Consider the following 109,432-nt stretch of genomic DNA (forward strand, 5'->3'; position numbering starts at 1 on the left):
GCGAGCATGCTCCGCGCCGCCCTCTCCGACGCCAGCAGCGTCCTCGGCCTCACTCTCCCGCTGGAGAAGGCCACCCACTCCCTGCGCTGGGCCCGCCGCGTGCTCGACCTCGCCGAAGAGGGCATCATCCGGGACGGGTCGCTGATCCCCTGCCAGGACCACCTGATGACCATGTGGCTGCTGTCCGACCCGGCCCTCATCGAGGAGCTCACCCGGCGGCACCTCGACCCCCTGCGCGACATGTCCGACGGCCACCGCCGGCGGCTGATCGAGACCCTCGCCGAGACCGTCACCACGCGGTCCACCGCCGTCGAGATCGGCGAACGCCTCAAGGTGCACCCGCAGACCGTCCGCTACCGCCTCCGCCAACTGGAGGGCTACCTCGGCGACGGGCTCGACGACCCCGACACCCGGTTCTCGCTGGACGTCACGCTGCGGGCCGCCGGCCTGCGACGACGCCGCCACCTGGGCCGCCGGGGCACCCCCGGCGGCTGACCCGCGGGCGCCCCGCAAAGCCGAACAATCACACCACGGCACGGCACGGGCCGTTATCCTGACCTCCGGATTATCGATTCCTGACCGGAAAGTCGAAGGGGTCCATGCCAACGTCCACGTGGTTCCGGCTCAATGTCGCCAAGCGCGAGCGGGTGCTCCAGGTGGCGATGCGCGAGTTCGGAGAACACGGGTATTCGACCGGCAGCCTGAACACCATCGCCCGCGAGGCCGGCATCGCCAAGGGCTCGCTGTTCCAGTACTTCAGCGACAAGCTGGAGTTCTTCGCCTTCGTCTGCGACGAGGCGTCCCGCCGCATCCGCGAGGAGATGGAACGCCGCATCGCCCGGATCGCCGTCGACCAGCCCTTCGACGGCTGGCTCTTCGACGTGCTGTGCGACTGGAGCGAGTACATGGACGCGCACCCGCTCGAGCGCGCCGTCACCGCCGCCACCAACTTCGAGCTCGACAACAGCGTCCGCTCGGTCGTGCGCGACACCGCCAACCAGCACTACCTCCAGGTCCTGCACCCGTCGCTGAAACTGTGGCAGGAACGCGGCGACATCCGCGCGGACGCCGATCTCGACATCCTCGCCACACTGATGCTGATGACGCTGCCGTTCCTCGCGCTCGCGCCCTACTACGACGGCCTCGACCCGGTCCTGGACCTGCGCGGCCGGGCACCCGCCGCGCAGCGCCCGGTCATCCGGCAGATCATCGACGGCATCCGCCCGATGTTCGCGCCGTATCCCTAACCTGTGTTCGCCCGGCCCGGCATCCTCGCCGTGCCCCTCGGTACCTCTTCGATGTCGGCGACCAGCACGTCCATATGGCGGACGATCCGGCGCGCGAGGCCGGGCAGCCCGGCACCGGACGCATCGGTGCCCTCCGTCACCACGCGGGGTTCCGTGAGCCTGCCGGCCCGTCCGAGCCGCTCCACCCCGCCGCGCTCCTCGGCCAGCAGATTCCGCACCCAGTCGGTGTCGGACCCGTACGGCAGCGCCACGTAGAGCCGCCGCCCGTCCCGGAACGCCAGAACCGGCGTCCGGTACTCGCGCCCCGTCCTGCGCCCCCTATGGACGATCACCGCCAAGGGCGGCGCGAAGGGCGCCCAGACCCCTTGGATCCGGTTCGTGACGACCCGGTTGAAACGGGCGAGCGACTTCGGCAGCGGCGTTCGGCTCATCCCCCTCCCTAACACGCGGACCGCCCTTCCCGCGCCCGAACACGGGCGGACGTGGCTCCGCGGGCCGAAAGGGGAACGTAGGTGATCCGTAAGCGGGCTTCCGCATGCTGGGGACAGATGAGCGGCAGATCCGCCGCACCATGACCCGGCGAGGAGAAATCATGCGCAAGTTCAAGCTTCAGGTCCAGGTCAGCGTCGACGGCTACATGGCGGGCCCGAACGGCGAGATGGACTGGCTGACGTTCCCGTGGACCGACGACATCAGCGCCTACATCGACGCGTTCACCGCGCCGGTCGACTGCATCGTGCTGGGCCGCCGGCTCGCCGAGGGCTTCATCCCGACCTGGGCGGCCGGGCCCGAGGGCGAGTCGCAGGCGGGCATCGACAAGATGAACAACACCCCTAAGGTGGTCATCTCCGACTCCCTCACCGAGTCGCCCTGGGACAACGCCGTCGTCGCCGGCGGCGACCTGACCGAGACCATCAACGAGCTCAAGGCCCGGCCGGGCGGGGACATCATCACCTACGGCGGCGGCACGCTGGTGTCCGACCTGATCGCCAGGGGCCTGCTCGACGAGCTCCACCTGTTCGTCAACCCCACCGCGATCGGCGCCGGGATGCCCGTGTTCGGCCACCCCGACGTCCACCAGCGGTTCCAGCTCGTCACCGCCCACCCCTTCGCCTGCGGCATCACCGCGCTGCACCTGGAGCCCAAGCGCTCCTGACTGTGTTAATACAAGCCCGGCCCGGCGTCCTCGCCTGGCGGCTGTGTTTCCAAACGCCCGGCCCGGTGTCCTCGCCTGGCGGCTCGGACGCCGACCGTGCTTGGGCGAGCGCGGCATCGCTTCGCGATCCGGCCGGTTCGGCTCGCCTCCGGCTTCGCCTCACCGGCCAGGTAGCGCGCTCGCGCGACGGCTGAGGCAGTTTGAAACAGACCCTAGGCGCGGTCGCGATCCGCCCCTCGGGCGGCGGGGCGGGAGCGCCGCGCTCCGCGGGCGAACAGGAGCGCGGCGGCGGCGCAGACGAGCGCGGACAGGAGCAGGGCGCCGGACGTTCCGTTCGCGGTCTGTGCGGTGACGAAGGCGCCCATGGCGGTGACGCCGAGGGTGGCGCCGGTCTGGCGGACCGCGTTCAGGAGTCCGCCGACCGCGCCCGCCGTCCCCTCGGGGGCCGCGCTGATGATCGCGCCGACCAGCGCCGGCAGCGCGAAGGAGACGCCGAACCCGCAGAGCAGCAGGCCGGGTTCGAGCCAGAGGCGGCCGGTCCCCGGCAGCGCGGCGCGGCTGAGGATCGCCCCGCCCGCGGTGAGCAGGACGAGCCCGGCCAGGATGGGCGGGCGGGGCCCGACCCGGGCGACGATGCGTCCGGTGATGAGCGGGTTGAGGGCGAACGGGACCGTGAGCGGCAGGAACGCCAGCCCCGTGGCGACCGGGCTGAGGTGGTGCTCGCGCTGAAGGAGTAGCGGCAGGACGAACAGCCCGCCGCTGAGGGCGAAGTTGACCGCGGCCCCGGCGACGAGGCCCGCCCGCACCTGCGCGGTCCTGAGCAGGCCGCGGTTCAGCACCGGGGCGTCGCTGCGGCGTTCCAGCGCCACGAACACGGCGACGATGGCCAGCATGGCGGCGGTGGACGAGGCGGCGTGCGCCGGAGCGCGGGAACCGGCGGCGATGAGCGCATCGGTCAGCAGGGCCAGGACGGCGCAGGCGGCGAGCTGGGCCGTCCAGTCGATCCTGCGGTCGCTGAGCGGGCACCGCACCGCGCGTCCGGCGGTCAGGGCCAGCGCGACCACGGCGATGGGGACGTTGACGAGGAAGATCGACCGCCAGCCTGCCGCGTCCACCAGGAGGCCGCCGGCGATCGGGCCGACGGCCATCGCGGCGCCGCTGACGGCGGCCCAAGCGGACACGGCCCGCGCGCGCGGCGCCGGTTCGGGGTACAGCCGGGCGATGATCGCCATCGAGGCGGGCACGCAGGCCGCCGCCGCGACGCCGAGCAGCGCGCGCAGGAGCACCAGGGCCCACAGCGTCGGGGCGGCGGCGCTGAGCAGCGAGCCGGCGCCGAACACGGCGACGCCGATCCGGAAGATCCGGTGGGCGCCGTACCGGTCGGCGACCGCGCCGGCCGACAGCAGCAGCGCGCCGAAGGTCACGGTGTACCCGGTGGTGGCCCATTGCAGGCCGGCGACGGAGGTCTTCAGCGAGGCGGCGAGGTCGGGCTCGGCCACCGAGAGGACGGTCATGTCCAGCAGCACCATGAAGTAGCCGAGGGAGATCCCCAGCAGCGGGGCCGTCCGTCCTCCGGCGGCGCGGCGCCCGAGGACGGGGATGGGGGGTGCGGTCATGCGTTCTCCCGAGCAGGCGGTGAATGGGTGGTCACACCCTCTGCTCCCGGGCGTCCCGGCTCCACCGGCCCGGCCGCACGCTCCGTTCGGAATTTCCGAACGCACCCGGCGGTTCTCCGTTCGGCGAGAGGAGTGCGGCGTGGAGCTGCGGCAGTTGCGGACCTTCGAGGCGGTGGTGCGGCACGGGACGGTCACCGACGCCGCGCACGCCCTGGGGATGGCGCCGTCCTCGGTGTCGGAGCAGATCCGGACCCTGGAGAAGTCCCTGACCGTGGCGCTGTTCGAGCGCGGTCCGCGGGGCATGCGGCTCACCGGGGCGGGCGAGCGCATGCTGGCCTGGGCGCACCGGCTGCTGGACCAGGCCGAGCAGGCCCGCCGCGAGGTGACCGGGCAGCGGCGGACGCTGCGCCTGGGCGCGCTGGAGACGATCGCCGCGACCTACGTGCCCACGGTGCTGGCCAGGCTGTCCGAGCGCCGTCCCGACGTGGCCGTCCAGGTCCGGGCCGAGCGCAACCGCGACGGCCTGCTCGGCGACGTGGCCGCCGGACGGCTGGAGGCCGCGCTACTGCTGGACACCGGCGACGTCCTCGGCGAGCTGGGCTTCGCCCCTCCCCCGCCGCTGGCCTTCCTCGACATCGCCCCCGTGCCGCTGGCCCTCGTCGCGGCCCCCGGCCACCCGCTCGGCGGCAGGCCCGGCCTGCGGGTGGACGACCTCGAGGGCGAGCGGCTGCTGGTCAACGTGCCCGCGTGCTCGTTCTGGATGGCGGCCGACCAGATCCTCGGGCCCGGCCTGGAGCGGGTCCGCGCCGGCGGGGTCGACGTCATGCGCGCCTGGGCCCGGCAGGGGCTCGGCATCTCCCTGCTCCCCGAGTTCGCCGTCACCGCCGAGCTGGCCTCCGGCGAGCTGGTCCGGCTCGGGCTCCCCATCCCCGACCTCAGCCTGCGGCTGGTCTGGCGCGCAGACAGAGAAGCCCTACCCGGCCTGCGCGACGTCCTCTACGCGGCCAGCGCCTGACGGCCCCCGGCCCGGAGGCAGTCAGACCAGATCGGTGGCAGGGTCGATGGTCCAGTGATTGCTGTGCAGGACCTGGCCGGCGAAGGGGACGTCCCGTTCCCCGACAAGACTGAACCCGAGCGAGCGGCAGATGCCGTTGGACGGGGCGTTCGTCGTTGCCGGGAACGCGTGGACCAGGCCCCAGCGGCCGTCTTCGGCGGCCTCGCGGAGCAGTGTCCGGACGGCCTGTTTGCCCACCCCCTGTCCCTGGAACTCCGGCAGCACCATCCAGCCGATCTCGGACAGCGGTTCACCGTCCATCTCGTGCGCCCACAGGAGCACGGTTCCGGCCACGACACCGGGCCCGGCGCCGTCGGGGACGATCATTTTGATCCAGGAGACGTCCGACGCCGCGTCCCGGACGTCGCGGCGGACCTTCTCCTCGACACTCTCTCGGGAGTGCGGGCCGCCGAGCTCGGCCATCATGACCGGGTCGCAGCGCATCCTGACGTAGGCGTCGGCATCTCCTGGTCCGACATCGCGCAGGTGCATCGGTCTCCTTCCATGGTGTCCCACGGCCCACCGGGCCCCGCCACGCGGGCGCGGGTGTCCAGAAGGATCTCGTCGGTCAAAGAAGAACGCTACCCGGCTGCCTGACCGGCGGTCGGCCGACCACGTCCGCCCGGCCGTCCCGGCGGATCAGGGGGTGAGGATGAACTCCTCTTCCCTGGCCTTGCGGGAGCCGGCCCAGAACTCGAAGGTGTGCCCCGGCCACAGCGTGCGGTTGACGCCGCCGGCGTCGAGATACCAGCTCTGGCAGCCGCCCTCGTTCCAGACGGCGCGGCGCAGGCGGCGCTGCAAGCGGTCGTTGAAGCGGCGGGACGCCTCGGGCCTCGGCTCGATGGCGTCGGCGCCGCGCTCCTGGAGCAGGCGCAGGCAGCTCAGCACGTGCTGGATCTGCACCTCGACCATGAAGACGACCGAGTTGTGGCCGAGGCCGGTGTTCGGGCCCAGCAGGAAGAACAGGTTGGGGAAGCCGGGGACGGTAGTGCCGCGGTGCGCCTCGATACCGTCCGCCCAGGCGTCCTGGATCTTCACTCCGCCGCGGCCGACGACGCGCATCTCGGCGAGGGCGTCGGTCACCTTGAAGCCGGTGCCGTAGATGATGCAGTCGACCTCGTGCTCGCGGCCGTCGGCGGTGACGACGGAGTGCTCGCGGACCTCGGCGATCGCGGCGGTCTCGACGTGCACGTCCGGCCGGGTCAGCGCCGGGTAGTAGTCGTTGGACAGCAGGACGCGCTTGCAGCCGATGGTGTAGTCGGGCGTCACCTTGGCGCGCAGCCCGGGGTCGGGGATCTGCCGCTGGAGGTGCCAGCGCGCGAGCCGCTCCATCGGGCCCGACAGCCGCGGGTCGATGGTGAAGCCGACCGCGCGGGCCTCCAGCGTCCAGTAGATGCCGTGCCGGAACGCGCGGGCGGCGCCGGGGACCCTGCCCAGCGCGGCGCGGACGGGAGCCGGGATCGGCCGGTCCGGCTTGGGCTGGATCCACGGCGGGGTGCGCTGGAACAGCACCAGGTCCGCGGTCCGCTCGGCGATCTGCGGGACGAACTGGATCGCGGACGCGCCGGTGCCGATGACCGCGACGCGCTTGCCGGCCAGGTCGTAGGAGTGGTCCCACTCGGCGGAGTGGAACGCGGTGCCCCGGAACCGCTCGATGCCGGGCAGGTTCGGGTACGCGGGGACGTGCAGCGCGCCGACCCCGGAGACGATCGCCTTGGGCGTCAGCACGGTGCCGTCCGCGAGCGTGACGTTCCAGCGCCGGGCGTCGTCGTCGTACTCCATCGCGTCGACGGCGCAGCCGAAGCGGATGTGGTCGCGGACGCCGTACTTGTCGGCGGTGCGCTCCAGGTAGGAGCGAATCTCCGGCTGCGGGGCGAACATCCGGGTCCAGCCGGTGTTGAGCTCGAAGGAGAAGGAGTACATGTGCGACGGGACGTCGCAGGCGCATCCGGGGTAGGTGTTGTCGTGCCACGTGCCGCCGAGCGCCCGGCTCTTCTCGAGGATCACGAAGTCGCGAAAGCCGGATCTGCGCAGCCGGATGGCCATCCCCAGCCCGGCGAAGCCGGAGCCGATGATGACGATCGCCGGAGCGCGCCCGCTGCTGTCCCACTCGACCATGACCTGTTCCTCTCAGGTAACCTACTCTCGGTAAGTTACTAGGAGTAGCTTACTGACGATAGGTCCAACAGTTAGGGTTCTCCTGTGAGTAGCGCCACACCGGGTCCTCCGGGCGCCCCGCCCGCGCCGCGCCGCCGCCGGATGTCCCGCGCCGAGCGCGAGCGCCAGATGTTGGACGTGGCCGAGGAGGTCTTCGGCGAGCACGGCTACCGGGGCACCTCGATGGACGAGATCGCCGACCGCTGCGGCGTGTCCAAGCCGATGCTCTACGACCACTTCGGCTCCAAGGACGGGCTGCTGCTGGCCTGCATGACCCGGTCCAAAGCCGAGCTGTACGAGGCCACCCAGAAGGCGATGGCCGGCGCGACCGCGCCCGAGGACGTCCTGTGGCGCGGGATGGTCGCCTACTTCGCCTTCATCGACGCGCACGGACGGTCGTTCGTCATGCTCCGCGACGAGCTGATGGCGACGCCCCCCGAGACCGCCGACGCGATGGAGGCGACCCGGCGGCAGCAGAGCACGCTGATCGCCGGGGTGCTGGCCGCGTTCGCGCCGGCCGCGCCCGCGGACGCCGTCGACGCCTTCACCGAGATCATCGTCGGCGGCTGCGAGCGCCTGTCGCTGTGGCGGACCCGCCGGCCCGAGGTCTCGGTCGAGGACGCCGCCCGCTACATGACCGACTTCTGCCTGCGCGGCCTCAGCCCCTACCTCGACGCCCGCACCGCGGGGTAGGGCCGCTCACCGCTCACCGGGACCGCGGCAGGCTCTCCAGGGCGTTGACGAGCAGGTCAAGGCCGAACTCGAAGTCGGTCTCGGGGTCGTGCCGGGCGAGCTGCGGGGCGAGCGCGATCACGTGCGGGAACTCGTCCGGGTCGAGCCGGGCGAACTCCTCGGCGCCGTCGCCCGGCAGGCGGTCGAACTTGCGCACGGCACCGATCTCGCGTAGCTGCGCGCCGAGCGCGTACGCCAGCAGCGCGCGCATGATGCGCACCGAGGTCTCGCCGTCGAACCCGGCCGACTCGGCCAGCGCGAGCGCGCGCTCGGCGGGGCGCAGCCCGGCCGAAGTGCCGATCCGGTGGGTGAAGACGACGTTCATGCAGCGCGGGTGGTCGTGCGCGACCTTGCGGAACGCGCGGACGAGCGCGCGGGCGCGTCCGGTCCACGGCTCGTCCGGGCTGCAGTCGAGGTCCATCCCGGCCACGATGTGCTCGGCCACGCCCTGGAGGAGCGCGTCCTTGTTGGGCACGTGGTTGTAGAGCGACATCACCGCGACGCCGAGCTCGCCCGCGACCCGGCGCATCGAGAGCGCGTCGGCGCCCTCCCGCTCGATCAGCCCGATCGCGGCGTGCACGATGCGCGCGCGGGTCAGCGCGGGACGCCGCCCGGCCCGCCCGGAGTCCGCGGTCCTCGTCATCGCCCGTCCTTCCCCCGTCGGCGCCGGCCACCCGGCACCGGCCACCGTTGACATCGGCAGGTGGCGGTGACACCGTACGTACATCGTACGCATGACGTACATCGTACGTACGTCAGTGCCCTCCGAGAGGAGCGCCCATGTCGACCCATGACCTCTACACCGCCCCCGTCGACACGTCCACCTGGAACGTCCCGCTGGCCGGCGACGCCCGCTTCACCTGGGAGTACGGCGACGGGCGCGACCGGCTGCTGGCCCTCTACCAGAAGGGCAAGGACAAGCAGTGGGACTCGGTCAAGCGGATCGACTGGGACCTGGAGGTCGACCCGCACGACGTGCTCGGCGTCCCGGACCAGTCGCTGGCCATCTACGGCACCCGGTACTGGGACGCGATGAGCGACCGGGAGCGCGGCGAGCTGCGGCTGCACTCCTCGTCCTGGCAGTTCTCCCAGTTCATGCACGGCGAGCAGGGCGCGCTGATCACCGCGGCCCGGATCGTGGAATCGGTGCCGGACCTGGACGCCAAGCTCTACTCGGCCACCCAGGCCATGGACGAGGCCCGGCACGTCGAGATCTTCAGCCGGTTCCTCCAGGACAAGGTCGGGCTGGTCTACCCGATCAACACCAAGCTCCAGGACCTGCTCGCCGAGACGCTGGACGACTCCCGCTGGGACATGCCCTACCTCGGCATGCAGGTGCTGATCGAGGGCCTCGCGCTGGCCGCCTTCGGCGTCATCCGCGACATCGCCGCCCGGCCGCTGCCGAAGCAGATCCTCGCCTACGTGATGCAGGACGAGGCGCGGCACGTCGCGTTCGGCCGGATGGCGCTGCGCGACCACTACCGGGAGCTGACCGCGCCGGAGCTGAAGGAGCGCGAGGAGTTCGTCATCGACGGCTGCCACCTGATGCGCGACCGCATCCGCGGCCGGGAGGTCTGGACGAACTTCGGGATCCCGCCGGCCGAGGTCGACGCGCTGGTGGCGGACTCCCCGTACACGCGGATGTTCCAGAGCCTGCTGTTCAGCCGGATCGTCCCGTGCGTCCGCGACATCGGGCTGTGGAGCCCGCGCATCCGGGCCACGTTCGAGGAGATGGGCGTGCTGGAGGCCTCCAAGGCCGACCTCGACGCGCTGATGGGCGCGGACGAGGAGATCGCCGAACGGCTCGACTCCGAGCGGTTCGCCGCCGAGGAAGCGGCCCGCAGGGCCGAGGTGGACGCGGTCATCGCCGCCGCGGAGGCCGGTTCCTGAGTACGGTTGGATCTCCCCACCCCCTCGGAGGTGTCCATGCCACTCGCGCACTTCGACGGCGCGCTCGCCGTCGTCACCGGAGCCGGCGCCGGTATCGGCCGGGCCACCGCGCTGGCGCTGGCCGAACGCGGCGCCACCGTGATCGCCGCGGACGTCGACCTGGCCGCCGCGGAACGCACCGTCACGCTGGCCAAGACGCTCGGCACGGGCGGCGCCGCCCACCGGGTGGACGTCTCCGACGCCGCCGCGATGGAGGCGTTCGCGGCGGAGGTGCGGGAGGCCCACCGGGTCCCCGACATCGTCGTCAACAACGCGGGCATCGCCGTCACCGGCTCGTTCCTCGACACCGGCACCGCCGAGTGGGACCGCATCCTCGGCGTCAACCTGTGGGGCGTCGTGCACGGGTCGCGGCTGTTCGGCAAGCAGATGGCCGAGCGGGTGAACGCGCTGCCCAACAAGCCGGAGAAGCCCAACTACGGCGGCCACATCGTCAACATCGCCTCCGCCGCCGCGTACGCGCCGTCCCGGGCGCTGCCCGCGTACTGCACGACCAAGGCCGCGGTGCTGATGCTGAGCGAGTGCATGCGCGCGGAACTGGCCGGCTCGCGGATCGGCGTCACCGCGGTGTGCCCCGGGTTCACCAGCACCGGCATCGCCCGCAACGCGACCTTCGCGGGCCTCGACTCCGCCGGCGCCGGCGCCCTGCGCAAGCGCGGCGAGAAGGCGCTGCGGATGCGCGGCTACCCGCCGGAGAAGGTGGCCGAGCGGATCGTCCAGGCCATCATCAAGAACAAGCCGCTCGTCCCGGTCAACTTCGAGGGGCACGTGCTGCGCGCGCTGTCGCGCGTCTCGCCCGCCTCGCTCCGGCTGCTGGCCCGCGTCCCCGCCCCGCAGGGCTGAGCCCGGCGGGCGGCCCCGGCCCCGGCCCCGTCGCGGCGCCGCCGGTCAGCCGTGTTCGGGGCGGGGCAGCCGGACGCCGTGCTTCCTGGCGAGCCCGCGGTACATCGGCACCACGTACTCGCGGGCGTAGCGGCGCGCGTCCTCCAGCGTCTCCAGCGGGACGACGCTCTGCCGGGTCAGCACGAACGACAGCGTGACGCGGGCGCCCAGCTCGGCGATCATCGCGATGTCCCGGGCGGCCTCCGGGGTGATCTCCGCGTCGCCGAACATGGCGCGCCGGATCAGCGCGGCACCGTGGTCGCGGGCGGCCTCCACCACCGGGCCGCCCTGGACGGTGAGGTAGGGGACGATCGCCTCGGGCTCGGTCTGGAGCAGCCGGTTGAGCAGCACGTGGCCGCGCAGCCAGCTCAGCGAGAACGACACCGATTCGACGATCTGGTCTTCGACGTCCGCCCGCGCGGCGATGGCCGCGTCCTGCTCGGCCTGGAACCGGCGCAGCTCGCGCAGCAGCACCGCGGCGACCAGGTGCTCCTTCTTCGGGAAGCGCCGGTAGATAGTGATCCGGGACAGCCCGCCGCGGCGGGCCACGTCCTCGACCGTCGAGCGCCGCAGCCCGAAGTCCTGGAACTGGGCGAGCGCCGCGTCCAGGATGCGCCGCGCGGTCTCGTCATGCCCGCCGGGCCCGTCACCGGTCGGCGGCTCGCCTTCGAGCGCCTTGCGCAGCAGGTCCAGGACCACGCCCGCACCCCTCTCCCGAATGTGATGTGGGTCTCCCCCGGAATGCCCCGGCCACACCTAGATACAAACTTACAGAGAATGTATCTTCTGTTTCAGATCGGCCCGGAGCTCGCAGCATATCCGTGCGCCCCGCCGGCGAGAGGAGTCGGACCATGACCGCCCCCGCCCCGTCCAGCGACCACCGCAGGCCCGCGACCCGCACCGCCGAGATCAGGTGCCGGGACGGGAACCACACACTGGAGCTGACCGACCGCGAGGTGGTCGCCGAGCGGCTGCTCCGCAGCTCGCGCCGGCACTCCTTCGACCCCGACACCGACGTCGGCTGGGACGCCGCGCAGGACCCCGACCGCTTCTACCTCCCGCCGCGACTGGTGTCGATCTACGAGACCCCACTGTGGGACGGGCTCTCCCACCGGCGGCGGGTCGAGCTCAGCAAGCGCGAGATGTGCAGCATCGCCTCGTTCGGCATCTGGTCGGAGATGCTGCTCATGAAGGCCCTGCTCACGCACGTCTACCGGCACCGCTACGACAGCGACCACGTCGGGTACGCGCTGACCGAGATCGCCGACGAGTGCCGGCACTCCCGGATGTTCGGGCGGATGGTGCGGACGTGCGGGCTGCGCACGCACCGGCCGCGCGCCCTGGAGTACCAGGCCGCCAAGCTGACCGGCATGGTGTACGACCCGATGCCGATGTTCGGCGGGACGCTGGCGGTGGAGGAGTTCACCGACGCCTTCCAGCGGCTGACCTTCCCGGACGAGACGATCCAGCCGATGATCCGCCAGGTCACCCGGATCCACGTGATCGAGGAGGCCCGGCACATCCGGTACGCGCGCGAGGAGCTCAAGCGGCTGGTCGCGGAGGCGCCGCCGATGCGGCGGCGGATGGCCGGGTACGCGCTGGCGCGGATGACCCGGATGACGGTCGCGCAGGTCGTCCACCCGTCCTGCTACACCGCCGTCGGGCTCGATCCGGGGCTGGCCCGCCGGGTGGCCGCGCGCAGCCCGCACCGCCGGGCCACGATGGCGTGGGCGTTCCGCAAGTGCACCGGGTTCTTCGACGAGATCGGGTTCCTGGACGGCCGGGCCAGGGACGTGTGGGCGCGCGCCGGGCTACTCGAATGAAACTGCAACCGGTTCCATTCATTGTCGGCCGAACGTCACATTAATCGATGGCACGATCGGTCATTTACCGCCGCGTCGCGCAATCGCCGTTCGGTCGGGGCCGCTTTTACCACCGCAAGGGCCGCGGAGCGATGTTCGCTCCGCGGCCCGTCGACGCCAACCTCATTGCTCACCTGGATCCGCTAGACCCAGGACACGCCAACCGGTGGTGCGCTCACTTCGTCGACCTCCTCCTCCCCAGGCTTACCTGGCGCCGATCCCCCGCCTTCGCACGGGTACCCGACCGGCGCCTCCCTCCCCTTTACAGAAACACCTTAGGAGCTATTGACAACGCATATGCCATGATCGGCCGATTCAGGTCAGAAATGTGTTAAGCAAGCGCGGCCAGCACTTCTCTGGCGGCACCGGTCGCGTTGCCCAGGCAGGTCCGTTCGCGGTCTTCGGCCTTCGCCTTGCCGGTCACCTGCTCGCTGTAACTTACCGTTATCACCACATTGCCGACACGCGCGGTGATCTGCCCGACGGCCGTCGGCTGCCCGCGGTCGACCTTGAACCACGCGTACGCCTCGTCGCCGATCCCGGACCGGCGCTCCAGCCGCACCGTGCGCTCCAGGGTGGCGTCGTGCGCGGCCTTCCAATGGGCGGCGACATCGTCCCCCGCGGCCCGCTCCGGCGCGCCCGCGCCGCCCGCCTTGTACAGGCGCCCCTCCACCCGCAGCCACTGGGATCGGAATCCGTCGCTGGAGGAGGCGGAGGTGTAGGTGCACGTGCCGTAGGTCGAGTCGCCGCTCGCCTGCTGCTGCGCCTTCGGCACGAGCCGCTCGACGGTGCCCTTCCGCACCATGCCGCACGGCTTCGGAAGCACCTTGTAGAGCGGCGCCGCCTGTTCTGGAGGGGCCGCCGTCCGGGACGGCGACGCCGAGGAGGACGACGGCGCGGGCGACGGGGCCGGCCCGCCGCCGGACGGGCCCGGCCCGGACCCGCCCGCGGACGGCTCCGGCGGACGCGCCACCTGCCGCTCCCCACCGCCCGGGGCCAGCACGAACACCGCCACCGCGGCGGCCACGAACGACACCAGCGCGATCAGCAGCGCCAGCAGCTTCGGCCGCCGGGCCCGCTTCGGCGGCTCCGGGGCCGAGTAGGGTCGCTGGAACGACTCCTCCTGCCGCGAAAGGCCCACTCCCCGGCTCCTCACTCCGCGCGCTGGCTGGACCGGTCCCCACCCTCGAAAGGTAATCAGCCCGGCGCCGGCTGACCAGGCCCCCGGCCGAGCCGGATGTCGGACCCCCTGGCCACAATGGGAAGGTGCTGCTCGCCGAGATCGCCCGGACCTCACAGGCCACGGCCGGCACCTCCGGCCGCAAGGCCAAGGTGCAGGCGCTGGCCGCGTGCCTGCGCGCCGCCGATCCCGCGGAGGCCGCCATCGTGGTCGCCTACCTGTCCGGCGAGCTGCCGCAGCGCCAGATCGGCGTCGGGTACGCGGCGCTGCGCGACGCACCACCGCCCGCTGCCGAGCCGTCCCTGACGGTACCGGAGGTCGACGCCGCGTTCACCGCAATCGGCGCCGTCGCCGGCAAGGGCGCGGTCGCGCGGCGGCGCGAGCTGGTGTCCGCCCTGTTCGGCCGGGCGACCCGCGCCGAGCAGGGGTTCCTGGTCCGCCTGCTCTCCGGCGAACTGCGCCAGGGCGCGCTCGACGGCGTGATGGCCGAGGCGATCGCGTCGGCCGCCGCGGTTCCCGCCGCGCGGGTGCGCCGTGCGGCGATGCTGCGCGGCGCCCTCGGCCCGGTCGCCACCGCCGCGCTCGCCGGCGGCGCCGCGGCCCTCGACGCGTTCACCCTCGAGGTGGGCCGCCCGGTCAAGCCGATGCTCGCCGCCTCCGCGCCATCGGTCGGCGAGGCGTTCGCCAAGCTCGGCGACGGAGACGGGGGCGAGGACGGGGGCGAGGTCGCGGTCGAGTGGAAGCTCGACGGCGTCCGCGCGCAGATCCATGTCCGGCGGGGTGAGGGCGGTCCCGGTGAGGGCACGGTCCAGATCTTCACCCGCACGCTCGACGACATCACCGGCCGGCTGCCCGAGGTGGTCGAGGTGCTGCGCGGGCTGCCGGTCCGCGACGCGGTCTTCGACGGCGAGCTGATCGCGCTCCGTCCGGACGGCCGCCCGCAGCCGTTCCAGGTGACCTCGGCCCGCACCGCGACCCGCACCGGCACGCGCGCCGAAGAGGGCGCGGCGGGCAAGGGGAGCGCGGCGGGCGGCGCCGGGGGCGCGCGGGCGGTGCCGCTGGCGGTGTTCCTGTTCGACGTCCTGCACCTCGACGGCACCGACCTGCTCGACGCGCCCGGCGCCGAACGGCATGCGGCGCTGGCCCGGGCCGTCCCCGAGCGGCTGCGGATGCCGCGGATCGTCACCGCGGGCGCCGAGCGGGCCGCCGGATTCTTCGCCGACGCGATCGAGCGGGGCCACGAGGGCGTGCTGGTCAAGTCGCTCCGCTCCCCCTACACCGCCGGACGGCGCGGCGCCGGCTGGATCAAGGTCAAGCCCCGGCACACCCTCGATCTGGTGGTGCTCGCCGCCGAGTGGGGGCACGGCCGCCGCGAGGGGCTGCTGTCCAACCTGCACCTGGGCGCCCGCGACCCCGCGACCGGCGGGTTCGTGATGCTCGGCAAGACGTTCAAGGGGCTCACCGACGCGCTGCTGGCCTGGCAGACCGAGCGGCTGCGCGAGCTCGCCGTCCGCGAGGACGACTGGACCGTCCACGTGCGGCCCGAGCTCGTCGTCGAGATCGCGTTCGACGGCGTCCAGCACAGCACCCGCTACCCCGGCGGCATCGCGCTGCGCTTCGCCCGCGTGCTGCGCTACCGCCCCGACAAGACGGCCGCCGAGGCCGACACCATCGACACCGTCCGCGCGGTCGCGCCCGTGATGGACTGACGCGGGACGGATCGGCGCAGAACGAGCCGGCGCGGGACGCAGGGCGCATGACGACGCAGCACGGCCGGGTGGCCGGGATGGGACGGGAATGAACGATGGGGACGCGGGCATGAGCCGGATGGTGGACCGCTGCGACCCGGGATGCCGGGCGTGGATCTCCGAGGCCATCCGCAAGGTCGAGGCCGACGCCAACCGCAGCGCCGACACGCATCTGCACGTGTTCCCGCTGCCGCCCGAGTGGGGCATCGACCTCTACCTCAAGGACGAGTCGGTGCACCCGACCGGGTCGCTCAAGCACCGGCTGGCGCGGTCGCTGTTCCTGTACGGGCTGGCCAACGGCTGGATCCGCGAGGGCACCACGATCATCGAGGCGTCCAGCGGGTCGACCGCGGTGTCGGAGGCGTACTTCGCGCGGCTGCTCGGGCTGCCGTTCGTGGCGGTGATGCCGGCCTCGACCAGCCCGGAGAAGATCGGGCTGATCGAGTTCCACGGCGGCCGGTCGTACCTGGTCGACGACCCGTCCACGATCTACGACGAGTCGCGCCGGCTGGCTCGCGAGTGCGGCGGGCACTTCATGGACCAGTTCACCTACGCTGAGCGGGCCACCGACTGGCGCGGCAACAACAACATCGCCGAGTCGATCTTCGAGCAGCTCCGGCTGGAGCGCTTCCCCGAGCCGGCCTGGGTGGTCGTCGGCGCCGGCACCGGCGGCACCTCGGCGACGATCGGCCGCTACGTGCGGTACCGCCGGTTCCAGACCCGGCTCGCGGTGGTCGACCCGGAGGGGTCGGCGTTCTTCGGGTCGTTCGCCGACGGCGATCCGGACCGCACCGCCGCCGGGTCGCGCATCGAGGGCATCGGACGGCCCCGGGTCGAGCCGTCGTTCCTGCCCACCGTGATCGACCGGATGGTCCGGGTGCCCGACGCGGCGTCGGTCGCGGCGATGCGGTGGACGAGCGAGGTCAGCGGGCGCAGCGTCGGCGGCTCGACCGGCACCAACATGTGGGGCGCGGCCGAGCTGATCTCCGAGATGCGGGTGCGCGGCGAGCGCGGCAGCGTGGTCACGCTGATCTGCGACGGCGGCGAGCGGTACGCGGGCACCTACGGGTCGGACGCCTGGCTCGCCGAGCAGGGCCTCGACGTCGCCCCCTACCTGGAGACGCTGCGCGGGTTCCTCAAAACCGGCGAGATGCCCACCGCCCGCTGAACGGTCCCGCCCCCGCCTCCGGTGTGGCGGGGGCGGGGTGAGGCTCGGGCGGGCCGGGCTTTTAGAACACGAGCTAGCTGGGGCCTGTCCCAAAGTGCCTCAGCTGTCGCGCGAGCGTGTTACCTGGCCGGTGAGGCGAAGCCGCAGGCGAGCCTCACCGGCCAGATCGCGAAGCGATGTCGCGCTCGCCCAAGCCAGGTCGGCGTCCGAGCCGCCAGGCGAGGACGCCGGGCCGGGATTGCATAGAACTAGCCGTTGAAGCGGATGGGGTTGACCAGGTCGGCGTAGATGAGCAGGCCGCCCATGACGACCAGCACGGCGGCCATCACGTAGGTGACCGGCAGCGCCTTGGCCACGTCGACGTAGCCCGGGTCGGGGCGGCCGAAGAGGCGGGCGAAGAACTTCTTGAGGCCCTCCAGCAGGGCGCCGGCCATGTGCCCGCCGTCGAGCGGCAGCAGCGGGACGAGGTTGAACAGCGCGACCGCCAGGTTGAGCGAGCCGAGCAGCATCACGAAGTAGGAGATCTTCTCGGTGGAGGAGAGCTTGTCGGAGGCGGCCACGTCGCCGCCGATGCGGCTGACGCCGACCACGCCGACCGGGCCGTTGGGGTCGCGCTCGGCGTCGCCGAACGCCGCGTTCCAGATCCCGACCATCTTCTGCGGCATCCGGACCAGCGCGCCCGCGGTGTGCTTGGTCAGGTCGCCCATGGTGGACGCGACGGCGCCCGGCCCCTGCCGTTCGAGCCGCTGGATCGGCGTGATGCCGAGGAAGCCGACGTTGACCACCTTGTCGGTCTTCTTCAGGTCGTACATCTGGTTGCGGGTGATCGGCACGCTGAGCGCGAGCGTCTTGCCGCCGCGCTCGATCGTCAGCGGCACGGTGCGCCCGCCGGAGTCGCGGATCATGCCCTGGAGCTCGGAGTAGGAGTCGATGCGCTTGCCGTCGAAGCGGGTGATCTCGTCGCCGGGCAGCAGCTTGACCTGCGCGGCCGGGGTCGGCGGGGCGCCCGCCGGGCACGTGTCGGCCGCGGTGGCCTGGTCGGCGCGGACCATGCAGGCCGACACCTCTTTGATCACCGGCTGGGGTTGCTGGGTGCCGATGCCCATCAGCAGGACCGCGAAGAAGAGCACCGCGAGCAGCAGGTTCATCGCCGGGCCGCCGAACATGATCAGCAGCTTCTGCCACCACGTCTTGGCGTAGAAGACGCGGTTCTCGTCGCCGGGCCGGACCTCCTCCAGCGCCGCGCCGCGGGCCGACTCGATCAGCCCCTGCCACGGGCCGGTGCTGATCTGCCGCACCTGGCCGGGGGCGTCGCCCTTGCGCGGCGGCAGCATCCCGATCATCCGGATGTAGCCGCCGAGCGGGATCCACTTCACGCCGTACTCGGTCTCGCCCTTGTGCCTCGACCACAGGGTCGGCCCGAAGCCGACCATGAACTGCGTGGTCCGCACGCCGAAGAGCTTGGCGAACGAGAAGTGTCCGAGCTCGTGCAGCGCGATGGACGCCAGCAGGCCGAAGAACAGGATCAGGACCCCAGCGAGCCAGCCCATGCGTTCAGCCCCTCCGGTCATGCACCCCGCATGCCGGGGGGTGATCTCCAACAACCAACTCAGCGTACGTCATACGCCCTGTGCGCGACCGCGTGCGAACCGGCCCCGGCGCCCACCGGGAGGCTAGTCGCATCCCTCGAACTGCGGCACCTCGATGATCGAAGTGTCCAGCCCGGTGCCGCCGAACCACTTGCTCGCCAGCTTGGACGCGGTCTTGTCCTGGTACATCTGCGTGATCGCCCTGTTGAGCGCCTCGCAGCCGTCCAGGTCGCCCTGCCGGATCCCGATCCCGGTGTTCTGCTCGCTGATCTTGACGTTGACCAGCCGGGGCTTGCGCCCGGACTCGCGCTTGATCAGGCCCGCCAGGATCACGTCGTTGGTGCTGATCGCGGCGACGTCCCCGGCGCGGAACTTCTCCATGCACTGGTCGTAGTTCTCGGCCCGGACCAGTTGGACGGTCATCCCCTTGAGGGCGAGCAGCCGCGCCGTCGGGTCGACCCCCTGGAGGGAGCAGAACTTGCGGCCCTTCAGGTCGCGCACCTTGGTGACGCCGGTGTCGCCCGGCTGGACCATGATGTCCTGGTAGGAGTTGTAGTACGGGCCCGCGAACGCGATCTTGTCCTTGCGTTCCGGGGTGACCGACAGGGTCCCCAGGACCAGGTCGGCCTTCTTCTCCGTCTTCCCCGTCTCCTTCGTCAGGACCGAGATCCGCTCGTCCGCCGTCACGGGCAGGAACCGGATGCGGCGTTCGAGCTTGGCCGCGATGTAGTGCGCGACGTCGATGTCGAACCCCTCGAGTTTCCCGTCCGGGCGCTTGTAGCCGAGCGAGGGCAGGTCGGTCCGGACCCCCACGACGAGGGTGTCCTTGTCGAGGATCGAGTCGCCGCCCGCTGATCCGCAGCCCGCGGTCAGCAGTCCGGCCACCAGGACGATCGCCGCGAAGAGCCGCATCCCCACCCCCAGGGCACTCAGGTCGGTCCGACACCTGGTTCCATGCGGATCCGGGCAGTGGCCCGAAATTATGCTGAACCCCCGCACGCCACCACAAGTGCCGGTGCCCCGGTCCGCGCCCTGTGCCCGCCGATGCCAAAAAATCGCCGGACAGTACTCATCCTCGGCAGTATCGGGGCGGGTCCCGCGCCCGGATCATGACGCTTCGGCCCGTGTATCCGCGCGGGCCCGGCCGACCCGCCCGGTCGGCCGACGCCCGGTGACCCCGCCCCGAGAGGACAGCACCCTGTGAAGTTCCCCCTGAGCAGAAGGCACCTGGCACTGCTGGCACTGGTCCCGGCCCTGGCCCTGACCGGCTGCGGCGGCGGCGACGGGGACGGCGACGGGGGGAAGGCCGCGCCGCAGCCCTCCACCTCCGCGGCGCTCTCCCTCGTGTCGCCGCCTCCGGCCACCACCCCGTCCGGTGGCGGCGCCGGTGCCGGGACCGGCGCCGCGGCGCCGCCGCAGCCCTCGGCCTCCGGCGACCCGCGCCAGGCCCCGGCCGTCCAGTTCAACGACTGCGTCCGCAGGCAGGGCGCCGGCCTGCCCACTCCCGGGCAGACCCGGCGGCCGACGCCGGAGGAGATCAAGAAGGTGCAGGAGGCCCTGCGGACGTGCGTGCGGACGATGTCCAGCCCGCCCTCCGCGCCCGGGAACTGACCCGGCCCGGCCGCCGCCGCCGCACGTTCCCGCTGGCAGCGGCGGCTGGTACCCGGTCGTGGGCGCTGCTAGCCTGGCTGGCAGCCGACGATCCCGTGCGGGAGAGTCCCCGGCCGCCAGCGCGGGGACGCCGAAGGAGCAAATCCTCCCCGGAACCTCTCAGGCCCACGGACCGCACGGAGCAGGCGACCTCTGGAAAGCGGGGACCCGGTCCCCCGCCGAAGGTGCAAACCCCGCGGGGTGAAGCTCTCAGGCGCCGATGACAGAGGGGGAGGCCCGACAACGCCCGGTGCGCGGGTGGGACGATAGTGATCACGCGCGCCCGCGACGAAGGAGCCGACCCCGCATGTCCGCCGAACCATCCCCGAAGAAGACGCCGCTGTACGACGTCCACCAGGAGCTCGGCGCGCACCTCGTCGACTTCGCCGGCCACCTGATGCCGCTGCGGTACGCGAGCGAGACCGCCGAGCACCGCGCCGTCCGCACCGGGGCCGGGCTGTTCGACCTCTCCCACATGGGCGAGATCCTGCTCACAGGGCCGCAGTCGTCGGCCGCGCTCGACCACGCGCTGGTCGGGAACCTGACCCCGATGGCGGTGGGCAAGGCCCGCTACACCATGATCGTCGCGCATGACGGCGGGGTGCTGGACGACCTGATCGTGTACCGGCTCGCCGACCAGACCTTCATGGTGGTGGCGAACGCGTCCAACATCGCGGTGGTCCGCGCCGCGCTGGCCGAGCGGTCGGCCGGGTTCGAGACGCGGGTCGACGACCGGTCCGACGAGTACGCGCTGATCGCCCTCCAGGGCCCAGCCGCGGAGGGCATCCTGGCGGCCCGCACGGACGCGCCGCTCGCCGACCTCAAGTACTACGCGATCCTGGCCGGCACGGTCGCGGGCGTCGACGCGCTGATCGCCCGCACCGGCTACACCGGCGAGGACGGCTTCGAGCTGTTCGTGTCGTCCGGCGACGCCGTCGCGCTGTGGCGCGAGCTCGCCGCCGCCGACGGGGTCGTCCCCGCCGGGCTGTCGGCGCGCGACACGCTCCGGCTGGAGGCCGGCATGCCGCTGTACGGCAACGAGCTGAACGCCGAGACCAACCCCTTCGAGGCGGGCCTCGGCCGGGTCGTCAAGCTCGACAAGCCGGCCGACTTCGTGGGGCGGACGGCGCTGGCGGCGCAGGCGGCGACCCCGGCAGGCCGTAGGCTCGTGGGGCTGGTCGCCCGCGGACGCCGGGCGCCCCGCCAGGGGTACCGGGTCGTCACGTCCGACGGCACGCCGTGCGGGATCGTGACCAGCGGCGCTCCGTCGCCCACACTGGGCACGCCGATCGCCATGGCCTACCTCGACAGCGGTGCCCCGGAGACCGGCCTCGCCGTGGACGTCCGCGGCCGGCGGGAACCCGTCGACCTGGTCGCCCTGCCGTTCTACAAGCGTTCCTGAGACCTGGAGAGAGAAACGATCGTGAGCGTTCCCGAGCAGCTGCGTTACAGCGAAGAGCACGAGTGGGTGGCCGGTCTCGGCGGCGATGACGGCATCGTCACGGTCGGCATCACCGCGCACGCCGCCGACGCCCTGGGCGAGATCGTCTTCCTCGAGCTTCAGCCCGGCGAGGGCGACGCCGTCGAGGCCGGCGAGCCGTGTGGCGAGGTGGAGTCGACCAAGTCGGTCAGCGACGTGTACTCCCCGGTCAGCGGCGAGATCACCGCGATCAACGCCGCGGTGGTGGACGAGCCCAAGGTGATCAACGACGACCCGTACGGCGAGGGCTGGCTGTTCAAGGTGCGGATCACCGAGGAGCCGGGCGACCTGCTCGACAGCACCGCCTACGACAAGCTGATCGAGGGGGCCTGACCATGAGCCTGTACGACTCCCTGGCCACCGCCGACCCCGAGGTCGCCGCCGCCGTCGCCGCCGAGCTGAACCGGCAGCAGAGCACCCTGGAGATGATCGCCTCCGAGAACTTCGCGCCGGTCTCGGTGCTGGAGGCGCAGGGCTCGGTGCTGACCAACAAGTACGCCGAGGGCTACCCCGGCCGGCGCTACTACGGCGGCTGCGAGTTCGTCGACGTCACCGAGCAGCTCGCGATCGACCGGGCCAAGGACCTGTTCGGCGCCGAGCACGCCAACGTCCAGCCGCACTCGGGCGCGCAGGCCAACACCGCGGTCTACTTCGCGCTGCTCCAGCACGGCGACACGATCCTCGGGCTCGACCTCGCGCACGGCGGGCACCTGACGCACGGCATGCGGCTCAACTACTCGGGCAAGACGCTGAACGTGGTGCCCTACCACGTGCGCGCCGAGGACGGCCTGGTCGACATGGACGAGGTGGCCGCGCTGGCCGCCGAGCACCGGCCGAAGATGATCGTGGCGGGCTGGTCGGCCTACCCGCGGCAGCTCGACTTCGCCGCGTTCCGCGAGATCGCCGACTCGGTCGGCGCGCTGCTCATGGTCGACATGGCGCACTTCGCCGGGCTGGTCGCGGCGGGCCTGCACCCCTCGCCCGTCCCGCACGCCGACATCGTCACCACCACCACGCACAAGACCCTCGGCGGTCCGCGCGGCGGGCTGATCCTGGCCCGCGAGGAGTACGGCAAGAAGATCAACTCGGCGGTCTTCCCCGGCCTCCAGGGCGGCCCGCTGGAGCACGTGATCGCGGCCAAGGCGGTGGCGCTCAAGATCGCCGCCTCGGACGAGTTCAAGGCCCGCCAGCAGGTCACCGTCGAGGGCGCCCGGATCCTCGCCGACCGGCTGCTGGCCGAGGACGCGGCCAAGGCCGGCGTGAAGGTCCTCACCGGCGGCACCGACGTCCACCTGGTCCTGGTCGACCTGGTCGACTCGGAGCTGACCGGCCGCGACGCCGAGGACCGGCTGCACGACCTCGGCATCACCGTCAACCGCAACGCGGTGCCGAACGACCCGCGTCCTCCGATGGTCACCTCCGGCCTGCGGATCGGCACGCCCGCGCTCGCCACCCGCGGCTTCACCGCCGCCGACTTCACCGAGGTCGCCGACGTGATCGCGCTGGCCCTCCAGCCGTCCTTCGACCGGGACGCGCTGGCCGCGCGGGTCGCCGCCCTGGCGGACGCGCACCCCCTGTACCCCACCCTGTAGTTCTCACCCGCCTCCTCCGTGCGCACCGCGCGCGGAGGAGGCATCGAGGTAGCCCATGGCGATCAGCGTTTTCGACCTTTTCAAGATCGGTATCGGCCCCTCCTCCTCGCACACCGGCGGGCCGATGGCCGCCGCGCACCGTTTCGCGCGCGGCCTGCACCGTGACGGCCTGCTGGAGAAGACGGCCTCCGTCCAGGCGGTGCTGTACGGCTCGCTCGGGCTGACCGGCAAGGGCCACGGCAGCGACAAGGCCGTCATCCTCGGGCTGGAGGGCGACAAGCCCGAGACCGTCGACGTCGACACCGTCGCCGGGCGGATGGCCGCGATCCGCGAACGGGGGGCCATCTCCCTCTTCGGCGATCACGACATCCCCTTCGTCGTCGGCGAGCACCTGGTCTTCGAGCGCAAGGTGTCGCTGCCCGGCCACCCGAACGGGATGCGCTTCACCGCCGCCGGCGCGGACGGCGAGGAGCTGCGCAGCAAGGTCTACTACTCGGTCGGCGGCGGCTTCATCCTGGACGAGAACGCCACCGGGGCCGACCGGATCAAGCCCGACGACACCGTCCTGCCGCACCGTTTCGACACCGCCGCCGAGCTGCTGGAGCGCTGCCACGAGACCGGCCTGTCGATCTCCGCGCTGATGCTGGAGAACGAGCGCGCCTTCGGCCGTACCGAGCAGGAGATCCGCGCCGGCCTGGTCGAGCTCTGGGGGGTCATGCGGGCCTGCGTCAGCCGCGGCTGCTCGAGCGAGGGGCTGCTCCCCGGCGGCCTCAAGGTGCGCCGCCGTGCGCCCCAACTGCACCGCCAGCTCAACTCCGAGGAGCCGACCGACCCGCTGGCCGCGATGGACTGGGTGACCCTGTTCGCCCTCGCCGTCAACGAGGAGAACGCGGCGGGGGGCCGGATCGTCACCGCCCCGACCAACGGCGCCGCCGGGATCATCCCCGCCGTCCTGCACTACTACGACCGGTTCGTTCCCGGCTGCGACGACGAGGGCGTCGTCCGCTTCCTGCTCACCGCCGCCGCGATCGGCGTGCTGTTCAAGCAGAACGCGAGCATCTCCGGCGCCGAGGTCGGCTGCCAGGGCGAGGTCGGTTCGGCCTGCTCGATGGCCGCCGCCGGCCTCACCGAGGTGCTCGGCGGCACCCCCGAGCAGGTGGAGAACGCCGCCGAGATCGGCATCGAGCACAACCTCGGCCTCACCTGCGACCCCGTCGGCGGCCTCGTCCAGGTCCCCTGCATCGAGCGGAACGCCGTCGGCGCCATCAAGGCGATCAGCGCGGCCCGGATCTCGCTGCGCGGCGACGGCCGGCACTTCGTCTCGCTCGACAAGGCGATCAAGACGATGCGCGACACCGGCCGCGACATGCTCGACAAGTACAAGGAGACCAGCCGCGGCGGCCTCGCCGTCAACGTCATCGAGTGCTGACGACCTCAAGCGGCGCCTCCCGAACCGGTCTTGAGGTGGACGTCCGAGGACGTCCACCTCAAGACCGGCGGTCATCGACCGTCAGGGCAGGTCGAGCACCCCACGCTTGATCCGCCCCACCAACCCGGCGAACCCAGCACCCGACACCGCGAGCCGCCCACCATCCGGGTCCTTGGAATCCCGAACCCCAACACCACCGACCAGTCCAGCCAACTCAACACACGCCTCGTCGTTGGCGCCCCCGCTGTAGGAGCTCTTGCGCCACTTCTCAGTCATGTGTACCTCTCCTGGTACCGCTCGATCAGGGTGCGCGACTCGTCCTCAGATGCGGCATTCGCGCCTATAAGTTCAAACAAAGGCGCCTCCCGGACCGGTCTTGAGGCGGACGCCCAAGGACGCCCACCCCAAGACCAGCGATCATCGACCGTCAGGGCAGGTCGAGCACCCCACGCTTGATCCGCCCCACCAACCCGGCGAACCCAGCACCCGACACCGCGAGCCGCCCACCATCCGGGTCCTTGGAATCCCGAACCCCAACACCTTCGACCAGTCCAGCCAACTCAACACACGCCTCGTCGGTCGTACTGCCGCTGTGGGAGCTCTTGCGCCATGCAGTGATCATGTGTACTCCTCCATCAGCTTCGCGATCAGAGCCCGAGAGGCGACCTCGTCCAACGCCTTCGCTCCGATCCGTTCGAAGTCCATGCTCAACTCCTGGACTTCGGAAGTCACCTCTACCAGGCGTCCACCGTGGAACGCACCAATGTAGGCAATATCCCTTCGTTCCAGGCTCATGACCTGGAACGGCCCGTTCAGGCCGATGTGGACTCCTGCGTCTCTGGGGATCACGCGAAGGATGACGTTCGGTTCGTTCTCCAGATCAAGCAGCCTCTGAAACTGATTCTTCATGACCACCGGGCCGCCGATCATGCGATGGAGCGCGTCCTCATCCAGAAGAATGATCAGGAGGGGCCCCCTGCTCCTGCTCAGCAAGCCCTTCTGACGTGTCATACGAGCTGCGACAGCCGCTTCGATGTCTTCGGCATCACCGAGCGAGATGAAGGAGCGCGCGTACTCCTCGATCTGCAACGGCACCGGAATCACTTGCCCTTGATAGATTCTGATGACGCGCGCATTTGCCTCATATTGCGTGTATTGCCGAAACCAGTCGGGATCATGACCGGTTTGGGCAAACCAGATCAGAAGCTCAAACAGTCGGGGAGTGTTGTACTTCGCATCCAGAAGCCTGGCCTGATCTTCATGCAGCTTGAGCCGCCCTGCCTCCATGTTCGAAACAGTCGAGCGAGCGGCATTGATGATCTGTCCACACTGAGCCAGTGATTGATCATGATGCTCGCGCTCAAAACGTAGAGCGTAGGCCAGAAAGTGCCAGATCGAGATCTTGGGATCGAGCGGGTCTCGTTTGCGGATCATGACACCTCCCGTGTTTCCTGTTCTCACATATACGCGCAAGATTAGCCACTGAGCTGGATTCTTGGGCGAGGAATCGAGAAACACCCCAAGGAGGGCACGGCGATGACGACAATGCCTGACTGCCTGCTCATATCCATGCTGGCGTCGAGGGCGGCACCGGGTCTGGCACGCACCCTGGCGAAAGCCCATCTCTACAATTGGGGCTACATGCACATTTCGGACGATGCGTCTCTGGTCATCTCGGAATTGATCACGAACGCGGCGGCCGTGGCACCGCACAGAGAGATCCGCTTCCAGATCAGCCGGGACGTCGCCGGCGTCCTCATCGCCGTATGGGACCCCAGCCCGCACAAGCCCGAGCCCCTACCGGTCGTCGAACTGACGCTCGACACCCTGGACCTGACCGAAGAGAACTGGGACGACAACGGCGGACGGGGCCTGCCGATCATCGCCGCCATCGCCACCGAATGCGGACACAGCCCCGACCCGGACGGCGGAAAATGGATATGGGCCCGCCTCAAACCCTGACTCCCCCGCATAAACTTTGCGGTGTGAGAGCACCTGATCGAGAGGCCATGCCGGAAATGGCGCCTCGGCACCTGTTCCTCCCTGATCTGATCTGGCCGCTGGACCCGGACACCGGCCGCTACCCGGTCGTCGACAGGGTCGACGATCCCGTGCGGTGGAGGGCCTGGGCGGACGCGGACACCCCGATCGTGACCCAGTGGGACGACGGGCGGCACGCCGGTCCCGCTCCGGGGCGGACGGCGACCTCCTCGTCGTCCGAACCGTCACTGGTGGCGGGGATGCTCACCGATCTCGACGTGCGTCCCGGTCAGCGTGTGCTCGATGTCGGCGCCGGCACCGGGTGGACGACCGCGTTGCTCACGGCGTGCGCCGGGGGGCGCGGCGTGGTCGGCGTCGAACTCGATCCGGAGGTCGCCGGGGCGGCGCGGGCGCGGCTCCGGGCCGCCGGCGTGGACGCGCCGGTCGTCACCGGCGACGGTGCCGACGGGTGGGCGGACGCGGCCCCCTATGACCGGGTCCAATGCACCTACGGGGTGCTGCGCGTCCCGCCCGCCTGGATCGTCCAGACGCGGCCCGGCGGGGTGATCGTCGCGCCGTGGCGGACCCGGTTCGCCCATCGCGGCGCCGTGGTCCGTCTGACGGTGGGGGCGGACGGCACCGCGTCCGGGCGCTTCACCCGCGTGGCCGAGTTCATGCAGTCGCGCCCGGAACGTCAGGAGTGGTTGGAGCACACCGACTACGTTCCCCCGGGAGGAGCCTGGCCGGTGGGGACCGTCAAGTCGACCAGCACGCTCGGCCCCGAGGAGCTGGGCGGGTTTGCGGTGGGAATCCTGGTTCCCGGCGTGGTGCACACCGTGAACGAGGCCGCCAACGGGACGATCACCGCGTGGTTGTACGCGCTGCGCGACCGGTCTTGGGCGGCGGTGTTCTTCGACGGCGATCCCGAGGCGGAGGTGTACCAGGGCGGCGAACGCCGGTTGTGGGACGAGGTCGAGGCAGCTCACCGGTGGTGGATCGGCCACGGGCGGCCCGGTCAGGAACGCTTCGGCCTCACCACGGGCCCGGAGGGCGAGACGGCGTGGCTGGACCGGCCGGATCGGCCACTGCGGTGAGCTACTGAGGATGAAAGAACACCGTCAGCCAGTCGTGGTCATCGATGAATTCACGCACGGCCGGGCCGATGTGGGCGTTCAAGTTGTCCCAGCAGAGCACGATCTTGCCGCCGGGCAGCTGCTGGTGAGCGACGGCCAGCAGTGCCTGCAGCTCGGCGACGCCGAAGCCCTTCTTCTCCTTGCGCCCGCCGTGGAAGGTGATCGTCCGGTAGATGAGCCTGGTTCGCTGGCCAGGCTTGACGCATACCAGCCCGGCGACCGACACCCGGCCGCTTCCCTTGCCGGTCACCTTCACGATCGGGGTCTGCCCGACCGGCGCCCAGGTCCGGCCCTTGTGCGGCCTCAGGCTCTGGCCGGACTCGTCCTGGAAGCAGATCCACGCGCCCTGCTCGGCCGCCGCGCTTTTACACGCGGCCAGGTCTCCTCGCGCCAGGCGGCGATCTTCTCCTCGTCGCGTTCGGCCGCGCGGTGGATGGGAACCTGCGGCGACCACCCGACCCGGTGCATCAGGTACGACACCCCGCGCAGGGTGTAGCCAACTGCGAACAGTTCGTTGATCAGCGTGGCGATCCGGGCCAGCGTCCACCGCTGGTCTTCGTCCCACCTGTGCGCTGCCGGGCTCCGCTTCAGCTCGGTCTTCAGCAACTCGATGATCAGCCGAACGTGAACATTCTGGTGGGCTGGTGGCGCCGGCTGGGAGGGTGGGTCTCATGGAGGATTTGCGAAACGCCGAGCGTCGACTCCAAGCCGCACAGCTGGCCGGAGACGTCGAAGCGCTCGATCGACTGCTGGACGATCGGCTGATCTTCACCTTCGGTGCCAATGTTCAGACCAAGGCCAACGATCTGGAACTGCACCGCACCCGGACACAGGTGGTGAGAAGGTTGGTCGAGGAGGACCTGACGGTTCTCACCGACGGACGCACTGGTGTCACCTGGTTTCTCGGCACGGTGGAAGGGAGTGTCTCCGGCACGCCGTTCACGGCCAGGATGCGTTACACCCGTACGTGGCTCCACGACGACGAGCATGGTTGGCGGATCATCGCCGCACACGCAGGCATGGTTGAGTGACACACTCCGGCAGCCTCTGAACGCCGCGACGTCGCCGCGGGGCACACCCTGGACATCGGGCGTTCTGGGCCCTCAAAGGCGGAGAGGACGGCGCTACTGTAGCGGGAGGTCCCAGGTCAAGGACCTGGTCGTGCGTGGTCCTGCGCCGGGACCGGCGCGGTCATCGCGTCGCGAGGGTCCGGTCTGGCCCCCTCACCGGCCACAACGACCCCGTCGAGTCGGTGACGTTTAGCCCCAACGGCAAAATCCTGGCCACCGGCAGCAATGACGACACCGTGCGGTTGTGGCGACGGTGAAGCGGCCCTGCCCGGGTAGCTGTCACCAGGGGCAAGGCAGCTCTGCGTGATCGGGAGGTAGACGTCATGTCTGGACCCGACCACCGTCCCGGCGCCCGCCCGGCCGCACGAAATGGTTCCTGACCAGCGACTGTGCCGTTCTTCCTCACGGTGCCGCCGCGATTATCAGAGCGCGCCGGCGCGTGCCGCACCCGCCTTATCCCGCTGTGCCCGGACCGGAACCCATTCGTCGGGCGAACGCCGTGTACCGCCCGTGACCTGCGACGATCAATCCACTTTTCCTCCGGTCGCACCGAGTCCCGGCCTGTGACGGCGGTCTCCGGCTACGCGGTCGCGGCGACCAGGTCGAGGTCTTCTACGCGGTGGATGAGTGGTGAGGAGGGGGGCGCCATCCATTATGCGTATGGGGACGGAATGGAAAACCGGAGCCGACAAGGACGGCGAGGTACTTCAGTCGGCTGTGTGTCAGCCCGCTTCAGTCAGCGGCCTTGATCGATGACGTCGTGGAGGTACTGCATGGCGAGCTTCTCGGCGTGGTGGCACCGTTCAACGATCGCTCCATCGGCATCGGACCATCGGCGGTAGAGATCGACGGTGGCGAGGAGCGCCCGTCCGGCTTCGTGGCGGTCGTAGCCGCACAGCGTTGTCTGAAGGTTGCGCGCCTCTTCGGGCGCGATGGTCTCCAGGTGGCGTACACCGCGGGGGATCGCGCCCACCCGGCGGGCGGCCAGGGGGCCGAGCACGGTCTCGCGCAGGTAGGAGAGGAAGCTGATGGTCTCGAACAGTTCCCCGCGGCCGAGCTTCGTCGCGCCGTAGTGCACCCAGATCCAAAACCGGTCCTCGATCCACTGGAGGTCGAACGCCGGAGTGACCGGCGGCTGCTGGGCGAGGGCGCCGGACAGGAGGCCGTCCCGGTCCCACAGGATCTCCGGGTCCTCGGTCCGCTCGGCGAACTCGGAGGCCCGGACGAACTTGAAGTCGACGTGCAGGAGGGGCGGCCCGACGAGTGTGATGATCAGACGCGGCTCGCCGACATGCTCCCCGGTGAATCCGGCGACCAGGGAGGCCCAGGAGCCGATCAGCACGAGCCGCTCCCGCATGACCGCGTCGTACGCCGCGTCATCGATGACGAGGATCAGGTCCACGTCCGAGTAGACATCGGGGCGGCCTCCCACCATCGACCCGGTGATCGCCACGCCGACCACGCGCGCATCCTGCCGGATCCGAGGAAGTGCGTCGCTAAGGAACCGGCTGTGCAAGGAGGGGACGTCCATCTGCTTTCCTTCCGACCGGAGCAAAGCAGATCAGTTTAACACTTTGCCGGGCGAGAATCGCAACCCGATTTTCTCACAAACGACCCTTTCCCGGAGCTAGTGTCTCGTGATTCCGCTGACGGAATCACGAGACACTAGCGGAGCCGTTCGCCCAGACGTTCCCTCAGGGGTGCGTAGTCATACTCAGGAAACAGTTCTGAGAACACGGTAAGCATGTCTTCGAGATTTCCGCCAATGTGCCCGAATTCACGGTCACCGAGTGAAACATCACAGAAAAGGTAGTGCCAGCCGGAGGTTCCCTTGGTGATGGCCAGCGCGGCCAGGTAATCGCAGTAATCGATATCCATTTTGAACGCCCCAATGCGGAAGTCGTGAAACCAGACCTCCGGTAGTGGCATATCGGGTTTTATGCGTAGCGCTGCAAATGTTCCCGTCCCGCTCCCGGGGCGGTGATCGATGACGCGGGGCTCGGAATAGAGTTGCCGCTCAAGCGGGGTTTCCCCCCAATCGATGTCCGGCGCGTTGACGTTCATGGATGTGAGGAGATGGCGAATGGTGAACTCGCCTGTCAACCGGATCCCTGGGCGCTCGATCCGCCAATGACTGGAGAACCAATTAAATCGGACGAAGCATCGCTGGAGAGAACGATCCAGGGAGATTCCATGCCATATGGAGATCTTTTCAAAGACCTCCCGGGCGTCGCCATATTCTTCGATAATCTGACCCGGCTTGGCAGAGAAAATCTGCACGTGCGGATTTTCCATCAGCTGTCCATGCATCGCCAGCAGGTGGGTCTCGCACTCGGTGAGAACGGCCATCGACGCACCTCGCTTTCCTGAATTTGATCGAGCTAAACCAATGTGGTCGCGGTCCAGGTGAACGGTTTCGCGTTCTCGTTCCAGGGGTTGATGTAGTCGCTGATCTGCTTGATCAGGACGTTGACACTGGAGGACGTGCCGCGGCGGATCGACTGCCGGGTGAGGATTCCGAACCAGATCTCGATCTGGTTCAGCCCCGACGAGCCGATGGGAGTGAAGTGGAAGTGGACGTGCGCGTTCTTGACCAGCCACTCCTTGACCTCCGGAGTGGTGTGTGTCGAGAGGTTGTCCAGGACGACATGGGTCTCCTTCCCAACGTGCGGTTTCACTGCCTTCTTGAGGAAGGCCAGGAAGTCCTTGCCGTTCCGGGTCGACTTGCACTCGCCAAGCACTTCGCCGGTGGCCATGTTCAGGACGGCGAACAGGTTTGGGGTGCCGTGCCGGACGTAGTCGGCGGTGCGTTTCTCGCTCGCCGCGAAGGCGACCGGCAGCACCGGCTGGGTGCGGTCCAGTGCCTGGATCTGCGTCTTCTCGTCGATGGAGAGGACCACCGCGCCGCCCGGCGGGGCCAGATACAGGCCGATCACATCGGCCACCTTCGCCGCGATCGCGGGGTCTTTGGAAATCTTGAAGGTGCCGGACCGGTGCGGCTTCAGGCTCTCCTCCCGCCAAATGCGCGCGATGTAGTGCCAGGACACCGAGATGTTCTCGGTCCGCTTCAGATACTTCGCCGACTCCCGCGGCTCGGCGGCCTGTTCCACAGAGAGCTCCATGCCGATAGATCGAACCACACGAGATCAAGTAAGGCTGACGGAATCACGAGACGCTAGATCAAAAGAGGGGCGCCGGAACCCTGTTGCTCTGGATCGGTTCTCAGAACTCGTTCTCACGCAAAAGTGGGCCGGACCTCCTTCTGAGACTTGCATTGTGCGAGGATGCGGGGCCGTGACGGACACTCAGGCCCCCTCGCCGAACGGCGAGAGCCGGACGACGTCCTCCTCGGCCTGGGGGTAGCCGTCGGCGCGCAGGTGATGGGGGGCGGTATGGCTCGTGTCACCAGGTACCAACGAGGGGTGTTGCCACAGGTGGGGGCATGTGGCCGGACCGTCCAAGGGCCTGACGACACCTCCGGCTGACGGCGCCGTACGTTCACCCTGATGTCACGAAAGCCGTCACGGTGGTCATGGCCCGCCTGGTGGAGAAGCTTCGCGCGCAGGCCAAGAAGTTGCCCGCCGGGAGCGCGCCCGTCGGCTTTCAGGCCCGGGGCCGCGCCATCCCACGGTGTCGTCCCAGCTGCCGGTGGCCAGGATTTGGACGGGGGTGCGGAGGCCCGGGGTGAGGGCGAGGGTGACGGCCAGCGAGACCACGGCCATCGCGGTGATGGTGGCCGCCACCGGAAGGTGGTCGGCCAGGGCGCCGGCGACGGTGGCACCGATGGCCTGCATGGTCAGCATGCCGGCGCTGTTGAGGCCGAGCGCCTGGCCGTGCATCTCCGGCGGGGTGGCGGCGATGAGGCGTTCCTGGAGCAGCAGCCCGGCGCCGAAGCCGAACGAGGCGAGGGCCACCGCGAGCACCGCGACGGGGAGCGGGGGCAGGAGCGCGAAGGCGAGGTAGGGGGCGGCGAGCAGCATCCGCAACGGGGTGATGAGCCGTCCGCGCGACCCCGGCGGGACGAACCGGCCCATCGTCATGTCGCCGAGCAGCATGCCGAGCGCGCCCGCCGTGAACAGGACGCTCGCCGAGCCCGGCGCGTACGGGACGAACAGGGCCTCGCAGCCGACGACCAGCCCGTTCGGCACCCAGAGCGCGAAGAAGGCGTTGCGCCGTACCGGGTCCGACCACAGCCGCGCGTTGACCCGCCACGTCTCGCCGATCGAGGCGCGGCCGGACGCGCGGGCGGGACGCGGGGTGAGGCCGAACCGGGCGGCGAGCGCGGCGGCCAGGTAGAGGGCGGCGGAGACCAGCAGGACCCGGCCGGGGGACGCGACGGCGAGCAGCACCCCGCCGAGCGCGTACCCGCCGATCTGCATGAGGCCGACGGCCATGTTGAACACCGAGCGCCCGAGGACGTAGCCGTCCGCGGGGAGGATCTCGTTCAGCAGGCCCCAGCGGACGCCGCCGCCCACCGAGCCGGCCAGGCCCAGCACCGCGATGACCGCCATGATCACGGCCACCGGCAGGCCGGGCAGCGCGAGCAGCAGGGTGCCGCCGGCGAAGATCAGCGCGAGCCCGGTCATCGCGGCGCGGGGCGGCACCCGGTCGGCCACCGAGAGCAGCGTCAGCGCGCCGACCACCTGGGCGAACGAGGAGCCGAACATGCTCAGCGCGGCCAGCAGCGACGATCCGGTGGCGCCGAAGACCAGGGTGGCGAGCGCGATCTGGCCGATGGTCAGGGCGGCGAGCTGGACCGTCGCCGCAGCGAAGAGCGGGGTGAACTCGGGCACCCCGAAGATGTCGCGGTAGGTACGCACGGCGGAGACTGTGCGGCCTCGCCGGGGCCCGGCGCTACTGTTTCGGACGGAGGCGAAAGATGGGGCTGTGGCAGGTCGGCCCGGACGTGCTCGCGCGGAGCCGCTTCGCGGTGTCGCCGCTGGCCGAGACCGTCGGGGCGCTCGCCGTCCTGGGCGGGCGCAAGGAGGCCGGCGACGGTATGGCCGCGTGGGCCCGCGAGCACCGGCCGGTGTTCCGCGCCCGGTTCGGCGGCGACCCGTTCGCCGCGGCGTTCGTCGAGGCGGCGTTCCGGCCACGGTGGATCGCCGACTTCCTGAGCCGTCCGCCGCTGGAGGGCCCGCCGTCATTCGAGCGGGAGATCGACCGGGTCCGCCGCACGCCGGGCGAGGCGGCCCTGGCCGACCTCGCCACCGCGCTCGGCGCGCCGCCGCCCACGCCGCTGGCCGTCCCGGACGTGGCGGAGCGGGCCGCCGCGCTACTCATCTGGGTGTGGACCCGCACCGTCGAGCCGGACTGGCCGAGGAGGCGCCGCGTCTTCGAGGCCGACATCGCCGCGCGCACGCACCGGCTCGGCTCGCACGGCTGGGCCGCGGTGATCGGTGAGCTGCGGGTGGAGACGAGCTGGCTGGGCGACGGGCGGCTGCGGATCAACGCGCAGGACCGGCCGACCCGCGAGATCGGCGACGCCGACCTGCTGTTCGTGCCGACCACCTCGCGGCGCGGCTGGGTGAGCTGGGACCTCCCCGACCGGTACGCGCTGGTCTACTCGTGCACGGGCCTGCTGGCGGGCCCGGACGGTGCCGCGGTGCCGGGTCCGCTGGGCCGGCTGCTCGGCCCGACGCGGGCGGGTGTGCTGGTCCGGCTGGACACGCCCAAGAGCACGAGCCAACTCGTCGCGCTGACCGGCTGCGGGCTCGGCACGGTGGGCGGCCATCTGAGAGTCCTGCTGGACGCGGGGCTGCTGGTGCGGCACCGGTCGGGGCGGTCGGTGCTGTACAGCCGGACGCCCGACGGCGACCGGCTGGTGCGCGCCGCCGGGGAGTGAGGGCCGCTCAGGATGGCAGGACGCCGCGTCCGGACGGGGAGTGCGCGCCCTCGCGGGCCGGCCGGCCGCAGTGCCGGCAGACGACCGCGGGGTCGAGGGTCTCGCCGCAGGCGTGCTGCCAGCGCACCGGCGGATCGTCGGGGTTGAGGTGCCGGTCGCCCCAGCTCATCAGAGTGACGAGCACATCGCTCAGCTCCCGGCCCGCGGGCGTGAGGTGGTACTCGAAGCGCGGCGGGTGCTCGCTGTAGAGCTCGCGGCGGACGATCCCGCCCGCCTCCAGCTTGCGGAGGCGGGCGGTGAGGATGTCGCGGGACGCGCCGGTGTTGCGGACGATGCCGTCGAACCTCCGCACCCCGTGCACGATCTCGCGGATCGCGAGCAGCGACCAGCGCTCGCCGACCAGGTCGAGCGTGTCGGCGATGGAGCAGGCGCGGGGTTCGGCGTCCTTCGGCATGCCCCTCATCCTAGGAAGTCCCGGGCGCGGCGCCGGTCACAGCCGCTCGATGACGGTGGCGTTGGCGAGGCCGCCCCCCTCGCACATGGTCTGGAGGCCGAACCGGGCGCCCCGGTCCTCCATCGCGTGCAGCAGTGTGGTCATGATGCGGGCCCCGCTGCCGCCGAGGGGGTGGCCGACGGCGATCGCGCCGCCGCGGACGTTGACCTTGGCGAGGTCGGCGCCGGTCTCCCGCTGCCAGGCCAGCACGACGGACGCGAACGCCTCGTTGACCTCGAACACATCGATGTCGGCGAGCGTGAGACCGCCGCGCGCGAGGACCTTCTCGGTGGCGGGGACGATCGCGGTGAGCATCAGCAGCGGATCGGCTCCCGCGACGGCGAAGGCGTGGAAGCGGGCGCGGGGACGCAGCCCGAGCCGTCCGGCGACGTCCGCGCCCATGATCAGCACGGCGGCGGCACCGTCGTTGATCGGCGAGCTGTTGCCCGCGGTGACCCGCCAGCCGATCTCGGGGAACCGCTCCGCAATGCCGGCGTCGTAGTAGGCGGGCCTGAGCCCGGCGAGGATCTCGGGCGTGGTCCCGGGCCGGACGGTCTCGTCGCGCTGCCCCGTCCAGGCGACCTCGCGGTCGAACTCGCCGTTCTTCCACGCCTCGGCGGCGCGGCGGTGCGACTCGGCGGCGTAGGCGTCCAGGTCCTCGCGGGCGAGGTTCCAGCGGGCGGCGATCAGCTCGGCGCTGATGCCCTGCCCGACCAGGCCGCCGGGGTAGCGCGCGGCGAGCATCGGGCCGAACGGGTCGCTGCCCGGGAGCACCGACGATCCCATCGGAACCCGCGACATCGACTCGACGCCGCAGGCGATGGCGATGTCGTACGCGCCGCTCTGCACGCCCTGCGCGGCGAGGTGCGCGGCCTGCTGTGACGAGCCGCACTGCCGGTCGACGGTCATCGCGGGCACGCTCTCGGGGAACCCGGCGGCCAGCACCGCCGTCCGGGTGAGGTTGAGGGCCTGGTCCCCTGCCTGGGTGACCACGCCGCCGATCACGTCGTCGACGAGCGCAGGGTCGATTCCGGCCCGTTCGACCAGGGTCTGGAGCGTCCGGGCGAGTAGGTCGGCCGGATGCTCATCGTGCAGGGCCCCGCCGGGTCTGCCCTTGCCGACCGGGGTCCGGACCGCCTCCACGATCACCGCGTCGCGCATGACCGCCACCTCCATTGGATTTTCCAACTCACTGGACCTCGAGTCTGCGCCTGTGCGTTGGAGAACACAACCCAGGAGGTCGAGTGGCCTTCGTCACGTCGGCACGGCGCCGGACATGACCCGAGGACCACGGCGCTCACCGCCGCGGCCCCCGGGTTCGGGCCGCTCAGTGGAAGGGGCCCGCGCTGTCGTTCTGGCTATCACCTCGGTACTTCGAAGGGCTCCGCAGCGGAGCCGGCACGTCCGTGAATATCGGGCAAGCGATCGCCTCCATTCCTCTCGACGTGATGCCTTCAATATGGAGGCTAGTCCGCTGACCTGCACTATCACGGATGGAAGCCGCCAATGTCCGCTAAAACCCGTCAGGGGGTGAGCGCCATGTTCGCCAGGATGCGGCCGGCCAGCGCGGTGTCGCCCGCGGTCTCCACCACGACGTCGCCGGGCCCGCAGCGGCCGGTGCCGAGGCGCATGTAGGCCTCCCAGTCCATCCGCAGCAGGGTGTCCGGCGCGGCCACGTGGTCGACGAAGGCCGCCTTGCCCGCCCCGTCCACCTCGAGGTACAGGGTGAACGGGAGGTCGCCGCCGACCTCGAACGCCACCGTCTGGCCGGGCTCGGCGCCGGCGCGCTTGCCGACGACCATCGGCAGGCCGCGCGTCATGATCCGCCGGGCCCGCTCGGCGCCCGGCGCGCCCAGGTTGCCGGGACGCCCGACCGCGCGCCGGACGTCCTGCTCGTGGACCCAGCAGTCGAACGTGCGGAACACCATCAGCTCGGCGTACGGCACCGTGTTGCCGGTCGGGGCGAGGGCGGGCTCCTCGGGGTCGATGCCGGGGAGGACGGCGAGCCGGCGCTCCAGCACCTCGCGGAGCTCGGCGAGGACCTCGGGCCCGGTCCGGCCGCGGCGCGCGTCGACTCCGATCTCGACGATGCGGCCGAGCGCATTGCGCACGTGCGCCGGGTCCCCGGCCAGGACGTGGCCGGGGGCGGCGTCCTCGCCGAGCATCCCGATCTCCACGCTGGCCAGATGGGCGACGACGTCCTGGACGCTCCAGCCGGGGCAGTCGGTGGGACGCGCCCAGTCGGCCTCGTCGAAGGTCTCCGCGAGCGCGAGAGTGGACCGGATCGTCTGCTCGAAGGCGGCCACGTTCGCCGACATCTCAGATCTCATGCCCCGAAAGCTGGCACGTCCACGCGGCCCGGCGCAAGCGTCAGACCACCGTCCTGCTCTCCTTGGCGGGCACCAGCCGCAGCCGCACGACCGTCGGCAGCGAGTCGTGTTCGAGCGCGGCGCACAGCCTCGGCACGGCCTCCTCGCCGATGCGGGTCCGCAGCGCGGCCAGGTCGGCCCGGTGGCTGTAGGACACGTTCAGCCGCAGCCTCGGGCGGTCGGCGGTGCCCATCAGCCGGGCCCGCGCGCCGTTCACGCCCGGGTACTCCTCGATCTCGTCCTGCACCACGTTCGTGATCGCGCCCGCCGACAGCCGGGTCTTGCCGTCCGCGTCGTCGGGCGCCAGGTTGAGTCCCGGGAGCCGGTGCGAACGGCCCTGCGCGACCAGCCAGTACAGCCCGAACAGCGTCAGGACGACCGCGATCGCGGCGAGGAGGGGCCAGAACCAGCCCTGGTCGGCCGCGAACCGGCGCACCTGGCCGGTCAGCAGCGGTTCGGACGCCCGGCCGCCGCCCCACGCGCCCAGTGCCCGCGCCAGCGCGGCGCCCCCGGCGCCGAGCAGCACGAGTCCCAGCACGGTCAGGGCGATGCGGTTGAGGCGCGCGGCTCGTCGGTCCATCGGTCAGCCCTCCCGGTGCGCGATCCGTACCTTGACGTCGCGGTCGGGCAGCGGCCCGAGCCGCTCCAGGCTGCGCTCGACGGCCTCGCGGACCCGCTCCTCCAGGTCGCCCGGCGAGCGCATCCCGGTCTCGGCGCGGACGACGACCTTGTGCCGGCGCAGCTTGACCTTGCGGACGCCGGTCACCCCGTCGGTCTCCATGGCCGCGGCGGAGACGGCGCCCGTGAAGCCGCGCCGGGTGACGCCGAGGACCAGGTCGCGGCTGTCGCCGCGGAGCGGGACGAGCCGGCTGCGGCCGGGCACCAGCCCGGCGAACAGGAAGATCAGCCCGAGCAGCGCCAGGGCCGAGGCGATCGCCAGCGGCCCCCAGGCGTTCCAGGCGCCGCCGCCGCCGGCGGCCCAGCGCGTGACGCGCGGGTAGTCGATCAGCTTCATCGGGCTGCCGACGAGCGCGGAGATGACCTCGATGGCCGTCAGCGCCCCGGCCACGACGAGCAGCACCGCCGCGACCAGCGCCGGCCAGACCCGGCGGGAACGGAACGCGCGGAGCGCGGCGCGGTCGGCGGCACGGCCCCCGGCGGCCGGCTTGGCCGGCGCGGTGCGGGCCGAGGACCTGCGCAGATGTCCGGCGTGGGTGGTCATGACATCGCCCCCGTGGACGAGGCGCCGCTGAGCGCCGGGGTCCTGGTGCGCGCGCCCGCGACGGGCCGCTGGGCCGTCCCCACCTTGGCCTCGCGTTCCAGCACGGACACGTCGACGTCGACCTGCCGCACGGTGAGGCCGGTCAGCGCCTCGATCCGCTCGCGCACGCGCTCGCGCACCTGGTGCGCGACCTCCCGCACGGGCGACGGATAGGCCACCGACATCTCGACCCGGGCGGTGACGATCTTGCCGTGCACCGACACGTCCGCGCGCGGCGCTCGGCCGCGGCCCACGCTCATCCCGAGGACGGTGCGGCTGACACCGCCGGCGTCGCCCGGCTCCGCCGCCGCCCGGGTCGCGATGCGCTGCACCACCCGGTCGGCGATCTTCGTGGTGCCCCGGTCGCCGGCGGTCATGACGGCCTCTTCCCGGTCTTGCCGCCGCCGATCGAGGAGAACAGCTCACCCATGTCGAGCTCGCCGTCGATCACCCGGCCGCCGAGGAACCCCAGCACGCCGAGGACCAGCACGATGAGGAACGCGCCGAATCCGCCGAACGCGCCGGCGAACCCGCAGGCGCTCCCGAAGGCCAGGCCCATCACGGTCCAGGTCGTCTTCCCGTTCATCTCAACTCTCCCCCTCAGCGCAGGTCGCGCGCCCGCAGGCGCCGTTCCCGCCATCGGTACAGCAGGCTGATCGGCCATCGCCGGCGCTTCACCACCACCACGGCGGACCCGGCCCGGCGCCGCCGGGCCGCCCGGTATCGGCGGAGCCCGGCGGCGAACTCGTCCGGGTCGCCGCCCGCGTCCGGATGGTGGCGGCGGACCCAGGCCCTGAACTCCGCCCGTTGGGCGGCCGTGCGCGATCGGGCCTCAGCCATCGTCCCCGTCGTCGATGTCGCCGATGAGGACGTGCACCGGCCGTCCGCCGGCCAGCGGCGTCACCGCCGTCCGGACCGCGTCCGCCACACCGGTCACCGGTGTACCGACCCGGACGACCACGCCCACCTCGACCTCGTCGTCGCGGACGGCCACGCCGGTCACCGGCATCCCGACGCGGTAGGTGACCACGCGGACGTGCGGCCCGGCGGTCAGCCCGGCCACGTCCGGCAGGTCCTCGACCGTCCCGGCGATCCGCTCGGCCAGCTCGGCGGCCTCGTGCAGGGGCATCGACCGCGACTCCTCGGCCGCGTGCGCCTCGCCGGTGCCGCCGGCTTCGGCCGTGCCGGTGCCGCCGGCGCTCCCGCCGTCGTCCCCCTGGCCGGCGGACTCGGTCCCGGACGTCATTGCACCCGCGGCGCCGGCTTGTCGCCGTTCTGGTCCTGGTCCTCCTCGCCGGGGAGCTGGATGTCGTCCACGGCGACGTTGACCTCGACCACCTCCAGGCCGCACATGTGCTCGACCTGGTCGATGACGTTGTCCCGGACCGCGTTGGCCAGATCGGGGATGGAGACCCCGTACTCGACCACCAGGTCGATGTCGATGGCGGCCTGGCGCTCGCCGACCTGGACGGCCACCCCCTGGCTCACGTTGGAGTTCATGCCGGGCATCCGCTCCTTGACCGAGCCGAGCGTCCGGGCCATCCCGGCGCCCATCTTGTGGACGCCGCCGATCTCCCGGGCCGCCATGCCGGCGATCTTGGACACCACGGCGTCCGCGATGCTGGTGCGGCCCCCGTTGGTGACCAGCTCGCCACCGCCCTGGTTCGGTGCCTTCCGCATGCCCTTGCCCGGCTGCGGCGGTGCGTTCTTGGCCGGTTTGTCCGACCCGAGGCCGGGCGCCTGGTTCGGCAGCCCCCCGACCGGACGTTCCTTGGTCGTCTGTCCGTTCTCCTGGCTCACGACGTTCCCCCTGCTCGTCGGTGGTGTCCAGTAGATGCTCACCCAGCGTCAGACCAAAACCACCTATCGGCACAATATGCAGGTCAACCCCGCTTTGCGCGCACAAAAGGAGGCCGGTGGCGCGATCGCGCCACCGGCCCCGAGGGAGGTCCTTCCGGGCCTCCGGCCCCGTTCCGGGCCGCCAGCGGGCCCGGAAGCGGGACTACTGCTTGGACCCGCCCTTGAACATGCCCCGCATCTTCTCCTTGGCGTCCGACACCTTGTGCTTGGCCTCGTCGACGGTCTGCTTGGCCTGCGACTTGGCCTGGTCCGCCTTGCCCTCGCCCTCGAGCTCGTCCTTGCCGGTGGCCTTGCCCGTGGCCTCCTTGGCCTTCCCGGCCAGCTCGTCCTTCTTGTCGCCCAGGTCACTCACGGCAGTTCCCCCGATGTCCCTCACTGGTGGCTCATTCGCCTCTCTACTTACCCGTCCCGGCGCGCTCTATCCGGCGGGACCGTCTCCGGCGGGGTGAAAGCGCACTTCAGGACGCCCTACCTGGCCGTAGTGGGGGCGGCGGCGGGCCAGCCCGCTCTCGGCGAGATACTCCAGATAGCGGCGCGCGGTCACCCGGGAGACGCCGGTGAGATCGGCCGCCGCGGCGGCCGACAGCCCCCCGGCCGCGGCCCCCGACAGCGCCTCGGTGACGGCCTGGAGCGTCTCGCCGCTCATCCCCTTGGGCAGCGGGCCGTGCCCGGGGGTGCGCAGCGCGGCCAGCATCCCGTCCACCTCGGCCTGCCCGCTCACCTCGCCCGGACGCGCGGCGCGCGCGCGGAACTCGGCGTACTGGTCGAGCTTGTCGCGCAGCGACGCGAACGTGAACGGCTTCAGCAGGTACTGCACCACCCCCACCGACACCGCGGCGCGGACCACCGCCAGGTCCCGCGCCGAGGTCACCGCGATCACGTCCACGTCGCGTCCGGCGGCGCGCAGCGCGCGGCACACCGCGAGCCCGTGCACGTCGGGCAGGTAGAGGTCGAGCAGGACGACGTCGACGGCGCCGCGCCCGACGGCCCGCAGCGCCTCGGCGCCGGAGTGCACCACCCCTGCCACCGCGAACCCGGCGACCCGCTCGACGTAGACGCGGTGCGCCTCCGCGGCCACCGGGTCGTCCTCCACCACCAGCACCCTGATCATCGCGGCCCGGTCCGCTCCAGCGGCAGCCGAACGGTGAACACCGCGCCGCTCCCGCCGCCCACCTCGATCCGCCCCCCGTGCCGGCGTACCGCCCGCCCGACCAGCGCCAGGCCGAGACCGTGCCCGGCCGGGCCGTCCGAGGTCTTGGTGGTCCAGCCGCGCCGGAACATCTCCGGCACCGTCCCGGGGTCGACGCCCGGTCCGGTGTCGGCGACCTCCATGAGCAGCTCGCCCGGGTCCGCGCGGACCGTCACCGACACCCGGGGCGGACGCTCGGCCGCGCTCTCCAGCGCCGCGTCGACGGCGTTGTCGATCAGGTTGCCGAGGATGGTGACCAGGTCCCGCGATCCGACCCCGCCGGACGCGGACGGGGGGCCCTGCGGTCCGGGGGCTCCGTCGAAGGCGGTGTCCTCGGTGACGACGAGCTCGACGCCGCGCTCGCCCGCCTCGGTCGACTTGCCGAGCAGCAGCGCGGCCAGCACCGGCTCGGACACCGCGCCCACCACCCGGTCGGTGAGCCGCTGCGCGGTCGCCAGCTCGGCGGTGGCGAACTCGACGGCCTGCCCGGGACGGCCCAGCTCGACCAGCGACACCACCGTGTGCAGCCGGTTGGCCGCCTCGTGCGCCTGCGCCCGCAGCGACTCGGCGAACCCGCGCACCGTGTCGAGCTCGCCGGTCAGCCCTTGCAGCTCGGTGTGGTCGCGCAGCGTCACCACGTTGCCCATCGCGCGGTCCCGCGACCGCACCGGCGCGGTGTTGACCACCAGGACCCGGGTGTCGCCCACGTGGATCTCGTCCGCCCTCGGCTCCGCCGACACCAGCGCGGCGGCCAGCGCGTCCGGCAGGCCGAGCGCGCCCGCCGCCCGCCCGCCCGGGTCGGCGCCGAGGCCGAGCAGGTCGCGGGCGGCGTCGTTGCACAGCACCACCCGGCCCGCGTGGTCGAGCAGGAGCAGGCCCTCCCGGACGGCGTGCAGGATCGCCTCGTAGTACTCGAACATCTCGCGCAGCTCGCCGGGCGCGACGCCCCGCGTCTGCCGGCGCAGCCGCGCGCTGACCAGGTAGCTGCCCGCCATCCCGGCGGCGAGGGCCGCCGCCGCGACCACGAGCAGCGACAGCAGCCGCTCGCGCAGCTCGGCCGAGATCGCCCGGACCGTGATGCCGACCGCGACCAGCGCGACCACCCGGCGCCGGTCGTCCAGGACCGGGGCGACGGTGCGGACGGACGGGCCGAGCGTGCCGGTGTAGGTCTCGGTGAACGGCCGCCCGGCCAGCGCCGGCGCGGTGTTGCCGATGAACCGCTCCCCGATCCGCGCCGGGGCCGGGTGGGTGTACCGGATCCCGTCCGTGCTCATGATCGTGATGAAGTCGACCCCGGTGTCCCGGCGCACTCGCTCGGCGAACGGCTGGAGCGCCCTGCTCCGCTCCCCTGCGGGGCCGGCGGCGATCGCCGTGCGGACGTCCGGGGTGTCCGCGATCGCCGCCGCGACCGCCGTGACGGTCTGCCGGGCCCGGTCGTTGGCGGCGCGGCCGGCGTCCAGGTAGGCCGCCGTCGCGCCCGCCGCCACCAGCAGCCCGACGACGACCGCCTGCAACGCCAGGAGCTGCCGGGCCACGCTCCAGCGCCGCACCGCGCGCCATCCGCGGGAGGCGCCCGCGTCCGCGTCCTGGCCGCGTTCCACGTTCCTGCCGCGCATCGTCGTTCCGTCTCGGGAGGATCTCGCCGCCCCGCCGTCGCGGGGCCGTGAACGCAATGTACACAAACGTGACCGGCGTCACATCGGCGCGCATAGTCACGGGTGCGCACGCGCCCGGACGGCGCGTCGAGCAGACAAGGAGACCACCGTGCCCGTCACACCGGCCGCCGGCGAGACCAGCCCGGCGCGGCCCCGCCAGGATCGCGTGCACTACCTCTACCTCGCGGTCGTCGCCGCGGTGGCGCTCGGCATCGCCGTCGGGCTCGCCGCCCCGGACGCCGCCGTCGAGCTCAAGCCGCTCGGCACCGCGTTCGTCAACCTGATCAAGATGATGATCTCGCCGGTCATCTTCGTCACCATCGTGCTCGGCATCGGCTCGGTCGCACGGGCCGCCAAGGTCGGCCGGGTCGGCCTGATCACGATCGGCTACTTCATGGTGATGTCCACGTTCGCGCTGGCGATCGGGCTCGCCGTCGGCAACCTGCTGCATCCGGGCGCGGGCCTGCACCTGGACCCGTCCTCCACCGCCACCGCGCACAAGCAGGCCGAGGGCGCGGAGGGCACCACCGACTTCCTGCTCGGCATCGTCCCGGACACGCTGCTGTCGGCGCTGACCGGCGGCGAGGTCCTCCAGACGCTGCTGGTCGCGCTGCTCACCGGGTTCGGCCTCCAGCAGCTCGGCGCGGCGGGCGCGCCGATCCTGCGCGGGATCGAGCACGTCCAGCGGCTGGTGTTCCGGATCCTGGCGATGATCATGTGGGCGGCGCCGGTCGGCGCGTTCGGCGCGATCGCCGCGGTGGTCGGCGAGACCGGCTGGTCGGCGCTGCGCAGCCTCGGAGTGATCATGCTGGGCTTCTACCTGACCTGCGCGCTGTTCGTGTTCGTGGTGCTCGGCGCGGTGCTGTGGTTCGGCGCCCGGATGAACATCCTGCGGCTGCTGCGCTACCTCGCCCGCGAGTTCCTGCTGATCCTGTCCACCTCCTCGTCCGAGACGGCGCTGCCGCGGCTGATCGCCAAGATGGAGCATCTCGGGGTGAGCCGCCCGGTGGTCGGCATCACCGTCCCGACCGGGTACTCCTTCAACCTGGACGGCACCTCGATCTACCTGACCATGGCGACCCTGTTCATCGCCTCCGCACAGGACAGCCCGCTGCCCGTCTCCGCGCAGATCCCGCTGCTGCTGTTCATGATCGTCGCGTCCAAGGGCGCGGCGGGCGTCAGCGGCGCCGGGCTGGCCACGCTGGCCGGCGGGCTCCAGTCGCACCGCCCGGAGCTGGTCGACGGGGTCGGGTTCATCGTCGGCATCGACCGGTTCATGTCCGAGGCCCGCGCGCTGACCAACTTCGCGGGCAACGCCGTCGCCACCGTGCTGATCGGCCACTGGACCGGCGAGTTCGACGCCGACCGGTCGCGCCGGGTGCTCTCCGGCGCGGACCCGTTCAACGAGGCCACCCTGCTGGACGTCCCGCAGCCCGGCGACGCCGGAACTGCCGGCACCGACCCGACCCGCACGGCCCCGGACGGGCCTGCCACCGCCCCGGACGGGCCCGCCTCGGACGGACGGGCCCCGGACAAGGCGAGCGCATGACGGCGCGTCCGGACGGGGCGCGTCCGGCTAGACGGGCGCGGGTTCGCCGAACACCATCCGGAACCGGATGACCACCACCAGGTCCGGCATCCCGGTCGCGGCGCGGTAGCGCTCCGCCGCCCCGGCCCCGAGCTCCCCGTACACCTCGCCCAGGACGGCGTCCCCGGTGCAGGTGAGGTTCAGCAGGAGCCGGGGCCGGACCGCCGTGCCGGTGAGGCGGAGCCGCGCGTCCCGGACGCCCGGCAGCCGCAGCGCATCGCGCAGCAGGTCGCGTTCCGCCGCCCGCGCGCGCATCCGGGTGGGACCGTCCAGCGCGGCCCGGCGCCGCCGCATCATCGCGCGGCCGTGCGCGGCCAGCCACAGCAGGCCGCAGGCCGCGACGGCCACCGCGGCGGCCGCCGCGACCGGCCAGAACCACGCGGTGCCGTCGGCGTACCGGGACACCGCGGGGTCGAGCAGCGGACGCGCCGCGAGGTCGCCGCCGGCCAGGCCGAGGCAGAGCCCGGCGCCGCCCGCGGCGGCCAGCGCGGTGCCGGTGAGCGCGATCCCGACCCTCATGTCAGCCCCCCAGCCGGTTCAGCCGGATGTCGACCCGCCGCCACTGCATCAGCTCCACCTCGGCGAGTCGGGCGTGCACGGCCGCGCGGACCAGGTCGGAGATGTCCGGCCGGTTGCGGTAGCCGGTGGCGGCCCGGACGACGATCCGCTTACGGAACCGTCCCCGCAGCCGCACCCGGGCCCGGACGACGCCCGGGACCCCCACCGCCGCGTCCGCCAGCGTCCGCCGCAGGGCCGCGCGGCCCACCGCCCCCGCCATCAGGGGGTCCTCCCCGGCCAGCGGCAGCGTGCGCGCCCGGCCGGGCAGCGCCGCCAGCAGCAGCGCCGGACCGGCCGCCGCCATCGTCCCCGCGACGCCCAGCGTCCAGGGATCAGCCCAGGTCAGCCCGCGCAGGACGGCCATCGACCGGGCCATCGGCGACCAGCCGTCCGGGAGCACGTCCAGCACCGTCAGCAGCTCGGCCGACACCGCGCCCCCGGCCGCGGTGACCAGCAGCGCGGCGCCGACCCCCACGGCGGTCCGCCGCGGCCGGAACTCCTGTTCGGCCAGCCGGCGCGCCTGCTGCCGCGCCTGCGCGCCCCCGAGCAGCTCCGCGGCGAGCGTCTCGCCCATCCTCACACCCCCGTGCGACGTGCCACCGCCCCCCGGTAGCGACATCACCCATGGTGCTGCAATGTAACGCAGAGTGAAGGACGCCATGCCGTTCCGGCGCCGTCCGCCGGGAAACGCCGGTCAGCGGAAGACGACGGTGCGGTCGCCGTTCAGCAGGACGCGGTGCTCGGCGTGCCAGCGGACCGCGCGGGCCAGGGCCAGGCACTCCACGTCGCGGCCGACCGCCACCAGCGCCTCGGGGCTGTGCGTGTGGTCGACGCGGGCGACCTCCTGCTCGATGATCGGCCCCTCGTCCAGGTCGGCGGTCACGTAGTGCGCGGTCGCGCCGATCAGCTTCACTCCGCGGTCGTGCGCCTGGTGGTAGGGCCGCGCGCCCTTGAAGCTCGGCAGGAACGAGTGGTGGATGTTGATCACCTGGCCGGGCAGCTTGGCGCAGAAGTCGTCCGAGAGGATCTGCATGTACCGGGCGAGCACCACCAGGTCGGCGTTGTAGTGCTCGACCAGCGTGAGCACCTCGGCCTCCTGCGCGGCCCGGCCGCCGGGCGGGACCGGCAGGTGGTGGTAGTCGATCCCGTACGACTGGGTGAGGGGACGCAGGTCGGGGTGGTTGGACACGACCGCGGCCACCTCGACGTCGAGCAGCCCGGACCGCTGCCGGTAGAGCAGGTCGTTCAGGCAGTGGCCGCCCTTCGACACCATGATCAGCATCCGCGGCCGGACGGCGGTGTCGTGCAGCCGCCACTCCAGCCCGAGCTCGGGCCCCAGCCGGGCGAACGCGCCGCGCAGCTCCCCGTCGTCCCGCACGCCGGGGCCGGCGGCGAACTGCACCCGCATGAAGAAGGTGCCGGTGTCGCTGAACTGCTGGCTCTCCAGGATGTTGCAGCCGCGCTCGGCCAGCACCCCGGAGACGGCGGCGACGATGCCGGGACGGTCCGGACAGGAGAGCGTCAGCACGTATTCGGTCACAGGACTTCACTTCCACTGCGGGTCGCGGACGGACGGCAACGCTGCTCGCACAGGCCGTCCAGGCTGGGGAAACGAGCTTACGCCGCGCTCCCCGCTCCGGCGGCCACACCACCCGTCACCTTCGCAACCAGCCGCCGCCCGGCCGGGCCGCCTGTCACGCGGGCTGGACGCCGGGACGGCGGTCCTCGACCACGAAGCTCGCCCGGGTGGAGACCGGAGCGCCCGGCCTGGTGACGTAGGGCATGACGCGGAAGTCGCTGCGCCAGCGCTCGCGGTTCACGTTGACCCTGATGTAGCCGCGCTGGGCGTTGAAGAACTTCAAGTGCGGGTTGGCGGCCAGGAACCGTCGGCCGAGGTCGTCGACGTCGGCGCCGTCGCCGCCGCTGGTGACCGACGTCGCGACGAACTCACTCGCGGTGGTCGGGGATCCCGGGTCGGCGTGGTCGCGCTTGAGGTCGGTCGCGTAGTTCTGGTGCCGGTCGGCCGACAGCACCACCAGGTTCCGGACGCCCTGGTCGCGGGCGGCGGCGAGGACGCGGTCGCGGTCGGCCGCGTAGCCGTCCCACGGGTCGACCCACACGTCGTGGCCGGGCCCGGCGTCCCAGTCGGTCTCGGCCATCGGCACCTGGTTGCCGAGGATCTGCCAGCGCGCCTTCGACTTCCCGAAGCCGTCCAGCAGCCAGCGCCGCTGGTCCGCGCCGAGGATCGTGCGGGAGGCGTCGAAGCGCTCGTCGCAGTCGGCGGTCCGGCCGGTGCCGTTCCCGTAGGAGCAGGCCTGGATGTCGCGGTGCTGCCGGGTGTCGATCATCGTGAGATCGGCCAGCCGCCCGTACGCCAGCCTGCGGTGCAGCCGGATGCTCGGGCCGGACGGAAGCTGCGAGCGGCGCAGCGGCAGGTTCTCGTAGAACGCCTGGAACGCCGCCGCGCGGCGGCGCGCGAACTCGGCCGGGTCGGGATCGGGGTTCCGGCCGGCGATGACCCTCGGACCGGCCCAGTCGTTGACCACCTCGTGGTCGTCCAGCGTGTGCACGAACGGGAACAGGGCGTGCGCCCGCTGGAGCGGCGCCTCGGCCTTGTACAGCGAGTACTGGAGCCGGTAGCGGGCCAGGTCGAAGGCCTCGGTGCCGAACTGCGGCGGCACGGCCACGCCCCGCTTGTTGTCGGCGGTGATCTCGTACTCGTAGATGTAGTCGCCGAGGTGCACGATCAGGTCGAGGTCCTCGGCGGCCATGTGGTCGTAGGCGGTGAAGTAGCCGTCCTGCCATGCCTGGCAGGAGGCGAACGCGACGTTCAGCTCGCGCGGGTCCGACATCGCCGCGGGCATCGTCCGGGTGCGTCCGATGGGCGAGATGTCGTCCGCGCGGAACCGGTAGAAGTACTCGCGCCCCGGCTCCAGGCCGCGGATCTCCGGGTGCACCGAGTGGCCGAGCTCGGGCGTCGCCACCGCGGCACCGCGCCGGACGACGCGGCGGAACCGTTCGTCGAGCGCCACCTCGTACTCGACCTTGACCCGCTTGGCGGGCATGCCGCCGTGCCCGTCGGGGGCGAACGGGTCGGGCGCGAGCCGGGTCCACAGGACGAAGCCGTCCGGCAGCGGGTCGCCGGAGGCCACTCCGAGGGTGAACGGGTCGCCCTTGCGGCGGGCGAACGCGTTCGCGCCCTCCCCGCCGAGGACCCCGGTGCCGAGCACGACGGCCGCCGCGCCCGCCCCGCCGAGGCCGAGCAGCCGGCGTCGTGACATTGAACCCGCATGCGATGACATCGGCTCTCCCGCCTCAAGGTTGATCGGGGATCAGCCAACCCCACACCCGGCGTGCCCGTCGATAGCGTCTCGGTGAACATCACGGATCACAGGGTGAACATCACAGGTCTGAACGTTAAAATGCGCCCAATAATGAGTTAAGTTCACTAATCATCACAAGAACTTCACATTCTCATCCGCCCGCCTACCCGTCAGTAGTTTGGCTTGGGCGTCACCGGTTAGATTCGCCGGCATGCGGCGAACGCGGCGAATCCCCCACCTGTCACCGGCACTCGTCCTCTCCCTCGTCCTCTGCCTCGCCCTCGCGCTGTCGGCCTGCGACGGCACCAGGAACGACGCCGGTACGCCCGGCAAGGGCAAGAGCGACGACCGGCGGCCCGCGACCGTGCAGGGCATCCCCACGGACGCCGGCACGCACAAGCAGAAGATGGGCGTCGGCACCGTCGGCCACCGCGAGTTCCTGCTGCACGTCCCGTCCAAGGTCGCCGGGGGGAAGTGGCGGGGCGGCAGACCCGCCGCCCCGCCCCCGCTGGTCATCGCGCTGCACGGCGGCCTCGCCACGATGGGCCAGATGCGGTCGCTGACCGGCTTCGACGGCCTGTCCGACGAGCAGGGGTTCCTGGTCGCCTACCCCGACGGGTTCATGACCACGTGGAACGCGGGCGACTGCTGCGGCGCGGCGAAGGTCGCGGGCACCGACGACGTCGGCTTCCTGACCAAGCTGATCGACAAGCTGACCGGCGCCGGGCTGGCCGACCCGGACCGGGTCTACGTCACCGGATTCTCCAACGGCGCCGGGATGGCCTACCGGCTGGCCTGCGAGAAGCCCGGCAAGGTCGCCGCGATCGGGGTGGTCGAGGGCGCGCTGGTCACCAGGTGCGACCCGGGCCGGCCGGTCTCTGCGATGATCTTCCACGGGACGGCGGACCGCAACGTCCCGTTCAACGGCGGCGGGCGGCGCGACTTCAACGACGGCAGCCCGTTCCCGCCGGTCTCGCAGGCGGTGGAGTTCTGGCGCCGGCTCGCGCACCTGCCCGAGCCCACCCGGAGGGTGAAGGCCCTGGGCGGCGACACCGACTGCAACGCGACCGGGAAGGGCGCGGGCGGCGCCGAGGTGACGTTCTGCAAGATCGAGGGCGGGACGCACCGCTGGCCGTCCGGTGCCGGCGCCCTGCTCTGGGACTTCTTCTCGGCGCACCCCCGCACCCGCTAGGGATGTGAAGTCTTTTCACGTTCGCGGTTATTGTGGCACTGTGACTGACATGAACCTCCGGGACCGCTACGACGCCGCGACCGCCGAGCTCGAAGCTCCGTTCGCGGTCGTCGACCTGCGGGCCTTCCGGGCCAACGCCGCCGACCTCGTCCGCCGCGCCGCGGGCAAGCCGATCCGGGTGGCGAGCAAGTCGGTGCGGTGCCGCGCGCTCCTGGACGAGGTCCTGGCGATGGACGGGTTCGCCGGGATCATGGCGTTCACCCTCGGCGAGGCCCTCTGGCTCGCCCAGGAACGGGCCGGCGAGGACATCCTGGTCGCCTACCCGACCACCGACCGCACCGCCATCGCCGAGCTCGCCGCCGACGAGCACGCCGCCCGCACCATCACCCTCATGGTCGACTCCCCCGAGCACCTCGACCTGATCGAGCGGGCCGCCGGCGACGCCCGGATCCGCGTCTGCATCGACATCGACGCCTCCTACCGGATGCTCGGCGCCCGGGTCCGGCTCGGCGCACTGCGCTCCCCGCTGCGCACCCCGGCCGAGGTCGGCGCGCTGGCCGAGCTGATCCTCAAGCGCCCCGGCCTCGCCCTGGTCGGCCTGATGGCCTACGAGTCGCAGATCGCCGGCGTCGGCGACACCCCGCCCGGCAACGCCACGATGGGCCGCGTCATCCGCACCATGCAGCAGCGGTCCCGGCTCGAACTGGCCCGCCGCCGCGCCGCCATCGTCCGGGCCGTCCGCGAGCTGACCGACCTGGAGTTCGTCAACGGCGGCGGTACCGGCAGCGTGGAGAAGACCGCCGCCGAACGCGCCGTCACCGAGGTCGCCGCCGGTTCCGGCCTCTACCAGCCGCACCTGTTCGACTACTACTCCAACTTCCGCGGCCGTCCCGCCGCGCTGTTCGCCCTGCCGGTCGTCCGGCGGCCGGGATCCGGCGTCGTCACCTGCCTCGGCGGCGGCTACCTCGGGTCCGGTCCCGCCGACCGGATCCGGCTCCCCCAGCCCTACCTGCCGACCGGCCTCGCCTACGACCCGCGGGAGGGCGCCGGCGAGGTCCAGACCCCGCTGCTCGGCGCCGCCGCCGACCTCCTCCAGGTCGGCGACCGCGTCTGGTTCCGGCACACCAAGGCCGGTGAGCTGTGCGAGCGCTTCGCCGCCCTCCACCTCATCGACGGCGACCGGCACGTCCGCACCGTCCCCACCTACCGGGGCGAGGGCCGGACGTTCCTGTGACCGCGGGCCGGCGGCCCGGCCGGTCCCCCGCGGGTCGGCGGAGGCGACGGGCAGGACGGGTCCGGCCGATCTTGGGGTGACCGGTCCCGGCCGGCACCGGCTAGGTTGGCCGGTATGAGCGACGCCCCTGTGATCAGCGTCCGCGGCGAGGCCGTCGTGATGGCCGAACCCGAGATCGCCCTGCTCTCGGTGCACGTCCAGTCGCACGAGAGCGAGCGCCGCCCCGCGCTGGACCGCCTGGTCGAACGGAACCAGCGCTGCCTCGACCTGGTCAGGTCCTACGGTGAGGCGATCGAGAAGCTGGAGACCGGCGAGCTGTCGATCACCCCGCTGATCAAGTACCGCCGCCGCGAGGGCGACATCCGCGCCTACCAGGGCACCGTCCAGATCAAGGTCACCATCAGCGACTTCACCGTGCTCGGCGAGCTGGTCACCCGGCTCGGCGACCTGGAGCGCACCTCCGTCGACGGCCCCGCCTGGGCGCTGCGGCGCGACAGCGAGGTGCACGGCCGGGCCGCGCGGCAGGCGGCGCACGAGGCGGTCGCCCGCGCCCGCAGCTACGCCGAGGCGCTCGGCTGCCGGCTCACCGGCCTGGTCGAGCTCTCCGACGAGGGCCTCGGCGACCGGCCGGGCCCGGTCATGCCGATGGCCCTCGGCATGGCCGCGGCGGCGGGCCCGGGCGGCGACGAGCCCGAGGCGATCGACCTCGAACCCGCCGCCCAGACCGTCCGGGCCGCCGTCGAGGCCCGGTTCACCGCCACCGCCCCTGACCTGGGCTGACGGCCGGACACGAGCGGGGACCGATGACCGAGCCGCACACGCCACCGCCTTCCGGCGCCCCTTCCCCGCCCATGCCCCCGGCGCCCGGGGACGTGCTGGCGCCGCCGGCGCTCCGCGACCCCTGCACCGAGCGCGGCCCCGCCGGCGCGCTGCTGCGCGCGGGCGGCCGGGCCGGCTCCGCGGCCGGACGCGAGGCCGGCGCCCACGAGCTGGACGTCTTCCTGACCGGCCAGGTCTTCATGGACATGATCTTCACCGGGCTGCCCGGCCTGCCCCCGCCCGGCACCGAGCTGGTCACCGACGGCCTCGGCTCGGCCCCCGGCGGCGTCGCCAACATCGCCGTGGCGATGAGCCGGCTCGGGCTGCGCACCGGCCTCGCCGCCGCGTTCGGCGACGACCTGTTCGGCGCCTACCTCTGGCGCACCCTCGCCGAGCAGGAGGACGTCGCGCTGCACTGGTCCCGGCGCATCGGCGGCTGGTCCACCCCGGTGACGGTGTCGCTCGCGTACGCGTCCGACCGCAGCATGGTCACCTACAGCCCCCCGCTGCCCGGCACCGTCCGCGCCGCGGGCGGAGCGGGCGGGACGGCCGGGGCCGGCGGCGCGGCGGGCCTGGCCGACGACCTGCGGACCGCGCCGCCCAGCGCCGCGACCTGCTTCGTCGACATCGACCGGCCCGTCCCCGACTGGGCCCTGGCGATGCGGCGCACCGGCGCGCTGGTCTTCGCCGACCTCGGCTGGGACCCCACCGAGACCTGGTCCACCGACGTGCTCGACCGCCTCGCGCACGTCGACGTGTTCCTGCCCAACGCGGTCGAGGCGATGGCCTACACCCGGACCGGCACACCCGAGGAGGCGCTCACCGCGCTCGCCGGGCGGGTCCCGGTCGTCGTGGTCAAGCAGGGCGCGCGCGGCGCCATCGCGATCGACTCCGCCACCGGCGAACGGGCCGCCGCCCCCGCCCTGCCCGTCGAGGCGCTCGACCCGACCGGCGCGGGCGACGTGTTCGCCGCCGGGTTCGTGTTCGGCACCCTGGCCGGATGGCCGCTCGACCGGCGGCTGCGCTTCGCCAACCTGTGCGCCGGACTGTCGGTGCGGCACCACAGCGGCTCGCTCGGCGCCCCCTGCTGGGGCGAGATCGCCGCGTTCGGCGAGGACGGCGAGGTGCCGCCCGAGGTGCTGGAGCAGTACGCCTTCGTCATCCCCTACATCCCCGAGACCGAGCTCGACCGCGGCGCCGACTCCGTCGCCCGCGCCGCGCCGACGCTCCGCTAGAGGCACGAGGCCAGACGCTAGGAGGACTGTGAAGATCGCGATCATCGGAGCGGGCAGCGGCTACCTGCCCGGAGTACTCCGGGGCCTGCTGCACCGCGCCGGCGACCTGGCCGGCACCGAGCTGGCCTTCCACGACGTCGACGAACCCCATCTGGCGATGATGGCCCGGCTGGGGCGGAACATGTTCGCCGCGCGCGGCGCCGCCCTCACCGTCACCGCGCACACCTCCCTCAAGCCCGCCCTCGACGGCGCCGCCTACGTGTTCACCACGTTCCGTCCCGGCGGGATGGCAGGCCGGCACCTCGACGAGTCGATCCCGCTGAAGCACGGCGTCGTCGGCCAGGAGACCGCGGGCCCCGGCGGCTTCCTGATGGCGTGCCGCTCGGTCCCCGTCCTGCTGGAGATCGCCGCCGCCGCGGACCCCGGCGCCTGGATCGTCAACTACACCAACCCCACCAACGTCGTCACCGACGCCGTCCTCCGGCACACCGACGCCAAGATCATCGGCCTCTGCGACCAGCACGTCGGCGACACCGAGATGTGGGCCGAGCTGCTCGGGCTCCCCTTCGACCGGCTGGAGGCCGACTGGATCGGCCTCAACCACGCCACCTGGGCGACCCGGCTCCGGCTCGACGGCGCCGAGGTCGACCTCCCCGCCCTGCTGGAGGGTCTCGACGTGCCCGGCGGCGGCGCGACGCCCTGGCGCGATCCGTCCCGCATGGCCGAACTCGCCAGGGCGCTCGGGTTCCTGCCCAACTCCTACTCCAAGTACTACTTCTTCCACGACGAGGTCGTCCGCGAGCTGCGCGAGAAGGGCACCACCCGGGCCGAGGACATCCAGGCGATGCTGCCCGCCTACTACGCGCAGGTCGCCGCCGAGTCCGGCCGCTCCGACCCCGACCCGAGCCGCGAGCGCGGCGGCGGCGAGCACGGCGAGTTCGCGGTCGACACCATCTGCGCCCTGCACCGCGACGAGAACCGCCGCATGATCGTCAACACCCGCAACAACGGAGCGATCGCCTCCCTCGAGGCGGACGCCGTGGTGGAGGTGCCCGCCCTCGTCGGACGCGCCGGTCCCGTCCCGCTCACCATGGGCGCGCTGCCCCGTCCCGTCCGCGGCCTCACCCAGGCGATCCACGAGTACGAGCGGCTCGCCGCCGACGCCGCCGTCACCGGTGACCGGCGCACCGCGCTCCAGGCCCTGATGGCGCACCCGTTCGTCCGCAGCAAGCACACCGCCGAGAAGATCCTCGACGAGGGCCTGGCCGCGCACCGCGCCCATCTCCCCCAGTTCGCCTGAGCGCCTCCCCCGGACGCGAAGAGGCGCCGCCCGCGGAACGCGGACGGCGCCTCCAGGGGGCCGGGATCAGCGGCGGCGCTTGCGCCGCCACAGGAGCAGGACGGTGAGCCCCGCGGCCACGCCGACGCCCGCGAGCACCACCCGGCGGTCGATCGCGCCCGGCTCGCCGTCCCCGGACTCGGCCGGCGCCACCATCGACTGGACGGTCTTGACGACCTGACCGGCCTCTTCCTTCAGGCGCTCGGCTCCGCGATGCGCGACGTTCCTCGGGTTGACCCGCTCCGCCAGCTCGTCGATGTTGCGGGCGAGCTCCAAGCGGGTGCGTTCGATCTCCCGCTCCAGCGCCTCCGGGTCGCGGGCCCTGTCAGCCATGCCGTGTCCTTATCGTTCGAGCATCAGCGACGCATGATCCGAATAGTGTCGCAGGTCTTCCCGGGAAACGCCCGCCCCACCCCAGCCGGTACGGTGGACCCGACCATCCCAGCGAAAGGCGGAACTGGTGTCCGAGCGGCTGCAACCGGGCGAGGTCGCCCCCGAGTTCGAGCTTCCCGACGCCGACGGCGCACCGGTGTCCCTGTCCTCGCTGCGCGGGAGGCGGGTGATCCTCTACTTCTACCCCGCGGCGATGACCCCCGGCTGCACCAAGGAGTCGGTCGACTTCCAGGGCAGCCTGCCCGAGCTGGAGGCGGCCGGCGTCGCCGTCGTGGGGGTCTCCCCCGACGCGCCGGCCAAGCTCGCCAAGTTCCGGCAGAAGGAGGGGCTGACCTTCCCGCTCCTGTCCGACCCTGACACCAAGGTGCTCCAGGCGTACGCCGCCTACGGCGAGAAGAAGCTGTACGGCAAGGTCGTCGTCGGCGTGATCCGCTCCACCTTCATCATCGACGCCGAGGGCAGGATCGAGAAGGCGTACTACAACGTGAAGGCCACCGGCCACGTCGAGCGCCTCCGCCGCGACCTGGCCCTGTGACACCACCGGGACGATGGTGCGGACGGGGGGACTCGAACCCCCACGGTGTCTCCACCAACAGGACCTAAACCTGCCGCGTATGCCGATTTCGCCACGTCCGCCCGGGTAAAGCCGTTCCCTCGCGCGGAAGGACTCGCGCGGAAGGTGAATCCAGCTTAGCGTTCTGGTCACCGGCTCACACCCGCATATCGAGGCCCGCGGGGGCCCGCCGGGGGGACGGCTCGGGCCGCCGCCCTCCACCCCCGGCCCCCGGCGGTCCCCGCAGGTCGCGCACCTCGGATCAACGCAGCGTGAGTGACTCCGTGCATTGGGCTTCCAAATCGGGCGGGGCGGCGTAGGCTGAACCAATCCGCAGCGACCGCGATGGGCAGGCCATGGAGACCAGCTGGTTCGCCAAACGACCCGTCAGCGACATCCGCCCGGGTGACCACGGCTGGCTGGCCCACACCGGCCTCGAAGAGCGCGACCGTGTCATCGGGATCTTCGTCGGCGAGGGGCTGGAGACCGGTGAGAAGGTCGTCTACGTCAGCGACAGGCCGGCCGGGCGGCTGCCCGGGCTCGGCGGACGGCCCCCGGACGAACTCGACGAGCTGGCCCGGTCGGGCCGGCTGCGGGTGATCCCGCGCCGCGCCGCGTGCCTCGACCGGAGCGGCGGGTTCGAACCGGCGAAGATGCTCGACACCCTGGCCCGCGAGGTCGGCGAGGCGTTCGGGCAGGGTCTGCGCGCGGTGCGCCTGACCACCGACCACAGCCGGCTGCTGAACGAGCCGGGCCGTCCCGGCCTGGCCCGGATGCTGGGCTGCGAGCACCGGCTCGGCGAGGCCGTCTCGCCGAGCACGATGGTGAAGGCGATCTGCCAGGTGGACCGGCAGGCCTGCCGGCCCGATGAGCTGACCGCGCTCCGCGACACCCACGAGGTCCTGGTCGAGGTGAATCCCGAGTTCGACGACGGCGTTCTCAAGATCGTGCGCACCTTCGATCCGGTGGGGCTGCGGGTGGAGGGCGAGCTCGACGCCGCGCGGCACGCGGTGTTCTCCGACCGGCTCGCCCAGGTGAGCGCGGGCCGCGGCGGCGTCCATCTCGACTTCTCCCGGCTGGGCTTCATCGACCTCGGCTGCCTGAACCTGCTGGCGCACCACGCGATCGCGCTCCCGCGCGGCCAGGCGCTGGTGCTCGACAACCTCCCGCCCGATGTCGAGACCGTCATCGAGCTGGTCGGCTGGCACCGGCTGCCGGGGCTGGCCCGCGGGCGCGACCGCGTCCCGGCCGAGGAGGGCGCGGCCCGATGAAGCTGGAGCACAGGGCCTTCGAGTACGCGGGCACCGGCGCCTTCCTCGCCTCCGTCGAGCCGTTCCTGCGCTCAGGGCTGGAGGCCGGCGAGGCCGTGGTCGCCGTCGTCCGCGAGCCCAACCTGGGAGCGCTCCGCGACCACCTCGGATCCGACGGCGCGTCGATCGAGTTCTGGCCGGCCGAGGAGTTCTACCTGCATCCGGTGCGCACGCTGAAGGACTACCAGCGGATCGTGGCCTCCCACGCGCCGCGCCGCGTGTGCGCGCTGGCCGAGCCCGTCTGGCAGGGCTGGACCCCGCGGCAGCTCCTGGAGTGGAACCGCTACGAGTCGCTGATCAACGTGGTGTTCGAGGGGTCCGGGGCGCGCGCCCTGTGCCCCTACGACCGCCGGGCCGCGCCGGCGCACGTCCTCGACCAGGCCCGCCGCACGCATCCGCTGTTCCTGCGCGACGGCGACACCCGCTGGAACGCCGACTTCGTCGACCCGGTGACGTTCGGCACCGGCTGCGACCGGCAGCGCCGGTTCCCGCCGCCGCGCGACGCCGACTACTTCGCGATCGAGGACGCCGACCTGCACCGGCTGCGGGCGTTCGTCGCCGGGCGGGCCGCCGCGCACGGGCTCGACCGCCGGGCCGCGCAGAACCTGGTGACCGCCGCGAACGAGGTGGCCGCGAACGCGCTCCGGCACGGCACCCCGCCGATGGGGCTGTGGACGTGGCCGGACGGCCCCGACCTGATCTGCGAGATCGGCGACCACGGCCTGTGGCGGCCGAGCCCGCTCACCGGGTTCATCCCGCCCGAGTCGGCGCTCGACCGGGGCTTCGGGCTGTGGACGGTGCGGCTGCTGGTCGACCTGATGGAGGTGCGGGCCGGTTGGAACGGCACCTTCGTCCGGATGCACATGCGGAAGTAACTCCCCGAGGGTCCGCCCGCTCCGCGCGGCGGACTCGTGGAAGGCGCCATGGACACCCACTGGCCGATCCGGAGGCCGGTCCGCGAGCTCAGGCCGGGTGATCACGCCTGGCTGGCGTACGGCGGCGAGGAGGAGCGGCGCCATGTCGTCGGCGCGTTCATCGGCGACGGGCTGGCCGCGGGCGCGAAGGTCGTCTACCTGGCCGGTCCGGCGGGCGCGGCGGACCGGCCGCGCATGGCGGGCATGGCGGGGTCACACGATGCGCGGCTGCTGACGGTCGTCCCCCTCGTGCCCTCGGGCGAGCACGCGGGCGCGGACGAGGGCGCCGACCCGCGGGCCGCCCTGGACGCGCTCACCAGGGAGGTCGCCCGAGCCACGGCCGACGGCCACCACGCAATCCGGATCACGGCCGACCTGACCTGGGCCGTGTCCGGCCCGGACGCCCCCGTCCCGCTGCGCGAGTGGGAACGGCGGCTCGGGCGGGCGATCGGACCGTCCGCCATCGCGGTGTTCCAGGTCGACCGGCGCCGCCGCGCCGCCGCGGTGCTCGACGAGCTGCGCGCCGCGCACGCCGTGGTGGTGACGCCCGACCCCGAGTTCGAGGACGCGATGCTGCGGATCGAGCGGACCTTCCAGCCGGTCGGCCTGTCGCTGTGCGGCGAGCTGGACGCGTCCCGGCACACCGTGCTGGACGCGGCGCTCGCCACCGTGCTGTCGGGCTCCGACCGCCGCGAGATCCACCTCGACCTGGCCGGGCTCGGTTTCATCGACCTCGGCGCGATCAACATCCTGGCCGACGTGGCCGGGCGCCGCGCGGACCGCGGCCCGCTGGTGCTCGACCGCATGTCGCCGCAGCTCCGCACGCTCATGGAGACGGTGGGCTGGGGCATGCTGCCCGGCCTGCGCCTCGGCGCCGGCGCCTGAGACCGGCCGCCGGTCAGTCGAGCGCGGCGACGAACCGTTCGGCCTCGGCGCGGGTCAGGCCGGTCTCGGCGCGGACGATGGCGATGGCCGATTCCACGTCCTCCTCCCGCAGAAACGCGTGGACCCGATCGGACAGCATCTCCCCGCCGGGCCCGCCCTGCCCCGGGACCAGTCCGTCCCGGAGCGCCTCGACGTAGTCCTTGGCGTCCCTGAGCGACAGCCGGGTGTCCGTGCGCACTTCCTTGATCGCGTGGATCATTCTGTCCTGGCGGATCAGCCTGAGGGCCCGGTCGCGCGTCGCCGCCGGGACCCCGGCCGCCTCGAAGCTCAGGGTGTCGACCTCGAGGGGCTGAGCGCGTTTGCGGAACATCCTCGTCTCCTCTCCGGCCGCCACCACCGGCGACGGCGGTATGCGGACCGGCCCGGGGGCGGCAGCAGGTCCGCCCACTGTAACCGCCCCCATGGCCGGCACGCTCAGCCCGAGGCCGCCCCCGCCGCGGTCTTCCGGGCCCGCGGCAGGCCCGTGTCGGACGGGGTGGGCGGCCTTGGCGTCGATGGCCCGGACGAGGCGGGGGGCCGGGATGCCGAGGGCGCGGACGGCTTGGCGGTCGGGCTGGGAATCGGCGGCTGCGGGCTGGACCACGTCGGCGACGGAGTGACCGACGGCGTGCCCGAGGGCGAGGGGGGCGCGGACGACCGGGCCTCGTCCGCCGGGACGGACGGGCTCGGCGCGGGCGTGCCCGTCGCGGGTGTGCCGGTCGCCGGCGGTCCCATCGGCCGCGGGGCCTCGTGCCTCCCGGGCATCCCCGGCCACAGCAGCAGCGCGACGGCGACGAGGACCGCCGCCGTGAGCACGCCCGCGAAGACCGGGAACGTCCATGCGCGGAACCGCGAGACGGGCGCGACGGTGGCCTCGCGTCCCGCCGTCTGAAGCCGGTGCACGAGGTCCGGGCCCGCCTGGATCTCGTCGGCGCCCCGCCGGTAGTGGTCCCGCAGCAGGGTCTCGAGCTCATCGTCCATCGGCCCGGCCCTCCCTCAGGTGCTCCCGCAGGGCCGTCATGGCCCGCGCGGTGTGACTCTTCACGGTGCCCCGGGAGATCCCGAGGGTCTCGGCGATCTCGTGCTCGCCGAGATCGCACCAGTAGCGCAGCACGACCACGGCGCGCTGCTTGGGCGGCAGGCCGCGGAGCACCTCGTCCAGGTCGCCTCCGGCCGCCCCCGCCACCGGAGGCGCCCCGGCGAGGCGCTCCACGTCCGCCACCGAACCGGCCGGGAAGTCCCGCCGCCGTGCCCGCCGCTTGTTCTCGTCGATCGCCAGATTGACCAGCACCCGGCGGGCGTACGCCTCGGGATTCCCCGCCGCGATCCGCTTCCAGCGCCGCGCGACGCGCTCGTAGGCGGTCTGGAGGAGGTCCTCGGCGAGGTGCCGGTCATAGACCAGGAACACGGCGGTGCGCAGCAGGCGACCCGCGGTGGCGGTCACGAACTCGTCGAACGTGATCTCCGCCCCGCGGACCTCCTGGGCGCTCAAGGTGGACAGACCGCACCTACCCCCGGCCGCCGGGCGCGGTCCGGCAGCCACCGGGCCACGACGGCTTCGCGGTCGCGGACGGCTTCGGCGCCTTCGCGCTCGGCGCGAGCACCGGCGTCCTGGACGGAACGGCGGTCACCGACGGCACGGGCGCCGGCCTGGACGGCTTGCCGGTCGGCGTCGGCACCGGGTTCGACGGCTTGTGAGTCGGCGTCGGCACCGGGTTCGACGGCTTGTCAGTCGGCCTCGGCACCGGGTTCGACGGCTTGTCAGTCGGCCTCGGCACCGGGTTCGACGGCTTAGGCGCCCCCGAAGCCGTCGGCTTGGGCGCTGTCGAAGTCGTCGGCCTGGGCGCCGGCCTGGACGGCTTCGGGACGGCCGAGACCGAGGGCACCGGGCGGGCCGATGGCGTGCACGTAGGGCTGGGCGACGGCACTGGGGCCTTCGAGGGCACCGGGGCCTTCGACGGCACCGGTGCCTTCGTCACGGCGCCGCGCGCGGCCATCGGCTCGACCTTGGGCGAGGTGGCGGCCGAGGCGGACATCCAGATCCCGGCGGCCAGGACTCCGGTCCCGCCGACACCGGCCAGCGCCAGGACGAGTCCGCGGCGCGGGCGACCCTTGTCGATCATGTTGCTCCTCGGGGGGAGGTGAACGGTTCACCCTCTAAACCCCCCGCACCCGCCGCGGGGTTGTCATGCCGCCCGAAAACTTTCGCGGTGCCCGCCCGGAACCTCTCCGCGCCCCCGGCCCCGCTGCGGCGGGCGGCGGCGGTACGGCGGCCGGCGGCGGTACGGCGGCCGGGCGTCAGGTCAGGCCGGCGGCGGCGAGCGCGTCGGGCAGGATCTCGGCGAGCGCGCGGAAGGCCCGGCCGCGGTGGCTGATCGCGTCCTTCTCCTCGGGCGAGAGCTCGGCGGCGGTGCGGGTCTCGCCGTCCGGCAGGAAGACCGGGTCGTAGCCGAAGCCGCCCGAGCCGCGCGGCGCGGCGGTGATCCGGCCGTGCATCCGGCCCTCGACGCAGTGCTCGACACCGCCGGGGACCACCAGGGCCGCCGCGCAGACGAAGTGCGCGCCGCGTCCGCCCTCGGCGACGTCGGCGAGCTGGTCGAGGACCAGGTCGAGGTTGGCGCGGTCCTTGTCGCCGGTCGCGGCACCGAACCGGCCCGACCAGCGGGCCGACAGCACGCCGGGCATGCCGCTCAGCGCGTCCACGCAGAGCCCGGAGTCGTCGGCCACCGCGGGCAGCCCGGTGTGCAGGGCGATCATGCGGGCCTTGAGCAGCGCGTTGCCCTCGAAGGTCAGCTCGGTCTCGGGGACCTCGGGCGCCTTCGGGAAGTTCTCCAGCCCGGACACCTCGACGCCCCGGCCGGTCAGCGGCACGGGGCCCGCGGCCAGGATCCGGCACAACTCGGAGATCTTCCCCGCGTTCCGGGTGGCTAGCACGATCCTGGTCACCGGCCGAGCGCCTCCGTCTGGAGGCGGGTGAGCTCGGCGCAGCCGCCGGCGGCCAGGTCGAGCAGCGCGTCCAGCTCGGCGCGGTCGAACGGGGCGCCCTCGGCGGTGCCCTGCACCTCGACGAAGCGGCCGTCGCCGGTGCAGACCACGTTCATGTCGGTGTCGGCGGCGCCGTCCTCCTCGTAGCACAGGTCGAGGCGGGGCTGGCCGCCGACGACGCCGACGCTGACCGCGGCGACCGAGGTGAGGAAGGGGTCGCGCTTGACCAGGCCGCGCTCGCGCATCCAGCTCACCGCGTCGGCCAGCGCGACGTACGCGCCGGTGATCGCCGCGGTGCGGGTGCCGCCGTCGGCCTGGAGCACGTCGCAGTCGAGCTGGACGGTGTTCTCGCCGAGCGCCTTGAAGTCGACGCAGGCGCGGATGGACCGGCCGATCAGCCGGGAGATCTCGTGGGTGCGCCCGCCGATCCGCCCCTTGACCGCCTCGCGGTCGTTGCGGGTGTTGGTCGCGCGCGGCAGCATCGCGTACTCGGCGGTGACCCAGCCGAGCCCGCTCTCGCGCCGCCAGCGGGGCACCGAGTCCTGCACCGACGCGGCGCAGAGCACCCGGGTGCCGCCGAACTCGATCAGCACCGACCCCTCGGCGTGGTCGAGCCAGCCGCGCTGGATGCGGACGGGACGGAGCTGGTCGATCGCGCGATCATCGGGGCGTGCCATGGCATCCACCCTAATGCCCGCCCTCACAGGTCGTAGACGGTTCCCACCTCGGCGAGCTCGATCGGCCCCCCGAAGCCGCTGGCCTTGGCCTCGGCGAGGGTCTGCGCCGGGTCGTTCCACGGCAGCAGATGGGTGAGGACCAGGGTGCCGGCGCCGGCCCGCGCCGCGTGCTCGCCCGCCTCGCGCCCGGTCAGGTGCATGTCGGGCGGCAGGTCGTCGCGCTGCTCGAACCCCGCCTCGCACAGGAACAGGTCGCAGTCGCGGGCGAGCTCGACCAGGGCCTCGCAGACTCCGGTGTCGCCCGAGTAGGTCAGCACCTTGCCGCCGTGCTCGACCCGCAGCCCGTACGCCTCGACCGGGTGGTTGACCAGCGCGGTGGAGACGGTGAACGGGCCGATGCGGATCGGGCCGGGCTCCAGCGTGCGGAACTCGAAGGTGCTGGCCATCGCCGGGTTGGGTTCGAGCTGGTACGCCTTGATCATGTGCTCGGCGGTGCCGGACGGCCCGTACACCGGGATCCGCGGCGCGGGCCCGTCCGGGCAGTACGTCCGGGCTATCCAGTAGACGGTGAGGTCGAGGCAGTGGTCCGGATGCAGGTGCGAGAAGCAGATCGCGTCGATGTCGAGGACATCGTGGAACCGCTGTAACGACCCGACCGCGCCGTTGCCCATGTCGAGCAGCAGGGAGAACCCGTCCGCCTCGACCAGGTAGCTGGACGCCGGGCTGTCCGGTCCCGGGAAGCTGCCGGAGCAACCGATCACAGTGACCCGCACGCTCACTCCTCCTCTTGTGTCCCGGGGAATCAGGTGGTCAGAGCCTTGCTCAGGGTGTCAGGGCCTCGCTCAGGGCGGACTCCACCGAACCGATCTCAGGCCCCAGGAAGCGGCGCCCGAGCGCGGCGAACACGGCGGGGTCGCCGGTGGCGCGGAACCGGTGTTGCGGCGCGGGCAGGGGCTCCGCGCGGGAGAGCCCCTGATCCTGCAACACCCGGAACACGTCCTTGGCGGTCTCGTCGGCGCTCGAGACCAGTGTCACCCCGTCGCCGACGACATACGAGATGGCGCCGGTCAGCAACGGATAATGCGTGCATCCGAGGATGAGCGTGTCACAGCCGGCGTCGGTGATCGGGCGCAGGTAGCCGCGGGCGACCTCCAGCACCTCCTCGCCCACGGTCTGGCCGGCCTCGACGAAGTCGACCAGCCTCGGGCAGGCGGCGCTGGTCAGCTGGATGTGCGGGGCCGCGGCGAACGCGTCCTCGTAGGCCCGGCTGTTCACCGTGGCCGCGGTGGCGATCAGCCCGATCCGGCCGTTGGCGGTGGCCCGGGCGGCCCGCCGGGTGGCCGGGTTGATCACTTCCACGACCGGGACGTCGTAGCGCTCGCGGGCGTCCCGCAGCATCGCCGAGCTGGCGCTGTTGCAGGCGATCACCAGCATCTTCACACCCTCGTCGACCAGCGCGTCGAGCATCTCCAGAGCGAACGCGCGGACCTGCGCGATCGGGCGCGGTCCGTAGGGCTGGCGGGCCGAGTCGCCGAGGTAGACGATCGACTCGTCGGGCAACTGGTCGAGGATCGCGCGGGCCACGGTGAGTCCGCCGAAACCGCTGTCGAAGATCCCGATAGGCGCGTTTGACATGGTGCTCAAGGCTAGGCGACTAATCCCGGCGGCAGCGCGTCATGCGTCGTACATCACACGGTCACATACCGGAAATCGAACCTCACCTGACCTTGCGGTCAGACCCCGATGACCGAACCCGCCCGAACAGTGCCGTTCAGGCCGGGCCGCCGCGTCCGAGGCGGGCGAGCTGGCGGCTCTGCGCGACCAGGGTCCCGGACGAGTCCCAGATCTCCACGCCCTCGTCGAACCAGCCGCCGGAGACCAGCCGCCCGCCGCCGTGCACGGCCAGCCAGCCGGGCGCCGGGACGGCGCGCATGTGCCAGGTCAGCTCGACCGTCGGGGCCCAGCCGCGGGCGCCCATGCTGAGCACGACCGGGGGCAGCGCGTCGACGGCGAGCGCCAGCGCGAACCCGTCGGGCTCGTGCGGGTCGCGGAGCCGGAACCAGGCCCGGATCTCCGGGCGCCCGCTCGGGTTCCCGTCCAGCCAGCCCATCGTGGCCGGGTCGAACCGCATGTCGACCTGCCCGGCGAACCCCGCCTCGTCCCCGGCCGGCTCGGTGCCGGAGCAGGCGTCGATCGGGGGCAGCGCCGGCTCGGGCGGCTCGCCGGTCCAGTCGGCGGCGGCGGCCCTGTCGAGAGTGCCGGTGGTGACCAGCGCGTCCACAACCGGCCGCCCGCCCTGGACGAGCGTGACGCGAGAGGTGGCGACGGTGCGGCCGGTCTTGCGCGGCTCGACGTGCACCTCGGCGGGCCCGGGCTCGGCGACGCGCAGGAAACTCGTCGCGGTCGACAGCGGATGCTCGTGCGGCGAGGCGTCGACGGCGGCGCGGTCCAGCACGGCCATCAGGTAGCCGCCGTTGATCGCCTCGGCGAACCCGAACGCGGGGTCGAGGCTCGCCGCGTACCGGCGCGGCGTCCCGTCGTCGTCCCGGCCGGGGGCCCCGGCCCCTCCCAGCCGCGTCACCGCGGTGGCGTCGCCGAACCTGCTCATCCGCACTCTCCCGGTCGCCCGCGCGGCGCCGGACGACGGCCTCGGCGGCACGCTTCTAGAACAACGTTCGGGAAAGCACCCTACCCCCGGCCCGCCGCCCCTGCTCCCCCACCCTGGGAGCCTGCCCCGGCGCCGCACGCCGGACCGGGGGCCTCAGCCGTCGCGCGAGCGCGTTACCTGCCCGGTGAGGGGATGCCGGAGGCGAGCCTCACCGGGCGGATCGCGAAGCGATGTCGCGCTCGTCCAAGCCAGGTCGGCGTCCGAGCCGCCAGGCGAGGACGCCGGGCCGGGCTGAAACACAGCTCAGGCCCAGAGCTGGCCCTCCAGGCGCGCCTCGGCCTGCTCCAGGGTCCCCGAGTAGGCGCCGGTGGACAGGTACTTCCAGCCGCCGTCGGCCACGACGAACGCGATGTCGGCCCGCTCGCCCGCCTGGACGGCCTTGCGGGCCATGCCGAGCGCCGCGTGCAGCGCGCCGCCGGTGGAGATGCCCGCGAAGATGCCCTCCTGCTCCAGCAGCTCGCGGGTGCGGCGCAGCGCGTCGGCCGACCCGACCGAGAACCGGGTGGTCAGCACCGAGTCGTCGTACAGCTCGGGGATGAAGCCCTCGTCGATGTTGCGCAGCCCGTACACCAGCTCGCCGTACCGCGGCTCGGCCGCGACGATCTTGACGTCCGGCACCTGCTCGCGCAGGTAGCGGCCGACGCCCATCAGGGTGCCGGTGGTGCCGAGACCGGCCACGAAGTGCGTCACGGTCGGCAGGTCGGCGAGGATCTCCGGGCCGGTCGTCTCGTAGTGCGCGCGCGCGTTGGCCTCGTTGCCGTACTGGTAGAGCATCACCCAGTCGGGGTTCTCGGCGGCCAGCCCCTTGGCCACCCGCACCGCCTCGTTGGAGCCGCCCGCGGCCGGGGAGGGGATGATCCGCGCCCCCCACATCTCCAGTAGCTGGCGGCGTTCGGCGGAGGTGTTTTCGGGCATCACGCAGACCATCTCGTAGCCGCGCAGCTTGGCGACCATGGCCAGCGAGATGCCGGTGTTGCCGGAGGTCGGCTCGAGGATCGTGCAGCCGGGGCTGAGCAGCCCCTCCTTCTCGGCCTTCTCGATCATGTAGAAGGCGGGCCGGTCCTTCACCGAACCGGTGGGGTTGTGGTCTTCCAGCTTGGCCCACAGCCGCACGCCGCCACCGGGGGACAGCCTGGGCAGTCCCACCAGCGGCGTGCGGCCGAGCGAGTCGAGCAGCGAGTCGAAGCGCATGTCGGAGCCGGTCACCCTCCGGCGACGGCCGGCAGGATGGTGACGCTGTCACCGTCGGAGACCGGGGTCTCCAGGGCGCTCAGGAAGCGGACGTCCTCGTCGTTCAGGTAGACGTTGACGAACCTGCGCAGCCCCTTGTCGTCCACCAGCCGGCCGCGCAGGCCGGGGTGCCGGACGTCCAGGTCCGAGATGAGCTCGTCGAGCGTGCCGCCCTTGCCCTCGACGGCCTTGGCGCCGTCGGTGAGGTTACGCAGGATCGTCGGGATCCGGACCTCGATCGCCATCGCGAAGATCTCCTTCAGGTCGTACGGGCTCCCCGCCCACGGCATCACAACAGGGCGGGGCGCGGGGGAATTCCAGCCGTGGTCAGCGCGTCAGCGACAGTCGTAGACGACCTCGGCGCGCGAATGCCCGAACAGGAAGCTCTGCACGGGCGAGAAGGCTCGCGTGAGGCGGTCCGGACGCGGCCGAACGCCGGCCGGGATACCGCATCGGGCACCCGTCCGCAGCTCGTTCGTCCACATGACCATCAGTTTACCGGCCGGAACCGCGCCGTCCCCCGGCGGCTCAGCCGTAGGACTCGACGATCTTGACCTCTTCCTCGGTCACCGCGCCGTCCACGATCCGGTACGAGCGGAACTCCGCCTCGCCCTCCTCGCGGGTCGACACCAGCACGTAGTGCGCGTTGGGCTCGGCCGCGTAGGAGACGTCGGTCCGGGACGGGTAGGCCTCGGTCGCGGTGTGCGAGTGGTAGATCACCACCGGCTCCTCGTCGCGGTCGTCCATCCCCCGCCACACCTTGAGCTGCTCGAGCGAGTCGAACCGGTAGAACGTCGGGGACCGCTCGGCGTTGGCCATCGCGATGTACCGGACGGGCCGGTCGGATCCGATCGGCCCCGCGATCACGCCACACGCCTCATCGGGATGATCGGCGCGCGCATGCGCGACGATCCGGTCGACGAGTTCTCGCTCGATCGTCAGCATGCCCGCAGATTACCGCCCCCGCGGGACGCCCGATCCCCCCGGTCAGCGCCGCGCACGCGCCCATGGCCGCGTCCGCGCGCCCCGCCGCGCCTGGAGGGTGACCGCCCGGCCGCCGGCGGGCGGGCGGTCAGCCGTCGTCGCCCAGCCGCTGGTGCAGGCGGATGCTGGAGCCGCCCGCGCCCGAGCGGATCTCGACGATGTGGCACAGCCGCCGGACCGCCCACATGGCGCCGTCGCCGCTCCGGTCGCTGCGCGGCGGGGCGTAGCCGAGGAAGCGGTCCTCCAGCTCGCCCTTGGGGTCGTCGACGTCGCAGACCAGCTCGCCGTCCTCGGCCCACACCCACAGGACGCCCTCGCCGCCCCCGTGGCGGATGACGTGGGTGGCGACCTCGTTGGCCGCGAGCACGAACGGGAGCGTCCGGTCGCGCGCCAGCCCGTGCCGGGCCGCCTCGACCATCAGAAACGACCGCAGGCCGGGCAGCTCGCCGCCGGCGAAGCCCCGGCGGGCCGCGGTGTCGGGGGGACGCGGCAGCGGCCGGCCGTTGCACTCGGCGTAGAAGGCGGCCGGGTCGGTGAAGCTCCCGCTCTGCCGGACGCCGTCGCCGTCGACCAGCTCGGGATGGGTGCGCGCGGCGTCGAACAGCACGTGGCCGGGCAGCGCCGTGGCGTCGTAGGCGCACATCAGCGCCGTCGGGGTGCCCGCGAAGACCACGTTGAGGACGGCCTCGTGCCGCTTCCACTCGCAGGTCTCCAGCGGCGTGCGGCCCGTCCAGACCGGCTCGGCGAGCAGGCGCAGCCGGCCCCGCGGCCACCAGTCGCCGCGGGCCCGGTCGTGGTAGGACGCCAGGGCCTGCATCGGGCCGCGGAACCACTCCGCCCGGTCGATGAACTCGATCCGGGCCGCGTCGGCGGCGCCGAGCTGCTCGCGCAGCAGGCAGCGGGCCGCGGCCGAGGCGATCACCACCAGGACGTCGCCCGCCAGCCGCCCGTCCCGCAGGAACGGGACCGCGGCGGCGGCGAAGTCGCGGTCGGACCGGTAGAGCAGGGCCTGGTGCGTCAGGCCGCCGCGATCGGTCGCCGCCCGCGCCGGGTCCGCTGGCGCGGCCGGTATGCCCGTTCCCGTAAAGGCGTTCACCGGTGGGCCCCCTCCAGGTAGACGCCGGGCGCCGAGTCCCAGCCGGCGATCTTCATCATCAGCTCCAGGAAGGCGGGCACGCCCCGCAGGATCACCTGCCGCTCCAGGCCGGCGCCCTGCCCGCCCGCGCCGATCAGGGCCCGCAGCCCCTCCAGGTCGCAGAACTCCAGCCCGGACAGGTCGAGGCAGTAGTGCCCGGCGCGGGTCGCCTCGGCGCGCAGCACGTCCAGCAGGCCCGGCAGCGTGGACTCGTCGACCGCGCCGGTCAGCCGCAGGCCGGGCGGGCCGAAGATGGGCGTGATGGTCAGCACCCCGTCGGCGTAGAGGTCGTCGGGCCGGACCCGCCCGTCATGGCACGCCTCCAGGATCCTGAGCTGCTCTGGGCCGAACCAGCGCCGGTCGTACTGGCAGAGCGCCATCGCGCGGCTGCCCGGCGCCTGGAACGCCCGCTGGCAGCTCTGCTCGAACTCGGCGAACCGGTCGGTGCCGGGCCAGCCGCGCACCGAGAACGAGGCCTCGCCGGCGAACCGCACCCCGGCGTAGTCCTGGAGCAGGGCGACCTCCATCTCGGTGCCGAGCAGCGCCACGGTGTCGTCGGGGTCGAACCGGCCGGACGCCATGAACGCCTCCGCGATGGGCCGGATGACCAGGTGCCCGGCCTCCGCGCCGGCCCTCAGCTCGGGCCCGTCCCGGCCCGCCGCCCCGGCCAGCCGGTCGAGCACCGCCTCGGAGCTCTCCCCGTCGGCCAGGTAGACGACCTTGTGACCGGCGCGGAGGCCGTCCCGGACGTAGGCGGTGAGGACGGCGTGCCGCTCCTCCTCGCTGTCGTAGGTGAGGCAGAGATGGTGGCCGAACCTCATCTCGCCGACGGGGGTCAGCGCGATCCGTTCAGGTGTCACCCGGCACCCTCTTCCACTGATAGGCAGGCCCGCCGGGGGGACGGGGCCACGGCTACCTCTGGAGAGAACTCTCTCGCCCGCCAAAATAGCAATACACACCGCTACTTCGTCCGAACATCGAGTAACGATCGGACGATTCGGCGATCAGCCGTCCGGACGCGGCCGGGCGCCCCGCGCCTCGCGCTACCAGACGGCGCGGACCATGCTCTCCTGGAGCATCGTGAGCCAGTCGTAGGCCGCGAACATCGCCGTCCGGGGGTCGTGCGGGTCGAGCCGGCCGGCCTCCTCGTACCACTCCTCGCTGATGTCCAGCCGGGTGCCGAGCGCCAGCCGCACGTCGTTCAGCGCCCGCAGCCACGCCTGCGCCTCGTCCTTGTCGAGGACCGTGTCGACGCCCGAGTCGTGCGCGTCCCCGATGGTGCGCAGCACCGTGCTCGCCGCCTCGCGCTTGCCGTCGCGCAGCCCCATCTCGGTGTAGCGGCGGAACTCGCCCGCCGCCTCGCCGTCCTCGCGGTAGGCGTCGGGGAACAGCCGCGCCAGCACCGGGTCGTCCGGCTTGACCGCGTGCTCGGCGATGCCCATCGAGGCCAGCTCGTCGTCGGCGTCCGGCGCGTCGCCGAGCAGCGTGACGAGCTGCCGCATCAGCGCGTGCACGAGCGCCGCCTCCTCGGCCTCCAGCCGCAGGACGACGCCCTTCCTGTTCTTCTTCACCGTGCTCATCGGCTCGCTCCAGCTCCCCGTCCGCCCGTCCGCCCGTTCACCGGTCCACCCGTTCGCCGGCCTACCGTTCGCCGGCTCAGTCGTCCCGCTTCACGGTGGCCCACAGCCCATAGGAGTGGAGGATCTCCACGTCGCGCTCCATCTCCTCGCGGGTGCCGCTGGCCACGACGGCCCGGCCCTTGTGGTGCACGTCCATCATCAGCTTCTCGGCCTTGGACTTGGAGTAGCCGAAGACGGCCTGGAAGACGTAGGTGACATAGGACATCAGGTTGATCGGGTCGTTCCAGACGATCGCCAGCCACGGCAGGTCCGGGCGCTGCTCCTCCTTGGCGTCCGGCCGTTCCAGCTCGACCGGCGCGGGTGCTGTGCTCACGGGCTCACTCCGCTCCTCGGACCGGCCACCCTGCTCACGGCCGCGTTCATATCGCCGTTTCGCCCCCTCTTCCCGTCAGGTCGGTCCGCCCATAGCGTCCGATGCTATGCGCCCAGCGCGCCCCGGGGTGTGATGGCCTGCACGTCAATGGTGCACGCACGGGGTCGTAGGGTTCCAGATGTGGACCTTGGTGACGGCACGGCGCTGCTGACCGACCAGTACGAGCTGACGATGCTCCAGGCCGCGCTGCGCAGCGGCACGGCCGACCGGCGCGCGGTGTTCGAGGTGTTCGCCCGGCAGCTCCCCGCCGGGCGGCGCTACGGCGTGGTCGCGGGCACCGGGCGGCTGCTGGACGCGATCGAGGCGTTCACCTTCGGCGCGGCGGAGCTGGACTTCCTGACCGGACGCGGGATCGTGGACGAGCCGACCGCGCGATGGCTGGAGAAGTACCGCTTCTCCGGGAACGTCTGGGGATACGGCGAGGGCGACTGCTATTTCCCGGACTCGCCGATCTTGGTGGTGGAGGGCACGTTCGCCGAGGCGGTCCTGCTGGAGACCCTCGCCCTGTCGATCCTCAACCACGACAGCGCCATCGCCTCGGCCGCGTCCCGGATGGTGCAGGCGGCCAACGACCGGCCGCTGATCGAGATGGGGTCCCGGCGCACCCACGAGCGGTCCGCCGTCGCCGCCGCCCGCGCCGCCTACATCGCCGGGTTCACCACCACGTCCAACCTGGAGGCGGGCCGCCGCCACGGCGTGCCGACCGCCGGGACGAGCGCGCACTCGTTCACGCTGCTGCACGACAGCGAGCGGCACGCGTTCGAGGCCCAGCTCGCCTCGCTCGGCGACGGCACCACGCTGCTGATCGACACCTACGACGTCGAACGGGCCGTGCGGACGGCGGTCGAGCTGGCCGGTCCGGCGCTCGGCGCGGTCCGGATCGACAGCGGCGACCTCGGCGTGATGGCGCGGCGGGTCCGCGCGCAGCTCGACTCGCTCGGCGCGCACGACACCCGGATCGTGGTCACCGGCGACCTCGACGAGTACGGGATCGCCGCCCTCGGCGCGGCCCCGGTGAACGGGTACGGCGTCGGCACCTCGCTGGTCACCGGGTCGGGCGCGCCCACCGCGTCGCTGGTCTACAAGCTCGTCGCCCGCGCGGACGGCCCCGAGCCGGGCGCGCCGATGCGCCCGGTGGCCAAGCGCTCGGTGGGCAAGCCCAGCCGGGGCGGCCGCAAGTCGGCGGTGCGGCGCGTCGACGCGCGCGGCACGGCGTACGCCGAGGTCGTGAGCACCGGCGAGCCGGCCCCGGGGCCGCGCGACCGGTCGCTGCACGTCCCGCTCGTGCGCGATGGCGTGGTGGTCGGACGGGAGGGCCTGGAGGCCGCCCGCGACCGCCTTGTGAAGGCGCTGCGCGAGCTGCCGCCGACCGCCATGCAGCTCTCCCGCGGCGAACCGGCCGTCCCCACGGAGTTCATCGACGGCGGCCCGCGCCGCTGAGCGGGCCTAAGAGGAGCCGGGCCGCAGCGGCAGCGGCGGGGCGGCCGGCGGCACCGGCGGAGTGTCCCAGGTGGCGGCTGGGGTAGCGTCCCGTTATGTCCGGGGGACATCCGGGGCGACCGGCTCAAGGAGCATCATGGGCAAGGCTCTGATCATCGTGGACGTGCAGAACGACTTCTGCGAGGGCGGCGCGCTCGGCGTGCCCGGCGGCGCCGCCGTGGCCACCGCCATCTCCGAGTACGTGGCCGCGCACCGCGGCGAGTACGCGCACGTCGTGGCCTCCCGCGACTTCCACCTCGACCCCGGCGCGCACTTCTCCGGAACGCCCGACTTCACCGACACCTGGCCCCCGCACTGCGTGATCGGCACCCCGGGCGCCGACTTCCACCCCAACCTGGCGCTGGCCCCCATCGAGGCGGTGTTCAGCAAGGGCAGGGACACCGCCGCCTACAGCGGCTTCGAGGGGGTCTCCGACGACGAGGTGCCGCTGGGCGAGTGGCTCGGCGTCCGCGGCGTCGACACCGTGGACGTGGTGGGCATCGCGACCGACCACTGCGTCCGCGCCACCGCTGTCGACGCCGTCCGCGCCGGGCTGGCCACCCGGGTGCTGCTCGACCTCACCGCGGGCGTGGCCGAGCCCACGGTCGAGCGGGCCCTGGACGAGCTGCGGAGCGAGGGCGTCACGCTCAGCGGCGCCCCCGTCCAGGGGTCCTGACCGCCATGGGCGCTCCCCCGGGATCCCCTGCCCCGCCGCCCTCGGTCCTGCTGGTCATGGGCGTGTCCGGCAGCGGCAAGACGACCGTCGGACGGCTGCTCGCCGAGCGGCTCGGCTGGGAATACGCCGAGGCCGACGCGTTCCACCCCGCGGCCAACATCGCCAAGATGGCCGCCGGCACGCCGCTCACCGACGCCGACCGGGACCCCTGGCTCGACGCGATCGCCGCCTGGATCGACGGCCGGCTCGGCGCCGGGCGTCCGGGCGTGGTCACCTGCTCGGCGCTCAAGCGCGCCTACCGCGACCGGCTGACCGGCGGCCGTCCCGGCGTCCGCGCGGTCCACCTCGACGGCGACCGCGACGTGATCGCCGCGCGGATGCGGGACCGCACCGGGCACTTCTTCAAGCCCGGCCTGCTCGACAGCCAGTTCGGCGACCTGGAGCCGCCCGCCCCGGACGAGGGCGTCCTGAGCGTCCCGATCACCGGCACCCCGGAGCAGATCACCGGGCGCGTCCTCACCGCCCTGCCGCTCGGCACGACCGGAGGCTGATCCAGCCCCGGCCCCGGGTGCCGGGCGGGTCAGCTTCGGCGTTTGGTCGCCCATTCGCGGATCTTCGCGATCCGCTTGCTGATGTCGTCGGAGCTGGCCTGCGCGATGGCCGGGCCGCCGCAGGACCGGCGCAGGTCGTTGTGGATGACGCCGTGCGGCTGGCCGGTGCGGTGGTTCCAGGCGCCGACCAGGCCCTGAAGCTCCTTGCGCAGGACGGCCAGGTCCTCGGCGGTGGTGCGGTCGACCCGGGGGTCGCCGGTCTTGCGTCGGCGCTCGTTGGCGAGCTGCTCGGCCTGCCGCTTGCGGAGCAGCGCGCCCACCTGCTCGGGCTCCAGCAGCCCGGGGATGCCGAGGTACTCCTCCTCCTCGGCCGAGCCCGGCTCGGCGTGCATGCCGAACTCGCCGCCGTCGTACAGCACCCGGTCGAACGTGGCGGACGCCTCGACCGTCTCGAACGCCAGCTCCTCGCCCGCGACGTCGTCGGGGCCGTCGTTCTGCCGGTTGGCCTCGGCGAGCAGGTCGTCGTCGAGCCCATCCTCGCGGACCGGGCGATCGAGCACGTGGTCGCGCTCGATCTCCATCTCGGCGGCGTGGCCCATCAGCGTCGGCACCGACGGCAGGAACACCGACGCGGTCTCGCCGCGCCGCCGGGCCCGGACGAAACGCCCGATGGCCTGCGCGAAGAACAGCGGCGTGCTGGTCGAGGTGGCGTACACCCCGACCGCGAGCCGCGGGATGTCGACCCCCTCGGACACCATCCGGACCGCCACCATCCAGCGGTCCTCGCCCTCGCCGAACTGCTTGATCTTCTTGGACGCGGTGGGATCGTCCGACAGCACGATGGTGGCGCCCTGCCCGCTGACCGCGCGCAGCTTCTTGGCGTAGGCGCGGGCCGCCTCGTGGTCGGTCGCGATGACCAGCCCGGCGGCGTCCGGGATGGCGCGGCGCAGCTCGGTGAGCCGCCGATCGGCGGCGGCCAGCACCTGGGTCATCCAGTCGCCCTTGGGATCGAGCGCGGCCCGCCACGCCTGCGACATCTGGTCCTGGGTGAGCGGCTCGCCGAGGGTCGCGGTGATCTCGTCGCCGGCCCGGGTGCGCCAGCGCATCTCGCCCGCGTACGCCAGGAAGATCACCGGCCGGACCACGCCGTCGGCCAGCGCCGGGCCGTACCCGTAGGTGTAGTCGGCGCGGCTGCGCCGGACCCCGTCGGGGCCCTCCTCGTACTGGACGAACGGGATCGGGTTGATGTCGGTGCGGAACGGCGTGCCCGACAGCGACAGCCGCCGCGCGGCGGGCTCGAACGCCTCGCGCACCGCGTCGCCCCACGACAGCCCGTCGCCGGCGTGGTGCACCTCGTCGAAGATGATCAGCGTCTTCCGGGCCTCGGTGCGGTTGCGGTGCAGCGCGGGCCGCGCGGCGACGGTGGCGTAGGTCACCGCGATGCCGTGGAAGTCCTTGCCGACCGAGCCCTGCGCGTTCTGGAACTCAGGGTCGATCTTGATGCCGACGCGCGCCGCCGACTCGGCCCACTGCCGCTTGAGGTGCTCGGTGGGGCAGATGATCGTCACCGCCACGATGATGCGGCGCTCCAGCAGCTCGCGGGCCAGCCGCAGCGCGAACGTCGTCTTGCCCGCGCCGGGCGTCGCGACGGTCAGGAAGTCACGCGGACCGGGTTGCCTCCCGTCCGTTCCGAAGTAGGCCCGCAGCGCCTGTTCCTGCCAGGCGCGCAGGGACTGGGCGGTCCCCCACGCGGCCCGCTCGGGGAAGGCTGGGGGCATGCTCGATGCGGCGAAGGTGCTCACGGTCATTGAAGGCTACCGAGCCCCACCGACACTTCGAGCCGCGGCGTTCCCCCCGGCCCCGGATCCGGACCGGTGCCGGGACCCCCGATAGGCCGCCCAAGCTGCGCGGATCCGCCGTCCCTGCCCGGCGGTGAACTCGTGCATGCACGCGTCCCAGCCGTAATTCATGAAATTGCGCACAGGGTCCCTGCCCGGCTGCGGGCAGGTGTCCTTGGACTTCGGGCACCCCTCGGCGGGCACCGCCTCGTAGGGAGTGTCGGCGACGCCGTCGCCGGGCGCGTCGCAGCCGTTCTCGAAGGTGTGGAACAGCCCCAGCCAGTGCCCGATCTCGTGCACCGCCGTGTAGCCGCGGTCGAAGTGGGCGTACGAGCCGCCCGGCACGCTGCGGTGGTCGATCACGACGCCGTCCAGCGCGCGCTTCTTGCGGTACCACTGCGGGAACGTGGAGTACCCGAGGCCGTCGGCGCTGAACTGCGCACTGTAGAGGTTGAGCGTGCCCGCGCCACCCCTGTGCAGGGCCGTCTTCATCTCCCGCTCGGAACGCTGCGGCTGCCGGAACCAGCGCGCGTTGGAGGTGACGTCGTAGGCGGCCAGCCGGAACGAGACGCCGGTGTTGACCCCGCCCTTGCGGCCACCGTACGCCGCGTTGAGCGTGGCGACCTGCTTCTGCGCGGACGAACGGCTCAGCCGCCCCGTCCGCCCGTCGGCGACGACGTGGAAGCGCACCGGGACGCTGATACGGGCGGCCCGCATGCGCGAGGCGTCGTCGACCGCGGTCTCGTCCTCGGTGCCGTACAGCCCGCCCAGCGTCTGCCGCAGGTCCGCGAGCATGCCGTTCACCTGCTCGCGCCCCAGGTCGTGCCGGTCTCGGGCGCCCGGCCCGGACGCCTGGCGGAGCCGCGCGTCGCCGGCCTCGCCTCCCGTGCACGGACCGGCCTCCGCCGCGCGCGTCCCGGCCCCGTCCCGCAGCGCCGTCGTCCCGCCTTGCGCCGCCGCCTTGCTCAGGCCCGCCGGCTCCGGCCCGCGGGCGCTACCCGCGGCCACCGACATCGCACACAGTGTGACCGACAGTGCGCATAGCGAAACCCCGATACCCCGCCCCATGTCTCCCCCGTATCAGAACGTCATGATCCCGCGGCCGATCGTTCCCCGCCGACCGCGGGATCATCGCACAGCGCGCCTACGGGCGCGGTGCTATCGGCGCGTCGCGCGCCGTCACTCGTCGCCCTTGCCGCCGCCCGCCTTCATGGTCTCGTAGATCTCCTTGCACTCCGGGCAGACGGGGTATTTCTTGGGATCCCGATTCGGCACCCAGACCTTGCCGCACAGCGCGATCACCGGCGATCCGGTCACCGCGCTCTCGGTGATCTTCTGCTTCTTCACATAGTGGGCGAACCGCTCATGGTCGCCGTCACCGTGCGACAGGTCCGGCCGCGTATCGCGCTCGGTGTCGCTCTCGGGAAGGATCTTCGTGCTCACTTGGCCTCCTCAGGCCATCACCTTAGTTCAGCGTCGGGTCCTCCGGAAAAGTGGAGACGAACGCCAGGTCGCCGTCCTGCCGGCGAAGCACCTCCTGCCACAGCCGGTCGGGGTCCCCCGCGAAGACGTCGCCGGCCTCGGCGGGCACCAGGTACCAGGCGCCCTCCTCGACCTCCGAGCGGAGCTGCCCGGACGACCAGCCCGCGTAACCGGCGAACACGCGGAACTGGAGCAGTTCGGGGGCCAGCAGCCCCGGCGGCGCGTCCAGGTCGACCAGGCCGACCCTGGACACCTCGGAGCCGCCGTCCAGCGCCCGCCAGCCGAGCGGCTCGTCCTCGCCCGGCAGCCGCGCCAGCGCGAGCGCGTTGTCGAGCGCCACCGGACCGCCCTGGAAGACCACCGAGGGACCGGTCACCAGTTCCGCCCATGGCGGGAGCACCCGGTCGACGGGAACCTCGGTCGGCCGATTGAGGACAACCCCCAGAGTTCCCCCGTCCCTGTCGTGCTCCACCACGAGGACGACACTGCGCTTGAAGTTGGGATCGTCCAGCTGGGGGGTCGCGACCAGCAGGAGCCCCACCCTGATGCCGTCTTCCATGGTCTCCATCATGCTTTGCCGGGACACCGGGCGGCACACTCCCCCAGTCGTTAGCCTGTTACGCAGACCTAACGCCAGGGGTATCGGCACAGCACGGTCCAGGGTTAAGAATGATCTAGAATCATCGGCCGCCCGCCCGGTCCCGTCCGGCGGGCCGGGGAGGACGCGCGATGCAGTTGCCCAGGGTCGTCATCGCAGCCGTGTTCTTCATCATCGGGGCACTGATCGCCGTCCCCGCACTGATGAAGGCGACGTCGTCGCAATCGAGGGCGTCCGGCGCCCCCGCATCGACCTCCGCCTCACCGAGCCCCTCCGGCTCCGGCTCCTCCGCGAGCCCGTCGCCGACCGCGGACAAGAGCAAGACTCCGCCGGCCAAGCCCGTCAAGCTGCTCAGCGCCACGATCGCCGCGGTCGACTGCCCGGCCCGCACGGTCTCGGTGTCGGTGCACAACACCGGATCCCGGACCGAGGACTACGGCATCCACCGCGACGACGGCTCGGCGGACGTGGCCGGCCGGATCAGCCCCGGCGCGACCCGGACCACCACGATCAAGCTCCGCGAGGACCGCCGCACCCAGGTCGGGGTCACCTGGAAGAACGAGAAGATCACCACCAAGACGCGCACCGCCGACTGCAAGAAGGCCGGTGCGGCGCCGGAGAAGACGCCGCCGACCAGGCTGCCGCACACCGGCGCCGACAGCTCGGTGCTGTGGGCGCGGGGCGCGACCGGCGCCGCCGCGATGGTCACCGGCCTGATCATCTTCTGGTACGGCGGCATCTGGCCCCGCCGCCGCGAGCAGGTCTTCGGCAAGAAGAACGGCGCCTGACACCGGGCGGCCGGTCGCCCCGGGGGCATCGCCACTGGAGCGGCCGGTCCGTGAACGTCACGCCTCGGTGCGGGGACGGCCTCCGGCGGCCTCGCGCACGGCGCCCGCGACACGGGGGCTCACGTCCGCGTGGAAGACGCTCGGCACGATGTAGTTGGGGCCGAGCTCGCCCGGGGTGACCACCTCGGCGAGCGCCTTGGCCGCCGCCGCCAGCATCTCCTGGGTGACCACGCCCGCCTGGGCGTCCAGCAGGCCGCGGAAGACGCCGGGGAAGGCCAGCACGTTGTTGATCTGGTTGGGGTAGTCGCTGCGCCCGGTGGCGACCACCGCGGCGTGCTCGCGGGCCTCGTCCGGCGACACCTCGGGCTCGGGGTTGGCCAGCGCGAACACGATCGCGTCCTCGTTCATGGTCGCGATGTCGTCGCCGTTCAGGATGCCGGGGGCCGACACCCCGATGAAGACGTCGGCGTCCTTGACCGCGCCGCGCAGGTCGCCCGCGTAGCCGGCGGCGTTGGTGTGGTCGGCGATCCAGCGGAGCGAGTCGTCGAGGTCGTCGCGGCCCTTGTGCACCGCGCCCAGGTAGTCGCACACCACCAGGTTCCGGGCGCCCGCGTGCATCAGCAGCTTGAGGATCGCGCTGCCCGCCGCGCCCGCGCCGGCCATCGTGATCCGGACGTCTCCGATCCGCTTGCCGACGACGCGCAGCGCGTTGGTCAGCGCGGCCAGCACGCAGATCGCGGTGCCGTGCTGGTCGTCGTGGAAGACCGGGATGTCGAGCAGCTCGCGCAGCCGGGCCTCGACCTCGAAGCAGCGCGGCGCGGAGATGTCCTCCAGGTTGATGCCACCGAACGCGGGGGCGATGATCTGCACCGTCCGGACGATCTCGTCGGTGTCCTGGGTGTCGAGGCAGATCGGCCAGGCGTCGATCCCGGCGAACCGCTTGAACAGCGCCGCCTTGCCCTCCATCACCGGGAGCGCGGCCTCCGGGCCGATGTTGCCGAGGCCGAGCACCGCCGAGCCGTCGGTGACGACCGCGACGCTGTTGCGCTTGATGGTCAGCCGGCGGACGTCCTCGGGGTTGCGGGCGATGGCCAGCGAGACCCGGGCGACGCCGGGCGTGTAGGCCATCGACAGCTCGTCGCGGGTGCGCAGCGGCACCTTCGACTGCATCTCGATCTTGCCGCCGAGGTGCATCAGGAAGGTCCGGTCGCTGACCTTGTGGATGCTGATGTCGTCGATCTGCTCCAGCGCGCCGGCGATCGCCTCGGCGTGCTCGGTGTCGCGGGTGGCGATCGTCACGTCGATGCGCAGCGTCTCGTGGCCGGCGGTGTTGACGTCGAGCGCGGTGACGATGCCGCCCGCGTTCTCGACGACGTGGGTGATCTGGCTGACGGCCTTGCCGCCGGCCGGGACCTCCAGCCGGACGGTGATGGAGTACGACACGCTTGGCACGCTCGCCACGACACTGCTCCCTCTGCTACCGGGTACGTCATTGTCCCGCGCCGCATCGTCCCACGCGGGACGGTGCGTCCGGAGGCCGTCGCCCGCCGAGCGGTTGGGCGCCGCGAGCTCAGACCGCCCGCGCCGCGGCGACGATGAGGTCGACGGCGGCGGACTCGGGCAGCCTCGTGGTGTCGATCACCAGGTGGTAGAGCCGCGGATCGGCGGGGTCGGCCCCGTAAAAATGCTTCACGTAGGCCGCACGGGCGCGGTCATCGTCGTCGAGCATACGCTCACCGGCACGCTGGGACGTCCCGCCGACCGCGTGCGCACCCGCCGGCTCCGTCCCGGCGGCGGCCGGTCCCGCGGCGGACGCGCCGCTGCGGGCCTCGTCCGCCACCCGGGCGAGACGTGCCTCACGATCGCCGTCGAGCCGCACGTGCAGGGCGCCCGCGCGTCCGGCCAGCACCACCGCGGCGGCCCGGCCGAGGATCACGCCGCCGTCGCCGTCCGCCACCCGGCGCAGGACCTGCTCGGTGCGCCCGACGAACTCCTCGTCGGGGATCACGCTCCGGTCGGGCAGGTAGACCTCGATGCCGGCCGTCGGGATGCTCGGCAGCCGGGCCGCGCCCGCCAGGACGCGCCCGATGCCGGTCTCGGCCTGGCCGTCGTGCGCGCGGGCTTCGGCCGGCGTGCAGCCGATCTCGGCGGCGACGGCCTCGGGGATCGCGCGGTCCACCAACGGCAGGCCGAGCCGCGCGGCGACGGCGCTCGCGACGGCGGGCCCGCCCGAGCCGAACGTCGCGGAGACCGTCACGACGCGTGCGCCCATCCCCCTTTCATGCCCGCTCCCCCGGAGTCCCATGCTCCGCCGGGGCAGGCCGGGGACGGTCCGGAGCAGCGGACGTGACGAGCGGGACGAGCGGGGTTCCCGGGACGGGCGGGACGCGTGTGCGCGTGCTCCAGCGGTCTAGAAGAGGGCCGCCTGGAGGGACCGGCGGGCCTTGCCGACCCGGGGGTCGTCCGGCGGCATGATCTCGAACAGCGACAGCAGGTGCCGGCGCGCGGTGTCGCGGTCGTCGCCGGCGGCGCGTCGCACGACGCCGATCAGCCGCGCGAACGCGTCCTCGATCCGGCCGGAGACCATCTCGACGTCGGCGGCCTCGACCTGGGTGCGGACGTCCGCGCCCGGGCTCCCGGCGCTCTGGAGCACCTGCTCGGCGTCGAGCCCCTGCACGCGGAGGCTCAGCTCGACGAGCGCCAGCCCGCGCTGGGCCTCGTCGTCGTGGGGGTTCTTCGCCAGGATCCGCTGGAACGCGGCCTTGGCCCCGTCGAGGTCGCCGTCCTGGAGCGCCGTCTCGGCCTCCTGGTAGATCGACTCGGCGGCGGGCGGCTCGGCGTCGTCCGGCGCGGGCTCGGCGGCGGGGGCGTCCGGGAGGATGCCCTCCTTGCGGAGCGCCTCGAAGAGCTGGTCGATCGCCTGCCGCACCTGGGGCTCGGGGGCCGCGCCGTTGAGGAACGGCAGGAGCTGCCCGCCGACGACGGCCGCCACGAACGGGATGCCGCGCACGCCCATCTGCTGCATGTAGGCGCCGAGCTGCGGGTTGGCGTCGATGTCGACCTTGGCCAGGACCCAGGTGCCGGCCGCCTCGTTGGCCAGCTTCTCCAGGATCGGCCCGAGCTGCTTGCAGGGCCCGCACCACTCGGCCCAGAAGTCCACCAGCACGGGGACGGTCTGCGACCGTTCGACCACGTCGGTGTTGAAGGTGTCGTCCGTGACGTCCATGACGTACGGCCCGCCGGCCGCGGACGCGGGCGCCGCGCCCCCCTGGGCCGCGCGTTCCTGCTGCTTCTTGGCAGCCGCCTGGAGCGCCCCCAGATCAACGGCCCCGTGCAACGAAAAGTCCCGAGAAGGCATGGGTCCATCCTGCCCCATGACCACCCCTCATCGTGCGCCCGTCCGCTCCCAGCGGAGCGCACGGCCTCGTGGGAGACGCCCCCGCCGGGCCGGCCGATGGGTCGCCCGCCCCGCTTTGGTGCGCCTTTCCCGCACTTCGGCGGTCCCGGAATGAACGTCGCGAAGCCACTGTCCGGACAGAGCGGACAAATTTGCCAGGCTTCATGAATTCGTACCTTCGCTCGGAAGGCAAAGAATCCCGACGCCCCGCTGTAACAGGAGAAAGACTGCTGACAGCGATCACCAAGCGTGGTTATAGTCACGATGTCGATGCATGGTGCGACGGCAAAAGAGGCCCGGTGCCGGGACCCGTTTCACGGGCCCGGCCAGACCGGTTGGGCACCGTGTGGCGGGGGGAAAGCCACCGGGGCACCTCAGGGGCCCGTCGCGATCGCATGACACAACAACGGGGGGAAACAAGTGATCGCGGAGCGTTCCGCGATCGTGGCCCGGGGAATGGGTGTCCGCCGCGGGGGGCGGTGGCTCCTTCGCCCGGTGGCTTTCGGCATCACCGAGGGCGTGGTCGGCTTGGCCGGTCCACCTGGTGTCGGTAAATCCACTCTGCTGGCCACGTTCGCGACCTTGCGCCGGCCTCACGCCGGCGCGCTGGAGATTCTCGGGTACAACACCGGGAACGCGTCCGACCTGCGCGCGGCGCGGGCTCGGATCGGATATCTGCCGGGCAGGTTCTCCTGGGCGGAGAACATGACGGCGGCCGAGTTCGTCGCCTACGCGGCGTACTACAAACGCACGCGGGCGTCCGCCGTGCGGTCGATTTTGAAACGGCTCGACCTTGTCGAGGCCGCGGGCATCGAGCTCGCGCTGCTCCCGCCGGACGCCCGGCTGCGGGCCGGGCTCGCCGCGACCTGCGTCCACGAACCCGACCTGGTGCTGCTCGACGACCCGCTCAGCGAGCTGTGCGGCCCGCCCGAGCCGGACGCGTCCGCGGGCGCCCGGGGGGACGCGGCGGCGATGGCCGAGCTGATCCCGCTGATCCGCTCGCTGGCCCCGACGGTGGTGGTCACGGCGAGCACCACCGACACGCTGACCGGGTGGTCCGACCGCCTGCTCACGCTCGCCCGGGGCAGGCTGACCGAACTCCCGACGCAGCCGATCGCGCCAAGGCCCGTCCGGGCCGCCCGGGCCGCCCGGACGGTCCCGGCCGCCCCGCCGCGGCCGAAGTCCGGGGCCCCGCCGGAGATCCCGGCCCCGGCCCGGCCGGACCAGCAGGGCCTCGGCCGGCCGGGACCGGGACCGGGAGGCCAGGGCGCCGAGCATCCGGGGCCGGAACGCCAAGGACCAGAACGCCAGGGGCCGGGCCGGCGGGGGCCGGCGCGGCCCCTGCCCGGCCGGGCGTCGCTGGCCCGGCTCCCCGCGCAGTTCCCCCGGCTCCGAGCACGGCGGCTCGCCGCCGGGAACGGCGCCGGTGTCTGAGCTGGGACGGGTGTCCGAGCTGGGGCGGGTGCTCCGGCTCGACGCCCGACGCACGGCACTGCTCGTCGCGGTGCCGCTGCTGGCCGGGATCGGGACCGTCACCGCGTGGCTGGCCCTGACGCCCGGCATCTCCTACTGGGACGCGTCCATCGCCGCGCTGGTCGACTCGGTGCGAACACTCGGGCCGGTGGCCGCGGGGCTCGCCGCCTGGACGGCGGTGCGCGAGCGCCGTCTCGACTACCTGCGCGACCTCACGGCGCGCTCCCCCGCCACCGGCGTCCTGCTCGACCTGCTGCTGCTGTCCCTCGCCGCCCTGCTGGCCTACGCCGCTGCCGCGTCCGTGATCGTGGCGCTGACGATGCTGCCGCCTGAGGCGGGGCACCCGCATCCGCTGGGCCTGCTCGCGGGCGGGGCGGCGCTCGTCCTGCACGTGGTGGCCGGCTACCTGGCCGGACGGATCGTCCCGCACCGGGCCACCCCCGCGGTGGTGCTGGCCGCGACCGGGGCGTGGGCGCTGCTGCGGGTGCCGGGCGCGTCCTGGTGGAGCCTGCTGCCCCCGGCGGCGCTCGGCCACGTTGACCTGTTCACCGTCCTACGCACGCGCGTCCAGGCCGATCAGACGCTGCTCGCCGCCGGGCTGTCGGCCGCACTGATCCTCACGTACGTGTCCTGGGTCACCCGCAGGGCGGTGCTGATCGTCCCGCTGGCGCTGGCGCTGACGGTGGCCGCCATGACCACGGTGCGGTTGCAGCTCACCCAGGGGCAGAGCGCGGCGCCCGACGCGATCGCCCCCGTATGCAGCGCCTGGCCGCTGACGATCTGCGTGCATCCGGCGCTGCGCGAGGCGCTGCCGACGCTCATGACGGCGACGACCCCGCTGGCCGCGCGGCTGAGCCAGACACCGGGCCGGATCACCCGGGTGGAGCAGCGGCCCGGTTCTAAGCCCGTCCCGGTGGCGAACGGCGTGGCGGTCATCCATCTCGGCGACGAGCTGACCTCCGGCTTCGCGGTACGGGCCGTGCGGCAGATCCGCGACGGGCTGGTCAGCGCGGGCGCCTGCGCGGCCCCGCCGCGGCCCGGAGCCGCCGACTACCGGGCGCTCATCGACGCCTGGCTGCTGGGCGAGGGGTCGCCGGTCATCTCCGACGTGCGGGCGACCCGGCGGTTCGGGTCCTGGACCGAGCAGCGGCGGCGCGGCTGGCTGCGCGACCACTTCACCGACTACCGGAACTGCGCGCTCGGAGCGCGCGACTTCCGCCCGCTGATGGCCCCGGTCACTCCGCGGCCGGCGAAACCACGCGTGCTGACCCCGCGTGCCATCCCGCCGCGTCCGATGCCGTCGCGGCCGAAGCCGCGCACCACGCGCCCGCTGCCGGGCCGCGCACCGAAACCGGACAAGCACGGACCGGGCGTACATGAACCAGGCGTACGCACACCGGCCGTACGCGGACCGGACGTGCACGACCCGCGCGCTGCGGCGATCGGCGCGCACGGGAACGGGAACGGATCCTGAAACGGATCCTCTGCATGGCCACGACAGGACCCCCCAGGCCAGCCGCGGCCATGCAGAAGTTCGAGTGGACGGCGCTCAGGCCGCCCGGTTCTCCGCCGGCTCGACGACCGACCGTTCGGCGGGCTTGGCCCAGTAGTGCTCCACCAGGAAGGGCGCGACGGGGAGCACCGAGGCGATGAGGGCGACCACCGTGCGCTTGATGTCCCAGCGGAGCTGCTCACGGGCCACGAACACCATGCCGACGTACGCGAGGAACAGGATCCCGTGGATGGGCCCCATCACCTGGACTCCCAGCGGCGCGTCACCCGCGTACTTCAGCGGCATGGCGACGAGGAGCAGCACCAGGAATGAGGTCGCCTCGGCGATCGAGACGATCCGGAACGCACGCACAATGTCCACGACCGGTCAACGCCCGGCACCCACCTGGGGTTTCCGTCCTGGCTATGGCCCTGCTCACACCTGCGCCGAAGGGCGGAGAGGACCGGCCTCTACCCTGACGAGGTGGACTGGAGCCTGCTGACATGCGCGCGCAAGGGGCACATCACCTACGCACCGGACGAGCCGCCGCTGCGCCGGCACCTGCACGTCCAGACGCCCGTGGGCGAGGCGTGGCGATGCCTGCGCTGCGGCACGTACGTGCACGGCGAGCCGCACGAGACGGGCCCGGCCGAGCGGGCGCCCCTGGTGAAGCGGGGCAAGGAGCTGCGCGACGCGTTCATCATGCGGTTCTTCGCGTTCGAGCGCGCGGTCCGCGGCCTGATCATCCTGCTGGCCGCGTACGGGGTGTGGCGGTTCGCCGCGAGCCGCGGCTCGATCGAGCGGATCTTCGAGAAGGAGATCCCGCTGCTCCGGCCCATCGCCGGCCAGGCCGGCTGGGACCTGGACCACTCCAAGATCGTGGAGTCGGTGCAGCACGTCTTCGACCTGCGCCCGGCCACGCTGCGCTGGCTGGCCCTCGCGCTGGCCGTGTACGCGCTGGTGGAGCTGATCGAGGCGGTCGGGCTGTGGCTGCTCAAGCGCTGGGGCGAGTACTTCGCGGTGGTCGCCACCTCGTTCGGGCTGCCGGTGGAGATCTACGAGCTGTCCGAGCGGATCACCGCGGTGCGGATCGGCGCACTGATCATCAATGTCGGCCTGATCCTCTACATCGTCCTCACCAAACGGCTGTTCGGGGTACGGGGCGGCCGGGCGGCGCACGAGGCGCACCTGCGGAGCGGGTCGCTGCTGGAAATCGAGCAGGCCGGGCACGACACCGACCTGCGGCGGCCCGACGGCGTGCGGACCGACACCGCCCAGTGAGGTGATCCGGCGGCTTTGCCGGGAATGCACCTGTGCATGGCATCCGAGCGATCGAAGGACGAGGCGGCCCCCGCCGCCCCCGCCGCCGCCCCCGCCGCTCCGGCGGCCCCCGCCGGTTCCGGCCGGCGCGGCGTGCGCGCGTCCCTGCTGCTGATCGTGATCACCGTCGCGGTGGTGCTGGTCGCGCTCCAGGCGCTGCGCGCCCTGCCCAAGTGGATCAACCCGTTCGCCGAAGAGACCAAGGACCGCAGCGGCCCGGTGCTGCTCCAGTCCATCCGCGACCTGCACCGCTACGAGGCCGCCAGCGGCAACTTCCAGGTCATCGTGGACCTGGAGAAGGACGCCAGGTTCCTGCCGAGCTCGCTGCGCGGCTCGCGCACCCTGTTCGTCGGGCACGGCTCCGTCGACGCCTACGTGGACTTCGCCAAGCTGGCCAACGGCGCGATCACGGTGAACGCCGACCGCACCGCGGCGACGGTCCGGCTGCCGCGCGCCCAGCTCGAACCGACCACCCTGGACGCCGAGAACAGCCACGTCTACGCGACCGAGCGCGGCCTGCTGAACCGCTTCGGCGACTTCTTCAGCGGCAACCCCAACGACCAGCGGCAGCTCTACGTGCTGGCCGGTCAGAAGATCCAGACGGCCGCGGCGGACGGCGGCCTGCGCGAACGCGCGGACGCCAACACCAAGGTCATGCTGGAGGGCATGCTCAAGGCGCTCGGCTTCAAGACCGTCACCGTCGAGCCCGCCGCGCAGTGAGCGGCGGCGGGCCCCATGCCCGGACGCCCGGACCGGGCGGACCTGCCAGACCTGCCGGACCTGCCGGACCGCCCGGACCGGCCGGGCCGGGATCGGCAGGTCAGGCCGACGGGACGCGGAGGATCAGGGCATCGCCCTGGCCGCCGCCGCCGCAGAGGCCCGCGGCGCCGACGCCGCCGCCCCGCCGCTTGAGCTCGTAGGCCAGGTGCAGGGCGATCCGCGCGCCGGACATGCCGACCGGGTGGCCGAGGGCGATGGCACCGCCGTTGACGTTGACCTTGTCGGGGCCGACGCCGAGGTCGCGCATCGACTGGACGCCGACCGCGGCGAACGCCTCGTTGATCTCGATCAGGTCCAGGTCGCCGACCGCCAGGCCCTCCTTGCCGAGGGCGTGCTTGATCGCGTTGGCCGGCTGGGACTGGAGCGAGTTGTCCGGGCCGGCGACGTTGCCGTGCGCGCCGATCTCGGCCAGCCAGGTGAGGTCGAGCTCCTCGGCCTTGGCCTTGGACATCACCACGACGGCGGCGGCGCCGTCGGAGATCTGCGAGGACGAACCGGCGGTGATCGTGCCGTCCTTGCTGAACGCGGGGCGCAGCCGGCCGAGGGACTCGGCGGTGGTGTCGCCGCGGACGCCCTCGTCGGCGGCGAAGACGACCGGCTCGCCGCGGCGCTGCGGGATCTCGACCGGGGCGATCTCGTCGTCGAGCACCCCGTTCTTGATCGCCTCCGCGGCGCGCTGGTGCGAACGGGCGGAGAACTCGTCCTGCTCGGCGCGGGAGATGTCGAGCCGGGTGTTGTGCCGCTCGGTGGACTCGCCCATGGAGACACCGTCGAACGCGTCGGTGAGCGCGTCGTGGGCCATGTGGTCGAGCACCTCGACCGAGCCGTACTTGTAGCCGCCGCGCGACTTCGGCAGCAGGTGCGGGGCCTGGGTCATCGACTCCATCCCGCCCGCGACCACGATGTCGAACTCGCCGGCCCGGATGAGTTGGTCGGCCAGCGCGATGGCGTCCAGCCCGGACAGGCAGACCTTGTTGATCGTGATCGACGGGACGGTCATCGGGATGCCCGCCTTGACCGCGGCCTGCCGGGACGGGATCTGCCCCGCGCCGGCCTGGAGCACCTGCCCGAGGATCACGTACTCGACCTGGTCGCCGGAGACACCCGCGCGCTCCAGCGCCGCCTTGACGGCGTGCGCTCCGAGATCGGCGGCCGAGAAGTCCTTCAGGGAGCCCAGCAACCGCCCGATGGGGGTACGCGCTCCGGCGACGATCACTGACTTGGCGGTCATAAGGGGGCCTCCACGAGGGTCCGGCGGCGACGTTTGCCACCATACCCAGCAGAAGCTCGCGTCCGTCCCGCCGCGCCGGCGCCGGCGTCCGGCAGCATCACCACGAGGAGAATCGCCCATGCTGACCCGTATCGACCACATTGGCATCGCCTGCCACGACCTGGACGCGACCGTGGAGTTCTACCGGGAGACCTACGGGTTCACCGACGTGCACTTCGAGGTGAACGAGGAGCAGGGCGTGCGGGAGGCGATGCTCAAGATCAACGAGACCGGGGACGGCGCGGCCAGCTACCTCCAGCTGATCGAGCCGATCCGGGACGACTCGACCGTCGCCAAGTGGCTGGCGAAGAACGGCGAGGGCGTGCACCACATCGCGTTCGGCACCGACGGGGACGTGCAGGAGGAGGCCGACGGGATCGCGGAGAAGGGCGTGCGGGTGCTGTACGACAGCCCGCGGCGCGGCTCGCTCGGGTCGCGGATCACGTTCCTGCACCCCAAGGACGCGCACGGGGTGCTCACCGAACTCGTCGAGAAGGCATGACGAAGCACGGCCGGACATGATCGAAACGACGGTGCTCACCGTACCGGCGTTCACCCCATCGTGCTCCGAGGAACACATAAGGTGATCTGACCGAGACCTTTGAGGACCTGCGGCGACACGCAGAAACCTAACAAAAGAGACAAAGTACGCAGCGCGTCAAGATGAGCCCCCAACACGGCAGCCGCCGGAGTACGCTTCTTTCGCCGGAAGAGGTCTGGGGCCCTGCGCCCGTACAAGCACAGGCGATCAACCGGTCCCCGGAACCACCCGTAGCCCCGTCACATCAGGATTGAGCCACATGCAGTCCGACATCGACGCCCAGCTCAGCAACTTCTTTGAAGACACGCCCCCGCGCGAGTTCGACGTGGTGCTTCGCGGCTACGACCGGCACCAGGTCGACGAGCACATCAAACAGCTCGACAACGAGGTCCGGCAGACCCGCGAGCAGACGCAGGCTCTGCAACGCGAGCTCTCCGACGCGCACAGGCAGCTACAGGAACAGGAGCGCCCGACCTATTCGGGACTGGGCGCCCGGATCGAGCAGCTGCTGCGTCTCGCCGAGGAGCAGGCCACCGAGCTCGTCCAGGCCGCCCGGTCGGAGGCCAACGAGATCAAGGCCGCGGCCAAGGTCGACGCGGCCGAGCTGCGCGCCACCGCCGAGAACGAGGCCGCCGAACTGCGCGCGACCGCCCAGCGCGAGGGCGACGACATGCGCAACGCGGCCGAGCGCGAGGCCGAGGAGGTGCGCACCTCGGCCCGCCGCGAGGCCGACGAGCTGACCTCCACCACCGAGCGCGAGGTCGCCAAGCTCCGCGCCACCGCCGACCACGAGGTCGCCGAGAAGCGCGCCGCCGCCGAGCGGGAGATCGCCAAGCTCCGCACCACCACCGAGCGCGAGGTCGCGCAGCTGCGCGCCTCGACCAAGCGCGAGCGCGACGAGATCCTCACCACCGCCAAGCGGCAGGCCGACGAGATGCGCGCGCAGGCCCAGCGCATCCTGGAGGAGAGCGAGGCCCAGCGCGCCCAGGCCGAGGCCGAGTTCGAGATCCAGCTCGCCGCCCGCCGCGAGGAGGCCGACCGGCAGGACGCCGAGCGGCACGCCAACGCCCAGGCGGCCACGCAGAAGCTGGTGGCCGAGGCCGAGCAGCGGGCCGCGTCCGCCGAGCAGCGGGCCGCCAAGGCGACCCAGCAGGCCGAGCAGACCCGGCGCGAGGCCGACTCGCACGCCAAGCAGCTCATGGCCAACGCGCGCAAGAACTCCGACCAGGTCATCGCCGAGGCCAAGTCGCAGGCCGAGCAGCTGCTCGCCGAGACCAAGGCCGAGGCCGACCGGGTCCGGACCGCCGCGCAGCGCCAGGTCGACGAGCTCACCCGCCAGCGCGACAGCATCACCAGCCACCTGAACCAGCTACGTCAGCTGATCGGTGGCGTCGCGCCGGCGATGGGCGGCGGCGCGGCCGAGGCCGAGCTGCCCGCTCCCCCGGAGAAGCCCGCGATCTCGGCCGCCGAGGCCAAGCCCGCGCCCGCTCCGGCGCAGCAGCCGCAGGCCAAGCAGCAGCCCGCCGCGAAGGCCGCCGCCCCCGCCAAGGGCGCCAAGAAGTCCGACGAGGACGACGAGGACTGGTGGCAGGAATAGGCGCGTTCAGGCGGTAGAGACCGCCACCCGGGGCACCGTACGGAACCGAAAAGCCTAGAGGCGATGATCGCCTCTAGGCTTTTCGGCATCTCGACCCCTTAACGTGTGGTGTCGTGATAGCGGTCCGCGGTCCGTGGACGGCAGGACGAAGAGGAGAACGGCGTGCCCGACGAGACCCCCCGTAAGGACCGGTCGGCGGCGCCCGGAGAGGAGACCTCCGACTCGCCCTCCGAGGACCGTCCAGGCGGCCAGGTGCCCGCCCCCGCGCCACCCGCGGACGACCTGCCGGGGGAAGACCGCCCTGGCGACGGCCCGTCCGGCGCGTCGAGCGCGGCCGGCGCGTCGAGCGCGGCCGGCGAGAGCGGCGGGGCCGGCGAGAGCGGCGGGGCCGGCGACTCCTCCACCGGTCATCTGGGGGGCGGCGGCCGTCCCGGCGACATCGCCGGGCCGCCGGAGGACGAGCCCGTCCCGGCGCCGCCCGGTCAGCCGCAGGCCGGCTCGGAGCCGTCCGGTCCACCACCGTCAGGCGGGGCGTCGGAGCGCGGCGCGGCGCCCGTGCCCGCCGCCGTGGGCGAGCAGGCGGCCGTCGGGACGCCGGCCACGGGCGGCAGGACCGTCCCCGACCCCGCGCACGACATCGAGCAGCGCAAGCGCGAGGCCGGCGCCGACCAGCGGTTCCCGTTCGGCCGCCCCGGGCTGCCGCTCGGCCGCGCGCACCCGTTCGTCTTCGGGTTCACCGCCGCGCTCGGCGTGATCACCGCCTGGCTGCTGGTGCAGGCCGCCACCAACGCCAAATCGGTGATCGTGATGATCGTGGTGGCGATGTTCCTCGCGGTCGGCCTCAACCCGGCGGTGGAACGGCTGAAGCGGCTCGGCCTGTCCCGGGGCTGGGCGGTCGGCGTGGTGTTCTTCTGCGTGCTGCTGTTCTTCGCCGGCTTCGTCGCGTCCCTGGTGCCGCCGCTGACCGAGCAGGTCACCGAGCTGACCAAGAGCCTGCCCGACTACATCCAGCAGTTGCGCGGCAACCGGCGGATCGCCGACTGGGACAAGCGCTACCACCTGCTCCAGCAGGCCCAGGACAAGATCAACGAGCCGAAGTTCCAGCAGAAGCTGGCCACCGAGGCGCTGAACGTGGGCAAGGTCGCGCTGATCGGGACCTTCCAGGGCGTGACGATCCTCATCCTCACCCTGTACTTCCTCGGCTCGCTGCCGCAGATCAAGGCGTTCGCCTACCAACTCGCCCCGCGCACCCGCCGGGCCCGGGTGGCGCTGCTCGGCGACGAGATCCTGGACCGGATCGGCGGGTACGTCGCCGGGCAGTTCACCATCGCGTTCATAGCGGGGCTGACCTCCTACATCTTCCTGGAGATCCTCGACGTCCCGTACGCGCTGGCGCTGGCGCTGATCGTGGCGGTGACCGACCTGGTCCCGCTGGTCGGCGCGACGGTCGGCGCGGTGATCGTGTGCCTGGTCGCGTTCCTGACCGGCACCTTCGAGGGCATCGCCGCGGTGGTCTTCTACGTGATCTACCAGCAGGTGGAGAACTATCTGGTCTACCCGCGGGTGATGAAGCGGACGGTCGACGTGCAGCCGGCGGTGACGGTGGTGGCGGCGCTGATCGGCGGGACGCTGCTCGGCGTGCCCGGCGCCCTGCTGGCCATCCCGACGGCCGCGGCGATCTCGCTGCTCATCCGCGAGGTCGTCATCCCCCGCCAGGAGACGCTCTAGCCCGAGTTTCAAAGCCCGGCCCGGCGTCCTCGCCTGGCGGCTGTGTTTCCAACGCCCGGCCCGGCGTCCTCGCCTGGCGGCTCGGACGCCGACCGTGCTTGGGCGAGCGCGACATCGCTTCGCGATCTGGCCGGTGGGGCTCGCCTCCGGCTTCGCCCCACCGGCCAGGTAACGCGCTCGCGCGACGGCGAGGCACTTTGAGACAGGCCCTAACCCGCGGTGCGGGCCAGGGCGGCGGTGAACTCGGCGACGGCCCGGTCGAACAGGTCGGGCTGCTCGACCGGGCTCAGGTGGCCGGCCCGCGGGATGACGGTCAGCTCGGCGTCGGGCAGCGCGTCCGCCATGGCGCGCGCCTCGTCCTCGGTGGCCAGGGCGTCCTCGGCGCCCGCCAGGACGAGCGCGGGCACCTTGAGGCCGCGCAGCGTGTCGAAGGAGTCCGGCCGCGCCGCCATGGCCCGCTGCGCCCAGGCGGCGGCCGGCGCCGGGGCCGACTGCACCAGCCCGCGCACCCGGCCGTAGATCAGCGCCCGCTGCCGCAGCGTGGTCGGGCCGATCAGGCCGGGCAGCACCTCGTCGACCAGCACGCTCACATCGCCGTCGCGGCCGAGTCGTTCGGCCTGGCGCAGCCGGGCCTCGCGCACGGCGCCGGTGTCGGCGGCGGCGCGGGTGCCGGCCAGGACCACGCCGAGGACCAGGCCCGGATGGCGGCGGACCAGCGCCATCGTCACGTACCCGCCCATGGACAGGCCGCAGACGACCGCGCGGGCCACCCCGAGGCGGCGGAACAGGCCGGCCACGTCGTCGGCCATCGCGTCGACCGACGGCTCGTCCGCGCCGAGCACCGATCCGCCGAAGCCGCGCAGGTCCGGGGTGATCACCCGGAACCGGCCGGCGAGGGCCTCCCGCTGCCCGAGCCACATCGCCGACGACAGCGGGAAGGCGTGCAGCAGGACGAGCGGCGTTCCGGTGCCGACGTCCCTCGCGTAGAGCTGCACGGTCATGGTGGCACCGTCCTCCCCGTACCCGTCCCCGGCGTCCGCCGCGCACATGGCGGTCAGGCCATGGTCGCTCTTCCCGGGGCCCGGCGCGGAGGGGTGGCCGTGATCGGTCGCGCGCGTTTAGCTGTCCCGTTCGTCCCATTCGGTGGGAAGCGGGAACGCGCCGGGCGCCACCCGCCGGACGATCTCGTTCAGCACGATGCGCACGTACGGCTCGCCCACCCACAGGTGCTTCGCGCCGTCCACGGCGACGACCTCGGCCTGCGGGACGCGCTTGAACCGCTCGCGCGCCTCGGCCGGACGCAGGTAGTCGTCGAACTCGGGGACGAGCGCCACCACCGGGCGCCCGTCGGCGGCCCAGCCGTCCAGGTCGGCGTCGCCGGCCCGGTGCAGCGGCGGGGAGAGCAGGATCGCGCCCTCCACCGACGGGTCGCGTCCCCACTTGAGGGCCAGCTCGGTGCCGAACGACCAGCCGAGCAGCCAGGGATGGGGCAGGTCGTGGTACTCGGCGTACTCCACCGCCGCCGCCACGTCGTGGCGTTCGGTCTCGCCGCCGCCGAACTCGCCCTGGCTGGTGCCGCGCGCCGAGGAGGTGCCCCGCGTGTTGAAGCGCAGCACCGCCACATCGGCGAGGGCCGGCAGCCGGTAGGACGCCTTGCGCAGCACGTGGCTGTCCATCATGCCCTCGGCCGTGGGCAGCGGATGCAGGCACACCAGCGTCGCCACCGGCGGCCGTGCGGGCGGAAGCGCCAGCTCGCCGACGAGCTCCAGGCCGTCGGCGGTGTGCAGGGTGATCTCCTCGCGCCGGGCCGGCAGCACGGTCGCCGCCCTGATCTCGCCCATCGGTCTCCTCTCCTCGCCGCCGTGACCGGGTCATGATCGCCCGGACGGCGGGTCGCGCCTGGTCAGAGCCCGGCGCCCCGGCTCGGCGGCACGGGCCGCCCGGTCAGTGGCGGGGGGCGCCGCGGGACCGCTGGACGCGGGGAGCGCGGCGGGTGCGGGCCTGCCAGCACGGGCGGTGCCAGTGCCTGCGGTCGTCGGCGTCGCCGCGCCCGTCCGCGGGCCACGCGACGACGTGGCCGACCCCGGCCGCGATCTCCTGGTCGCAGCCGGGGCAGCGGTAGGGCTTGGTCGCGTTGGCGCCGGCGATCGACCGGACGATCCATGCGCCGTCCGGGCCGTCCTCGGTCTCCTGGCTCCAGTACGAGCCGCCGCCGGCCGGCCCCCCGCCGCCGTCCTGCGAACGGCGGCCCGGGGGGTTTCGGCGGTTTTTGCGGGGGCTCATGGAACCAGGATATGAGGAGGGATCAGCGCAGGGCGCGGCCCGCGGTGACGTGCTCGGTCAGCAGCGGGGCGGGCGCGAGCGCCGGTTCGCGGCTCTCCCCGTAGAGGGCGCGCAGCACCGCGACCACGCGGGCCGGGCCGATCCGGTCGAGCTCGGCGATCGGGCCCGCCGGGTAGCCGCAGCCCAGCGTCATCGCGGCGTCGATCGCGTCGGCGTCGGCGTAGCCCGCGCCGAGCATCGCGGCGGCGTCGTTGAGGTAGGGGAAGCGCAGGGCGTCCACGATGAAGCCGGCGCGGTCGCGGCCGTGCACCGGGGTCAGGCCGAGCCGCTCGGCGAGTGCCGCCGCGCGGTCCGCGAGGCCGGGCGCGCCGGCCACGGTGGTGGCGATCTCGACCAGCGTGCCGTCCGCCTCGGGGAAGTGCAGGCCGACCACGGCGCCGGGCCGGCCGGTGGCGACCGCCGCCTCGATCACCGGGACCGTGGCGGACGTGGTGGCCAGCACCGCGTCGGGCCTGGCCACGCGGCCGAGCGAGGCCAGCGGCGACCGGTCCGCCGCGGCGTCGCCGTCGGCCCCGGCGTGGATGATCAGATCGCAGTCGGCGAGGGCGCCGAGGTCGGTGCCGCCGCCGAGCCGGGACCGGGCGGCGGGGTCGTCGGCGAGGGCCTGGCCGAGCGCGGCGCGGAGGCCGTCGGCGGCGCTCTGGTCACCGGCCGCGTACCGGACGGTGCCGCCGGCGCGCGCGAGGGTCGCGATGATCCCGGCGGCGGGGGACGCGGCGGACGAACCGGCCACGACGCCGACGGTGGGGGGTTCGGCGGCGGTGGTCTCCTCCGCCTGCGCGCTCACCGCGTCGCCGGCCTGCTGGTCGTAGCGGTGGAAGCCCTGGCCGGTCTTGCGTCCGAGGAGCCCGGCGGTGACCAGCTCGCGCAGCACCGGCGCGGGCGCGTGCCGCCGGTCGCGGGACTCGGCGTAGACGGCCTCCAGTACTTCGAGGCAGGTGTCCAGGCCGATCAGGTCCATCAGGGCGAACGGGCCCATCGGCAGCCCGGCCCCCGCCTTCATCGCGGTGTCGATGTCGTCGCGGGTGGCGTGCCCGGAGTCCAGCATCCGGGCGGCCTGGTTGAGGTAGCCGAACAGCAGCCGGTTGGCGACGAACCCGGCGCGGTCGCCGATGCTCACCGGGGTCTTGCCGAGGCCGCGCACCAGCTCGGCCACGCGGGCCGCCGCGGCCGGCTCGGTGAGCACCGTGCCGATCACCTCGACCAGCTTCATCACCGGGGCCGGGTTGAAGAAGTGCACCCCGACGATCTTGGTGGGCCGGCCGGTGGTGACCGCGATGTCGGTGACCGACAGCGACGAGGTGTTGGTGGCCAGCACCGCGTCGGCGCGGCAGACCTTGTCGAGCTCGGCGAACACGCGCCGCTTGAGGTCCAGCCGTTCCGGCACGGCCTCGATCACCAGGTCGCACTCGCCGAGGTCGGCGAAGTCGGTGGACAGCGCGATCCGGTCGAGGATCCCGTGCCGCGCCTCCTCGGTCAGCCGGCCGCGCTTGACGGCGCGTCCGGTCGAGCCCTCCAGGTGCCCGCGCCCGCGCTCCAGGGCGCCCTGGTCGACCTCGATCCCGACCACCGCCAGGCCGCCCCTGGCCAGCACCTCGGCGATGCCCGCGCCCATGGTGCCCAGTCCGACGACCCCGACCTTGCTGAACGAAGCACTGCTCATGGGACCGCAGTCTCGCAGAACCGCGCGCCGCCGGGTCGTTCAGGGGCCGTGACGGTGCGCCCGGTCCCGGTCCCGGCCGCGGGACTGCGGCGCGGGCGCCGGGTGACGACCGGCAGCGCCCGCTCCTCCCAGAACCTCCGGGCCCGCCGCATCTCCCGGACGTCCCGGGCAGCCTCGGCCGCGGCCCGCAGGTCCCGGGCGCGCTCCGTCATGATCGAGTAGGTGATGTCGCTGTGGAACACGGCCACTCCTCCGTCCGCGGGCCGCCTCGTCCGGCCCTGTAGTGACGAGGTTCGCCCTAAGGCGCGCACCCCGGCATCGGGACGACGCCCTAGATCCGGCACCGGGGACGTCTTAGCCGCCCCGTCGGGCTCACCTGCGGGGCCGGAGTTGGTCACGAGCGGGCCGCCACGTCACTAAGGTGGGGCACCGTGCGTCTCGTAATCGCCCGGTGCAGCGTCGACTACGCCGGCAAGCTCACCGCCCACCTGCCGATGGCCCCCAGGCTCGTCCTGATCAAGGCCGACGGGAGCGTGAGCGTCCATGCCGACGATCGCGCCTACAAGCCGCTGAACTGGATGAACCCGCCCTGCTCGCTGCGCGAGGAGCCGTTCGAGGAGAACGGCGCCGTCGCCCGCTGGACGGTGACCCACGGCAAGTCGGGCGAGCGGCTCATCCTCACCATCGAGGAGATCCTGCACGACACCAGCCACGAGCTGGGCCTGGACCCCGGACTCCAGAAGGACGGCGTCGAGGCGCACCTCCAGGAGCTGCTCGCCGAGCACATCACCACGCTCGGCGACGGGTGGACGCTGGTCCGCCGCGAGTTCCCGACCGCGATCGGGCCGGTCGACATCCTGTGCCGCGACGCGGGCAGCGCGACGGTCGCGGTCGAGATCAAGCGGCGCGGCGAGATCGACGGCGTCGAGCAGCTCACCCGCTATCTCGACCTGCTCAACCGCGACCCGCACCTGGCCCCGGTCCGCGGGATCTTCGCGGCGCAGGAGATCAAGCCCCAGGCGCGGGTGCTGGCCCTCGACCGCGGCATCGACTGCGTGACGCTCGACTACGACGCGCTCCGCGGCATCGAGCACGAGGGCACCCTCTTCTGACTCCGCCGCCGCGGACGGCTCCCGCTCCCGGACGCCGGCGTACTCGCTGGACCGGCCGGGGCGCCGGTAATCTTCAGGCATGCCCCCGGCGACCACCGACACCACGCGCGAGCGCATCATCGACGCGGCCGAGGAGTGCTTCGCGCGCTTCGGAGTGGCCAAGACCACCGTCGAGGACATCGCGGCGTCCGCCGGACTGTCCAGGGCGACGGTCTACCGGAGTATCACCGGCGGCCGGGACGAGCTGATCCTCGCCGTCGTCCTGCGCGACCTGCACCGCTTCCTCGACCGGCTGGCCACCCGGCTGCGGCAGGAGCGCTCGGTGCCGGAGGCGATCGTCGAGGGCACCCTGGACGCGGTCCGGTTCGTCCGGGCCGAGCCCGCGATCGCGCGGTTCCTGGTGCCCGAGGCCGCGGGCCACATGCAGGCGGCGGTGGCCGGGGCCGCCGAGCACGTGCTGGACCAGTGCTGCGACTACGTCCGGCCGTACTTCGAGCAGGCGCAGCGGCAGCACCGGCTCCGGCCCGACATCGAGGTCGAGGGCACGGTCGAGTTCCTCTTCCGGATCATCACCTCGCTCATCGTGATGGACCGCGACCGGGACGCCGACGGACTGCGCCGCTTCCTGCGCACCTACGTCGTGCCGGTGATCGCCGCTCCTTGACGCGGGCGCTACAGGCGAGGCGGTAGCTTCGGGGAGCAGGCGGCCGGACGTCCGGAACGCCACGGACGAGAGGGGCCGTGATGGGGACGGTACGCGGGAACGGGGGAGGCTCGGCGGCGGTCCGGCCGAGCCCGGTGTTCCTGGCGATCGTGGCGGTGACCGTCCTGTGCGGCCTGATCGCGTGGCGGTACGGGCTGCTGCGCGACACCCCGGCCCGGGTAGCGGTGTTCGGCTTCGTCATCGCGGCCTGGGTGCTGTCGCTGTGCGTGCACGAGTTCGGGCACGCCTACACCGCGTTCCGGTCCGGCGACCACAGCGTCGCCACCCGCGGCTACCTCACCCTGAACCCGGCCCGGTACGCCGACGTGACGCTGAGCTTCGCGATCCCGGTGCTGTTCATCCTGATCGGCGGGATCGGGCTGCCCGGCGGCGCGGTCTGGATCGACCGCGGCGCGATCAGGGGCCGGGTCCGGCACAGCCTGATCTCGGCGGCGGGGCCGCTGTCGAACGCGGTATTCGCGGTGATGCTCGCGGTCATCTACAAGAACTTCTTCTCGCTGACGCACGCCACGTTCTGGGCCGCGCTCGCGTTCCTGGTGTTCCTCCAGGTGACCGCCGCGCTGCTCAACCTGCTGCCGATCCCTGGCCTGGACGGATTCGGCATCATCGAGCCGTACCTGCCGCGGCGCTGGGTCGAGCAGGCCAACGCGGTCGGCGGCTACGTCTTCCTGCTGCTGATCGCGCTGCTCTGGCTGGGCCCAATCAACGAGGCGTTCTTCGGCCTCATCTACCACCTCACCGACGCGATCGGCGTCGACGAGAGCGGCATCCGGTACGGGCTCGGCCTGTTCCGGTTCTGGAGCGACTGAGCCACGGCCGCCAGTCCGGGGGCGTCCGGCCGGGCGGTCCGGCCAGGTGGCCGACGATGCGGCGCAGCTGCTCGGCGTACCGCTCCTGGAACTCCGGCGAGTCGGGCCGACTCCGAGGATGCGGCGCACCGCCAGCGGCGTCGCGGCGGTGATGGAGACGGCGGCGGTCAGCACCAGCATGGCGTGGATGGCGCACGCGGAGGGGCCGAAGGCTCTGTTCGATCACGCGGTGGGCCGGCTGCGATCCATTCCCGCTTGACAAGACTCTACATATCGCGAAAACTAGATACCGGAAGAGAGTGGAGAGGTGACCTGGTGGACCCCCTGACCGTACACAAGGCGCTCGCCAACCCCGCGCGCCTGCAGTTCATGCAGTGGCTCAAGGATCCGGCGAAGTACTTCGACGAGGACTCCTACCAGCAGCAGGGGCTCGGCTTCCACATCGGCGTGTGCGTCGGCGACATCCAGAAGCGTGCCGGACTGGCCCAGTCGGTGGTGTCCGGCTATTTGCAGGCCCTGAAGGACGCGGGGCTGCTCACCTCGGAACGCATCGGCAAGTGGACCTACTACCGACGCAACGAAACAGTGATCGCCGAGTTCGCCACGCACGTCCGCGACGAGCTGTAGCCCGCCCGATTCCACGCATGCACCCCCCACAGCGAAACATATCTACTTTTCTAGATTTGATGAAAGGTCGCGATGAGAAAGACCTCCCTCACCGTCCTGGTGCTCGCCCTGGGCGTGTTCGGGATCATCACCACCGAGATGGGCATGGTCGGCGTGCTCCCCCAGGTCTCGGCCGAGCTCGGTGTCACGCCGTCCGCCGCGGGGTGGCTTGTCGGGGCCTTTGCCCTGGTCATCGCCGTGTCCGGGCCGTTCACAACACTGCTCGCCTCCGGCATCGACCGTAAGAAGGTGCTCGCCGCCGCAATCGCGGTGTTCGCCGTCTCCAACGTCGTCTACGCGCTCACCACGCAGTACGAGGTGATGCTGGCCTTCCGCGTCGTGCCCGCCCTCTTCCATCCGGTGTTCTTCGCGGTCGCGCTCGCGACCGCCGCACGGCTGGTGCCCGCCGAGGACGCGACCCGGGCCACGACGACCGTGTTCGGCGGTGTCACCGTCGGCTTCGCCTTCGGTGTGCCGCTGACCTCGTACCTCGCCGAGCATGTGTCCCTGGCGTCGGCGTTCTGGCTCGGTGCGCTCGTCAACCTGATCGCCTTCCTCGGCATTCTGCGGTTCGTACCGCCGATGCCCGTCGGGCAACGTGTTTCCCACGGTGCCCAGTTGAGCGTTCTCAAGCGGCCCCGGATGTGGCTGACCATTGCGTCCGTCGTCTTCGTCTTCGCCGCGATGTTCTCGGTCTACGGCTACTTCGCCGAGTACCTGGGCCAGGTCACGCACATGGACGGCACCTGGGTCAGCGCCATGCTGATGGCGTTCGGCATCGTGATGATCCTTGGGAACTTCGCCTTCGGCGGTCTGCTGCGGCGCGACCTGATCCGTACCGTGGTCGCCTACCCGGTCCTGTGCCTGCTCGTCTACGTGCTCCTGTACGCCGTCGGCCACATGTTCGCGCCGATGGTCCTGGCCGTACTGGTCTGGGGGGCCGTGCACTCCGGCGGGCTCGTCGTGAGCCAGAGCTGGCTGGGGAGGGACGCCGTCGACGCGCCCGAGTTCGGCAACAGCCTCTTCATCTCGTTCTCGAACCTCGGCATCACCGTCGGAACCGCGGTCGGAGGCTGGGTCCTGGCCGAGTACGGTGCCCGCCAACTCGCCTGGGCAGGCATGGGTTTCGCGGTCGCCGCCCTGATCACCATGGCGCTGCGACTGGGCCTGGAACGCACCGGCGGCAAGCGACAGAAGCCGCTGCCCGCTCCGAAGGCTCGGACACTCGGAGGGGCTCGGACCTGAGGCGATCGAGCCGGGGCGATGCCATGACATGACCCCGGTGGGCGTGGCACGTTTTGCCGCAGATCCAGCAGAGTGCCGCCGTGCGAGAGGTCGGCATGGGTGCGCCCCAGTGCGCCCTACCAATCCCCGCCTGCCCGGACCGGAACCCGGTCGGCGGCCGGGCGGCGCGCACCGCACGTGACCGCGATACGGGGGCGATCCCGCGACCTCACCGTGACCGAGACCGGCGCTGTAGTTCGGATTCTCGTTCCTCGGTTCGCCACCCCCGTCACGCGACCGGGGACTCCGCGGAGGGCTGGCGGGCCCCAGTCTCTGCGGTACTGACCGGGACAGCCCGTCGGCGCGGGTGGAACACCCGGCCGCCCAGCAGCACGAAGCGAACCACGGTCGCCAGGGCGTAGGAGGCCAGCATCGCCGCGACCTCGAAGGCCCGCGGGGCGGTCGGCGCGAGCAGGTGCACCAGGCCGAGCCCGCCGCTGCTGAGCGCCAGGCCGATCAAGAAGACGACACCGCCCTCCACCTGATGCCGCAGTGCCCCCTGTGATCCGACCACCCGAACGTGAAGCGGCGGTTCGCCGCCGTGTTCGCGCCACGGACGAGAGGGGCCGTGATGGGGACGGTAGGCGGGGACCGGGGACGATCGGCGGTCCGGCCGAGCCCGGTGTTCCTGGCGATCGTGGCGGTGACCGTCCTGTGCGGCCTGATCGCGTGGCGGTACGGGCTGCTGCGCGACACCCCGGCCCGGGTAGCGGTGTTCGGCTTCGTCATCGCCGCCTGGGTGCTGTCGCTGTGCGTGCACGAGTTCGGGCACGCCTACACCGCGTTCCGGTCCGGCGACCACAGCGTCGCCACCCGCGGCTACCTCACCCTGAACCCGGCCCGGTACGCCGACGTGACGCTGAGCTTCGCGATCCCGGTGCTGTTCATCCTGATCGGCGGGATCGGGCTGCCCGGCGGGGCGGTCTGGATCGACCGCGGCGCGATCAGGGGCCGGGTCCGGCACAGCCTGATCTCGGCGGCGGGGCCGCTGTCGAACGCGGTATTCGCGGTGATGCTCGCGGTCATCTACAAGAACTTCTTCTCGATCGGCCACGCCACGTTCTGGGCCGCGCTGGCGTTCCTGGTGTTCCTCCAGGTGACCGCGGCGCTGCTCAACCTGCTGCCGATCCCGGGCCTGGACGGCTTCGGCATCATCGAGCCGTACCTGCCGCGGCGCTGGGTCGAGCAGGCCAACGCGGTCGGCGGCTACGTCTTCCTGGTGCTGATCGCGCTGCTGTGGCTGGGCCCAATCAACGAGGCGTTCTTCGGCCTCGTCTACCACCTCACCGACGCGATCGGCGTCGACGAGAGCGGCATCCGGTACGGGCTCGAGCTCTTCCGCTTCTGGAACCACCGACCCCCGCGCCGGATGCCCGGCGGGTCAGGCGGTGGGGGCGTCCGGCGTGGTCTGGCCGGACGGTCCGGCCAGGTGGCGGACGATCCGGCTCAGCTGTTCGGCATACCGCTCCTGGAACTCCGGTGAGTCGGGGGAGAGGCCGAAGATGCGGCGCACCGCCAGGGGCATCGCCGCGGTGATGGAGACGGCGGCGGTCAGCACCAGCATGACGGCGGCCGGGTCGAGGTCGGCGGCCAGCTCGCCGGCGGCCTGGCGGCGTTCCAGGTCGGACAGGTCCTCGGGCGGGCCCGGCTCGATCTGCTCGAGGTCCTCGGTCAGGCCACGCCAGAGGTTCAGCCGGGTGCCGCGCGGGTCGTCCAGCGTGTGCCGCAGATAGCGGACCATCACCTCGTCGAGCGGGAGCGCGGAGTCGTTGAACTCGTCCTCGCGCACCAGCCAGAGGCGGCCGAGCTCGCAGTAGAGCCCCTCCTTGCCGCCGAAGTAATAGTTGATGAGCTGCTTGTTGACGCCCGCGCGGTCGGCGATGTCCTGGACCCGGGCGCCGGCGTAGCCCTTGGCGGAGAACACGTCCATGGCCGCCTCGATCAACGCGCGTCGGGAGCGCTCGGCGTCGACCTTGCGCTCGTCCGGGGTCGGGGACCGCCGCGGTCCCCTCGTCGTGTCCGTCACGGGCGTCATCGTAGCCGCATGCCCGAACCCATCATCCATCCGGCTGTTTGACAAGTTCATCCAATTGGTTGAATCTAATCCCGGCACTCGCCCCCCTGAGGAGACAACCGATGATTCTTGTGACAGGCGCCACCGGGAACGTGGGCCGCCACGTCGTCGACGAGGTGCTCGACGCGGGCCGGAAGGTCCGCGCACTGACCCGCGACCCCGCCACCGCCGCACTGCCCGTGGACGTCGAGGTGGCCAGGACCGACGCGATGCCGTTGGACGGCGTCGAGTCGATCTTCCTGAACCTCTCGGTCTTCTGGACCGGCCTCGGCGACCTGCTCCCGCGCGCCAGCGCGGCCGGGGTCCGGCGCGTGGTCATGCTGTCGTCCGCCGCGGCGCTCGACGAGGACCCGGACAACGAACTGGCCGCGCACCACCGCGGAGCGGAGCGGGCGATCGAGGACTCCGGGCTGGAGTGGACCTTCGTCCGTCCCGGCGAGTTCTGCACGAACGCCCTCGGCTGGCGCGACGAGATCAGGTCCGGCGAGCCGGTCCGCAACGCGTTCGCCGGGGCGGCCATGGCGCCGATCCACGAGCGCGACATCGCCGCGGTCGCGGCCCGCGCTCTGGTGACCGACGACCTGGTCGGCGCCGCGCCGCTGCTCAGCGGGCCCGAGTCGCTCACCCACCCGGACATGGTGGCGATCATCGGCGCGGCCGTCGGCCGTCCGGCCCGGTTCGAGGAGATCACCGAGGCGGAGGCGCGCGAGGCGATGCTGAGCCGTCCGTACATGCGACCCGGCCTGGTGGACGTCCTGATGCGGCTCCGCGCCACGTCGGTGGGCCGTCCGGCCGAGATCTCGCCCGAGGTCGAGCGGATCACCGGCCGCCCCGGCCGCTCGTTCGCCGAGTGGGCCGCCGACCACGCCGCCGACTTCCGGTGACCGGCCCGCCGGCGGACCGCGCGACCGCACGGTCCGCCGGCGGCAGGACGAGCCCCGCTGACAAGCCCCACTGACCTCCCCTGGATCCTGCTCGCCGCGGCGATCGTGCTCGTCGTCCTGGACCGCAGGGCGGGCCACCCGTGGAACTCCTGATGCCGGAGAGCGCCACCACCGTCTTCATGGCGCTGCTGACCACGCTCGCGTTCACCGTCCCTGACTCCCCGGTGATGAAGTACGGCGCGGCGCTCGCCAATCACCGCCACCGGCCTGTTCCGCGACATCAACCGGATACTCACACTCGTGTGGGCGGTGAGTTTCACCGCGACCGCCGCCGTTCTAGGCTGTGTGCAGGCGCCGGACCCGCACCCGGAAGCGCCGTTCCTCGAAGCTCGAAGCCCAGCCGACCCCCCGCTGAACGCCCCGCCGGTGAACGCCCCGTCCGCTGAACGGCCCGTCCGCACCGCTCCCTCAGCGGCCCGCCACCGTCGCCGGCACCGTCCAGCATCGAAGGGAAGCCCGAGATGAGCGAAGACAGCACCGCCCGGCCCGCGCCCTGGCTCGACGGACACCTCGCGCCCGTGCCCGATGAGATCGACGCCGTCGACCTCCCGGTCATCGGGAGCCTCCCGGCCGAGCTGACCGGCCGCTACTTCCGCAACGGCCCGAACCCGCTGCCCGGCGAGCCGAGCCGGCACTGGTTCCTCGGCCACGGGATGCTGCACGGCCTGCGGCTGCGCGACGGGCGCGCCGAGTGGTACCGCAACCGCTGGGTGCGCACCAGCGCGTTCACCGACGACGCCGAGTTCCTGCGGGACGACCTCACCTTCGACCGCGCGGCGGTGGCGGCCAACACCCACGTCGTCCCGCACGACGGCAAGATCCTCGCGCTGGTCGAGGTCGGGCTCCCCCATGCGGTGACGCCCGAGCTCGACACCGTCGGCCCCTGCGACTTCGACGGCCGGCTCACCACCGCGATGACGGCGCATCCGAAGCAGGACCCGGTCACCGGCGAGCTGCTGTTCTTCGGGTACGGGATGCTCCCGCCGTACCTGACCTACCACCGCCTGTCCCCGGCCGGTGAGCTGGTCGAGAGCCGCGAGGTCGAGGTGCCCGGCCCGACGATGATGCACGACTTCGCGATCACCGAGAACCATGTGGTCTGGCTCGACCTGCCCGTGGTGTTCGACCTCGACCTGGCCATGGCCGAGGACCGCGGCATGCCGTTCCGCTGGGACGACGCGTACGGCGCGCGGCTCGGCGTGATGCCGCGCTCGGGCGACGGTCCCGTGCGGTGGTTCGACGTCGACCCCTGCTATGTGTTCCACGTGGGCAACGCGCACGAGGACGCGGCCGGACGGATCGTGCTGGACGGGGCGCGCTACCTGCCGGAGGAGTTCACCGCCCTGTGGGGGGTGACGGGCGGCGCGGCCGACCCGGTCGGGACCACCCTGAACGTCGAGAACGCGAGGCTGCACCGCTGGATCCTCGACCCGTCCACCGGGAAGGCCGTCGAGCACCGGGTCGACGACCGCCGGACGGAGTTCCCGACGCACAACGCGTCCCGTACCGGGCGCGAGCACCGCTACCTCTACACGGTGGCCGGCGGCGCGATCGTGAAGTACGACCTGCGCGCCGGGTCCTCGTCGGCGCTGGAGCTGGGCACCGGCATGGCGGCGGGCGAGGCGGTGTTCGTCCCCGCCGAGGCCGCGCGCGCCGAGGACGACGGCTGGCTGCTGTCGATCGTGTCCGACCGCGCGGGCGCCGGATCGGAGCTGCTGGTGCTGAACGCGGCCGACCTGTCGCGGGCGGCGTGCGTCCGCCTGCCGCGGCGCGTCCCGGCGGGATTCCACGGGAGCTGGATCCCGGACGCCTGACCATCCCCCACACCGCTTCCCGACGCCCCCTTCCGGGCTCCGGCGGGCACCGGCATAAAGTGATTTACTACTCAGTACTCGCGTGCAAGCAATCACTTACACGGTCCTCCCGGGAGGTTCCTCATGTCCGTGGCCACGGAGAGCACCGAGACGTTCGCGTCCCTGAACCCGGCCAACGGCGAGGTCGTCGCCGAGCACCCCGTCCACGACGCCGCCGCGGTGGCCGGGGCGGTCGAGCGCGCCCGCGAGGCCGCCGAGTGGTGGCGCGCGCTCGGCTGGAGGGAGCGCCGGCTCCGGCTGCTCAACATCAAGGGCTCGCTGGCCCGCAACCTGAACCGGATGGCCGAGCTCATCCACCAGGAGACCGGCAAGCCCGTGCAGGACGCCCAGCTCGAAACGATCATGGCGATCTCGCACCTGGACTGGGCCGCCCGCAACGCGCAGAAGGTGCTCGGGCCGCGCACCGTGTTCCCCGGGATGATGTCGATCAACCAGAAGTGCGTGCTGGAGTACCAGCCGCTCGGCGTGGTCGGCGTGATCGGCCCGTGGAACTACCCCATCTTCACCCCGATGGGCTCGATCGCCTACGCGCTCGCCGCCGGGAACACCGTGGTCTTCAAGCCCTCGGAGTTCACCCCCGGCGTCGGCGTCCTGCTCGCCGAGCTGGTCGCGACGGTGGTCCCCGAGCACCCCGTCCTCCAGACCGTCACCGGCCTCGGCGGCACCGGCGCCGCGCTCGCGTCCTCCCCCGGCCTCGGCAAGGTCGCCTTCACCGGCTCCACCCGGACGGCCAAGAAGGTCATGGCCGCCTGCGCCGGGAACCTCACCCCGATCGTGGTCGAGTGCGGCGGCAAGGACGCCTGCATCGTCGACGCCGACGCCGACCTCGACGCCGCCGCCGACGCCGCGCTGTGGGGCGCGATGTCCAACGCCGGCCAGACCTGCATCGGGGTCGAGCGGATCTACGTCGTCGACGACGCCTACGAGGACTTCCTCGGTCGGCTCACCGACAAGGCCCGCGACCTGCGCCCCGGCTTCGACCGCGAGGCCGCCTACGGCCCGATCACCATGCCGTCCCAGCTCGACGTCATCGAGCGGCACATCAAGGACGCCCTCGACAAGGGCGGCCGGGCCGTCGTCGGCGGCCCCGAGTCGGTCCGCAAGCCCTACGTCGAGCCGGTCGTCCTCACCGGCGTCCCGGACGACGCGTCGGCCGTCCGCGAGGAGACCTTCGGCCCCACCATCACCGTGCACCGCGTCAAGGACCTGGACGAGGCGGTCGAGAAGGCCAACGCCACCAGCTACGGCCTGGCCGGGACGATCTTCTCCGGCAGCAGGTCGCGGGCCATGGACGCCGCCCGCCGGATGCGCTCCGGGATGACCTCGATCAACGCCTTCGCCGCGTTCGCCATGGTCGCCGCCCTCCCGTTCGGCGGCGTCGGCGAGTCGGGCTTCGGCCGCATCCACGGCGCCGACGGCCTGCGCGAGTTCACCCGCCCGAAGGCCATCACCCGCCAGCGCTTCGCCATCCCGATGAACCTCAGCTCCTTCGAGCGCACCGAGAAGGAGATGACCCGCGTCCTGGGCCTGATCAACATGATCCACGGCCGCCGCTACAAGCGCTGACCGCGCCCGTCCCCGAGCCCTCGGCCCCCTGCCCGTAAGCCGTCCCGGTGGGGCCGGGCCCGGCCTAAGGCGTCCTAGGACGCCCAGATAAGGCATCGTCCCGATGCCGGGGGCGGTGTCTTAGGACGAACCTTGAACATGTCGGACCGGGAAGGCCGGTCCGCGACTCAAGGAGAACGACATGATCCGCCCCGAGTTCGCCAAGGTCCTGGTCGACGACCGTGTGCAGGCGCTCCGCGCCGAGGCCAAGCACGCCCGGCGCGTCCGCCTCGTCAAGGCCCTCAAGCGGTGACGGCTCCGGCCTGTCCCCCTCGATCGACGCCCCCGTCTCACGACGGGGGCGTTTTCCTTTTGCGGTCCGGCATTTCGGTGATTTCGTGCGTCGTACCGGGGAGGCCCGGCTTAGAGTGAGCGGCCCTGGCGAGTACGGGAGTGTGCATGGGGCCGTTGGAATCGGACGACCCGCGGGAGATCGGCGGCTACCGGCTGCTCGGACGTTCGCGGGCACGACGCTCTACGTGGGGGCCGGGCAGCGGCTCGACGCGTACCGGATGAACCGCGACCGGCCGCTGTGGTCCGCGACCCTGCCCGACCGGATCGTCGGCACTCCGGTGGCGGGACGCAGCGCCGTCTACGTGTCCACCGAGCGGGGCCTGACCGCGTTCGGACCGGCGGACGGCAGGCGGCTCTGGGCCGCCGCGAATCCCGCCCGCAAGGACCCGACCGGCGGCTGGCTCCCGAAGGCGGTCGGCCCGTTCGTGTACGTGACCGGCCTCCAGGACACCCTGCACGCCTTCGAGGGCAGGAGCGGCAGGCCGATGTGGACGTTCCAGGCGGGCGGCGGGCTGACCGCCGACCCGTCCTCCGATCCGCGCGTGCTGACCCCGCTCATGGAGGGGTCCGGGCCGATCGTCTTCAACGGCGCCGACCAGCTCTCGGCGGTGGGGGCCGGCGACGGGCGGGCGACCTGGCAGAAGCCGATCGAGGACCCGTCCGACCTGTTCGCCGCGTCCGCCGGCGCCCGCGTCCACCTGGCCACCAAGGGCGGCGTGCTGAGCTTCCACCCGGCCTCCGGCGAGATCGTCCAGCACGTCGACGACCTCAGGGCCGAAAGCCTGTCCACGGCGGACGACGTCGTCTACTTCGCCGGCGGCCCGAGGGACGCCGACCGTCCGACCACCGTCTACGCGATGAACCCGCCGCCCCTCTGAACGGCCGGCCGCCACTCCAGGCGGCGGCTCCAGGCGGCGGCTCCGGGCGGCGGCTCCGGGCGGTCAGCCCGCCGCCGGGGCGAGCGGGGTGTCGCCGCGGATCAGGTCGGCGGCGCGTTCGGCGATGGCGATCGTCGGCGCGTTGGTGTTGCCGCGCGGGACGGCCGGCATGACCGAGGCGTCCACCACGCGGAGCCCCTCGACGCCGCGCACCCGCAGCTCGGGGTCGCAGACGGCGGTGTCGGCGCCGCCCATCGCGCAGGTGCTGGTCGGGTGGAACAGCGTCGCGCACTCCCGCCGGACGAACTCGATCACCGCCGCGTCGCTCTCGACCTGCTCGCCGGGCGCCCACTCGCCGCCGACGAGCCGGGCCAGCGGACCGGTGGCGGCGATCTCGCGGGCCTGCCGCACCCCGGCGACCAGGATGTCCAGATCGGCCTTGTCGGCGAGGTAGGCGGGATCGATCAGGGGCTTGGCGTAAGGGCTGGCGGAGCGGAGCGTGAGCGTCCCGCGGCTGGCGACCGCGACCGCGGTGACCATGACCGACAGCAGCCGCTGCGTCGGATCGACCAGGCCCTGGTCGATGAACGGCGAGGGCAGCACGTGGTACTGGAGGTCGGGGGCGGGCAGCCCGTCGACCGTCCGGGTGAAGCCGCCCGCCTCGGCCACGTTGGACGCGTACGGGCCCCGTCCGAGCGTCTGGTAGAGGGCGAACGCGCGGGCGGTGGCCAGTTCCCACAGCCCCTTGGTCCGGGGCGTGGCGAACATGACGTTGACGAACGGATGGTCCTGGAGGCCCTCCCCCACGGGGGCGTCCGCGACGACGTCGATGCCGTGCCCGCGCAGGTGCGCGGCGGGGCCAACACCCGACAGCATGAGCAGCTGCGGGCTGTTGATCGAGCCGCCCGACAGCAGCACCTCGGCGCCCGCGCGGGCCTCGGCCGTCTCGCCGCGCGCCTCGTAGCGGACGCCGACGGCCCGTCCGTCCTCGATCAGCACCCGGGTCGCGAGGGCGTCGGTGACCACGGTGAGGTTCGGCCGGTCCAGGGCCGGGCGCAGGTAGCCCGACGCCGTCGACCAGCGCTTCCCGCGCTTGTGCGTGACCTGGTAGAAGCCGACGCCGTCCTGCTCGCCCTCGTTGAAGTCGCCGTTGGCGGCCAGGCCGTAGGCCTTGGCCGACCCGACCCAGGCCCGGGTGAGCGGGTGCTTGTACCGCAGGTCCTCCACCCGCAGCGGGCCCCCGGCGCCGTGGGCCGCGGACTCGCCGCGCTGCTGGTCCTCGGCGCGCCGGAAGTAGGGCAGCAGGTCGGCGTACCCCCAGCCCGCGCAGCCGTGCACGTCCCGCCAGGTGTCGTAGTCGTACCGGTGCCCGCGGATGTAGATCATCGCGTTGGTGGACGAGCTGCCGCCGAGGGTCCGGCCGCGCGGCCAGTAGACGCTGCGGCCCGCGGCGTTCTCCTGCGGCGTGGTCGAGTAGTCCCAGTCGTACGGGCCCTTGATCAGCGAGGCGGCCGCGGCCGGGATGTGAATCTCCGGGGCGTCGTCCGGCGGGCCCGCCTCCAGGAGCAGGACGCTGGTGCCGGGGTCCTCGGTGAGCCGGGCCGCGAGCACGCAGCCCGCACTGCCGGCACCCACGATGATGTAGTCGTACAAGGCAGCCTCCGGGGTTCAGCGCCGCAAACCAGACGAGCTAGGCGAAACACTACCGAACCGAATTCCAACCCCGTCGGCCCT

121 protein-coding genes, 1 tRNA gene and 2 riboswitches (1 of these 124 cut by a window edge) are annotated in these 109,432 nt (G+C 72.5%); of the genes, 53 read left to right on the plus strand and 69 right to left on the minus strand.

Annotated features, from left to right (window positions below; translation table 11 throughout):
• Positions 1-495 carry the end of a PucR-like N-terminal domain-containing protein gene (locus QP090_RS25845; protein WP_285941997.1) on the plus strand. Its footprint begins 735 nt before the window's first position, so only the last 495 of its 1,230 coding nucleotides appear in the window; its start codon lies off the left edge, out of view; the stop codon is at positions 493-495.
• A gap of 104 nt (positions 496-599) precedes the next feature.
• The gene (locus QP090_RS25850; RefSeq protein ID WP_285941998.1) at positions 600-1,247 is read left to right on the plus strand and encodes a TetR/AcrR family transcriptional regulator; all 648 of its coding nucleotides are present in this window, start codon (positions 600-602) and stop codon (positions 1,245-1,247) included.
• On the opposite strand, the gene QP090_RS25855 is transcribed toward QP090_RS25850, so the two are convergent.
• Positions 1,244-1,678, minus strand: coding sequence for a nitroreductase family deazaflavin-dependent oxidoreductase (locus QP090_RS25855; RefSeq protein ID WP_285941999.1), 435 nt, complete (start codon positions 1,676-1,678; stop codon positions 1,244-1,246). The two genes, QP090_RS25850 and QP090_RS25855, sit on opposite strands and share 4 nt — an antisense overlap.
• A 161-nt stretch (positions 1,679-1,839) precedes the next feature.
• Between QP090_RS25855 and QP090_RS25860 the strand changes: the two genes are divergently transcribed.
• Positions 1,840-2,403 (plus strand): dihydrofolate reductase family protein, encoded by a 564-nt coding sequence (locus QP090_RS25860; protein ID WP_285942000.1) that lies wholly within the window; start codon positions 1,840-1,842, stop codon positions 2,401-2,403.
• Between the two features lie 212 nt (positions 2,404-2,615).
• Here the strand turns inward: QP090_RS25860 and QP090_RS25865 are convergent, their stop codons facing one another.
• Positions 2,616-4,019 (minus strand): MFS transporter, encoded by a 1,404-nt coding sequence (locus QP090_RS25865; RefSeq protein WP_285942001.1) that lies wholly within the window; start codon positions 4,017-4,019, stop codon positions 2,616-2,618.
• A gap of 139 nt (positions 4,020-4,158) precedes the next feature.
• Here QP090_RS25865 and QP090_RS25870 point away from each other — a divergent pair, with 139 nt between their 5' ends.
• Complete coding sequence (locus QP090_RS25870) at positions 4,159-5,034, plus strand: LysR family transcriptional regulator (protein WP_285942002.1); 876 nt, start codon at positions 4,159-4,161, stop codon at positions 5,032-5,034.
• Between the two features lie 21 nt (positions 5,035-5,055).
• Here QP090_RS25870 and QP090_RS25875 read toward each other — a convergent pair whose 3' ends face one another.
• Complete coding sequence (locus QP090_RS25875) at positions 5,056-5,565, minus strand: GNAT family N-acetyltransferase (RefSeq protein WP_285942003.1); 510 nt, start codon at positions 5,563-5,565, stop codon at positions 5,056-5,058.
• 147 nt (positions 5,566-5,712) lie between these two features.
• Entirely contained in the window at positions 5,713-7,191 is a 1,479-nt protein-coding gene (locus tag QP090_RS25880) for a flavin-containing monooxygenase (protein WP_285942004.1), read from the minus strand.
• A gap of 84 nt (positions 7,192-7,275) precedes the next feature.
• Here QP090_RS25880 and QP090_RS25885 point away from each other — a divergent pair, with 84 nt between their 5' ends.
• Complete coding sequence (locus QP090_RS25885) at positions 7,276-7,923, plus strand: TetR/AcrR family transcriptional regulator (RefSeq protein ID WP_285942005.1); 648 nt, start codon at positions 7,276-7,278, stop codon at positions 7,921-7,923.
• Between the two features lie 13 nt (positions 7,924-7,936).
• Here the strand turns inward: QP090_RS25885 and QP090_RS25890 are convergent, their stop codons facing one another.
• On the minus strand, positions 7,937-8,605 hold the full coding sequence (locus QP090_RS25890) for a TetR/AcrR family transcriptional regulator (protein WP_285942006.1): 669 nt from the start codon (positions 8,603-8,605) through the stop codon (positions 7,937-7,939).
• Between the two features lie 137 nt (positions 8,606-8,742).
• Between QP090_RS25890 and QP090_RS25895 the strand changes: the two genes are divergently transcribed.
• Together QP090_RS25895 and QP090_RS25900 are read left to right on the plus strand one after the other, a co-directional pair.
• Complete coding sequence (locus QP090_RS25895; protein ID WP_285942007.1) at positions 8,743-9,852, plus strand: ferritin-like domain-containing protein; 1,110 nt, start codon at positions 8,743-8,745, stop codon at positions 9,850-9,852.
• Between the two features lie 36 nt (positions 9,853-9,888).
• Complete coding sequence (locus QP090_RS25900; protein WP_285942008.1) at positions 9,889-10,752, plus strand: SDR family NAD(P)-dependent oxidoreductase; 864 nt, start codon at positions 9,889-9,891, stop codon at positions 10,750-10,752.
• Positions 10,753-10,797: 45 nt separating this feature from the next.
• On the opposite strand, the gene QP090_RS25905 is transcribed toward QP090_RS25900, so the two are convergent.
• Positions 10,798-11,490 (minus strand): TetR/AcrR family transcriptional regulator, encoded by a 693-nt coding sequence (locus tag QP090_RS25905; protein ID WP_285942009.1) that lies wholly within the window; start codon positions 11,488-11,490, stop codon positions 10,798-10,800.
• A 152-nt stretch (positions 11,491-11,642) separates the two neighbouring features.
• Between QP090_RS25905 and QP090_RS25910 the strand changes: the two genes are divergently transcribed.
• A complete protein-coding gene (locus tag QP090_RS25910) occupies positions 11,643-12,614 on the plus strand; it encodes an AurF N-oxygenase family protein (protein ID WP_285942010.1) in 972 nt (323 codons plus the stop codon).
• 370 nt (positions 12,615-12,984) lie between these two features.
• Here QP090_RS25910 and QP090_RS25915 read toward each other — a convergent pair whose 3' ends face one another.
• Entirely contained in the window at positions 12,985-13,794 is an 810-nt protein-coding gene (locus QP090_RS25915; protein WP_285942011.1) for a hypothetical protein, read from the minus strand.
• A 125-nt stretch (positions 13,795-13,919) separates the two neighbouring features.
• Here QP090_RS25915 and QP090_RS25920 point away from each other — a divergent pair, with 125 nt between their 5' ends.
• Together QP090_RS25920 and cds1 are read left to right on the plus strand one after the other, a co-directional pair.
• Positions 13,920-15,542, plus strand: a complete 1,623-nt coding sequence (locus tag QP090_RS25920) for an ATP-dependent DNA ligase (protein WP_285942012.1) — start codon at positions 13,920-13,922, stop codon at positions 15,540-15,542.
• 88 nt (positions 15,543-15,630) lie between these two features.
• A complete protein-coding gene (gene cds1 / locus QP090_RS25925) occupies positions 15,631-16,749 on the plus strand; it encodes an L-cysteine desulfhydrase Cds1 (RefSeq protein WP_432763077.1) in 1,119 nt (372 codons plus the stop codon).
• 248 nt (positions 16,750-16,997) lie between these two features.
• On the opposite strand, the gene QP090_RS25930 is transcribed toward cds1, so the two are convergent.
• Both QP090_RS25930 and QP090_RS25935 read right to left on the minus strand, forming a co-directional pair.
• Positions 16,998-18,299 carry a M50 family metallopeptidase gene (locus tag QP090_RS25930; protein ID WP_285942013.1) on the minus strand — a complete coding sequence of 434 codons (1,302 nt, stop codon included), beginning with the start codon at positions 18,297-18,299 and terminating at the stop codon, positions 16,998-17,000.
• A gap of 123 nt (positions 18,300-18,422) precedes the next feature.
• Complete coding sequence (locus tag QP090_RS25935) at positions 18,423-19,250, minus strand: transporter substrate-binding domain-containing protein (protein WP_285942014.1); 828 nt, start codon at positions 19,248-19,250, stop codon at positions 18,423-18,425.
• A gap of 288 nt (positions 19,251-19,538) precedes the next feature.
• Between QP090_RS25935 and QP090_RS25940 the strand changes: the two genes are divergently transcribed.
• The 5 genes from QP090_RS25940 (at position 19,539) to QP090_RS25960 (ending at position 24,489) form a co-directional block, all read left to right on the plus strand.
• On the plus strand, positions 19,539-19,949 hold the full coding sequence (locus tag QP090_RS25940; RefSeq protein WP_285942015.1) for a hypothetical protein: 411 nt from the start codon (positions 19,539-19,541) through the stop codon (positions 19,947-19,949).
• 88 nt (positions 19,950-20,037) lie between these two features.
• Positions 20,038-20,134, plus strand: a riboswitch (glycine riboswitch).
• A gap of 4 nt (positions 20,135-20,138) precedes the next feature.
• Positions 20,139-20,218, plus strand: a riboswitch (glycine riboswitch).
• Positions 20,219-20,295: 77 nt separating this feature from the next.
• Positions 20,296-21,390 (plus strand): glycine cleavage system aminomethyltransferase GcvT, encoded by a 1,095-nt coding sequence (gene gcvT, locus QP090_RS25945; RefSeq protein ID WP_285942016.1) that lies wholly within the window; start codon positions 20,296-20,298, stop codon positions 21,388-21,390.
• Positions 21,391-21,411: 21 nt separating this feature from the next.
• A complete protein-coding gene (gcvH, locus tag QP090_RS25950) occupies positions 21,412-21,801 on the plus strand; it encodes a glycine cleavage system protein GcvH (protein WP_285942017.1) in 390 nt (129 codons plus the stop codon).
• A gap of 2 nt (positions 21,802-21,803) precedes the next feature.
• Positions 21,804-23,060, plus strand: coding sequence for a serine hydroxymethyltransferase (glyA, locus tag QP090_RS25955; RefSeq protein WP_285942018.1), 1,257 nt, complete (start codon positions 21,804-21,806; stop codon positions 23,058-23,060).
• A 55-nt stretch (positions 23,061-23,115) separates the two neighbouring features.
• On the plus strand, positions 23,116-24,489 hold the full coding sequence (locus tag QP090_RS25960) for an L-serine ammonia-lyase (protein WP_285942019.1): 1,374 nt from the start codon (positions 23,116-23,118) through the stop codon (positions 24,487-24,489).
• A gap of 81 nt (positions 24,490-24,570) precedes the next feature.
• On the opposite strand, the gene QP090_RS25965 is transcribed toward QP090_RS25960, so the two are convergent.
• The 3 genes from QP090_RS25965 to QP090_RS25975 all read right to left on the minus strand — a co-directional run bounded on the left by QP090_RS25965 (position 24,571) and on the right by QP090_RS25975 (position 25,923).
• Positions 24,571-24,765, minus strand: a complete 195-nt coding sequence (locus QP090_RS25965; RefSeq protein ID WP_285942020.1) for a DUF397 domain-containing protein — start codon at positions 24,763-24,765, stop codon at positions 24,571-24,573.
• Between the two features lie 151 nt (positions 24,766-24,916).
• Complete coding sequence (locus QP090_RS25970) at positions 24,917-25,111, minus strand: DUF397 domain-containing protein (RefSeq protein WP_285942021.1); 195 nt, start codon at positions 25,109-25,111, stop codon at positions 24,917-24,919.
• The gene (locus QP090_RS25975; protein ID WP_285942022.1) at positions 25,108-25,923 is read right to left on the minus strand and encodes a DUF5753 domain-containing protein; all 816 of its coding nucleotides are present in this window, start codon (positions 25,921-25,923) and stop codon (positions 25,108-25,110) included. Before QP090_RS25975 ends, QP090_RS25970 begins: the two co-directional genes overlap by 4 nt.
• A 102-nt stretch (positions 25,924-26,025) precedes the next feature.
• Between QP090_RS25975 and QP090_RS25980 the strand changes: the two genes are divergently transcribed.
• Both QP090_RS25980 and QP090_RS25985 read left to right on the plus strand, forming a co-directional pair.
• Positions 26,026-26,451 (plus strand): ATP-binding protein, encoded by a 426-nt coding sequence (locus QP090_RS25980; protein ID WP_285942023.1) that lies wholly within the window; start codon positions 26,026-26,028, stop codon positions 26,449-26,451.
• Positions 26,452-26,507: 56 nt separating this feature from the next.
• Positions 26,508-27,563, plus strand: a complete 1,056-nt coding sequence (locus QP090_RS25985) for a methyltransferase domain-containing protein (RefSeq protein ID WP_285942024.1) — start codon at positions 26,508-26,510, stop codon at positions 27,561-27,563.
• A gap of 1 nt (position 27,564) precedes the next feature.
• Here the strand turns inward: QP090_RS25985 and QP090_RS25990 are convergent, their stop codons facing one another.
• Together QP090_RS25990 and QP090_RS25995 are read right to left on the minus strand one after the other, a co-directional pair.
• Positions 27,565-27,996 (minus strand): transposase, encoded by a 432-nt coding sequence (locus QP090_RS25990; RefSeq protein WP_285942791.1) that lies wholly within the window; start codon positions 27,994-27,996, stop codon positions 27,565-27,567.
• Entirely contained in the window at positions 27,906-28,208 is a 303-nt protein-coding gene (locus QP090_RS25995; RefSeq protein ID WP_285942025.1) for a helix-turn-helix domain-containing protein, read from the minus strand. The genes QP090_RS25990 and QP090_RS25995 overlap by 91 nt, the downstream gene beginning before the upstream one ends.
• A 65-nt stretch (positions 28,209-28,273) precedes the next feature.
• On the opposite strand from QP090_RS25995, the gene QP090_RS26000 reads away from it, so the two are divergent.
• Both QP090_RS26000 and QP090_RS37715 read left to right on the plus strand, forming a co-directional pair.
• Positions 28,274-28,633: a nuclear transport factor 2 family protein gene (locus QP090_RS26000; protein WP_285942026.1), complete on the plus strand. Its 360-nt coding sequence runs from the start codon at positions 28,274-28,276 to the stop codon at positions 28,631-28,633.
• A 134-nt stretch (positions 28,634-28,767) separates the two neighbouring features.
• Positions 28,768-28,929: a WD40 repeat domain-containing protein gene (locus QP090_RS37715; RefSeq protein ID WP_432763078.1), complete on the plus strand. Its 162-nt coding sequence runs from the start codon at positions 28,768-28,770 to the stop codon at positions 28,927-28,929.
• 479 nt (positions 28,930-29,408) lie between these two features.
• Here the strand turns inward: QP090_RS37715 and QP090_RS26005 are convergent, their stop codons facing one another.
• The 4 genes from QP090_RS26005 to QP090_RS26020 form a co-directional block, all read right to left on the minus strand.
• Entirely contained in the window at positions 29,409-30,134 is a 726-nt protein-coding gene (locus QP090_RS26005) for a hypothetical protein (RefSeq protein WP_285942027.1), read from the minus strand.
• Positions 30,135-30,337: 203 nt separating this feature from the next.
• The gene (locus QP090_RS26010; protein WP_285942028.1) at positions 30,338-31,021 is read right to left on the minus strand and encodes a hypothetical protein; all 684 of its coding nucleotides are present in this window, start codon (positions 31,019-31,021) and stop codon (positions 30,338-30,340) included.
• Between the two features lie 32 nt (positions 31,022-31,053).
• On the minus strand, positions 31,054-31,782 hold the full coding sequence (locus QP090_RS26015) for an IS630 family transposase (RefSeq protein ID WP_285942029.1): 729 nt from the start codon (positions 31,780-31,782) through the stop codon (positions 31,054-31,056).
• A gap of 420 nt (positions 31,783-32,202) precedes the next feature.
• Positions 32,203-33,492 carry an MFS transporter gene (locus tag QP090_RS26020; protein ID WP_285942030.1) on the minus strand — a complete coding sequence of 430 codons (1,290 nt, stop codon included), beginning with the start codon at positions 33,490-33,492 and terminating at the stop codon, positions 32,203-32,205.
• A gap of 59 nt (positions 33,493-33,551) precedes the next feature.
• Between QP090_RS26020 and QP090_RS26025 the strand changes: the two genes are divergently transcribed.
• Complete coding sequence (locus tag QP090_RS26025; protein WP_285942031.1) at positions 33,552-34,517, plus strand: ArsR/SmtB family transcription factor; 966 nt, start codon at positions 33,552-33,554, stop codon at positions 34,515-34,517.
• A gap of 7 nt (positions 34,518-34,524) precedes the next feature.
• Here the strand turns inward: QP090_RS26025 and QP090_RS26030 are convergent, their stop codons facing one another.
• The 13 genes from QP090_RS26030 to QP090_RS26090 all read right to left on the minus strand — a co-directional run bounded on the left by QP090_RS26030 (position 34,525) and on the right by QP090_RS26090 (position 43,305).
• Positions 34,525-34,971: a winged helix-turn-helix transcriptional regulator gene (locus tag QP090_RS26030; protein ID WP_285942032.1), complete on the minus strand. Its 447-nt coding sequence runs from the start codon at positions 34,969-34,971 to the stop codon at positions 34,525-34,527.
• 36 nt (positions 34,972-35,007) lie between these two features.
• Positions 35,008-36,171, minus strand: a complete 1,164-nt coding sequence (locus tag QP090_RS26035) for a thiolase family protein (protein ID WP_285942033.1) — start codon at positions 36,169-36,171, stop codon at positions 35,008-35,010.
• Positions 36,172-36,533: 362 nt separating this feature from the next.
• On the minus strand, positions 36,534-37,340 hold the full coding sequence (locus tag QP090_RS26040; protein WP_285942034.1) for a maleylpyruvate isomerase family mycothiol-dependent enzyme: 807 nt from the start codon (positions 37,338-37,340) through the stop codon (positions 36,534-36,536).
• Between the two features lie 40 nt (positions 37,341-37,380).
• A complete protein-coding gene (gene amaP, locus QP090_RS26045; RefSeq protein WP_285942035.1) occupies positions 37,381-37,959 on the minus strand; it encodes an alkaline shock response membrane anchor protein AmaP in 579 nt (192 codons plus the stop codon).
• Positions 37,960-37,962: 3 nt separating this feature from the next.
• Positions 37,963-38,601 (minus strand): DUF6286 domain-containing protein, encoded by a 639-nt coding sequence (locus QP090_RS26050; RefSeq protein WP_285942036.1) that lies wholly within the window; start codon positions 38,599-38,601, stop codon positions 37,963-37,965.
• On the minus strand, positions 38,598-39,017 hold the full coding sequence (locus QP090_RS26055; protein WP_285942037.1) for an Asp23/Gls24 family envelope stress response protein: 420 nt from the start codon (positions 39,015-39,017) through the stop codon (positions 38,598-38,600). Before QP090_RS26055 ends, QP090_RS26050 begins: the two co-directional genes overlap by 4 nt.
• Positions 39,014-39,226: a hypothetical protein gene (locus QP090_RS26060; protein WP_285942038.1), complete on the minus strand. Its 213-nt coding sequence runs from the start codon at positions 39,224-39,226 to the stop codon at positions 39,014-39,016. The genes QP090_RS26055 and QP090_RS26060 overlap by 4 nt, the downstream gene beginning before the upstream one ends.
• A gap of 14 nt (positions 39,227-39,240) precedes the next feature.
• Positions 39,241-39,480 (minus strand): hypothetical protein, encoded by a 240-nt coding sequence (locus QP090_RS26065; RefSeq protein WP_285942039.1) that lies wholly within the window; start codon positions 39,478-39,480, stop codon positions 39,241-39,243.
• Complete coding sequence (locus tag QP090_RS26070) at positions 39,473-39,886, minus strand: hypothetical protein (RefSeq protein ID WP_285942040.1); 414 nt, start codon at positions 39,884-39,886, stop codon at positions 39,473-39,475. Before QP090_RS26070 ends, QP090_RS26065 begins: the two co-directional genes overlap by 8 nt.
• A complete protein-coding gene (locus QP090_RS26075) occupies positions 39,883-40,320 on the minus strand; it encodes an Asp23/Gls24 family envelope stress response protein (RefSeq protein ID WP_285942792.1) in 438 nt (145 codons plus the stop codon). Before QP090_RS26075 ends, QP090_RS26070 begins: the two co-directional genes overlap by 4 nt.
• Positions 40,321-40,642: 322 nt before the next feature.
• On the minus strand, positions 40,643-40,852 hold the full coding sequence (locus QP090_RS26080; protein ID WP_349666509.1) for a CsbD family protein: 210 nt from the start codon (positions 40,850-40,852) through the stop codon (positions 40,643-40,645).
• A gap of 66 nt (positions 40,853-40,918) precedes the next feature.
• Positions 40,919-41,611, minus strand: a complete 693-nt coding sequence (locus QP090_RS26085) for a response regulator (protein WP_285942041.1) — start codon at positions 41,609-41,611, stop codon at positions 40,919-40,921.
• On the minus strand, positions 41,608-43,305 hold the full coding sequence (locus QP090_RS26090; RefSeq protein WP_285942042.1) for a sensor histidine kinase: 1,698 nt from the start codon (positions 43,303-43,305) through the stop codon (positions 41,608-41,610). Before QP090_RS26090 ends, QP090_RS26085 begins: the two co-directional genes overlap by 4 nt.
• A gap of 148 nt (positions 43,306-43,453) precedes the next feature.
• Here QP090_RS26090 and QP090_RS26095 point away from each other — a divergent pair, with 148 nt between their 5' ends.
• Complete coding sequence (locus tag QP090_RS26095; protein ID WP_285942043.1) at positions 43,454-44,893, plus strand: cation:dicarboxylate symporter family transporter; 1,440 nt, start codon at positions 43,454-43,456, stop codon at positions 44,891-44,893.
• Positions 44,894-44,920: 27 nt separating this feature from the next.
• Here QP090_RS26095 and QP090_RS26100 read toward each other — a convergent pair whose 3' ends face one another.
• The 4 genes from QP090_RS26100 to QP090_RS26115 form a co-directional block, all read right to left on the minus strand.
• Positions 44,921-45,451, minus strand: a complete 531-nt coding sequence (locus QP090_RS26100) for a hypothetical protein (RefSeq protein ID WP_285942044.1) — start codon at positions 45,449-45,451, stop codon at positions 44,921-44,923.
• Position 45,452: 1 nt separating this feature from the next.
• Complete coding sequence (locus QP090_RS26105; RefSeq protein ID WP_285942045.1) at positions 45,453-46,064, minus strand: DUF6286 domain-containing protein; 612 nt, start codon at positions 46,062-46,064, stop codon at positions 45,453-45,455.
• Between the two features lie 120 nt (positions 46,065-46,184).
• Positions 46,185-47,030: a formyltetrahydrofolate deformylase gene (gene purU / locus QP090_RS26110; protein WP_285942046.1), complete on the minus strand. Its 846-nt coding sequence runs from the start codon at positions 47,028-47,030 to the stop codon at positions 46,185-46,187.
• Between the two features lie 154 nt (positions 47,031-47,184).
• Entirely contained in the window at positions 47,185-48,771 is a 1,587-nt protein-coding gene (locus QP090_RS26115; RefSeq protein WP_285942047.1) for an alkaline phosphatase D family protein, read from the minus strand.
• Positions 48,772-49,024: 253 nt separating this feature from the next.
• Between QP090_RS26115 and QP090_RS26120 the strand changes: the two genes are divergently transcribed.
• The 5 genes from QP090_RS26120 to QP090_RS26140 all read left to right on the plus strand — a co-directional run bounded on the left by QP090_RS26120 (position 49,025) and on the right by QP090_RS26140 (position 54,593).
• Entirely contained in the window at positions 49,025-50,005 is a 981-nt protein-coding gene (locus tag QP090_RS26120) for a CE1 family esterase (RefSeq protein ID WP_285942048.1), read from the plus strand.
• Between the two features lie 49 nt (positions 50,006-50,054).
• Positions 50,055-51,239, plus strand: coding sequence for an amino acid deaminase/aldolase (locus QP090_RS26125; RefSeq protein WP_285942795.1), 1,185 nt, complete (start codon positions 50,055-50,057; stop codon positions 51,237-51,239).
• Positions 51,240-51,353: 114 nt separating this feature from the next.
• Positions 51,354-52,019 (plus strand): SIMPL domain-containing protein, encoded by a 666-nt coding sequence (locus tag QP090_RS26130; RefSeq protein WP_285942049.1) that lies wholly within the window; start codon positions 51,354-51,356, stop codon positions 52,017-52,019.
• 71 nt (positions 52,020-52,090) lie between these two features.
• Entirely contained in the window at positions 52,091-53,293 is a 1,203-nt protein-coding gene (locus tag QP090_RS26135; RefSeq protein WP_285942050.1) for a carbohydrate kinase family protein, read from the plus strand.
• Between the two features lie 28 nt (positions 53,294-53,321).
• Positions 53,322-54,593 (plus strand): family 4 glycosyl hydrolase, encoded by a 1,272-nt coding sequence (locus QP090_RS26140; protein ID WP_285942051.1) that lies wholly within the window; start codon positions 53,322-53,324, stop codon positions 54,591-54,593.
• A gap of 66 nt (positions 54,594-54,659) precedes the next feature.
• Here the strand turns inward: QP090_RS26140 and QP090_RS26145 are convergent, their stop codons facing one another.
• Positions 54,660-54,965, minus strand: coding sequence for a DUF3618 domain-containing protein (locus tag QP090_RS26145; RefSeq protein WP_285942052.1), 306 nt, complete (start codon positions 54,963-54,965; stop codon positions 54,660-54,662).
• 127 nt (positions 54,966-55,092) lie between these two features.
• Between QP090_RS26145 and bcp the strand changes: the two genes are divergently transcribed.
• Positions 55,093-55,560 (plus strand): thioredoxin-dependent thiol peroxidase, encoded by a 468-nt coding sequence (bcp, locus tag QP090_RS26150; protein WP_285942053.1) that lies wholly within the window; start codon positions 55,093-55,095, stop codon positions 55,558-55,560.
• Between the two features lie 14 nt (positions 55,561-55,574).
• On the opposite strand, the gene QP090_RS26155 is transcribed toward bcp, so the two are convergent.
• Positions 55,575-55,661: transfer RNA gene (locus tag QP090_RS26155), tRNA-Leu, on the minus strand.
• Positions 55,662-55,934: 273 nt separating this feature from the next.
• Here QP090_RS26155 and QP090_RS26160 point away from each other — a divergent pair.
• The 3 genes from QP090_RS26160 to QP090_RS26170 are packed head-to-tail and all read left to right on the plus strand — an operon-like array spanning position 55,935 to position 58,687.
• Positions 55,935-56,849 (plus strand): MEDS domain-containing protein, encoded by a 915-nt coding sequence (locus QP090_RS26160; RefSeq protein WP_285942054.1) that lies wholly within the window; start codon positions 55,935-55,937, stop codon positions 56,847-56,849.
• Entirely contained in the window at positions 56,846-57,763 is a 918-nt protein-coding gene (locus tag QP090_RS26165) for a sensor histidine kinase (RefSeq protein ID WP_285942055.1), read from the plus strand. The genes QP090_RS26160 and QP090_RS26165 overlap by 4 nt, the downstream gene beginning before the upstream one ends.
• A gap of 48 nt (positions 57,764-57,811) precedes the next feature.
• The gene (locus QP090_RS26170; protein ID WP_285942056.1) at positions 57,812-58,687 is read left to right on the plus strand and encodes an MEDS domain-containing protein; all 876 of its coding nucleotides are present in this window, start codon (positions 57,812-57,814) and stop codon (positions 58,685-58,687) included.
• Positions 58,688-58,700: 13 nt separating this feature from the next.
• On the opposite strand, the gene QP090_RS26175 is transcribed toward QP090_RS26170, so the two are convergent.
• The 3 genes from QP090_RS26175 to QP090_RS26185 form a co-directional block, all read right to left on the minus strand.
• The gene (locus QP090_RS26175) at positions 58,701-59,057 is read right to left on the minus strand and encodes a 50S ribosomal protein L7/L12 (protein ID WP_285942057.1); all 357 of its coding nucleotides are present in this window, start codon (positions 59,055-59,057) and stop codon (positions 58,701-58,703) included.
• Positions 59,058-59,161: 104 nt separating this feature from the next.
• Positions 59,162-59,707 carry a hypothetical protein gene (locus QP090_RS26180; RefSeq protein WP_285942058.1) on the minus strand — a complete coding sequence of 182 codons (546 nt, stop codon included), beginning with the start codon at positions 59,705-59,707 and terminating at the stop codon, positions 59,162-59,164.
• Positions 59,697-60,218 carry a SigE family RNA polymerase sigma factor gene (locus QP090_RS26185; protein WP_285942059.1) on the minus strand — a complete coding sequence of 174 codons (522 nt, stop codon included), beginning with the start codon at positions 60,216-60,218 and terminating at the stop codon, positions 59,697-59,699. The genes QP090_RS26180 and QP090_RS26185 overlap by 11 nt, the downstream gene beginning before the upstream one ends.
• A gap of 233 nt (positions 60,219-60,451) precedes the next feature.
• Here QP090_RS26185 and QP090_RS26190 point away from each other — a divergent pair, with 233 nt between their 5' ends.
• A complete protein-coding gene (locus QP090_RS26190; RefSeq protein ID WP_285942060.1) occupies positions 60,452-60,871 on the plus strand; it encodes a TrbL/VirB6 family protein in 420 nt (139 codons plus the stop codon).
• Positions 60,872-61,024: 153 nt separating this feature from the next.
• Here QP090_RS26190 and rdgB read toward each other — a convergent pair whose 3' ends face one another.
• The 12 genes from rdgB to clpS form a co-directional block, all read right to left on the minus strand.
• Positions 61,025-61,672, minus strand: a complete 648-nt coding sequence (gene rdgB, locus QP090_RS26195; protein WP_285942061.1) for an RdgB/HAM1 family non-canonical purine NTP pyrophosphatase — start codon at positions 61,670-61,672, stop codon at positions 61,025-61,027.
• Positions 61,669-62,388 (minus strand): ribonuclease PH, encoded by a 720-nt coding sequence (gene rph, locus QP090_RS26200; RefSeq protein WP_285942062.1) that lies wholly within the window; start codon positions 62,386-62,388, stop codon positions 61,669-61,671. Before rph ends, rdgB begins: the two co-directional genes overlap by 4 nt.
• A gap of 23 nt (positions 62,389-62,411) precedes the next feature.
• Positions 62,412-63,161: an MBL fold metallo-hydrolase gene (locus tag QP090_RS26205; RefSeq protein ID WP_285942063.1), complete on the minus strand. Its 750-nt coding sequence runs from the start codon at positions 63,159-63,161 to the stop codon at positions 62,412-62,414.
• 49 nt (positions 63,162-63,210) lie between these two features.
• Positions 63,211-64,023 carry a glutamate racemase gene (murI, locus tag QP090_RS26210; protein ID WP_285942064.1) on the minus strand — a complete coding sequence of 271 codons (813 nt, stop codon included), beginning with the start codon at positions 64,021-64,023 and terminating at the stop codon, positions 63,211-63,213.
• A 136-nt stretch (positions 64,024-64,159) separates the two neighbouring features.
• Positions 64,160-64,996 (minus strand): thioesterase family protein, encoded by an 837-nt coding sequence (locus QP090_RS26215; protein WP_285942065.1) that lies wholly within the window; start codon positions 64,994-64,996, stop codon positions 64,160-64,162.
• A gap of 303 nt (positions 64,997-65,299) precedes the next feature.
• Positions 65,300-66,247 carry a PLP-dependent cysteine synthase family protein gene (locus QP090_RS26220; RefSeq protein ID WP_285942796.1) on the minus strand — a complete coding sequence of 316 codons (948 nt, stop codon included), beginning with the start codon at positions 66,245-66,247 and terminating at the stop codon, positions 65,300-65,302.
• Positions 66,248-66,258: 11 nt separating this feature from the next.
• Positions 66,259-66,531 (minus strand): MoaD/ThiS family protein, encoded by a 273-nt coding sequence (locus QP090_RS26225; RefSeq protein ID WP_285942797.1) that lies wholly within the window; start codon positions 66,529-66,531, stop codon positions 66,259-66,261.
• A 283-nt stretch (positions 66,532-66,814) separates the two neighbouring features.
• On the minus strand, positions 66,815-67,231 hold the full coding sequence (locus QP090_RS26230; RefSeq protein ID WP_285942066.1) for a M67 family metallopeptidase: 417 nt from the start codon (positions 67,229-67,231) through the stop codon (positions 66,815-66,817).
• Positions 67,232-67,358: 127 nt separating this feature from the next.
• Entirely contained in the window at positions 67,359-68,366 is a 1,008-nt protein-coding gene (locus tag QP090_RS26235; RefSeq protein WP_285942067.1) for a sensor histidine kinase, read from the minus strand.
• Positions 68,363-69,265, minus strand: coding sequence for an MEDS domain-containing protein (locus QP090_RS26240; RefSeq protein WP_285942068.1), 903 nt, complete (start codon positions 69,263-69,265; stop codon positions 68,363-68,365). The genes QP090_RS26235 and QP090_RS26240 overlap by 4 nt, the downstream gene beginning before the upstream one ends.
• A 183-nt stretch (positions 69,266-69,448) precedes the next feature.
• Entirely contained in the window at positions 69,449-69,985 is a 537-nt protein-coding gene (locus QP090_RS26245) for a DUF2017 domain-containing protein (RefSeq protein ID WP_285942069.1), read from the minus strand.
• Between the two features lie 76 nt (positions 69,986-70,061).
• Positions 70,062-70,358, minus strand: coding sequence for an ATP-dependent Clp protease adapter ClpS (gene clpS, locus QP090_RS26250; protein ID WP_285942070.1), 297 nt, complete (start codon positions 70,356-70,358; stop codon positions 70,062-70,064).
• A 147-nt stretch (positions 70,359-70,505) separates the two neighbouring features.
• Here clpS and QP090_RS26255 point away from each other — a divergent pair, with 147 nt between their 5' ends.
• From QP090_RS26255 to QP090_RS26265, 3 genes are all read left to right on the plus strand, one after another.
• Positions 70,506-71,858: a nicotinate phosphoribosyltransferase gene (locus QP090_RS26255; protein WP_285942071.1), complete on the plus strand. Its 1,353-nt coding sequence runs from the start codon at positions 70,506-70,508 to the stop codon at positions 71,856-71,858.
• Positions 71,859-71,994: 136 nt separating this feature from the next.
• Positions 71,995-72,573: a nicotinamidase gene (locus tag QP090_RS26260; protein WP_285942072.1), complete on the plus strand. Its 579-nt coding sequence runs from the start codon at positions 71,995-71,997 to the stop codon at positions 72,571-72,573.
• Positions 72,574-72,578: 5 nt separating this feature from the next.
• Positions 72,579-73,124, plus strand: coding sequence for a gluconokinase (locus QP090_RS26265; protein ID WP_285942073.1), 546 nt, complete (start codon positions 72,579-72,581; stop codon positions 73,122-73,124).
• 29 nt (positions 73,125-73,153) lie between these two features.
• Here the strand turns inward: QP090_RS26265 and QP090_RS26270 are convergent, their stop codons facing one another.
• The 4 genes from QP090_RS26270 to QP090_RS26285 form a co-directional block, all read right to left on the minus strand.
• Positions 73,154-74,902 (minus strand): DEAD/DEAH box helicase, encoded by a 1,749-nt coding sequence (locus QP090_RS26270; RefSeq protein ID WP_285942798.1) that lies wholly within the window; start codon positions 74,900-74,902, stop codon positions 73,154-73,156.
• Positions 74,903-74,938: 36 nt separating this feature from the next.
• Positions 74,939-75,976 carry a zinc metalloprotease gene (locus QP090_RS26275; protein WP_285942074.1) on the minus strand — a complete coding sequence of 346 codons (1,038 nt, stop codon included), beginning with the start codon at positions 75,974-75,976 and terminating at the stop codon, positions 74,939-74,941.
• Positions 75,977-76,141: 165 nt separating this feature from the next.
• A complete protein-coding gene (locus QP090_RS26280) occupies positions 76,142-76,405 on the minus strand; it encodes a DUF3039 domain-containing protein (RefSeq protein WP_285942075.1) in 264 nt (87 codons plus the stop codon).
• Positions 76,406-76,427: 22 nt separating this feature from the next.
• Positions 76,428-77,003 carry a YqgE/AlgH family protein gene (locus QP090_RS26285; protein ID WP_285942076.1) on the minus strand — a complete coding sequence of 192 codons (576 nt, stop codon included), beginning with the start codon at positions 77,001-77,003 and terminating at the stop codon, positions 76,428-76,430.
• 170 nt (positions 77,004-77,173) lie between these two features.
• Here QP090_RS26285 and QP090_RS26290 point away from each other — a divergent pair, with 170 nt between their 5' ends.
• Positions 77,174-77,830 carry a hypothetical protein gene (locus QP090_RS26290; protein ID WP_285942077.1) on the plus strand — a complete coding sequence of 219 codons (657 nt, stop codon included), beginning with the start codon at positions 77,174-77,176 and terminating at the stop codon, positions 77,828-77,830.
• Between the two features lie 57 nt (positions 77,831-77,887).
• Here the strand turns inward: QP090_RS26290 and QP090_RS26295 are convergent, their stop codons facing one another.
• The 3 genes from QP090_RS26295 to QP090_RS26305 form a co-directional block, all read right to left on the minus strand.
• On the minus strand, positions 77,888-79,291 hold the full coding sequence (locus tag QP090_RS26295; RefSeq protein WP_285942078.1) for an NAD-dependent malic enzyme: 1,404 nt from the start codon (positions 79,289-79,291) through the stop codon (positions 77,888-77,890).
• A 109-nt stretch (positions 79,292-79,400) separates the two neighbouring features.
• Positions 79,401-80,102, minus strand: a complete 702-nt coding sequence (locus tag QP090_RS26300; RefSeq protein ID WP_285942079.1) for a cytidylate kinase-like family protein — start codon at positions 80,100-80,102, stop codon at positions 79,401-79,403.
• Between the two features lie 138 nt (positions 80,103-80,240).
• The gene (locus tag QP090_RS26305) at positions 80,241-81,167 is read right to left on the minus strand and encodes a tetratricopeptide repeat protein (RefSeq protein ID WP_285942080.1); all 927 of its coding nucleotides are present in this window, start codon (positions 81,165-81,167) and stop codon (positions 80,241-80,243) included.
• A 516-nt stretch (positions 81,168-81,683) separates the two neighbouring features.
• On the opposite strand from QP090_RS26305, the gene QP090_RS26310 reads away from it, so the two are divergent.
• Positions 81,684-82,661 carry an ATP-binding cassette domain-containing protein gene (locus QP090_RS26310; RefSeq protein WP_285942799.1) on the plus strand — a complete coding sequence of 326 codons (978 nt, stop codon included), beginning with the start codon at positions 81,684-81,686 and terminating at the stop codon, positions 82,659-82,661.
• Positions 82,654-84,174: a hypothetical protein gene (locus tag QP090_RS26315; protein ID WP_285942081.1), complete on the plus strand. Its 1,521-nt coding sequence runs from the start codon at positions 82,654-82,656 to the stop codon at positions 84,172-84,174. Before QP090_RS26310 ends, QP090_RS26315 begins: the two co-directional genes overlap by 8 nt.
• 75 nt (positions 84,175-84,249) lie before the next feature.
• On the opposite strand, the gene QP090_RS26320 is transcribed toward QP090_RS26315, so the two are convergent.
• Positions 84,250-84,573 carry a DUF3817 domain-containing protein gene (locus QP090_RS26320; RefSeq protein ID WP_285942082.1) on the minus strand — a complete coding sequence of 108 codons (324 nt, stop codon included), beginning with the start codon at positions 84,571-84,573 and terminating at the stop codon, positions 84,250-84,252.
• Positions 84,574-84,675: 102 nt separating this feature from the next.
• Between QP090_RS26320 and QP090_RS26325 the strand changes: the two genes are divergently transcribed.
• On the plus strand, positions 84,676-85,473 hold the full coding sequence (locus QP090_RS26325; RefSeq protein WP_285942083.1) for a DUF2127 domain-containing protein: 798 nt from the start codon (positions 84,676-84,678) through the stop codon (positions 85,471-85,473).
• 36 nt (positions 85,474-85,509) lie between these two features.
• Entirely contained in the window at positions 85,510-86,232 is a 723-nt protein-coding gene (locus QP090_RS26330) for a DUF4230 domain-containing protein (protein ID WP_285942084.1), read from the plus strand.
• Between the two features lie 100 nt (positions 86,233-86,332).
• On the opposite strand, the gene QP090_RS26335 is transcribed toward QP090_RS26330, so the two are convergent.
• Entirely contained in the window at positions 86,333-87,523 is a 1,191-nt protein-coding gene (locus QP090_RS26335; protein WP_285942085.1) for an acetyl-CoA C-acetyltransferase, read from the minus strand.
• A 118-nt stretch (positions 87,524-87,641) separates the two neighbouring features.
• Between QP090_RS26335 and mce the strand changes: the two genes are divergently transcribed.
• The 3 genes from mce (at position 87,642) to QP090_RS26350 (ending at position 91,428) form a co-directional block, all read left to right on the plus strand.
• Positions 87,642-88,064, plus strand: coding sequence for a methylmalonyl-CoA epimerase (mce, locus tag QP090_RS26340; RefSeq protein WP_285942086.1), 423 nt, complete (start codon positions 87,642-87,644; stop codon positions 88,062-88,064).
• A gap of 298 nt (positions 88,065-88,362) precedes the next feature.
• Entirely contained in the window at positions 88,363-89,700 is a 1,338-nt protein-coding gene (locus QP090_RS26345) for a DivIVA domain-containing protein (protein WP_285942087.1), read from the plus strand.
• A 162-nt stretch (positions 89,701-89,862) separates the two neighbouring features.
• Positions 89,863-91,428 (plus strand): AI-2E family transporter, encoded by a 1,566-nt coding sequence (locus tag QP090_RS26350; protein WP_285942088.1) that lies wholly within the window; start codon positions 89,863-89,865, stop codon positions 91,426-91,428.
• Between the two features lie 209 nt (positions 91,429-91,637).
• Here QP090_RS26350 and QP090_RS26355 read toward each other — a convergent pair whose 3' ends face one another.
• The 5 genes from QP090_RS26355 to QP090_RS26375 all read right to left on the minus strand — a co-directional run bounded on the left by QP090_RS26355 (position 91,638) and on the right by QP090_RS26375 (position 95,676).
• A complete protein-coding gene (locus QP090_RS26355; protein ID WP_285942089.1) occupies positions 91,638-92,477 on the minus strand; it encodes an alpha/beta fold hydrolase in 840 nt (279 codons plus the stop codon).
• 69 nt (positions 92,478-92,546) lie between these two features.
• Positions 92,547-93,269 carry an alpha/beta hydrolase gene (locus QP090_RS26360; protein WP_285942090.1) on the minus strand — a complete coding sequence of 241 codons (723 nt, stop codon included), beginning with the start codon at positions 93,267-93,269 and terminating at the stop codon, positions 92,547-92,549.
• A gap of 103 nt (positions 93,270-93,372) precedes the next feature.
• Positions 93,373-93,711, minus strand: a complete 339-nt coding sequence (locus QP090_RS26365; RefSeq protein WP_285942091.1) for an Rv1322 family protein — start codon at positions 93,709-93,711, stop codon at positions 93,373-93,375.
• Between the two features lie 22 nt (positions 93,712-93,733).
• Positions 93,734-95,434, minus strand: a complete 1,701-nt coding sequence (locus tag QP090_RS26370; RefSeq protein WP_285942092.1) for a 3-hydroxybutyryl-CoA dehydrogenase — start codon at positions 95,432-95,434, stop codon at positions 93,734-93,736.
• Entirely contained in the window at positions 95,431-95,676 is a 246-nt protein-coding gene (locus tag QP090_RS26375; RefSeq protein ID WP_285942093.1) for a hypothetical protein, read from the minus strand. The genes QP090_RS26370 and QP090_RS26375 overlap by 4 nt, the downstream gene beginning before the upstream one ends.
• A gap of 189 nt (positions 95,677-95,865) precedes the next feature.
• Here QP090_RS26375 and nucS point away from each other — a divergent pair, with 189 nt between their 5' ends.
• The 6 genes from nucS to QP090_RS26405 all read left to right on the plus strand — a co-directional run bounded on the left by nucS (position 95,866) and on the right by QP090_RS26405 (position 99,990).
• On the plus strand, positions 95,866-96,546 hold the full coding sequence (gene nucS, locus QP090_RS26380) for an endonuclease NucS (protein WP_285942094.1): 681 nt from the start codon (positions 95,866-95,868) through the stop codon (positions 96,544-96,546).
• A 79-nt stretch (positions 96,547-96,625) separates the two neighbouring features.
• Positions 96,626-97,210 (plus strand): TetR/AcrR family transcriptional regulator, encoded by a 585-nt coding sequence (locus tag QP090_RS26385; protein WP_285942095.1) that lies wholly within the window; start codon positions 96,626-96,628, stop codon positions 97,208-97,210.
• Between the two features lie 80 nt (positions 97,211-97,290).
• Positions 97,291-98,079: a site-2 protease family protein gene (locus tag QP090_RS26390; protein ID WP_285942096.1), complete on the plus strand. Its 789-nt coding sequence runs from the start codon at positions 97,291-97,293 to the stop codon at positions 98,077-98,079.
• A gap of 46 nt (positions 98,080-98,125) precedes the next feature.
• Positions 98,126-98,338: a hypothetical protein gene (locus QP090_RS26395; protein WP_285942097.1), complete on the plus strand. Its 213-nt coding sequence runs from the start codon at positions 98,126-98,128 to the stop codon at positions 98,336-98,338.
• A gap of 56 nt (positions 98,339-98,394) precedes the next feature.
• The gene (locus QP090_RS26400; protein ID WP_285942098.1) at positions 98,395-98,706 is read left to right on the plus strand and encodes an ArsR/SmtB family transcription factor; all 312 of its coding nucleotides are present in this window, start codon (positions 98,395-98,397) and stop codon (positions 98,704-98,706) included.
• Between the two features lie 72 nt (positions 98,707-98,778).
• Positions 98,779-99,990 carry an MFS transporter gene (locus tag QP090_RS26405; protein WP_285942099.1) on the plus strand — a complete coding sequence of 404 codons (1,212 nt, stop codon included), beginning with the start codon at positions 98,779-98,781 and terminating at the stop codon, positions 99,988-99,990.
• A gap of 268 nt (positions 99,991-100,258) precedes the next feature.
• Here the strand turns inward: QP090_RS26405 and QP090_RS26410 are convergent, their stop codons facing one another.
• Entirely contained in the window at positions 100,259-100,543 is a 285-nt protein-coding gene (locus QP090_RS26410; protein ID WP_285942100.1) for a hypothetical protein, read from the minus strand.
• A gap of 57 nt (positions 100,544-100,600) precedes the next feature.
• Here QP090_RS26410 and QP090_RS26415 point away from each other — a divergent pair, with 57 nt between their 5' ends.
• Positions 100,601-101,512 (plus strand): site-2 protease family protein, encoded by a 912-nt coding sequence (locus tag QP090_RS26415; protein WP_285942101.1) that lies wholly within the window; start codon positions 100,601-100,603, stop codon positions 101,510-101,512.
• Here the strand turns inward: QP090_RS26415 and QP090_RS26420 are convergent.
• Positions 101,411-102,055 carry a TetR/AcrR family transcriptional regulator gene (locus QP090_RS26420; RefSeq protein ID WP_285942102.1) on the minus strand — a complete coding sequence of 215 codons (645 nt, stop codon included), beginning with the start codon at positions 102,053-102,055 and terminating at the stop codon, positions 101,411-101,413. The two genes, QP090_RS26415 and QP090_RS26420, sit on opposite strands and share 102 nt — an antisense overlap.
• Positions 102,056-102,165: 110 nt before the next feature.
• Between QP090_RS26420 and QP090_RS26425 the strand changes: the two genes are divergently transcribed.
• The 4 genes from QP090_RS26425 to QP090_RS26440 all read left to right on the plus strand — a co-directional run bounded on the left by QP090_RS26425 (position 102,166) and on the right by QP090_RS26440 (position 107,698).
• Positions 102,166-102,987, plus strand: coding sequence for an NAD(P)H-binding protein (locus QP090_RS26425; protein WP_285942103.1), 822 nt, complete (start codon positions 102,166-102,168; stop codon positions 102,985-102,987).
• Between the two features lie 521 nt (positions 102,988-103,508).
• Positions 103,509-104,861, plus strand: a complete 1,353-nt coding sequence (locus QP090_RS26430; protein WP_285942104.1) for a carotenoid oxygenase family protein — start codon at positions 103,509-103,511, stop codon at positions 104,859-104,861.
• Positions 104,862-104,984: 123 nt separating this feature from the next.
• Complete coding sequence (locus tag QP090_RS26435; RefSeq protein WP_285942105.1) at positions 104,985-106,487, plus strand: aldehyde dehydrogenase family protein; 1,503 nt, start codon at positions 104,985-104,987, stop codon at positions 106,485-106,487.
• Positions 106,488-106,921: 434 nt separating this feature from the next.
• Positions 106,922-107,698 (plus strand): outer membrane protein assembly factor BamB family protein, encoded by a 777-nt coding sequence (locus tag QP090_RS26440; RefSeq protein ID WP_285942106.1) that lies wholly within the window; start codon positions 106,922-106,924, stop codon positions 107,696-107,698.
• A gap of 63 nt (positions 107,699-107,761) precedes the next feature.
• On the opposite strand, the gene QP090_RS26445 is transcribed toward QP090_RS26440, so the two are convergent.
• Positions 107,762-109,351 (minus strand): GMC family oxidoreductase, encoded by a 1,590-nt coding sequence (locus QP090_RS26445; RefSeq protein ID WP_285942107.1) that lies wholly within the window; start codon positions 109,349-109,351, stop codon positions 107,762-107,764.
• Positions 109,352-109,432: the final 81 nt, after the last annotated feature.

This window comes from Actinomadura xylanilytica (assembly GCF_030283145.1).
GTDB lineage: Bacteria > Actinomycetota > Actinomycetes > Streptosporangiales > Streptosporangiaceae > Spirillospora > Spirillospora xylanilytica.

Excerpts from the sequence above, each read along its gene's own strand:
- QP090_RS25975 (WP_285942022.1), bottom strand. The coding sequence starts at position 25,923 with ATGATCCGCAAACGAGACCCGCTCGATCCCAAGATCTCGATCTGGCAC.
- QP090_RS26130 (WP_285942049.1), top strand. The coding sequence starts at position 51,354 with ATGAGCGACGCCCCTGTGATCAGCGTCCGCGGCGAGGCCGTCGTGATG.
- QP090_RS25910 (WP_285942010.1), top strand. The coding sequence starts at position 11,643 with ATGACCGCCCCCGCCCCGTCCAGCGACCACCGCAGGCCCGCGACCCGC.
- QP090_RS25935 (WP_285942014.1), bottom strand. The coding sequence starts at position 19,250 with ATGCGGCTCTTCGCGGCGATCGTCCTGGTGGCCGGACTGCTGACCGCG.
- QP090_RS25855 (WP_285941999.1), bottom strand. The coding sequence starts at position 1,678 with ATGAGCCGAACGCCGCTGCCGAAGTCGCTCGCCCGTTTCAACCGGGTC.
- QP090_RS25930 (WP_285942013.1), bottom strand. The coding sequence starts at position 18,299 with ATGGGCTGGCTCGCTGGGGTCCTGATCCTGTTCTTCGGCCTGCTGGCG.
- mce (WP_285942086.1), top strand. The coding sequence starts at position 87,642 with ATGCTGACCCGTATCGACCACATTGGCATCGCCTGCCACGACCTGGAC.
- QP090_RS25960 (WP_285942019.1), top strand. The coding sequence starts at position 23,116 with ATGGCGATCAGCGTTTTCGACCTTTTCAAGATCGGTATCGGCCCCTCC.
- QP090_RS25880 (WP_285942004.1), bottom strand. The coding sequence starts at position 7,191 with ATGGTCGAGTGGGACAGCAGCGGGCGCGCTCCGGCGATCGTCATCATC.
- QP090_RS26255 (WP_285942071.1), top strand. The coding sequence starts at position 70,506 with ATGGTGCACGCACGGGGTCGTAGGGTTCCAGATGTGGACCTTGGTGAC.
- QP090_RS26010 (WP_285942028.1), bottom strand. The coding sequence starts at position 31,021 with ATGGCCGTTCTCACCGAGTGCGAGACCCACCTGCTGGCGATGCATGGA.
- QP090_RS26040 (WP_285942034.1), bottom strand. The coding sequence starts at position 37,340 with ATGAGATCTGAGATGTCGGCGAACGTGGCCGCCTTCGAGCAGACGATC.
- QP090_RS26085 (WP_285942041.1), bottom strand. The coding sequence starts at position 41,611 with ATGATCAGGGTGCTGGTGGTGGAGGACGACCCGGTGGCCGCGGAGGCG.
- QP090_RS26265 (WP_285942073.1), top strand. The coding sequence starts at position 72,579 with ATGGGCGCTCCCCCGGGATCCCCTGCCCCGCCGCCCTCGGTCCTGCTG.
- QP090_RS26160 (WP_285942054.1), top strand. The coding sequence starts at position 55,935 with ATGGAGACCAGCTGGTTCGCCAAACGACCCGTCAGCGACATCCGCCCG.
- QP090_RS26145 (WP_285942052.1), bottom strand. The coding sequence starts at position 54,965 with ATGGCTGACAGGGCCCGCGACCCGGAGGCGCTGGAGCGGGAGATCGAA.
- QP090_RS26285 (WP_285942076.1), bottom strand. The coding sequence starts at position 77,003 with ATGGAAGACGGCATCAGGGTGGGGCTCCTGCTGGTCGCGACCCCCCAG.
- QP090_RS26405 (WP_285942099.1), top strand. The coding sequence starts at position 98,779 with ATGAGAAAGACCTCCCTCACCGTCCTGGTGCTCGCCCTGGGCGTGTTC.
- QP090_RS26170 (WP_285942056.1), top strand. The coding sequence starts at position 57,812 with ATGGACACCCACTGGCCGATCCGGAGGCCGGTCCGCGAGCTCAGGCCG.
- QP090_RS26100 (WP_285942044.1), bottom strand. The coding sequence starts at position 45,451 with ATGAGGGTCGGGATCGCGCTCACCGGCACCGCGCTGGCCGCCGCGGGC.
- QP090_RS26385 (WP_285942095.1), top strand. The coding sequence starts at position 96,626 with ATGCCCCCGGCGACCACCGACACCACGCGCGAGCGCATCATCGACGCG.
- QP090_RS26220 (WP_285942796.1), bottom strand. The coding sequence starts at position 66,247 with ATGCGCTTCGACTCGCTGCTCGACTCGCTCGGCCGCACGCCGCTGGTG.
- QP090_RS26025 (WP_285942031.1), top strand. The coding sequence starts at position 33,552 with ATGGGGCTGTGGCAGGTCGGCCCGGACGTGCTCGCGCGGAGCCGCTTC.
- QP090_RS26035 (WP_285942033.1), bottom strand. The coding sequence starts at position 36,171 with ATGCGCGACGCGGTGATCGTGGAGGCGGTCCGGACCCCGGTCGGCAAG.
- QP090_RS25865 (WP_285942001.1), bottom strand. The coding sequence starts at position 4,019 with ATGACCGCACCCCCCATCCCCGTCCTCGGGCGCCGCGCCGCCGGAGGA.
- QP090_RS26310 (WP_285942799.1), top strand. The coding sequence starts at position 81,684 with ATGGGTGTCCGCCGCGGGGGGCGGTGGCTCCTTCGCCCGGTGGCTTTC.
- amaP (WP_285942035.1), bottom strand. The coding sequence starts at position 37,959 with ATGGACCGACGAGCCGCGCGCCTCAACCGCATCGCCCTGACCGTGCTG.
- QP090_RS26180 (WP_285942058.1), bottom strand. The coding sequence starts at position 59,707 with ATGGACGATGAGCTCGAGACCCTGCTGCGGGACCACTACCGGCGGGGC.
- QP090_RS26000 (WP_285942026.1), top strand. The coding sequence starts at position 28,274 with ATGGAGGATTTGCGAAACGCCGAGCGTCGACTCCAAGCCGCACAGCTG.
- QP090_RS26125 (WP_285942795.1), top strand. The coding sequence starts at position 50,055 with ATGAACCTCCGGGACCGCTACGACGCCGCGACCGCCGAGCTCGAAGCT.
- QP090_RS26270 (WP_285942798.1), bottom strand. The coding sequence starts at position 74,902 with ATGCCCCCAGCCTTCCCCGAGCGGGCCGCGTGGGGGACCGCCCAGTCC.
- QP090_RS26425 (WP_285942103.1), top strand. The coding sequence starts at position 102,166 with ATGATTCTTGTGACAGGCGCCACCGGGAACGTGGGCCGCCACGTCGTC.
- QP090_RS25900 (WP_285942008.1), top strand. The coding sequence starts at position 9,889 with ATGCCACTCGCGCACTTCGACGGCGCGCTCGCCGTCGTCACCGGAGCC.
- QP090_RS26055 (WP_285942037.1), bottom strand. The coding sequence starts at position 39,017 with ATGACCGCCGGCGACCGGGGCACCACGAAGATCGCCGACCGGGTGGTG.
- QP090_RS26300 (WP_285942079.1), bottom strand. The coding sequence starts at position 80,102 with ATGGGCGCACGCGTCGTGACGGTCTCCGCGACGTTCGGCTCGGGCGGG.
- QP090_RS26355 (WP_285942089.1), bottom strand. The coding sequence starts at position 92,477 with ATGTGCGCGGCGGACGCCGGGGACGGGTACGGGGAGGACGGTGCCACC.
- QP090_RS26175 (WP_285942057.1), bottom strand. The coding sequence starts at position 59,057 with ATGTTCCGCAAACGCGCTCAGCCCCTCGAGGTCGACACCCTGAGCTTC.
- QP090_RS25965 (WP_285942020.1), bottom strand. The coding sequence starts at position 24,765 with ATGACTGAGAAGTGGCGCAAGAGCTCCTACAGCGGGGGCGCCAACGAC.
- QP090_RS26070 (WP_285942040.1), bottom strand. The coding sequence starts at position 39,886 with ATGACGTCCGGGACCGAGTCCGCCGGCCAGGGGGACGACGGCGGGAGC.
- QP090_RS26050 (WP_285942036.1), bottom strand. The coding sequence starts at position 38,601 with ATGACCACCCACGCCGGACATCTGCGCAGGTCCTCGGCCCGCACCGCG.
- QP090_RS26105 (WP_285942045.1), bottom strand. The coding sequence starts at position 46,064 with ATGGGCGAGACGCTCGCCGCGGAGCTGCTCGGGGGCGCGCAGGCGCGG.
- QP090_RS26030 (WP_285942032.1), bottom strand. The coding sequence starts at position 34,971 with ATGCCGAAGGACGCCGAACCCCGCGCCTGCTCCATCGCCGACACGCTC.
- cds1 (WP_432763077.1), top strand. The coding sequence starts at position 15,631 with ATGAACGATGGGGACGCGGGCATGAGCCGGATGGTGGACCGCTGCGAC.
- QP090_RS26365 (WP_285942091.1), bottom strand. The coding sequence starts at position 93,711 with ATGAGCCCCCGCAAAAACCGCCGAAACCCCCCGGGCCGCCGTTCGCAG.
- QP090_RS26360 (WP_285942090.1), bottom strand. The coding sequence starts at position 93,269 with ATGGGCGAGATCAGGGCGGCGACCGTGCTGCCGGCCCGGCGCGAGGAG.
- rph (WP_285942062.1), bottom strand. The coding sequence starts at position 62,388 with ATGGCACGCCCCGATGATCGCGCGATCGACCAGCTCCGTCCCGTCCGC.
- QP090_RS26075 (WP_285942792.1), bottom strand. The coding sequence starts at position 40,320 with ATGCGGAAGGCACCGAACCAGGGCGGTGGCGAGCTGGTCACCAACGGG.
- glyA (WP_285942018.1), top strand. The coding sequence starts at position 21,804 with ATGAGCCTGTACGACTCCCTGGCCACCGCCGACCCCGAGGTCGCCGCC.
- QP090_RS26225 (WP_285942797.1), bottom strand. The coding sequence starts at position 66,531 with ATGGCGATCGAGGTCCGGATCCCGACGATCCTGCGTAACCTCACCGAC.
- QP090_RS26345 (WP_285942087.1), top strand. The coding sequence starts at position 88,363 with ATGCAGTCCGACATCGACGCCCAGCTCAGCAACTTCTTTGAAGACACG.
- QP090_RS26390 (WP_285942096.1), top strand. The coding sequence starts at position 97,291 with ATGGGGACGGTACGCGGGAACGGGGGAGGCTCGGCGGCGGTCCGGCCG.
- QP090_RS26065 (WP_285942039.1), bottom strand. The coding sequence starts at position 39,480 with ATGGCTGAGGCCCGATCGCGCACGGCCGCCCAACGGGCGGAGTTCAGG.
- QP090_RS26120 (WP_285942048.1), top strand. The coding sequence starts at position 49,025 with ATGCGGCGAACGCGGCGAATCCCCCACCTGTCACCGGCACTCGTCCTC.
- QP090_RS26090 (WP_285942042.1), bottom strand. The coding sequence starts at position 43,305 with ATGCGCGGCAGGAACGTGGAACGCGGCCAGGACGCGGACGCGGGCGCC.
- QP090_RS25895 (WP_285942007.1), top strand. The coding sequence starts at position 8,743 with ATGTCGACCCATGACCTCTACACCGCCCCCGTCGACACGTCCACCTGG.
- QP090_RS25985 (WP_285942024.1), top strand. The coding sequence starts at position 26,508 with ATGGCGCCTCGGCACCTGTTCCTCCCTGATCTGATCTGGCCGCTGGAC.
- QP090_RS26060 (WP_285942038.1), bottom strand. The coding sequence starts at position 39,226 with ATGAACGGGAAGACGACCTGGACCGTGATGGGCCTGGCCTTCGGGAGC.
- QP090_RS26415 (WP_285942101.1), top strand. The coding sequence starts at position 100,601 with ATGGGGACGGTAGGCGGGGACCGGGGACGATCGGCGGTCCGGCCGAGC.
- QP090_RS26370 (WP_285942092.1), bottom strand. The coding sequence starts at position 95,434 with ATGAGCAGTGCTTCGTTCAGCAAGGTCGGGGTCGTCGGACTGGGCACC.
- QP090_RS26230 (WP_285942066.1), bottom strand. The coding sequence starts at position 67,231 with ATGCTGACGATCGAGCGAGAACTCGTCGACCGGATCGTCGCGCATGCG.
- QP090_RS25860 (WP_285942000.1), top strand. The coding sequence starts at position 1,840 with ATGCGCAAGTTCAAGCTTCAGGTCCAGGTCAGCGTCGACGGCTACATG.
- QP090_RS26165 (WP_285942055.1), top strand. The coding sequence starts at position 56,846 with ATGAAGCTGGAGCACAGGGCCTTCGAGTACGCGGGCACCGGCGCCTTC.
- QP090_RS26135 (WP_285942050.1), top strand. The coding sequence starts at position 52,091 with ATGCCCCCGGCGCCCGGGGACGTGCTGGCGCCGCCGGCGCTCCGCGAC.
- QP090_RS26115 (WP_285942047.1), bottom strand. The coding sequence starts at position 48,771 with ATGTCACGACGCCGGCTGCTCGGCCTCGGCGGGGCGGGCGCGGCGGCC.
- QP090_RS25850 (WP_285941998.1), top strand. The coding sequence starts at position 600 with ATGCCAACGTCCACGTGGTTCCGGCTCAATGTCGCCAAGCGCGAGCGG.
- QP090_RS26245 (WP_285942069.1), bottom strand. The coding sequence starts at position 69,985 with ATGAGCACGGTGAAGAAGAACAGGAAGGGCGTCGTCCTGCGGCTGGAG.
- gcvT (WP_285942016.1), top strand. The coding sequence starts at position 20,296 with ATGTCCGCCGAACCATCCCCGAAGAAGACGCCGCTGTACGACGTCCAC.
- QP090_RS26430 (WP_285942104.1), top strand. The coding sequence starts at position 103,509 with ATGAGCGAAGACAGCACCGCCCGGCCCGCGCCCTGGCTCGACGGACAC.
- QP090_RS26215 (WP_285942065.1), bottom strand. The coding sequence starts at position 64,996 with ATGAGCAGGTTCGGCGACGCCACCGCGGTGACGCGGCTGGGAGGGGCC.
- QP090_RS26330 (WP_285942084.1), top strand. The coding sequence starts at position 85,510 with ATGGCATCCGAGCGATCGAAGGACGAGGCGGCCCCCGCCGCCCCCGCC.
- QP090_RS26275 (WP_285942074.1), bottom strand. The coding sequence starts at position 75,976 with ATGTCGGTGGCCGCGGGTAGCGCCCGCGGGCCGGAGCCGGCGGGCCTG.
- QP090_RS25980 (WP_285942023.1), top strand. The coding sequence starts at position 26,026 with ATGACGACAATGCCTGACTGCCTGCTCATATCCATGCTGGCGTCGAGG.
- QP090_RS25970 (WP_285942021.1), bottom strand. The coding sequence starts at position 25,111 with ATGATCACTGCATGGCGCAAGAGCTCCCACAGCGGCAGTACGACCGAC.
- QP090_RS26260 (WP_285942072.1), top strand. The coding sequence starts at position 71,995 with ATGGGCAAGGCTCTGATCATCGTGGACGTGCAGAACGACTTCTGCGAG.
- QP090_RS26335 (WP_285942085.1), bottom strand. The coding sequence starts at position 87,523 with ATGACCGCCAAGTCAGTGATCGTCGCCGGAGCGCGTACCCCCATCGGG.
- QP090_RS25875 (WP_285942003.1), bottom strand. The coding sequence starts at position 5,565 with ATGCACCTGCGCGATGTCGGACCAGGAGATGCCGACGCCTACGTCAGG.
- QP090_RS26435 (WP_285942105.1), top strand. The coding sequence starts at position 104,985 with ATGTCCGTGGCCACGGAGAGCACCGAGACGTTCGCGTCCCTGAACCCG.
- QP090_RS25890 (WP_285942006.1), bottom strand. The coding sequence starts at position 8,605 with ATGACGAGGACCGCGGACTCCGGGCGGGCCGGGCGGCGTCCCGCGCTG.
- QP090_RS26290 (WP_285942077.1), top strand. The coding sequence starts at position 77,174 with ATGCAGTTGCCCAGGGTCGTCATCGCAGCCGTGTTCTTCATCATCGGG.
- murI (WP_285942064.1), bottom strand. The coding sequence starts at position 64,023 with ATGTCAAACGCGCCTATCGGGATCTTCGACAGCGGTTTCGGCGGACTC.